Raw genomic sequence first — 112,428 nt, 5'->3', positions numbered from 1 at the left:
GTGGAAAACTCCTGAGGTCCAGTCCACTGGAAGTCGCCGCGAGCCGCCGCTGGCTCGGCCGCTACCCGTGTGACCTGCGGGGAAGCTGCGCAAAGGACCTACGGTGCGGGCGACTTCGCCGGTACCGTGACGGCATGACCGAGTCCTGGAAGTCCACCGACGACGGCGTGTTGCGGCTGCCCTCCGGGCGGCTGGTGCGGGGGCGGGGGCTGCGGCGGGCGGTGCCTGCCGGGCCGGACCCCACGTACGGCGTCTATCTGCTGGGCAAGCCGCCGCCGGAGCTTCCCTGGGAGTCGCGGTGGCTGCGCTGGCCGGACTTCCGGCTGCCCGGCGACCGCGCCGGGGCGGCGGCCGTGCTCACCGAGGCGTGGGAGCGGGCCGGCGCCGAACGGGTCGAGTTCGCCTGCGACGGGGGCCGCGGCCGGACGGGTACGGCGCTGGCCTGCCTGGCCGTACTGGACGGCGTCCCGGCCGACGAGGCGGTGGAGTTCGTACGGCGCCACTACGACCGGCACGCCGTCGAGACGCCCTGGCAGAAGCGGTACGTCCGCCGGTTCGCCGGCTGAGGGCGCCCCGCCGCCGCCCCCCGCCCGTACGGCGGCCTTCCCGGGTCAGGGGGCGAGGCGTTCCACGAGCAGCAGCGCGCCGATCAGGATCATGGCGGCGCCCGAGACACGGGTGACCGCGCGGGCGACGGCCGGCCGGGCGCGCAGGACGGTACGGGCCAGCACGCCGACTCCCGTGTAGACCGCGCCGCAGTTGGCCATGTGGACCAGGCCCAGCACGCCGATCTGGGCCGCGAGCGGCCAGCTGCTGCCGCCGGAGTGGGCGGCGGCGAACTGCGGCAGCAGGGCGATGTAGAGCAGCAGCGCCTTGGGGTTGAGGCCGCTGATGCCGGCGCCCTTGAGGAGCCTCGCTCCGGTGCCGGCGCCGGCCGGGACCTCGGACGGGTCGGCCGACGCGGGCGCCGCCGGCCGGAGCAGGGTCATGACCCCGAGCCGGACCAGGTACAGCGCGCCGAGCACCGTCAGGACGGTGAGCACCGCCGGATTGCTCGCGACCACGGCGGCCACGCCGGCGACGACCACGAGGGTGAGCCCGACGTAGCCGAGCATCAGCCCGCCGACCGCCGGCAGGACGGACCGGTCGCGGAGGCCGGCGGTGATGGCGTACGCCCAGTCCGCGCCCGGCACGAGGACGAGGAGGACGGACACTGCCCAGAAGGCGGCTATGGAGCTGGCGGCCATGACGTGGTTCTCGCTGGTTCTCTCTGTACGGAAGGCGACAGAGAGGGAGATTAGTCACGACAGCCCGAAAAGTGTTTCCCGATAGTGTCGTCTCCCGAGGCGTCTGTGGAAGGATTTTCCCCATGGACGACTTGGACCGGACGATTCTTGCGGAGCTGCAGGAGGACGGCCGCCTCACGGTCACGGAACTGGCGGCGCGGGTCGGGCTCAGCCTCTCGCCGTGCCACCGCCGGCTGCGTGAGCTGGAGCGCAGCGGCGCCATCCGCGGCTACCGCGCGGTCGTGGACGCCGAGGTGGTCGGGCTGAAATTCGAGGCGCTGGTCTTCGTCACCATGCGCCAGGAGGACCGCGGCACCGTCTCCGCCTTCGAGGAGGCCGTCGCGGACATCCCTCAGGTGCTGCAGGCGCAGCGCCTCTTCGGCGACCCCGACTATCTGCTGCGCATCGTCAGCACCGACCTGCCGGCCTTCCAGCGGCTCTACGACGAGAAGCTGGCCACGCTCCCGGGCGTGCAGCGGCTCAGCTCCACCCTCGTGATGAAGCACGTGGTGTACGAACGGCCGCTCCCGGCGTGAACGCCGGACGGCCCGGGGCGCGCCGTCCGCGCCCCGGGCCGTACCCGAAAGCCTCAGCCGGAGGTGTCGGCTCCCGTGGGGAGCGGCGGCTCGGCCTCGATGCGGGCCAGCTCCTCGTCGGTGAGGAGCCGGGAGCGGATGAGGAAACGGACCCCTTCGGGGGCCTCCAGCGAGAAGCCGCTGCCCCTGCCCGGTACGACGTCGACGGTGAGGTGGGTGTGCTGCCAGTAGGTGAACTGGTCGGCGCTCATCCAGAAGGGCACGTCCTCGAAGACATGGCCGAGGAGGACATCGACGGCGCCGACCTTGAACTCACCGCGCGGGTAGCACATCGGGGCGCTGCCGTCGCAGCAGCCGCCGGACTGGTGGAACATCACCGGACCGTGCGTCTCCGTCAGCCGGGCCACCAGTTCCTCGGCGGCCGGCGTCAGTTCGACGCGTCGGGTGGGGGCATCCATCAGAAGAACCCGAGCTTCTTCGCCGAGTAGCTGACCAGCAGGTTCTTGGTCTGCTGGTAGTGGTCGAGCATCATCTTGTGGTTCTCGCGGCCGATGCCGGAGTTCTTGTAGCCGCCGAACGCCGCGTGCGCGGGGTAGGCGTGGTAGCAGTTGGTCCACACCCGGCCGGCCTTGATCTCGCGGCCGAGGCGGTACGCGGTGTTGCCGTCCCGGCTCCACACGCCGGCGCCCAGGCCGTAGAGCGTGTCGTTGGCGATCTTCAGGGCCTCGTCGACCGAGTCGTACGTGGTCACCGAGACGACCGGGCCGAAGATCTCCTCCTGGAAGATCCGCATGTCGTTGGTGCCGCGGAAGATCGTCGGCTCGATGTAGTACCCGCCCTCGTGGCCGGGGACGGTGCGCGCGGCGCCGCCGGTGAGCAGCTCGGCGCCCTCCTTCTTGCCGATGTCGATGTAGGAGAGGATCTTCTCGAACTGGTCGTTGCTGGCCTGCGCGCCGATCATGGTCGCCGGGTCCAGCGGGCTGCCGGTGGTGATGGCCTTCGTGCGCTCGATGCAGCGGGCCATGAACTCGTCGTAGATCGAGGCGTGGATCAGCGCGCGGGACGGGCAGGTGCACACCTCGCCCTGGTTCAGCGCGAACATCACGAACCCCTCGACCGCCTTGTCCAGGAAGTCGTCGTCGGCGGCCATGACGTCGGGCAGGAAGATGTTCGGGCTCTTGCCGCCCAGCTCCAGCGTGACGGGAATGATGTTCTCGCTGGCGTACTGCATGATCAGGCGGCCCGTGGTGGTCTCGCCGGTGAAGGCGACCTTGGCGATCCGCGGGCTGGCGGCGAGCGGCTTGCCGGCCTCCACGCCGAAGCCGTTGACGACGTTGACCACGCCCGGCGGTAGCAGATCGGCGATCAGCTCCATCAGGACCAGGATGCTGGCGGGGGTCTGCTCGGCGGGCTTGATGACCACGCAGTTGCCGGCCGCGAGCGCGGGCGCCAGCTTCCAGGTGGCCATCAGCAGCGGGAAGTTCCACGGGATGATCTGGCCGACCACGCCGAGCGGCTCGTGGAAGTGGTACGCGACGGTGTCGGCGTCGATCTCGGAGATCGAGCCCTCCTGGCCGCGTACGGCGCCGGCGAAGTAGCGGAAGTGGTCCACCGCCAAAGGCAGGTCGGCGGCGAGCGTCTCGCGGACCGGCTTGCCGTTCTCCCAGGTCTCGGCGACCGCGAGCTTTTCGAGGTTTTCCTCGATCCGGTCGGCGATCTTGTTGAGGAGGTTGGCCCGCTCCGTGGTGGAAGTGCGGCTCCACTTCGGCGCGGCCGCGTGCGCGGCGTCCAGCGCCAGCTCGACGTCGGCCGCGGTCGACCGCGCGACCTTCGTGAACGTCCGGCCGTCCACCGGCGAGGGGTTGTCGAAGTACTGGCCCTTCACGGGCGCGACCCAGTCGCCGCCGATGAAGTTGTCGTAGCGCTCGGCGAAGCTGACGACGCTGCCTTCGCTGCCGGGCTGCGCGTACACCATGGTGCGCTCCTCAGGAGTACGGATACGTGCGGGGTGCGGCACACCTTCGCCCCGCGAGGTTGGCGAAAGGTTGGCGTGCCGTCGCGATGGCTCTCCGCGGCTCCGGAGGGCCGTCACTCGCGCAGTGCGGTGCTCAGCCGGCCCGCCGCGAGGGCGCGGCGGGGATCGGCCGGGAGCAGGACGCGCAGCGCGTGCTCGTGGATCTCGGCGTCGTGCGGGGCGCGCTCGCCGTAGCCGAGCGCGTGGTCGGGGAAGCGGCTGGCCAGCACCGCCTCGCGCACCGCGACCTCCAGGTGCTCCCGCCAGGCGACGATGCCGGGCGCCTCGGAGTGCGGGAGCAGCGGGCCGCCGTACCGGGAGAGCGCGCGGTCCAAGTCGCCCGCCGCCAGCGCCCGCAGCACCTCCACGGCGTCGCAGGCGACCGGCGCCGTCAGCGCGTATCTGCGGGTGGCGACCGCGCCGCCGAGCGCCCTGCGCAGGTGGGAGACCTCCGCCTTGAACGTGGAGGCGGTCACCGGGCGTTCGCCGTACAGCGCGTCCCGCAGCCGCTCCGGGGTGTACCCCGCGGGCTCCAGCGCCAGCAGCGTGAGGATCTCCAGCTGGCGGGGGCGGAGCCGCAGCCGGGCGCCGCCGCGTACGGCCTCCTCGGCGCCGAGGCAGGTCAGCCGGACGCCGGACGCGCCGGACGCTCCCGTACCGCCACCGGCCGCCCCGCCCCCGTGTGGCCGGTCGCCGAGGTCGGTGCGGAGCCGGGCCTCGACGGTGGAGACCAGGGTGCGGACGGTGGACATGGCGAGCGGATGCGAGCGGTCCCAGGTCGTCGAGAGGTCCAGGACGCCGAGGATGCGGCCGTCGGGGGCGTGGATCGGGGCGCAGTAGCAGGCCCAGCCGTGCAGCGCGGCGACCAGGTGCTCGGCGGAGAAGACGGCGCTGGGGCGGCCGGTGCGCAGCGCGAGGGAGAGGGCGTTGGTGCCCATGGCCTGCTCGTCCCAGCGGCCGCCGGGCGCGAAGTTGACCTGCTCGGCGCGGCGCCGCATGACGCGGCCGCCGCAGGTCCACAGGAGGGTGCCGGACTCGTCGGTGACGCCGGCGACGAACCCGGCGTCCTCGGCAATGCTGTTCAGCTCGTCGGCGAGGTCGCCGACCGGGCGCCGCAGCGGCGAATCGGCCCACCGGGGGCGTACCTCACCGCCGTCCGTCACGGGGGCGCTGACCGCGCCGGGGTCCACGGTGTGCAGCGAGCGGACCCAGGACTCGGTCACCTCCCGGCGCAGCGGCGCCGTGCCGGCCGGCGCCCGCCGGGCCAGGCGCAGCTCCGGGACCCAGCGGGCCCATTCGCTCTCCAGCGCGGCTCTGCGCTGTCTGAGGTCACTCCGCACTGCTGACATGGCGTCCCGCACCTCGTCGTCTCCAGAAGGGCCACCGGTCCACGGCAGGAACCTGTGCCCAAAAATAGTGCGGGACGTGCGCGGGGCACAGACCGCGTGGCGTACCCGCCCTCACGCCTCCCGGGGTTCGGCGAGCAGCCAGTTGGTGGGGACCTCGACGGGGGTGCCGTCGGGGCGGATCTCGGTGGTGACCAGCGGCAGGCGGCCGGACCCGGTCCTCGTCAGGCCGTGCGCGGCCAGCAGGTCGGGGACGGCGCCGTCGGGCATCTCCGCGGGCGCGATGCCGTGGGAGAAGATGGCGCGCACCTTGGGCGGCGGGCCGCCCGGGCGCTGCACCAGGGACATCAGGACGTTCTTGGCGTCCTCCGAGGGCTCCACGAGGAAGGCCCGGCCGCGTCTGCCCAGAAGCGCGGCGATGCCCGCGACGATGCGCGGCCGGTCCTCGGGTGCGCACTGGTGCAGTACGCCGCGTACGTAGACGTTCGCCTCGCCCACGTCCTCGTGCAGCGCCCGTATCTGCACGGCGTCCGCCGCGTCCACCTGGCGGTATTCGGCCACCTGCAGCGGGTCCTCCCGACGGGCCCGGTCAATTGCGGACGCCGAGACGTCAACGCCGATCGCGCGTGGGTACCGTTCGGCCAGAAAGCGGGTCTGCGTGCCATTCCCGCACCCCAGATCGATCACCGGCAGCGCGGCGTCGAAGTGATCGGCGAAGAACGGGAGATGGCGGGCGACCGCCAGGGCCGGCGCCGTGTCCCAGAAGACCTCGCCCTCGCCCGCCGGCGCGTCGCGCCAGAAGCCTTCCCATGCCGTCGGACCGTGGCTCGATGCGCTCATGGCCAATTGCTACTGCCCGGTCTCGGCAGCCCGCAAGAGTGGCAACGCTTCTTTCAGAAGTGGTGGACGCTCTTTCACCTCATGTTCGAACGTGATCCTCGACGCGTCCTCGGCAGCGTCTGCTCGAACCACACCGTCTTGCCCGTGGACGTCCGGCTCGTGCCCCATTCCCGGGCCAGCCGGCTCACCACCCGCAGCCCGCGCCCGAATTCGTCGTCGTCCCGCACGCTCAGCAGCTGCGGCAGACTGTGGTCGTCGTCCGACACCTCGCAGAGCAGCGCGTCCGTCCGCACCAGGCGCAGCACGACGTGCTGAGTGTGCGCGTGCCGTACGGCATTGGTCACGACCTCGCTGACCAGCAGCTCGGCGGTGTCCGACGCGGACTCCAGACCCCAGACGGCGAGCTGGTCGCGGACCAGCCGGCGGGCCCGGGAGACCTCGCTCGCCGCTATGGGCAGCCGCCACTCGGCCACGTCCGCGCGCTCGATGCCGTTCAGCCGGGCCATCAGCAGCGCCACGTCGTCCTTGCGGCCGCCCCGGCCCTCGTTCAAGGTCGCCGCGAGCGACCGGATGATCATGTCGCAGGCGTCGTCCATGGAGGCGGCCGGGTGCGCCGCGGACTCGGCGAGCGCGGCCAGCCCGACGCCGATGTCCTCGCCGCGCACCTCCACCAGGCCGTCCGTGCACAGCACGAGCCGGTCACCGGGCGCGACGGGCAGGGTCACCGCCTCGAAGGGCACCCCGCCGACGCCGATCGGGGCGCCCGTCGGCAGGTCCAGCAGCTCGCTGCGGCCGTCCGCCGCGCGGACGACGACAGGCGGGATGTGCCCGGCGTTGGCGATGGTCAGCCGGGACCCGATCGGGTCGTAGACGACGTACAGACACGTCGCGAGGTAGTTGTCGCCGAGGCGCTGGGCGAGGTCGTCCAGACTGCGGAGCAGCTGCGCCGGCGGCATGTCGATGGCGGCCATGGTCTGTACGGCGGTCCGCAACTGGCCCATCATCGCCGCGGAGTTCAGGCCGTGCCCCATGACGTCGCCGACCACCAGCGCCGTACGGGAGCCGGGCAGCTTGATCGTGTCGAACCAGTCGCCGCCGACCCGGCCGAGGCGGGTGCCGGGGAGGTAGCGGGTCGCGGTGTCGCAGCCCGCCATCCGGGGCTCGATGTGCGGGAGCATGCTGTCCTGCAGCGTCTCCGCGACGTTCTCCTGGTACGTGTACATGCGGGCGTTGTCGAGCACCAGGCCCGCACGCGCGGCCAGTTCGGCGCCCGTGACCCGGTCCATGTCGTTGAACTCCACGCGCTCCGGGTGGCGCAGCAGGATCATGAACCCCAGGACGACGTTCCGCGCCTTCAGCGGGACGACCAGCATGGAGCGCAGGTTGATCAGCGGGCTGATGTCGCGCTTCTCGAACTGCCCGGCGATGGCGTTGCCCATCTCCTCGCTGATCCGCGGGATCAGCACGGGCTCGCCGGTGGTCATGCACTGGAAGAACGGGGTGTGCGCCGGGAAGGGCATCGACTCGCCGACCGGCACCACGTCGTCCCAGCGGCCCGGCTCGTCGTTGTGCTCCAGCGCGACGCGGTGCCACATGGTCGTGGTGTCCGGCGGGCCGTCGGGGAAGCCCTCGCCCGCGATGACCTGCTCACGCAGGTACGTGCCCGCGACGTCGGTGAAGCGGGGCACGACGGCCTCGCTGACCTCCTGGATGGTGCGGGCCAGGTCCAGTGAGGAGCCGATGCGGCCGCTGACCTCGTTCAGGAACTCCAGGCGCTCGCGGACCGCGACGTATTCGAGGTCCGACTCCAGTTCGGCGGCGGCCGCCGCGGCGGCCCGCGGGTCGGCGGCCTCCTCGGAGGCGGCGCGCAGCAGCCGGGCCCGCCGCTCCACGCGCCGGGGCACACCCCAGTCCGGCGTGACGGGAAAGCGCTCCTGCTGACTGATCTCCAGTACCGGATAGCCCAGTTCGAGCACCTGGGAGACGATCCGGGCGCTCTCCTGCGGGCTCATGCTCGGCAGGATGTCGGGCAGCCGCCGGGCCAGCTCCTGGGAGCCGGGGAAGTCCGTGTGCAGCGCGAAACCCGGGGCATACCGCTCGCGGTCCCGCCCGTCCCGCTCCTCGCCCTCGCCGTGCAGCTGCCCCGCGTCGGCGGCCAGCACGAGCAGCCGCTCGGGTCCGGGCCCGACCAGAGGGTACGCCCACCACAGGATGTCGACCCGGCCGCGCTCCGGATCCGCCGTACGGGCCCGCCCGGCCCGCGGGTAGGAGGTCTCGCCGCCGAGCGCGGACTCCAGGTCGGGTCCGTGCGGGTCCTCGGCGCCGTCCGGGCCGCGCCACTCGTCGGAACCCAGCGCCCCGGAGACGGGCATCAGCTCCACGGCGGGCGCGCCCACCGCCTCCTCGCGCGAGGCGCCGAAGAGCCGGCGCGCGCCGCGGCTCCAGTGGGAGACCAGCCCGCGGGAATCGACCACGACGACGGCCAGGGGGATCCGGCCTGGCTCGGGGTCCCGCGGCGCGGGCAGCCCCTGTGCCGCGCTCACCATGTCGTCGCCGTGCGACGGGCCACGCTCCATGGGCGGTTGCTCCTTCGTACGCGTACGCATGATCTGCGTCCCGCTACCACGGTACGGCCACGCGCTGCCTGACGGGGCGCATTCCGGGAAGTGCCGTACCGCGGCCGGAGGGCGTCCTGCCTCGCGTTACTCCACGACACACACGCTTTTCCCATCGCCCGCACACCTCCCGCCGGTCCCGTGGACGACAGTCGTCCACGAGCACGGGACCGTAGCGGAAAGGAGCGCCGCGCGGTGGCCTTGGAGACACGAAGGTGCATATTTCCGCCGAGTGCGCCCTGCGGATGCGCGTGCACTCCGTAGGGCCGCTCTCCGGGGCACACCGTGGCGTGCCCCGGGCCCAGCGGTCAGTCCTCGTGCCCGAGTTGGAGATCGCGCTCCGTCCGGCCGCCGCCCGCCACCTGGAGGACCGTGGCCACCGGCGGATAGCCGGCGGCGACCACGGTGTACTCCCCCGCGGCCATGTCCACGAAGCGGAACAGCCCGTCGGGGCCCGTGGTCGCGGTGTCCACGACGTTGCCGCCCGCGTCCAGGAGCGTGACCCGGGCGTCCTCCACGGGGCGCCCGCCGCCGGCCCGTACGGTGCCGCGCAGCACGGCCCCGCCCGCCAGTTCGACGTCCTGACGGGTCTCGCGGGCCGCCTGGACGGTCACCGGCAGCGCGGCCGGCCGGAAGGCGGGGGCGCTGGAGGCGAGCGTGTACTCCCCCGCCACCAGCTCGCCGATCACGTACCCGCCCTCGCGTCCGCTGCGCGTCGTGGCCACCACCTCGCCGCGCACGTCCGTCAGCGTCACCATGGCGTCGCGCACGGGCGTGCCGTCGGCCGTGGTGACCGTGCCCGCGAGCCGTCCCGCGCCGCCGAGGACCACGTCCAGGTCGACCGGCCGGTCCCCCACCGTGACGCTGACGGCGCGGGGTTGATGGCCGCCGGCCGCCGCGATCAGCACGTACGACCCGGTGCCCGGGGTGCTCAGCGCGTACCGCCCGTCCTCGCCGGTCGCGCCGCGCCCGATCTGCCGCCCGGTGACGTCGATGAGGGTGAGCGCGGCACGCGGCACGACGGAGCCGTCGTGGTGCTGCACGGTGCCGCAGACGGGCACGCCGGCCGGCGAGTACGGGGCGGCGGCGGGCGCGGTGCGGGCCGCGGGCACGGTCGCGACGGCCTCCGTGCCGCCCTCGCCCGGGGCGGTCTGCGGGTCGTGCGGGGAGTAGGCAGCGTGGGACACCTGGGGGTTCTCCTTGAGGAAGAAGGCGAGCAACAGCCCGAGGAGGAGCACGGGCACGAGGTGGCGCAGGAGGCCGGGTACGGCCTCGGCGTGGGCGACGGCGTGGCCGTCGTGGAGCGGGCCCGCCGCCCGTACGGCGAGCACGGCACCGAGGGCGGCCGCGCCGGCGGCGGCGCCGAGCTGTCGCGCGTACGCCCCGGCGGCGAGGGCCGTGGTGGTGCCGTCCGGGCGCTCGGCCTGCCGTACGGCCACGGGCAGGACCGGCAGGACGAAGCCGAGGCCGAACCCCAGGATGGCCGTCCACAGCGCCACGGTGGCGTGTGCGGTGTCCGCCCGGAGGTGGGAGAGGAGCCACATGCCCTCGGCAGCGAGGGCGCAGCCCAGTACCGGGAACAGCTTGTGGTGACCGGTGCGGCCGGTGAGCCGGCCGGCGACGGCCGCCGCCAGGACGAAGCCGCCCGCCAACGGGAGCAGCAGCAGCGCGCCTTCGAGGGCCGAAGTGCCGCCGGGCCCTCGGAGGAAGGCCGGAAGGTGTACGACGGCCCCGAGGAGCGCGGCGCCGCCCGCCGCGCCGACGGCAGCGGTGACGAGGAACGTCCGGTCGCGCAGGAGGCGCGGCGGAAGGATCGGTTCGGCGGTGAAGTACCCGACGGCCGCGAGGAGGAGGGCGCTGCCGAGCGCGCCGCAGGAGAGGCCGAGCACGGTGCGCGAAGCCCAGGCGTGCTCCGTGCCGGCCCAGCAGGCGAGCAGGATCACGCACCCGGAGAACGCGGCGAGCAGCAGGGCGCCCACGGGGTCGGTCCCCGGCCGCCGGGCGTGCCGGGGAGCCTTGAGCGCGACGGCCACCACGAGGAGGGCGAAGAGCCCGAGCGGCACGTTGACGCCGAAGTACCAGCGCCACGAGGCGTGTTCGGCGAGGAGGCCGCCGACGAGCGGGCCTGCCGCGGTGGCGAGCCCGTAGGCGGCGCCGGTGAGGACCGTGGCGCGGACGCGTGCCCGGTGCCGCTCGGTCTCCGAGGCCAGCGCCTGCACGCCGCCCATGATGCCGCCGGCTCCGAGGCCCTGAAGGGCGCGGCCGGCGAGCAGTGCGTCCGTCGTGTGCGCCCGTGCGGCCAGCGCGGAGCCGGCCACGAAGACGAGGAGGGCGAGGAGGAGCGCCGGCTTGCGGCCGAAGCGGTCGCCGAGCCTGCCGTACAGGGGCAGAGCCACGGCCGAGGCGAGGAGGTACGCGGGCACCAGCCACGCGGTGCGGTCGGTGCCGTGCAGCCGGCCGGCGAACTCCGGGAGCGGGCCGGCCACGACGGTCTGACCCAGCGCCGCGAGGAGCAGCGCCGGGGCCAGACCGAGCACGGCCGCCGTGCGGACACGGCGGGGTCCGGGCCGCTCCGTCTCCACAGGGCCGGGCTCGGCGGGCCGCGCCGCGTCCGGTTCGGCCGTGGTCGCGCCGGACGCCGGCGGTCCCGACCTCTCGTCCGGCTCCGCCAGTGTGGTCCCTCCCACGTGCTGCTCCCCTCGTCACGCCTGTGCCGCGCCCTGTTCTCGCATCGGGCGACAACTGCGATCAAGCGTGGCGAAACGGCGCGTACGGGGCAGGTTCGGCCGTCAACGGCCTTACGGGGGCGGCACGTCCGGCCCCCATCAGGGCTTTAGCCCGTCGGCCGCGGACAGCGCGCGTCATGCCGGCACGGTGGGAAACCACTCGATCCGGTGAGGCGCGCGGCCCGGCTCCCGCTCCCCTGCGGGCGCGGTCACTTCTCCGTGTGCGCCGCGAGGTTGGCGAGCATCGCGTCGTAGATCCGGCCGAGGCCCTTGGGCGCGAAGGTGCGCTCGAAGAAGCCGCCGACGCCGCCCGCGCCCTGCCAGGTGGTGGTCACGACGACCCGGGCCCGCCGCTCGCCCGCGGGGGTGACGGTCCAGGTGGTGACCATCGAGGAGTTGCGGTCCTTCTCCACCAGCTGTCCGTCGGTCGGCTCGTCGACCTCCAGCAGGCAGTCGCGGACGCGCTTGCTGGTCGCCTGGAGCTTCCAGTGCACCAGCGTGCCCTTGCCGTCGCCGCCCTCGCGGACCTCGTACTCGCTGAAGTGCTCGGGCAGCAGCTTCGGGCGGGTGCCGGAGTAGTCCGCGAGCGCGTCGAAGACGTCGTCCGGGTTCGCCGCGATCTCGCGCTGCGTGGTGGCCTCGACCTGGCCCATGTGTGCTGCCCTCCAGGGTGCTCGCTTGCTGGTGGTGCGGTGTGCGGCAAGCCAACCACTCCGGGGCGGCGCGCCCAAATCCGGGTTGACAGCACCGATGGGAACGTCTGTTCTATTATCGACGGCGGGGGGCCGCAGCACCCATGAGGAGGCGCGATGCGCTGGGAGAACTTGAGCGAGGGCTCGGCGGACCCGTCAGGTCCGCCGCGCACGCCCGCGCTCTTCGGCACGGACGTGGTCAGCCGAACCATTGACACCCCGGAGTTCCGCGGGGTGACGTTCCACGAGGTACGGGCCCGGTCGATCGTGAACCGGGTCCCGGGCGCCTCCCGCATGCCGTTCGAATGGACGGTGAACCCCTACAGGGGCTGCACGCACGCCTGTGTGTACTGCTTCGCCAGGCGCACCCACAGCTATCTCGACCTGGACACCGGGCTCGGCTTCGACAGCCAGATCGTGGTCAAGGTCAACGCGCCCGACCTGCTGAGACGCGAGCTGTCCGGCAGACGCTGGCGCGGCGAGCACATCGCCATGGGCACCAACGTCGACTGCTACCAGCGGGCCGAGGGCCGGTACCGCCTGATGCCCGGCATCATCGGCGCCCTCCGGGACCACGCGAACCCCTTCTCGATCCTCACCAAGGGCACGCTGATCCTCCGCGACCTCGACCTGCTGCGCGCCGCCGCCGAGGTCACCGACGTCGGCATCTCGATGTCGGTCGGCTTCCTGGACCGCGAGCTGTGGCGCACCGTGGAGCCCGGTACGCCGTCCCCGGAGCGCCGCCTGGACGCCGTCCGCACCCTCACCGAGCACGGCATCGGCTGCGGCGTCCTGATGGCCCCCGTCATTCCGTTCCTGGGCGACCACCCCGATCAGCTGCGGGCCACCGTACGGGCCGTCGCGGCGGCCGGCGCGTCCTCCGTGACGCCGCTCGTGCTGCACCTGAGGCCGGGCGCCCGCGAGTGGTTCATGGCCTGGCTGGAGCACCATCACCCCCATCTGGTGCGGCGGTACGAGCGCCTGTATGCGGACGGCGCGTACGCCCCGAAGTGGTACCAGCGGAGGATCACCCGCCAGGTCCACGAGCTGGCCGCCGAGTACGGCATCGGCCCCGCACGCGCCGACGGGCACCGCCGCGTCGCGCCCCGCCACGCACCCCGGGTACCTGCCCAGGCCGGCCCCGCGGACCTCGCCTCCCCCGCCGGCCCCGCGGCGGGGGAGGCCACCCAGCTGACGCTCCTCTGACCGCCCCCCGACCCACGGAGAAGCGCCCCGATCGGGCGCGTCCGGGCGCCCGCCCCGTACGCTGGGCCGGTGCGGATCGGGGAGCTGGCGGCGGTCACGGGGGCGACGCCCCGGGCGCTGCGCCACTACGAGCAGGAGGGGCTGATCGGCTCCGTACGCGAGGCCAACGGCTACCGCGTCTACGACGAGCGGGCCGCGGTGCGGGTCCGGAACATCCGGCATCTGCTCGACGCCGGGCTCACGCTGGCCGACGTGCGGTGCTTCGCGGGCTGCCTGGACGGCGACATGACGACAGCGCCGCCGTCCCCCGAGGGCCTGCGCATCGCCCGGGACCGGCTCACCCTGATCGACGCGCGGCTGGCCGCGCAGACGGAGGCCCGCGACCGGCTGGCCCGCGCGCTGGACGCCGCCCAGGCCCCTTACGAGGCCACCAACCGGCCCCCGTCCGAGGCGCCCGTCACGCCACCACCGCGCCCCCGTCCACCGGCAGGATCGCGCCCGTGACGAACGCGGCCTCCGGGGAGGCCAGCCGCAGCACCGCAGCCGCCACCTCCTCCGGGCGGCCCAGCCGGCCCAGCGGGGTGTGGTCGATCTGCCAGGCGCGCACCGCCGCCAGGTGCGCGGGCGACGCCCCCGAGTGCTCCCCGATCGGGGTCTCGACGGCGCCGGGGGCGACGCCCACGACCCGTATGCCGCGCGGCGCCAGCTCCACCGCCCAGCTGCGGGTGAGCGTGTCGAGTCCGGCCTTGCTCGCGGCGTAGACGGCGTTGCCGGGCCAGGCGCGCTGTCCCACGGCCGTCGAGACGTTGACCACGACGCCGGCGGCGCGCTCCAGGTGCGGCAGCGCCGCCCGGGTCAGCAGCACGGGCGCCACCAGGTTGGTCGCGAACTGCGCTGCGGCCGACTCCTTCGTGCAGGCCCCCAGCGCGCCGCTCGCCACGATCCCCGCGTTGTTGACCAGGACGTCCAGTCGCCCGTGCGTGTGGAGCACATGGTCCGTGATCCGTTCCGGGGCCCCGTCGGCGGTGATGTCGGCGGCGTACGGCGACATCGCCGGGTGGCCCGTCGCGGCCTCCGCCAGCGGCTCCGGGCGCCGCCCGACCGCCACCACGCGTGCCCCCGCCGCCACGAAGGCCCGTGCGGTGGCCCGCCCGATGCCGGTCCCGGCCCCGGTGACCACCACGACCCGCCCGTCGAACTCCTGCTTCTCCGTGCTCATGCCGGGCAGTCTGGAACCCTGCCGCCTGCGTCAAGGTCAAACCGACGGCGGCCGCGCCGGAAAATCACCACGCCTCCCCGACGCGCGGCACCTAGCCTGCCCCCATGGGAGAGCTGCGGATACGGCGGATGGCCGAGGACGACATCGGAGCGGTCTGCGCGATCAGGGTCCGCGGCTGGCAGTGGGCCTACGCCGGGCTGGTGCCCCAGCACTTCCTCGACGGGCTGGACATCGCCGAAGAGGCGCAGCAGCGACGGGAGTTCTTCACGGAGGCGCCGGCCGGGGTGGTCAACCTCGTGGCGGAGCACGCCGGTTCGGTGACCGGCTGGGCCGCGTTCGGGCCGTACCGCGACGAGGCGACCGGCCGGCGGGACCACGCGCACGCGGAGCTGTACGCGCTGTACGTACGGCCCGAGCAGGCGGGCACCGGCATCGGCCGCGCGCTGATGGCCGCGTCCCTCGACCTCACCAGGGAGCGTGGTTACTCCGGCATGCGCCTGTGGGTGCTCAAGCACAACGCCCGCGCGCGCCGCTTCTACGAGCGCGCGGGCTTCGCCCCGGACGGCGCGGAGGACGCCGAGGAGCTGGCCGGCGCGCTCGTGCCGGAGGTCCGGTACACCCGCTCCCTGTAGCGCCCGGGTTGACCGGGTGGAGCCGGGCGCCACCGTCTTCGGTCTGCCCTGCCCGGTCAGCCGCGGCCGTTGCGCCCGCTGTCCAGCCTCGCCAGGGAGGCCGCCGCCGCTGCCGCCAGCCGCGGGTGGTCCAGGGCCGAGGTGAGGGCCGGGACGGCGCGCCGGTCGCCGAGCGCGCCCAGGCCCTCCACACAGGCCAGCGCGACGCGCCAGTAGGGGGTGTGCGGGGTGAGGAGGCGTTCGAGGGTGGAGACCAGCGCCGGGACGGACTCGGGGGCGCGGAGGTCCGCCAGCAGGCGCACGGGGTGCAGCGCGTAGGCCGTGCGGAGGGGGTTGGTGGCGAGGGCCGCGGCGGCGCGTGCCGTACGGGGGTCGCCGAGCCGGGCCAGCGCGTGCGCGGCGGTGGCGCAGCGGACGGGGTCGCGGTAGTTCAGCAGCAGGACGAGCGTCTCGAAGGCGCGGCGGTCGCCGGCGCAGCCGAGCGAGAAGGCGGCGATCTCGCGGGTCCACAGGGGGCGCTCGACGGCGGTGAGCATTCTGGCCAGCTCCTCGCGGCCGGCCGGGGTGTTCTTGCGGGCGAGGCCCAGCAGGCGTTCGTAGGTGACGAGGTCGGCCGGTGACCGCAGCTCGCCTCGTACCCGGTCGGTCAACTCGTGGAAGTGGTCTTCCATTTGTGTGGCTCCTCCCCCACTGCCTCGGCGTGGCCCGCGCCACAGATTAATTCCCCCTCTTCCCCCTGGCGCTTGCCGTTACCCGCGAGTTAATCTGCTGGCACGAGCAGCACCCCTGCTCGGGCGGCCTGGTGACGCAGCCGCCAAGAGTGAAGTCGGTTCGGCACCGCAACGCACGACACACAGCGAGTGACCGGCAGCGATCCCGGGACAGGGTCCGCCGCGCAGCTCCCTCCGTACGCGCCCTTCGACCGCGTCGACGGCGCGTGCGCTCACCCTCAGTCGTCACTTCTCCCCTGTTCGCAGGGGAACACCCTCTGGAGTCTCGTGATGGGCTTCTCGTCCACCCCTGATTCGCCCCTGTCCCCCGCCACCGCCGCGTCCGGCATCGCCACCGTCGCCGTCGTCGGCCTGGGCACGATGGGCACCGGCATCGCCGAGGTGCTCGCCCGCGCCGGCCGCGAGGTCATCGGCATCGACATCGACGACGCCGCGGTGCGCCGCTCCGTCACCGCACTGGAGTCGTCCACCGCCCGCGCCGTGCGCCGCGAGCGGCTCACCGAGCGCGAGCGGGCCGATGTGCTCGCCCGCTTCCGTACCTTCTCCGACCTGCAGGCCGCCGCCGACGCCGACCTGGTGATCGAGGTGGTGCCGGAGGACTACGAGCTCAAGCGGCAGATCCTCACCGCCCTGGACGGCATCGTCCGCCCGGACACGGTGCTGGCCACCGGCACCAACTCGCTCTCGGTGACCCGGCTGGCCGCCGACTCGCAGCGCCCCGAGCGCGTGGTCGGCCTGCACTTCTTCGCCCCGGCGCCGGTCATGAAGCTGGTCGAGGTGGCCTCCTCGGTGCTGACCGCGCCGACCGCCGTCGCCGCCGTCACCGAGCTCGCCCGCGAGCTGGGCAAGGACCCGATCGCGGTGGGCGACCGCCCCGGCTTCGTCGCCGACGGCCTGCTCTTCGGCTACCTGAACCAGGCCGCCGCCATGTACGAGTCGAAGTACGCCACGCGCGAGGACATCGACGCGGCCATGCGGCTGGGCTGCGGCCTGCCCATGGGGCCGCTGGCGCTGCTGGACCTGATCGGCATCGACACCGCGCGCACGGTGCTGCAGGCGATGTACGCGGCCTCGCACGACCGGCTGCACGCGCCCGCGCCGATCCTCGGCCACCTCGCCGAGGCCGGGCTGACCGGCCGCAAGGCGGGCCGCGGCTTCTACACGTACGAGACGCCCGGCTCCGCGACGGTCGTGCCGGACGGCGGGACCCCCACCGAGCAGCACGAGCAGGCCGCCTCGCGCACGGTGCGCAGCGTCGGCGTGGCCGGGTCCGGGACGATGGCGAGCGGCATCGCGGAGGTCTTCGCGAAGTCCGGCTTCGAGGTCGTGCTCGCGGCCCGCAGCCAGGAGAAGGCGGACCGGGCCAAGGCACTGGTCGAGAAGTCGCTGAACCGGTCGGTGGCCAAGGGCCGGATGACCGAGGAGGCGCGGGACGCGGCGCTGTCGGCGATCACCCCGGCGGACTCGCTGGACGCCTTCGCCGACGTGGACCTCGCCGTCGAGGCGGTGGCCGAGGACCTGGCGGTCAAGCAGCAGCTGTTCGCGACGCTGGACAAGGTCTGCAAGCCGGGCGCGGTGCTGGCCACCACCACCTCCTCGCTGCCGGTCGTGGCGTGCGCGCGGGCCACCTCGCGCCCGCAGGACGTCATCGGGATGCACTTCTTCAACCCGGCGCCCGCCATGAAGCTGGTCGAGGTCGTCCGCACCGTGCTGACCGCCGACGATGTGCACGCCACCGTGCGGGCGGTGTGCGCCAAGGTCCGCAAGCACCCCGTGGACTGCGGCGACCGGGCGGGCTTCATCGTGAACGCGCTGCTCTTCCCGTACCTGAACAACGCCGTGAAGATGGTCCAGGAGCACTACGCCTCGCCGGACGACATCGACGCCGCGATGAAGCTGGGCGGCGGTTACCCGATGGGCCCGTTCGAACTGCTCGACGTGGTGGGCCTGGACGTCTCGCTGGCCATCGAGAAGGTGCTGCACCAGGAGTTCCGCGACCCGGGCCTGGCCCCGGCGCCGCTGCTGGAGCACCTCGTCGCCGCGGGCTGCCTCGGCCGCAAGACCGGCCGCGGCTTCCGTGAGTACGCCAAGCGCTGACGCCGGGGGTGGCTGGGGCGGGCTGCTCGACCCTGGGGGCAGCCCGCCCGCGGCTTCCCGGCCGCCCGTTCCGCGGGCGAATGCCGCAGGCCGCGGGAATATGAAGTACCGTCCCCACATGTCCCAGCCCGCTCGTACGCAGCCTTCCGACGGAAACGACAGCACCACCCCCGGCTCTCGCCGCGCGGCCGCCCAGCGGCTCAAGATGCGCCGCGAATTGGCGGCGGCGGCGATGGAGCTGTTCGCGACAAAGGGCTACGAGGCGACGACGGTCGACGAGATCGCCGCGGCGGCGGGCGTCGCCCGGCGGACGTTCTTCCGCCACTTCCGCTCCAAGGAAGAGGCGATCTTCCCGGACCACGACGACACCCTCGTACGGGCCGAGGCGGTGCTGGACGCGGCACCTGCGCACGAGAACCCGCTGGACACGGTCTGCCGCGGCATCAAGGAAGTCATGCGGATGTACGCGGCCTCGCCCACGGTGTCGGTGGCCCGCTACCGCCTGACCCGTGAGGTGCCGACGCTGCGCGAGGCGGAGATCGCCTCGGTGGCCCGTTACGAACGCCTCTTCACGCGCTACCTCCTGGGCCACTTCGACGAGGGCGCGCACCGCGAGGGCAACGACGACCCGCTGCTGGCCGAGGTCGCCGCCTCCGCGGTGGTCACCGCGCACAACCACGTCCTGCGGCGCTGGCTGCGGGCGGGCGCGCAGGGCGATGTGGAGACGCAGCTCGACCACGCCTTCGCGATCGTCCGCGAGACGTTCGGCACGGGCATCGGGGCCGGCCGGACGCCCGCGAGCCCGCCGCCCGCCGCGACGGCGGCCCGGGAGGGCGAGGTGCTGGTGACGGTGGCCCGTACGGACGCACCGCTCAGCGAGGTCATGCGCACGATCCAGAAGGCGCTGCGCGAGCACCGCTGAGACCGGCCGGACAGAGCGCCGTCACGCCATGGGCGTGGCGGCGCTCTGTCATGCGACCCGTGAGTAACAAACATCACGCACCCCCTCCAGCGGGGGCGGAACGTCCGGTTTCATGGTGATTTGCGTTGCTCATGCGTGCCGCCCGGATGACATCTGAGAGAAATTGTTGGCACCGAGTGCCTTGTCGACTGGCACGCGGTGTCATACGTTGATGTTGTCCGGGCGGCCGGTGCACCCCGATCTTCGGCGTACCGGTTGTCCCCGCGAACCACTGGTCCGCGCGCCCGGACGCCTGCGTCACAGGCAACCTCCCGCGCACACCCGCGCCTGCCGAGCACCACACAGCCGAACCGACGGCACCGCCTTCGCACCACCCCCGACGTTCCCTCAAGCCGTCCCTCATATGGCTTCGCCGGAGGCACACCGTGAACCACATTCTTGACGCCATCACCGCGCAGGACAGCACCCGCGAGGACTTCGCGAACCTGCCCGTCCCCGAGTCGTACCGCGCGGTCACCGTGCACAAGGACGAGGCCGACATGTTCGCCGGCCTCCCCAGCAACGAGAAGGACCCGCGCAAGTCGCTGCACATCGAAGACGTGCCGGTGCCGGAGCTGGGCCCGGGCGAGGCCCTGGTCGCCGTCATGGCGTCCTCGGTCAACTACAACTCCGTGTGGACCTCGATCTTCGAGCCGGTGTCCACCTTCAGCTTCCTGGAGCGCTACGGCAAGCTCTCGCCGCTCGCCAAGCGGCACGACCTGCCGTACCACATCATCGGCTCCGACCTGGCCGGCGTCGTGCTGCGCACCGGCCCCGGCGTGAACTCCTGGCACCCCGGCGACGAGGTCGTCGCGCACTGCCTCTCCGTCGAGCTGGAGTCCTCCGACGGCCACAACGACACGATGCTCGACCCCGAGCAGCGCATCTGGGGCTTCGAGACCAACTTCGGCGGCCTCGCCGAGATCGCGCTCGTGAAGTCCAACCAGCTGATGCCCAAGCCGGACCACCTGAGCTGGGAGGAGGCGGCGGCCCCCGGCCTGGTGAACTCCACCGCGTACCGCCAGCTGGTCTCCCGTAACGGCGCCGGCATGAAGCAGGGCGACAACGTCCTCATCTGGGGCGCGTCCGGCGGACTCGGCAGCTACGCCACCCAGTTCGCGCTGGCCGGCGGCGCCAACCCGATCTGCGTCGTCTCCAGCGAGGACAAGGCGGAGATCTGCCGGAGGATGGGCGCCGAGGCGATCATCGACCGCAAGGCCGAGGGCTACAAGTTCTGGAAGGACGAGCAGACCCAGGACCCGCGCGAGTGGAAGCGCTTCGGCAAGCGCATCCGCGAGCTGACCGGCGGCGAGGACATCGACATCGTCTTCGAGCACCCCGGTCGCGAGACCTTCGGCGCCTCCGTGTACGTCACCCGCAAGGGCGGCACCATCACCACCTGCGCCTCGACCTCCGGCTACATGCACCAGTACGACAACCGCTACCTGTGGATGTCCCTGAAGCGCATCATCGGCTCCCACTTCGCCAACTACCGCGAGGCGTGGGAGGCCAACCGCCTGATCGCCAAGGGCAAGATCCACCCGACGCTGTCGAAGACGTACTCCCTGGAGGACACCGGCCAGGCCGCGTACGACGTGCACCGCAACCTCCACCAGGGCAAGGTCGGCGTCCTCGCGCTGGCCCCCGAGGAGGGCATGGGCGTCCGCGACCACGAGAAGCGCGCCGAGCACCTCGACGCGATCAACCGCTTCCGGAACGTCTGAAAACCCCGAGGGCTGGCCAGACATGACTGAGCGTCAGAAGGATCGTCCGTGGCTGATGCGGACGTACGCCGGGCACTCCACCGCCGAGGCGTCCAACGAGCTGTACCGGCGTAACCTCGCCAAGGGCCAGACCGGCCTGTCGGTCGCGTTCGACCTCCCGACGCAGACCGGTTACGACCCCGACCACGTGCTCGCCCGCGGCGAGGTCGGGCGGGTCGGGGTCCCGGTCTCCCACCTCGGCGACATGCGCCGGCTGTTCCAGGACATCCCGCTGGAGCAGATGAACACCTCGATGACCATCAACGCCACCGCGATGTGGCTGCTGGCGCTGTACGAGGTGGTCGCCGAGGAGCAGGGCGCGGACATCTCCAAGCTGTCCGGGACCACCCAGAACGACATCGTGAAGGAGTACCTGTCGCGGGGCACGCACGTGTTCCCGCCCGGGCCCTCCCTCCGGCTGACCACCGACATGATCACGTACACGGTGGCGCACATCCCGAAGTGGAACCCGATCAACATCTGCAGCTACCACCTGCAGGAGGCCGGGGCCACGCCGGTGCAGGAGGTCGCGTACGCGATGTCCACCGCCGTCGCGGTGCTGGACGCCGTACGGGACTCCGGGCAGGTGCCGCCGGAGAAGTTCGGCGACGTGGTCGCGCGGATCTCCTTCTTCGTGAACGCGGGGGTGCGCTTCGTCGAGGAGATGTGCAAGATGCGCGCCTTCGGCCGCATCTGGGACAAGATCACACGCGAGCGGTACGGCATCGAGAACCCCAAGCAGCGCCGCTTCCGCTACGGCGTCCAGGTCAACTCCCTGGGGCTCACCGAGGCGCAGCCGGAGAACAACGTCCAGCGGATCGTCCTCGAAATGCTGGCCGTGACGCTCTCCAAGGACGCCCGCGCGCGTGCCGTGCAGCTGCCCGCCTGGAACGAGGCGCTGGGCCTGCCCCGCCCCTGGGACCAGCAGTGGTCGCTGCGTATCCAGCAGGTGCTCGCGCACGAGAGCGACCTGCTGGAGTACGAGGACATCTTCGCCGGGTCGCACGTCATCGAAGCGAAGGTGGACGCGCTGGTCGAGGAGGCGCTGGCCGAGATCGACCGGATCCAGGAGATGGGCGGCGCGATGGCCGCCGTGGAGTCCGGCTACCTCAAGTCCCAGCTGGTCAGTTCGCACGCGGAGCGGCGCGGCCGGATCGAGGCCGGCGAGGAGAAGATCGTCGGCGTCAACTGCTACGAGTCCACCGAGCCGAACCCGCTCACCGCCGACCTGGACACCGCGATCATGACGGTGGACCCGGACAACGAGGCGCGGGTGGTGCGGGCACTGCACGAGTGGCGGGACGCCCGCGACGAGGCGCGTGCCCAGGAGGCGCTGTCGGCGCTGAAGAAGACGGCGGCCGGCGACACCAACCTCTTCGCGGCCACACTGGAGTGCGCCAGGGCCGGCGTGACGACCGGGGAGTGGGCCTGGGCCCTCCGGGACGTCTTCGGCGAGTTCCGGGCCCCCACGGGCGTCTCCAGCGCCCCGCTGGCGGTCCCCGCCGAGGCGGGCAGCCCGCTCGCCGCCGTCCGCGAGAAGGTCGCCCGTACCGCCGCCGACCTCGGCAGCGGCAAGCTGCGCCTGCTGGTCGGCAAACCCGGCCTGGACGGGCACAGCAACGGCGCCGAGCAGATCGCCGTACGGGCCCGCGACGCCGGCTTCGAGGTGGTCTACCAGGGCATCCGGCTGACCCCCGAGCAGATCGTCTCGGCGGCCGTCGCCGAGGACGTGCACTGCGTCGGCCTGTCCATCCTCTCCGGCTCGCACGCCGAGCTGGTCCCGGACGTACTGGCCCGGCTGCACCGCACCGGAGTCGACGACATCCCCGTCATCGTCGGCGGCATCATCCCCTCGGCGGACGCGGCAGCGCTGCGCGAGGCCGGTGTCGCCGCCGTCTTCACCCCTAAGGACTTCGGTATCACGGAGATCATCGGCCGTATCGTCGACGAGATCCGCACCGCGAACAAGCTCGACCCCCTGGAGGTCCCCGCATGACCAGCCCTGAGAACCGTCTGCGTCCGCGCCGCTCCTGCCTCGCGGTCCCGGGCAGCAACCCGCGCTTCCTGGAGAAGGCCCAGGGCCTGGCCGCCGACCAGGTCTTCCTGGACCTGGAGGACGCCTGCGCGCCGCTCGCCAAGCCGGAGGCCCGGCACACCATCGTCAAGTTCCTCAACGAGGGCGACTGGACGGGCAAGACGCGCGTCGTACGGGTCAACGACTGGACGACCGAGTGGACCTACCGCGACGTCGTGACCGTCGTCGAGGGCGCGGGCCAGAACCTGGACTGCATCATGCTGCCCAAGGTCCAGGACGCCTCCCAGGTCGTGGCGCTGGACCTGCTCCTCACCCAGATCGAGAAGACGATGGGCTTCGAGGTCGGCAAGATCGGCATCGAGGCGCAGATCGAGAACGCCCGGGGCCTGAACAACGTCAACGAGATCGCGGAGGCGTCGCCCCGCACCGAGACGATCATCTTCGGCCCGGCCGACTTCATGGCGTCCATCAACATGAAGTCGCTGGTCGTCGGCGAGCAGCCGCCCGGCTACGGCGCCGACGCCTACCACTACATCCTGATGAAGATCCTGATGGCGGCGCGCGCCAACGACCTCCAGGCGATCGACGGCCCCTACCTGCAGATCAAGAACGTGGACGGCTTCCGCGAGGTCGCCGGGCGCGCCGCCGCGCTGGGCTTCGACGGCAAGTGGGTGCTGCACCCGGGTCAGGTCGAGGCGGCCAACGAGGTCTTCTCGCCCTCGCAGGAGGACTACGACCACGCCGAGCTGATCCTCGACGCGTACGACTACTGCACCTCCGAGGCGGGCGGCAAGAAGGGCTCGGCGATGCTCGGCGACGAGATGATCGACGAGGCCAGCCGCAAGATGGCGCTGGTCATCTCCGGCAAGGGCCGGGCCGCCGGCATGAAGCGCACCAGCAAGTTCGAAGCCCCGGAGGCGTGACGACATGCAGTTCGGCCGCACCTACGAAGAGTTCACCGTCGGCGACGTGTACAAGCACTGGCCCGGCAAGACGGTCACCGAGTACGACGACCACCTCTTCTGCCTGCTCACCATGAACCACCACCCGCTGCACATGGACAGCAACTACGCCGAGTCCACGACCGACTTCGGCAAGAACGTCGTGGTCGGGAACTACATCTACTCGCTGCTGCTCGGCATGTCCGTGCCGGACGTCTCCGGGAAGGCCATCGCCAACCTGGAGATCGAGTCGCTGAAGCACGTGGCGCCGACCTTCCACGGCGACACGATCTACGGCGAGACGACCGTGCTGGACAAGACGCCGTCGAAGTCGAAGAACGACCGCGGCATCGTGCACGTCGAGACCAAGGGCTACAAGCAGGACGGCACGCTGGTCTGCGTCTTCCGGCGCAAGGTGATGGTGCCGACGGCCACGTACATCAAGGAGCGCGGCGGCGAGCAGCCCGGCCGTCCGGAGCTGAAGACCCCCGCGGCGAAGGAGAAGTAGCCATGGCGCGCCTGGCACAGACCGAGGGTCTGACGGACATCCAGCGGGAAATCCTCTCCACCGTCCGCGATTTCGTGGACAAGGAGATCCTTCCGGTCGCCACCGAGCTGGAGCACAAGGACGAGTACCCGACGCAGATCGTCGAGGGGCTCAAGGAACTGGGCGTCTTCGGGCTGATGATCCCCGAGGAGTACGGCGGCCTCGGCGAGTCGCTGCTCACCTACGCGCTGACGGTCGAGGAGATCGCGCGCGGCTGGATGAGCGTCTCCGGCATCATCAACACCCACTTCATCGTCGCCTACATGCTCAAGCAGCACGGCACGCAGGAGCAGAAGGACTACTTCCTCCCCCGGATGGCGGCAGGTGAGATCCGGGGCGCCTTCTCCATGTCGGAGCCGGCGCTGGGGTCCGACGTGTCCGCGATTTCGTCCAAGGGTGTGCGGGACGGCGAGGAATACGTCCTCAACGGCCAGAAGATGTGGCTGACGAACGGCGGCTCGTCGACGCTGGTGGCCGTGCTCTGCCGGACGGACGAGGGGCATCCGGAAGGCACGCCGCCGCACAAGTCGATGACGACCTTCCTCGTGGAGAAGGAGCCCGGCTTCGGCGAGGTGCGCCCCGGACTGACCATCCCGGGCAAGATCGAGAAGATGGGCTACAAGGGCGTCGACACGACCGAGCTCATCATGCAGGACCTCCGGATCCCCGCGAATCGCGTGCTCGGCGGCGAAACCGGACGTGGTTTCTATCACATGATGGACGGCGTCGAGGTCGGCCGGGTGAATGTCGCGGCACGTGGCTGCGGCGTCGCGCAGCGTGCGTTCGAACTGGGGGTGGATTACGCGCAGCAGCGACACACCTTTGGTAAGCCGATCGCAAAGCATCAGGCCATCCAGTTCAAATTGGCCGAAATGGCTACAAAGGTCGAGGCGGCCCATGCGATGATGGTCAACGCCGCCCGCAAGAAGGACTCGGGTCAGCGGAATGACCTGGAAGCGGGCATGGCGAAGTACCTCGCCTCCGAGTACTGCAAGGAGGTCGTGGAGGACGCCTTCCGCATCCACGGCGGTTACGGCTTCTCCAAGGAATATGAAATCGAACGCCTGTACCGCGAGGCGCCCATGCTGCTCATCGGTGAAGGTACCGCTGAGATCCAGAAAATGATCATTGGGCGCCGGCTACTGGAGGAGTACCGAATCCAGGGCTGAATGTCCGTTTCGGGGTGTTTTCTTCGAGAAGAAGATCACACCCCGTCACGGGACTTCGGCCACGGATTGGCGTTGGCTCTTGGCCAGTTGCCGCTCGCAACCGATAGCATCCCCGGAAAGCCGCGCGTCCCCCATTCCTACGCGGCATCCTCCGCTACGAAGGTCATCCATGCCCCACAGCCAATCCTCTGCTCACCGCGGTCGCGTCCGCCTCGCGCGCGGAGCGTCGCCGTGGCTCCTGCCGACCGTCGCGACGGCAGCGGTCAGCCTGGCCCGCTCCCGGCGCTCGGGACGCTGGGCCGCCGTCGCCGTGCCCACCACCGCTCTGGCGGCGGGCATGCTGTGGTTCTTCCGCGACCCGGAGCGCGACATCGCTCAGGGCCGCGTCATCTCCCCGGCCGACGGCGTGGTGCAGAGCATCATGCCGTGGAAGGACGGGCGCACCCGAGTCGCGATCTTCATGAGCCCGCTGAACGTCCACGTGAACCGCGCCCCGCTGGCCGGCACGGTCACGTCCGTCGAGCACATCCCCGGCGGCTTCGTTCCCGCGTTCAACAAGGAGAGCGAGAACAACGAGCGGGTCGTCTGGCACTTCGACACCGAGCTCGGCGACGTGGAGATGGTGCAGATCGCCGGTGCGGTGGCCCGCCGCATCGTTCCCTACGTCCCGCAGGGCACCAAGGTCGAGCAGGGTGAGCGCATCGGTCTGATCCGCTTCGGCTCGCGCGTGGACGTGTACCTGCCCGAGGGCGTCGAGGCCGCGGTCGAGGTCGGCCAGGCCACCACAGCGGGGGTGACTCGTCTTGACCGTGATTGATCCCGATACCCAGGCGGGCTGGGTGGCCGAGGAAGAGGAGGACGACGACATGCCGCTGTCGACGCGGCTGTCGATAGCGGACACGCTCACCCTCGGCAACGCGATCTGCGGCTTCATGGCCGTCTACTTCACGACCACCGGCGTCCTCATCCCGCACCTCACGGGCACGGACGACGGCGGCATGGCACGGCACAGCGCCGCCATGGTCGTGATCCTGATGCTGCTCGCCTCCGTCTTCGACCTGTTCGACGGACTGGTCGCACGCAAGCTGCGGGCCTCGGCGATGGGGGCCGAGCTCGACAACCTCTCCGACCTGATCAGCTTCGGCCTGGCACCCGCGTACTTCGTCGTGACCTGGGGCATGGTCGCCCAGGACGCGAACCAGCGGGTCTCGGTGGTCGCGGCGGTGGTGGTGCTGCTGGCGGTGGTCCTCCGCCTCGCCCGCTTCTCGTGCGTGACGGTGCCGAACGGCATGTTCCAGGGCATGCCGAGCCCGTTCGGCGCGCTGACGGTCGTGGCGATCGTCCTGCTGGAGCTGCCCTTCCTCCCCACGCTCCTCGCCATCATCGGCGTGGCGTGGCTGATGGTCAGCCGGGTGGAGTACCCGAAGCCGCGGGGGCGCCTCGCGGTAGCGATGCTCTCCTGGATCGTGCTCAGCATGGTGATGCTCGCGGCGTGGGCGCTGGACGCGCCGGCCGGTCAGCTGCTGCTCCAGACGGGCTGTGCGCTGCAGGTCGTGACGGCCGCGATGATTCCGCTCTTCGCGACCGCCCGCCGCGTGAACACCTTCCGCGACAACCGCCGCGAGGCGCGGGCGGCGCAGCTTCCCTAGCGGGAAGGGCTGGCCGACACGCCGGAGGCCCGGTACGAACCTTGTGGTTCGTACCGGGCCTCCGGCGTGTGTGGGGCCGCCGCGGAGCGGCGCGCCCAGGGGCGCGGGGAACTGCGCGTCCGGCCCACCGGCTCCCGCACAGGACCACCGACCTCGCGGTGCCGCCCCGCCCGTGGGCCCGCTGCGGCGCCACTGTGGTTGCTCGCGCAGTTCCCCGCGCCCCTGAAGCCGGCCACGTCAAGCCCGTCCGGCGCTTGAGGGCCGGGGTCCGGGGCAGCGCCCCGGTTTCGGGAAGGGGTGGGTCCGGGGCGTGCTTCTCCAGGTGCACCACCGCGGCGGCGCGCCCGGGGAGCGGAAAACGGCGGCTACGCCAGAAAGTCCCGCGCCAGGGACTCCGCCGCCTGTTCCAGGAGCGGGCCCGCGTGGGCCATGCAGCGCTCCGGGTCCGGCTCCAGCGCCGTCAGGGGGTACGCGCGTTCGATGCCCGCCTGGAGCAGCGCCGAGGGCGGCAGGAGGAGCCGACCGCAGACGGCCACGACCGTCAGCCCGCGGGCGCGCGCCGCCGCCGCCACGCCCGCCGGCGCCTTCCCGTGCAGCGTCTGCTCGTCCAGTGAGCCCTCGCCGGTGATGACGAACGTGGCCCGCTCCAGCGCCGGGCCGAAGCCGAGCACGTCGAGCATGACGTCGATGCCGGGCCGGAACTCCGCGCCCAGCCCCACCAGCGCGCCGTATCCGATGCCGCCCGCGGCCCCCGCACCGGGCGCCACCGCGTACTCGGCGGCCTTCGGCCCCACCGCCGCCTCCAGCACCTTCGCGTAGTGCGCCAGCGCCGCGTCCAGCGTGGCGACGTCCGCCTCGCTCGCGCCCTTCTGCGGGCCGTAGACGGCGGGCGCGCCCTTCGGGCCGGTCAGCGGGTTGTCCACGTCGCTGGCCAGCACGATCTCGGTGGTGGCCAGCCGCTGGTCGAGCCCGCTGAGGTCGGCGGTGGCCAGGCCCGCGAGGGGGCCGCCGCCCGGTGCGACCGGCTCCCCCGCGCGGTCCAGGAAGCGCGCGCCGAGCGCGGCGAGCATGCCGGCGCCGCCGTCGTTCGTGGCGCTGCCGCCGACGCCGAAGACGACGCTGCGGGCGCCCGCGTCCAACGCGGCGAGCAGCAGTTCTCCGGTGCCGTACGTGGTGGCCGTGAGCGGCGCGAAGACGCCCTCCGGGAGATGCTGGAGGCCGGACGCCTCGGCCATCTCCACCACGGCCGTGCCGTCGGCGCGCAGCGCGAACGTGGCCGTGACGGGCGTACCGGTCGGCCCGGTGACCCGCGCCTCGTGCCGGGTGAAGCCGGCCGCCAGCGCCGCCGCGACCGTGCCGTCGCCGCCGTCGGCGACCGGGACCGCCGCCACGGACAGCCCCGGTACGGCACGCCGCAGACCGGCCGTGACGTGCTCGGCGACCTGGACGGCCGTCAGCGAGCCCTTGAACTTGTCCGCGGCGATCAGCACGTGTGCTGCCAGCCTCCCTGTCGTTGCTGCGTCCACGTCCGCCACCCTGACTCCCCTTGCCGTCGAACTGCCGTCGCGCCGCTGTGACCCTATCCGGCGGTGGACGGGGAGAACAGAGACGCCGAGCGAGTTTTCCACGAAGCGGATTTAGTTTTCCACTTCACTACGGACGTACGGTACCCCGGGCGTGCCTGCGGCGTCCCGGTTCGGCGCGTTCGGGTCCGCGCGCACCCCCGCGGACTTCGGTACACCTGAAGGCATGACTGAAGGCATGACGCCGTCGCACAGCAGTGCCTCTCCCACCGCTCGGCGGCCCGGCCTCGCCGACCGGATCCACGGCGGCTGGCTCGGCCGGATAGCCGGGAACATGCTCGGCAAGCCCGTCGAACAGGGCGACCGCTGGACCCGCGAGCGCATCGACGACTACCTGCGCCGCGCCGACGCGCTGCCCCTCACCGACTACCTGCCCCCGCCGCCGAGCGCCGAGGACGCCGGGGGCCTGCGCCCGGAGTGGCGCCGGTGCGTACGCGGCCGGGTCGACGGCAGCTGCCGGGACGACGACATCGACTACTCGGTCCTGGTCCTGGAGCTGCTGGAGACCCATGGCACGGACTTCACCACCGAACAGCTCGGCACCCTCTGGCTGAGCCGGCTGCCGTACCTGCAGACCTTCACCGCCGAGCGCGCCGCGTACCGCAACCTCGCCGCCGGCATCCAGCCCCCGCTGGCCGCCACCACCGACAACCCGTACCAGGAGTGGATCGGCGCGCTGATCAGGGCGGACGTCTACGGCTGGGTGTCTCCGGGGCAGCCCCGCCGGGCGGCCGCGCTGGCCCGCCGGGACGCGGTCCTCTCGCACACCGGAAACGGTGTGTACGGCGCGATGTGGGCGGCCGCGCTGATCGCGGCGGCGTTCGAGGCGAGCGGCCCGCGCGAGGCCGTCGAGGCGGCGCTGGCCCGCATCCCCGCGAGCAGCCGGCTGGCCCGTACGGTCCGGCACACCGCGGCGCTGTACGACGCGGGAGCCGGCTGGGCCGACACGCTCACCGAGATGGCGCGCGAGGTCGGCCACCTGCACTGGATCCATGTCGTCCCGAACGCCGCCGTGCTCACCGCCGGGCTGCTCCACGGCGAGGGCGACTTCACCTCGACGATCGCGCTGACCGTACGCGGCGGCCTGGACACCGACTCCAACGGCGCGACGGCCGGCTCTGTGGCGGGCGTGCTGTGCGGCGCCGCCGCGATCCCGCACCAGTGGACCGCACCGCTCCACGACCGCGTACGCACCGCCGTCTTCGGCTTCGACGGCGTGCGGATCAGCGAACTCGCGGCACGGACGTACCGGCTGGCGGCCGTGGGCGGGACGGCGGAGTGAACCGCCCGGCCCTCCGTGGCGGAGTGACCGGTCCGGCCTCCACGGCGGAGTGACCGGTCCGGCCCTCAACTCGCCGGTTCGGTCTGGTGATAGGTCTGATGGGCGGTGCGGCCGTCCGACGTGGTGCTGATGTGCTCCAGCACGTCCTCCAGCAGGTCCACGTCGCCGGTGCTGACCAACGGCCCGGTGTTCGGGCCGTGGACGACGTGCGGCGCGGCACCGCCCGTCACGGCGAACGCCGCCGCCAGGCCGAATGCCGCATACGCCGGGCGTCTCATGAGTGCTCCGTCCATGGGTACGGGTGGGACCCATGGTGCCAACTGCGCGCCCCGCCGTGGCGTTAGGCTCGCGGAGTGACCTTGGATTACGCCGCATACATCGCCAGCCTGCCCCGGGTCCTCGCGGGCGCGGGCACCGTCTTCCGTGCCGCGGACGGGCGCGTGCTGCTCGTCGAGCCCAACTACCGCGACACCTGGGTCCTGCCCGGCGGAACGGTGGAGTCCGACCAGGACGAGTCGCCGCGGCAGGCGGCCCGCCGGGAGACCGCCGAGGAGATCGGCCTGGACCTGGAGCCCGGCCGGCTGCTGGTCGTCGACTGGGTGCGCGGGCCGGAGCGTCCACCGCTGGTGTCGTACCTCTTCGACGGCGGAGTGCTGGACGAGGAGCAGTTCGCCGCGATCCGCCTCCAGGAGGAGGAGCTGCTCTCCTGGCGCCTGGTGGCCCCCGAGGAGCTGGCCTCGTACGTGGACGCGCGAATGGCACTGCGGCTCGGCGCCGCGCTGCGGGCCCTCGCGGACGGCCGCGGCCCGGCCGAACTGGAGGACGGCGTACCGCCGCAGCGCTCGGCGTAGGCCGCGCGGCGGCCACCGTCCGACGGTGGCCGCACCCGTTCAGAAGAGGGTCCCGCGCCCGTTCAGAAGAGGGCCCTGCGCGGCCTGCCGTCGGACGAGGGTCCCGCCCCGCTCGAAGTCCAGCAGGTGGCGCTTGCGGTCCAGGCCGCCGCCGTAGCCGGTCAGGTCGCCGCCCGTGCCGACGACGCGGTGGCAGGGGACGATGATCCCGATCGGGTTCTTGCCGTTCGCCAGCCCCACGGCGCGGGCCGCCGACGGCTTGCCGAGCCGGTCGGCCAGCGCGCCGTACGAGACCGTCGCGCCGTACGGGATCTCGCGCAGCGCCGCCCAGACGCGCTGCTGGAACGGCGTGCCGTCGAGACGGAGCGGCAGGTCGAAGACGGTCAGTTCGCCGGCGAAGTAGGCGCGGAGCTGCGCGATCGCGGTGGCGAAGGGCTCGGTGCCGGGCTCCTCCGGGTGCCCGAAGGACTCCTGCGGCGGCCGGTGCCGCTGGTCGGTCATGTACAGGCCGGTGAGCGTGCCGTCCCTGGCGACCAGGGTGAGGGGCCCGACCGGCGTACCGGTCATGACGGTGTGCGTGGGCGCGGACGTGGTGCCGGTGGGCACGGCTGTAGTGCTGACGGCTGTGCTGCTGACAGACATGATGCTTCCCTCAGTCGGCGGGGAGGTGGTTGATCGGATGGTCGTCGGTGGCCCAGAGGTACTGGACCGCGTAGGCGCGCCAGGGGCGCCAGGCGGCGGCGCGGGCGAGCAGGGCGGCCGGCGTGCCGGGCAGCCCCAGGCCCTGCGCCGCGCGGCGCACGCCGAGGTCGGTGGCGGTGAACGCGTCGGGGTCACCGAGCGCCCGCATCGCGATGCACTCGACGGTCCAGGGGCCGAAGCCGGGCAGCGCGGCGAGCGCGGCACGGGCCCGTTCGCGGTCGCCGCCGGGCCCGAGTTGCAGCTCTCCGGCGGCCAGCGCGGCGATCAGGCCGGTGAGCGTGGCACGCCGGGTGCGGGGCATCGCGAGCGTCTCCGGGTCGAGCCCGGCCAGCGCGCCCGCGCTCGGGAAGAGGTGGGTGAGCCCGCCCTCGGGGTCGTCGATCCGCTCCCCGTGGGCGGCGGTCAGCCGACCCGCGTGCGTGCGGGCCGCGGCCGTCGAGACCTGCTGCCCGAGCACCGCGCGTACGGCGAACTCCTCGGCATCCACGGTGCGCGGCACCCGCCGCCCCGGCGCCTTCGCGACGAGCGGCGCCAGCACCGGGTCCGCCGCCAGCAGCCCGTCCACCGCCTCGGGGTCGGCGTCCAGGTCGAGCATCCGCCGGCAGCGCGCGATGGCGCCCGCGAGGTCCCGCAGGTCGGTCAGGGACAGCCGGCAGTCGATGTGGTCGGGGCGCGGGGTGAGCGCCACGATGCCGTGCCCGTACGGGAGACGCAGGGTGCGGCGGTAGGCGCCGTCCCGCCACTCCTCCACGCCGGGTACGGCCGTGGCGGCGAGGTGCCCGAAGAGGTTGTCCGGGCACAGCGGCTTGCGGAAGGGGAGGCGGAGCGTGAGCGTGGTCGGGGCCGGGGAGCCCGGCGCCCCGGGCTGCGGCCCCGGCGCGACGGCCGGGCGCGCGGGCCGTACCCGCTGCCGCAGCTCGCTCGGCGACAGCGCGAAGACCTCCCGCACGGTGTCGTTGAACGTACGGATACTGGCAAATCCCGCCGCGAAGGCAACCTCCGCCATCGGCAGCGCGGTGGTCTCGATGAGCAGCCGCGCGGTCTGGGCGCGCTGGGCCCGCGCGAGGGCGAGCGGCCCGGCGCCCAGCTCGGCCAGCAGCTGGCGCTCGACCTGCCGCGGGCTGTACCCGAGGCGCGCGGCCAGGCCCGGTACCCCGTCCCGGTCCACGACCCCGTCGCCGATCAGCCGCATCGCCCGCGCGACCAGGTCGGCGCGCTCGTCCCACTGCGGTGAGCCGGGCGCCGCGTCCGGCCGGCACCGCTTGCACGCCCGGAACCCGGCCTGCTGCGCGGCCGCCGCGCTCGGGTAGAAGCGCATGTTCGCCGGCTTGGGCGGGACCACCGGGCAGCTGGGCCGGCAGTAGATCTTCGTCGTGGTGACGGCGGTGAAGAACCACCCGTCGAAACGGGCGTCCTTGGACTGCACGGCGCGTACGCACCGCTCGGTGTCGGTGTGCATACCTCAAGGATTCCGCAGGCGATGACGGGTGGCTGGCGAGAATCCGACATGGACGTGAGCGCCCGGCACCGCTCCGTGCCACCCTTCCGGCGCCGCCGCCCCCGGCGCTCCCCGGCGTGCCGTCACTCCTCCAGCGCCGCCGCGAACGCCTCCCTGGTCCGCTCGTCGAACGCCACGAACCGCACCTCATCAAAGCCCTGCCCGCCCTCGCCGGCGGGCCCGGCGGCGAGCACGTCCCGTACGGTCCGGACCGCGATCCGCGCCCCGTCGTCGAGCGGCCACCCGTAGACACCCGTCGAGATCGCCGGGAACGCCACCGTCCGCGCGCCCAGCCCGGCCGCCACTCCCAACGACTCCCGGTAGCAGGAGGCGAGCACCGCCGACCGGTCCTCCTCCCGCGAGTACACGGGCCCCACCGTGTGCACCACCCAGCGCGCCGGCAACTCCCCCGCCGTGGTGGCGACGGCCTGCCCGGTGGGCAGCCCACGCCCGTACCGAGAGGCCCGCAACGCCCGGCACTCCTCAAGAACGCGCGGCCCACCCTTCCGATGAATCGCCCCGTCCACTCCCCCACCACCCAACAACGAGGAATTGGCCGCGTTCACCACCACGTCCACGTCCTGCTCGGTGATGTCCCCCACGACGAGCGAGAGCCGCCCGCCGTTGTCGCGCGTGTTCTCGGCGTTGCTCATACGGGCATCATGACGCAGCGGACACACCTGCCGCAGGCTGCGGGGGCTGTCAGCGCCGCGTCTCCCTGATGCGCCGCCACGCCGCCCTGGCCGCGTTGTGGCCGCACATGCCGTGGACGCCGCCGCCCGGTGGGGTGGCTGAGGAGCAGAGGAAGACGGCGGGGTGGGAGGTGGCGTACGGGATGCGGCGGGGTTTGGGGCGGAGGAGGGTCTGGAGGCCGGAGAAGGAGCCGACGCCGATGTCGCCGCCGACGTAGTTGGCGTTGCGTGCGGCCAGTTCGGGCGGGCCGGCGGTCGCGCGGGCCAGGACGAGGTCGCGGAAGCCGGGGGCGAAGCGTTCCAGCTGGGCCTCGACGGCGTCGGTGAGGTTGCCCGTCCAGCCGTTCGGGGCGTGGCCGTACGCCCAGAAGGTGTGCTTGCCCTCGGGGGCGCGGCTCGGGTCGGTCAGGGTCGGCTGTGAGGTGATGAGGAAGGGGCGTTCGGGCGCGCGGCCCTGGTGGACGTCGCGGAGCGCCTGACCGATGTCGCCTGCGGTCGGGCCGACGTGGACCGTGCCGGCGCGGCGGGCCGCCTCCGAGGTCCAGGGGACGGGGCCGGACAGGGCGTAGTCGATCTTGAAGGCGGAGGGGCCGTAGCGGTACCTGCTGAAGGCGTTGCCGAGCCCCGCGATGCGGGCCAGCGCCGTCGGCGAGGTGTCGAAGATGTACGCGCGGGCGGGCGGCAGGTCGTCCAGCCGCTTGACCTCGTAGTCCGTGTGGATCTCGCCGCCCTGGTCGCGCAGGTATCCGGCCAGCGCGTCGGGGATGGCCTGCGAACCGCCGCGCGCGATGGGCCAGCCGTAGGCGTGCGCGGCCAGCACGAAGGTCAGGGCGATGGCACCGGTGGCGATCCCGCTGAGGGGGTGGATGACGTGGGCCGCGCAGCCCGCGAGAACGGCGCGCGCCTTCTCGTCGCGGAAGCGGCTGTTGAGCACGGTCACCGGGGGGACGCCGGCCAGGCCGAAGCGGGCCAGCGTCACCGGGTCGCGGGGGAACCCCTCCAGGACGCCGCGCATCATGTCCCGCGCGAGCGTGTCCCACTTGCCGCGGAAGGGTTCGACCAGACGGCGGTACGCGCCGGCGTCGCGGACGCCGAGGGACCTCGCGGTCTCGCCCACGGAGCGGGCCAGCACCGCGGCGCTGCCGTCCGGGAAGGGGTGGGCCATGGGGAGTTCGGGGTGCAGCCACTCCAGGCCGTAGCGCTCCAGGGGGAGGGCGCGGAAGGCGGGCGAGCCGATCCCGGTCGGGTGGACGGCCGAGCACGGGTCGTGCCGGAAGCCCGGCAGGGTCAGCTCCTCCGTACGGGCGCCGCCTCCGATGGTGTCCCGGGCCTCGAAGACCTCGACGGACATGCCCCGGCGGGCCAGTTCGACCGCCGCGGTCAGGCCGTTCGGTCCGGCCCCGATCACCACGGCATCGAGCATCGTCGGCACCTGCGCCACTCCCCTCGTGTCGACCCTCGCCGTCGAGGATCAGCCGGCGGCCGCCAGCAGGTCGAGGATACGCCGGGCGGTGGCCGCGTCCCGCGCCGCGGTGAACGGCAGGGTGTTGCCGCCGGATATCCGGAACGGCTCACCGGAGAGGGTCGCGCTGCTGCCGCCCGCTTCGTGGACGAGCAGCAGGCCGGCCGCGTGGTCCCAGGGGTTCTCCCACGTGAAGGCGATGGCCTCCAGGGTGCCGCGGGCGATGGCGAGATACTCCAGGCCCGCCGAGCCGCAGGGGCGCGGCGCGATGCCCTCGCAGGCCAGCCCGGACAGTGCCTTCTTCTCCGCGACGGTGGTGAAGTCATGGTGCGACATGGCGACTTCGAGGGTCTTGCCCTCGTGCGGCGCACCGGACTGCAGCCGGCGGCCGTTCAGCCGGGCGCCGGCGCCGCGGACCGCGACGGCCATCTCGTCCAGCGCGGGCGCGTACGTCCAGGAGGCCAGCAGCTCGCCGCGGTAAGCGAGCGCGACCAGGGTCGCGAAGCCGGGGTCGCCGTGCACGAACTGCCGGGTGCCGTCGACCGGGTCGACGATCCACACGGGCGCGTCGCCGTGCAGCGCCTCCAGGATCGCGGGGTCGGCGTGCACCGCTTCCTCGCCCACCACGGCAGAGCCGGGGAGCAGCGCCTTCAGGGCGGCCGTGAGGTATTCCTCGGCGCGCCGGTCGGCGATGGTGACCAGGTCGTGCGGGCCGTTCTTCTCGACCACCTCGTGGGCGGCGAGCTGCCGGAAGCGGGGCAGGATCTCCGCCGCCGCTGCCTCACGGACGGCCCTCTCGACGCCGTCCGGGTCGACCGCGGCGAGCACCGCTTCGGCCGTCGTCGTGGCGGTCGCGCCGGCCGTCCCGGCCGCCGTCCTGTCCACGCTGTCCGCCCTGTCCGTCCTGTCGTCGTTGTTTGCAGGAATCGCAGGAATTGCTTCGATCATGTCTCCATGGAAACACGGGCCACTGACACACCGGCTGGAATGCAGGTGAACCCCGGGTGAAGCGGGTCAGGCGCGTTCAGCGGTGACCAGCCAGGCGGTGCTGGTCATCCAGACCCCGCCGGCGGGCCGCTCGTACGCGCGCAGGGCGTCCGCGAGGGCGGTACGGGCGCGGTCGGCGGCCGGCCCCGCGGCCTCCAGGGCAGCACGGCCCGGGCCCGTCTCGCACAGAAAGCGCGTCGCGTCCTCGGCGTCGCCGCCCCAGCGCCCCTGCGCCGCGGTCTCGGCCACCCGTACGCCGCGGAAGCCGGCGCCGGTGAGCACGTCATCGATGCGCGCCGGGTCCGCCAGCGAGAACATGCCGGGCGCTCCGGCCACGAAGCCGGGGCCGGGCCCCGGCACGTGGGCGGCGAGGCCGGCGAAGACCTGCGCCCAGTCGTTGCGTCCGGGATCGGCCATGCACACGAAGGCGAGCCGGCCGCCGGGCCGCAGGGCGCGGCCGATGTTGCCGAAGGCGGCGTACGGGTCGGCGAAGAACGTGACGCCGAACCGGCTGATGGCGGCGTCGAACGCGGCTTCCGGGAGCGGGTGCGCCTGCGCGTCGCCCTGCTCGAACGCCACGTTGGCCAGGCCCTCGTCGGCCGCGAGCGCCCGCGCCCTGGCCAGCATGGGTCCCGAGAGGTCCAGTCCCAGGACGTGGCCCTCGTGGGCCGTGCGCGCGGCGAGCCGGCTGGTCTGCCCGGCACCGCAGCCGACGTCCAGCACGCGGGACGCCGCACCGATCCCGGCCGCGGCCAGCAGCACCCCGTTGAATCCCTCGTTCACCGCGTTCCAACGGTCATGATGGTCGGCCCAGTGGGCCCCTTCGGCACCGTTCCACGCGGAGTACTGCTCGGTGTTGACGACCTCGTTCCTCACGATCATCCCCCTGTCGGTGCGGGCTTCCGGCGCCTAGTATGGGCGTCTGCCCAAACAGTATGGGCGACCGCCCATACTGACAAGGGCGCCACCGTGTACCGGCGAGTCGGACTGCAGAGGGGAACACGTACGGATGTCACCGCGGGGCGTGGCCATCACCGACGTCAGGGAGCGGCTGTTCGACGCCGCCGAGCGGGTGCTGCTCCGGGAGGGGCCGGGCGGGCTGACCAACCGGGCGATCACCGGCGAGGCCGGCTGCGCCAAGGGGCTGCTCTACCACCACTTCACCGACCTGGACGAGTTCGTCACGCAGCTCTGCCTGCGCCACTTCGCGCGCGCCGCCGCCCGGGCGACCGCGGTACTGGGGCGGCCGGGCGGCGCGACGGTCGCGGCGAACGTCACCGCTGCCGCGCACGCCCTGCTCGGCACGAGCGGTCCGCGAATCGCCGCCCTGGCCCTCACTCGCGCGGCGGTGACCGAGCGGGTACGCGCCGCCATGCGGGACGGCGCCCCGGGGCTCGGCACCGTGGAGGAGGCGCTGACCGCCTACCTCGAAGCGGAGAAGGCCCTCGGCCGCGTCGCCCGGAGCGCCGACAGCGCCGCCCTGGCGCTAGCCGTGGTCGGCACCACCCACCACCTGCTGATGACGGGCTGGGCGTCCGCGCCCGAGCCCGGTGAACGCGTGACCGCCCTGGTCACCGCCCTCCTCGGGAACGCCGCACCGGACGACGCGTGAGCAGGCCCGGCCCCCGGAGGGGCCGGCCGGCGTCAGCGCCCGACGGCGTACCCCTGCATGCCGCGCGGGTTCGCGCCCGCGGAGAGCACTCCGGTCTCCGGGTCGCGGGCGACCGCGCAGAGGCGCCCCTCGGACCAGGCGTCGCCCACGGTGACCTCGTGGCCACGCGCCCGCAGCCCCTCGACGACCTCCCCGCCGATCCGGGACTCCACGGTGACGCTCCCCGGCCGCATGGCACGCGGGAAGAACGACCCCGGGAAGGAGTCGGTGTGCCAGTTCGGCGCGTCGATGGCCCCTTGGAGGTCCAGCCCGCCGCGTACGGGGGCGCGCTCCGCCACGGCCAGGAAGAAGTGCAGCTGCCACTGGTCCTGCTGGTCGCCACCGGGCGTGCCGAAGGCCATCACCGGCACCCCGTCGCGCAGCGCGAGGGACGGCGTGAGGGTGGTGCGGGGGCGACGGCCCGGGGTCAGGGAGTTCGGCAGCCCGTCCTCCAGCCAGGCCATCTGCAGGCGCGTGCCGAGCGGGAACCCGAGGCCGGGGATCACCGGGTTGGACTGGAGCCAGCCCCCGGAGGGCGTCGCCGAGACCATGTTGCCCCAGCGGTCGACGACGTCGATGTGGCAGGTGTCGCCGCGGGTGGCCCCGCTGCGGTCCACCTCGGGGGCGACGGCGGGCGGGGCCCCTGCCTCCCGTGCCGCGGCGCCGGTCCCCTTCGCCACGGTGGGCTCGCCGGCGCCGCTGACCGAGACGCCCAGCGCGTCGAAGCACTCCTCCCCGGAGGCCACCGCCGACGCGTGCTTACTGAGGCGCGGGACGCGGCCCCCGGGGCGGCCGGGACGCAGCTCGTACGAGGCGGTGCCGTCGATCAGGGCCCGGCGCTCGGCGTTGTACTCCGGGGAGAGCAGCGTCTCCACCGGTACGTCCGCCGCGCCGGCGCCGTCCGCGTCGCCGTACCAGGCCTCGCGGTCGGCCATCGCCAGCTTGGTGCCCTCGATGAGGGTGTGGACGTACTCGGCGCTTCCGTAGGCGGGCAGCTCCTCGGGGAGCAGAGCGAGCTGCTGGAGGAAGGCCGGGCCCTGCGACCAGGCGCCGGCCTTGGCAACGGTCCAGCCGTTCCGTTCGTACGTCACCGGCGCCTCGTACGTGGCCCGGAAGGCGGCCAGGTCGTCGCCGGTCAGGGTGCCCGCGTGCCGCTCGCCGGAGGTGTCCATGGCCGGGCGCGCGGCGAACGCGGCCATCGCCTCGCCGATGAAGCCCTCGCGCCAGATCCGGCGGGCCGCGTCGATCTGCGCCTCGCGCCCGGTGCCCGCGGCCCCGGCCTCGCGGATCAGCCGCTCCCAGGTGTCGGCGAGCGGCTGGTTCCGCAGCAGCCCGCCGGGGGCCACGGAACGGCCGCCGGACAGGTACACCTCGGCCGAGGTCGTCCACTCGTTCTCGAAGAGCTCGCGGACGGTCTCCACGGTCTCGCCGACGCGTTCGACGGCCGGGTGGCCGTGCCGCGCGTACCCGATGGCGTACGACAGGACCTCGGCGAGCGTCTTCGTGCCGTGGTCGCGGAGCAGCACCATCCAGGCGTCGAACGCGCCCGGTACGGCGGCGGCGAGCGGGCCCGTACCGGGGACGAGGTCGAGGCCGAGGGAGGTGTAGTGCGCGACGGTGGCGCCGGCCGGGGCCGGGCCCTGGCCGCACAGCACCTGTACGGGTCCGCCCGCCGGGGCCAGGATGATCGGGACCTCGCCGGCCGGGCCGTTCAGGTGGGGCTCGACGACGTGCAGCACGAAGCCGGCGGCGACCGCGGCGTCGTAGGCGTTGCCGCCGCCCTCCAGGACCGCCATGGCGGACTGGGACGCCAGCCAGTGGGTGGAGGAGGCCATCCCGAAGGTGCCGTTGAGGGTGGGGCGGGTCGTAAACACTGGGCTCCCTTGCGGTCGCGGTTGTACGGATGGTGCGGGTGGGCTCGTGGCGCGCGCCGGATCGCCCTCCGGGCTCGTCCTCAAACGCCGGACAGGCTTATTTCTGCTGGGCTTCGGCCTTCTGGTGGCGGAGTGGGCCGGTGTCCACAAGATGGCACGCCACCCTCCGGCCCCCCGGCAGCTCCCGCAGTTCCGGGGATTCCGTCCGGCAGCGGTCCACCGCCACCGGGCAGCGGGTGTGGAAGTGGCAGCCCGGGGGTGGGGTGAGGGGGCTCGGAAGGTCCCCGCTGAGGACGATGCGTTCGCGGGTGCGCTGGAGGGCGGGGTCCGGTACCGGGGCCGCGGAGAGGAGCGCCTGCGTGTACGGGTGCAGGGGCTCGGCGAACAGCCCGGCCGTGGGGGCCTCCTCGACGATGCGGCCCAGGTACATCACGGCGATGCGGTCCGCGAGGAACTCCACGGCGGCCAGGTCGTGGGTGATGAACAGGCAGCCGAAGCCGCGGTCCCGCTGGAGGTCGGCGAGGAGGTTGAGGACCGAGGCCTGGACGGAGACGTCCAGCGCCGAGGTCGGCTCGTCGGCGATGAGCAGGTCCGGGCCGACGGAGAGCGCGCGGGCGAGCGAGATGCGCTGGCGCTGGCCTCCGGACAGCTCGTGCGGGTGCCGGTCGGCGTGTTCGGGGCGCAGCCCGACCTGGCCGAGGAGTTCCTCGACGCGGGCCCGCAGGCCGGAGCGCGGGACGAGGCGGTGCAGCCGCAGCGGCTCGGCCACGATCTGCCCGATGGTCATGCGCGGGTCGAGCGAGGAGGACGGGTCCTGGAAGACCAGGTGCATGTCGGTGCGGAGCGGGCGCAGGGCGCGGCGCGACAGGTGGGTGATGTCGGTGCCCTTGAGGGCGATACGGCCGGCGGTCGGCTCGTCCAGGCGCACCACGCAGCGGCCGACGGTGGACTTGCCGCTGCCGGACTCCCCCACCAGGCCGAGGACTTCGCCGCGCCCGATGGTCAGGCTGACGCCGTCCACGGCCCGCACGGTGCCGCCCGAGGTGGTGAAGTGGCGCTCCATGTCGCGTACTTCGAGTACGGGGACGGCGTCCCCCGCGCCCTCGCGCGGGGCCGGGATCTCCTGTACGGCGCTCATCGGGCGGCCTCCTCGGGTACGGGGGCGGGGACGGGGTGCCAGCACGCGACCCGGTGGCCCGCATCGGGCGTCAGCGCGGGCCGCGCGGTGCCGCACCGTTCGTCCGCGTACGTACAGCGCTCGGCGAAGGTGCAGGCGTCCGGCTGGGCGGTCAGGCTCGGGACCAGCCCCGGGATCTCCGGCAGCCGGCGCTTCCCCTCCTGGCCGGGCCGGAGTACGGCGCCGAGCAGGCCGCGGGTGTACGGGTGCCGGGGCGCGGTGAACAGCTCGTCCACCGGGGCCTGTTCGACGGCCCGGCCCGCGTACATCACCAGCACCCGGTCCGCGGCGTCGGCGACGACGCCCAGGTCGTGGGTGATCAGGACGATGGCGGTGCCGAGGCGTTCGCGCAGCGACTGGAGGACTTCGAGGATGCCGGCCTGGACGGTGACGTCCAGCGCGGTCGTCGGTTCGTCGGCGATGAGGACGGCCGGGTCGCAGGCCACCGCGACGGCGATCATCACGCGCTGGCGCATGCCGCCGCTCAGCTGGTGCGGGTACTCCGCCACCCGGCGCTCCGGCGCGGGGATGCCGACCAGCGCGAGCAGCTCGACGGCCCTCTCCCTGGCCTCCTTGCGGCTCAGGCCCTGGTGGCGGCGGAGTACCTCGCCGATCTGCCGGCCGATGGTGAGGACCGGGTTCAGCGAGGTCATCGGCTCCTGGAAGATCATCGCGAGGTCCTTGCCGCGGACCGCCGCCAGCGCCTTCTCCCCCGCCCCGGCCAGCTCCCGGCCGCCGAGCCGTACGGACCCGGTGACGGTCGCGCTGGACGGCAGCAGGCCCATGACGGCCATGGAGGTGACCGACTTGCCGCAGCCGGACTCGCCGACGATCGCGAGCACCTCACCTGCCGCCACCTCGTACGACAGGGAGTCGACGGCGTGCACGGTACGGGTGTCGGAGCGGAAGGAGACGGACAGGTCGCGGACGCTCAGTACGGGCGCGCTGGGCGCCGGCTGCGCGGTGTGCTTCGGGTGCGCGGTGCTCATCGGGTGGCTCCACGGGGGTCGAGGACGTCCCGCAGGCCGTCGCCGAGCAGGTTGAAGGCCAGCGTCGCGGCGACGATGGCGAGGCCGGGGAAGACCGCCAGCCAGGGCGCGGGGCCGAGGAAGGGCTGGGCGCCGGAGAGCATCACGCCGAGCGAGGGTGCCGGGGGCTGGACGCCGAGGCCGAGGAAGCTCAGCAGCGCCTCACTGATGATCGCGGCGGGGATGCCGACCGTGGCCTGGACGATCAGCGCGGAGGTGGCGTTGGGCAGGATGTGCCGGAAGAGGACGGTGCCGTCGCCGCCGCCGTTGACCAGCGCGGCGCCCACGTAGTCCAGGTGTTTGAGGCGCAGCGTCTCGGCGCGGGCGATACGGATCACCGCGGGCACCTGTGAGATGCCGATGGCGATGGTGGCGTTGAGCAGGGACGGACCGAGGATCGCCGCGAGGCCGACGGCCAGGACGAGGAAGGGGAAGGCGAGCAGGGTGTCGGTGAGTCGGGAGACGGCGGAGTCGGCGTACTTGCCGTAGAACCCCGCGGCCAGGCCCAGCGGTACGCCGACGAGGAAGGCGAGCAGTACCGCGAGCAGGCCCACCTGCATGGACGCGCGGGCGCCGTGGATCACCCGGGAGAGCTGGTCGCGGCCGAGGTCGTCGGTGCCGAGCCAGTGCGCCCAGGAGGGCGGCGCGAGGGCCGATTCGAAGTCGGGCTGCGCCGGATCGTAGGGGGCGATCAGCGGGGCGCAGAGCGCGGCCAGTACGAAGACGGCGGCGATCACGGCGCCGGTGAGGGCGAGCCGGTTCCTGCGCAGGGCGCGCAGCCGGGTGCGCAGGGTGCCGGGGCGTGGCGCGGCGGCGGGCCCGTCCGGAGCGGCCGGGGAGTCGGTGGCACCGGAGGCGGTGGTGGTGTCCGGGGTGGCTGTCATCGTGCGCCTCCGAGCCGGATCCGCGGGTCGATCACCGAATAGAGCACATCGACCGCGAGGTTGACGAGGATGTAGGCGGCGGAGGTGCACAGCACCACGCCCTGGAGCATCGTGTAGTCGCGGGTGAAGACCGCGTCGATGGTGAGCTTGCCGAAGCCGGGCAGGACGAAGATCTGCTCGGTGACGACGGCGCCGGAGATCAGGTGGCCGAGCTGGAGGCCGAGGACGGTCACCACCGTCACCAGGCTGTTGCGCAGCGCGTGCCCGCCGACGACCTGGCGGCGCGAGAGGCCCTTGGCGCGCGCCGTCCGCACGTAGTCCGCCGAGAGGTTGTCGAGCATCGCGCCGCGGGTCTGCCGCATCACGACGGCTGCGAGCCCGGAGCCGAGGACGACGGCGGGCAGGACCATGCGCCGCAGGTTGTCCAGCGGGTCGGTGCCGAAGGGCACGTAGCCGGAGGCCGCGAAGACCGGTACGGCGATCGCGAAGGCCAGCACGAGGACGATGCCGAGCCAGAAGGTGGGGACGGAGAGCCCCAGCAGGGCGACGGCGTTGGCCAGCCACTCGGTGGCCCTGCCGCGCCGGACGGCCGCGAGCACGCCCGCGCCGATGCCGAGGACGACGGCCAGGAGGAGGGAGAGCGCGGCCAGTTCGAGCGTGACCGGTAGGGCGCTGAGGATCGAGTCCAGGACGGGCAGGCCGGTGCGGGCCGAGGTGCCGAGGTCGCCGGTGAGGGCGTGCCCGACGAACCGGCCGTACTGGACCACGATGTTGTCGTTGAGTCCGTACGCCTCGCGGATCGCGGCGAGCGCCTGGGGGCTGCGCTCCTCGCCGGCGAGCGCGAGGGCCGGGTCGCCGGGCAGGGCGCGGATGCCGGCGAAGACGACGACGCTGACGAGGAAGAGGGTGATCAGGGACTGGCGCAGCCGGGTGAGGAGGTAACGGCTCATCGGGCGCACCCCGCAGCCAGGGAGCAGTTCATCGGACGTACCCCGCATCCTTGACGCGCACCAGGCCGTCGCCGTAGACGCGTACGCCTGCCACGTCCTTCCGTGCCACGACGTAGTTCTTCTGCCGGTAGAGGTAGAGCAGGGCGTGCTGGTCCCGGATGCGGTCGGTGAGCTGCCCGTAGATGCGGGCGCGGTCCGCCGTGTCCTGGGTGGTGCGCCCCTCGGCGATCAGCCGGTCGAGCTCCGGGTCGGAGATGCCGTAGGTGTTCATGGCGCCGGCGGTGCCGACGAAGGAGGCGATGTTGCCGTCCGGGTCGAGCCGCCCGGACCAGCCGCTGACGTACGCCTCGTAGTCCCCGGCGTCGGTCTCCTCCAGGAGCGTCGCGTACTCCACGGGCCGCAGCCGCACGTCGAAGCCGGCCTCGCGGGCCATGGCCTGGATCACCTGGCCGAGCCGGCTGTCCTCGGGCGAGGTGGAGACCTTCAGTTCGAGCGGGACGGGGAGCTTGACGCCGGCCTCCTTCAACAGCCGCTTGGCGCGCGGCAGATCGCGCGGCGGGCAGCCGGCCTTGCCCGGCGCGATGGCCGACTCGGGCGAGACGGGGCCGCAGGCCGGCTCGTACATGCCCTGGAAGACGACCTTGTTGATCACTTCGCGGTCCAGGGAGAGCGCGAAGGCCTCGCGGACGCGGGGCTCGCGGGCGATCACGGTGTTCAGCTTGCCGGGCCGCTGCCCCGTGCCGTGCACGTTGCCGGTGTTGAAGCCGAGGCCCTGGTAGCCGAGCGAGGGCGAGTTGAAGAGCTGGAGCTTGGACTCGGTGAGCGAGCTGCGCACCTCCACCGGCCCCATCTGGTCGCCGACCTGTACGTCACCGGAGCGGAGATTGGCCAGCCGGACGTTGCCGTCGGTGATCGTCTTGTAGACGACGCGGTCCAGCCGGACCTTGTCAGCGGCGTAGTAGCGGGGGTCCTTGGCGAGGACGATGCGGTCGCCCGCGACCCGTTCGACGTACTTGAACGGGCCGACGCAGGAAGGGTGGTTGGTGAAGTTCTTGCCGTACTTCTGCAGCGCCTTCGGGGACATGACCATCCCCGCGCGGTCCGCGAGCACGCCGGTGAGCGGGACGTACGGCTCCTTGAGGCGGATGCGGACGGTGTACGGGCCGGCCGCCTCGGCCTTGACCAGCGGGCCGAGTTCGGTGGCGCGGGCGGAGCCGGGCAGGGTGCGGTGCCGTTCGAGGGAGCGGGCGACGGCGGCGGCGTCGAGGTGCGTGCCGTCGCTGAAGGTCAGGCCGTGGCGCACCGTGATGGTCACGGTCCGGCCGCCGTCCGACGTCTTCGGCAGGGCCGCCGCGAGCTGCGGCACGACCTTGCCGGTGCGGTCGGTGTCGTACAGCTTCTCGCACATGCCGGCGAAGACGGTGCGGCCGACGAGGGTCTGGGCGAGGGTCGGATCGAGCTTGTCCGGGTCGGACTTGAGGGCGACGGTGAGGGTGCCGCCGTCCCGTACGGGGCGCGGATCGGTCATCCGCTCCCCGCCCACCTCGGCGGCGGCCGAGGTCAGCGACCCGCATCCCGTAGCTCCGGCCAACAGGCCGGCCACCCCCAGAAGAGCCGCTGTTCGGCGCACGTGGCCCTACCTCCCGCATGAATGGTGCAGACGGCGAACGATCAACTTGCGTGAGTGATGCGAATGCGAACGGTCGACTCGCATGGCGGTGCGGTCGAGAACGATCACGACGGGCGAATGCAGGAGACCGTATTTCGCATACAGACGACCGGCAAGAGGTTGTCCCGGATCTTGGGCAGTTTCTGGTTACATCTAAATAACCGGAGCCGACAACTCGCCCGTCTCCCCCGCCCGCAACCGCCCCGCGCTGCGTATCCTGGCCGCATGAGCAGCACGGTCGACTCCCCCGACGACGCGGCCCGGCGCCCCCTGGTCGCCCTCCTCAGCGGCGCCGGGATCTCCACCGACTCCGGCATCCCCGACTACCGCGGGCCGAACGGGGTGTGGCGCCGCGACCCCGATGCCGAGAAGCTCGTCACGTACGACTACTACATGACCGACCCCGAGATCCGGCGCCGGTCCTGGCTGATGCGGCGCGACGGTCCGGCGCTCCGGGCCCGGCCGAACGCCGCGCACGAGGCCGTCACGCGCCTGGAGCGCTCCGGCGTCCCCGTCCGCGTCATCACCCAGAACGTCGACGGCCTCCACCAGCTCGCCGGGACGCCCGACCGCAAGGTCCTGGAGCTGCACGGCACCGCGCGCACCGCGCTCTGCACCCAGTGCGGCGCGCGGACCCCGATGCCCGAGGCCCTGGCCCGGGTGACCGCCGGCGAGCCGGACCCGAAGTGCCTCGACTGCGGCGGGATCATGAAGTCGGCGACCGTGATGTTCGGCGAGCGGCTGGACCCCGAGGTGCTGGGCGCGGCGGTCACGGTCGCGAAGAGCTGCGACGTCTTCGTCGCCGTCGGCACGAGCCTGTCGGTACAGCCCGCCGCCTCCCTCGCGGGCCTGGCCGCCGAGCACGGCGCCCGCCTGATCATCGTCAACGCCGAACCGACCCCGTACGACGCGCTCGCCGACGAGGTCGTCCGCGACCCGATCGGCGAGGCACTCCCCCGGCTGCTGGCCGGGCTGGCGCCCGACCGGGATTGATACAGCACCCCGCATCAACGCGCACCGAACGCCGATGAGTCGTCCCTTGTCGCTGTCGTGTTGCGAGCGACAGACTGAGACACCCGGTGCGAACGGCATCGCGCGTCTTCTCAGGGGGAGTTCATGGCAAAGGCAGCACTGCGCCGAATGCGGCGCACCGCCGCCGTCGGCGCCGCCACGCCGGCCGCACTCGTCGCGACCAGCGGCTTCGGCAACGCCGCTGCCGCCGGGCCGTCCGCCAAGGACGTCACGGCGGCCGACGTCCGGCCCTGCGGCAGCTATTTCTGCACACACACGGTGGCCGACACTCCGGTCCACGACGAGATCGACCCGGCTCCGTCCCCGCCCAAGTACGTGGTGCCGAAGGGGCAGGTCATCACGGTCAGGTGCTACTCCACGGAGCGCCCCGGCATCGTCTGGTACTGGGGCGGCATCGGGGACGACACCACGTTCGGCTACGTGGACGGGAACAGGATGGACACCGGCCAGGACCCGAATCCGCAGGTCCCGCTCTGCATGGGCTGACGCCTCGCGACACGCCACGCCTCCACGTACCTCGACATCGCCCCCTTTGCCGGGAATGACGGCACCGGCGATACGGTTGTCCGGGCGGTGGGCCGGTCGGACGGTCCGCGAGGACGTGGAGGGTGAGCGCCGTGCAGAGCAGGCATCACGGTGAGTACAAGGTGCCCGGCGGCAAGCTGGTCGTCGTCGATCTGGACGTCACGGACGGCGCACTGCGCGACGTCCGCGTCGCCGGGGACTTCTTCCTGGAGCCGGACGACGCGCTGCTCGACATCAACGCGGCCCTGGAGGGCGCCCCCGCCGACACCGGCGCCCGGGGCCTGGCCGACCGCATCGAGGCGGCGCTGCCCGCCGGCGTCGCACTGATCGGCTTCACCGCCGAGGCCGTCGGCATCGCGGTACGCCGGGCCGTCGCCCGGGCCACCGACTGGACCGATCACGACTGGCAGATCATCCACGAGCCGCCGCAGGAGCCCGCGCTGCACATGGCGTTGCACGAGGTGCTGACGACCGAGGTGCCCGGCCTGGAAGATCCCCATGATCACGAAGGTCCCCAATTCGTCAAGCTCAGTTGGCCAGGGGGCTATCGGCGGCGGGGCGGATACATGTCTACGCCGCAGGGCATGACACCGTGCACCAGTGGATCCAGGGCCGCCCGGACGGCCTGATCACCTTCCCCCCGCCGTCCGGCCCACGCGATGAGGCCCCGGAAGCCGAGACAGACGTGAGCGGAGCGGGCAGCAACACCCATCCCCCACGGCGAGCCGAGGCGGGAGGAGCCTCGACTCGGCACACTGAGCCGCACATGGTCGGGGGCTGCCCAGGTTTCCTCCAGGCGCCTTTTGATCGCTCAGTCGACGGCGATCCGCTCGAGGGCGAGACCGAAATTCCGGTCGTAGGACTCCGGTACGAGCTGCATGAGCCGGGCGAAACGGCCGGCCGTATCGACTCGTCGCGGCGACTGCGGAGGGCGGCGGCCGAGCCGGTTGTGTCGGCGATCGCCCCATAAGGACAGCCGAACGCAGCAGTTGCAGCATCTTGTCGAAGACGATCCGGTCGCTGATGCGTCGGCGGTGGCAGCCGAGTGGATGGTCCAGGCGGCAGTCCGGCCGCTCGGGCAACAGAGCCGCGAACTGGTCACCAGAGCAGTTCGGTCAGCCATGATGGAGGCGCGGGCACAGGCCTCCTCAGTGATCACAGAGCGTCGTAACTTCATGATCACCAGGACCTGTGCCCGTTCCATTTCCGGTTTCCCCCACCGCACCTGTCCGCGCGACCCATTAATGGGGATTCTCGCTCCAACGCCACCGGGCACGTGGAGGCTTCCCTCTTCTTTCTTGTGCGCTGGTGGATTTTTAGTGCTTCTTACTGATCTGCGTGCGCCCGCTTACCTCGACAGGAAGCGGTTACAGCTGAAATGAGGCGCACGACTGATTCGGGATTTCGTTGTGCGCGCAGTACCCACACCTCAAGGAGTTCGCATGGAGATTCGACGTTCAGGAACTATCCAAGCCATCAACAAAGGGCGACAGGACTCCCTCATTCGAGCGGACGAAGATGGAGCCGACGTCGTGGCTCACTACTCCGAGATGGTCCTGTCTGACGCGGCTCCTCTGCAGGTCGGGGAGCGCGTCACATACATCCGCACGGCGATGCGGGGAGGGCCGGTCGCGCACGACGTTCGCCGTCAGGCCAGGGGTGGTTGACAGGCCACGAAAGCGAGCCACGTCGGGCTTCCGGCCCGTCGTGATCAGCAGATCCACACCGTTGCCGCAGAACGCCGGGGCTGGAAGGCGAAATGCCCGCGCCGCACCCCGTCCACTGGTAGCCCCTGCTCGTGGCTCCGGGTCGGCTGCCGGGCCGCAGGAGGACGGTCACGCCGGCCTCCTGCGGCCCAAGACGCGCGGCAGGTCCACTGGCGTATCCACCAGATTCTTCGATCAGCCGGTTGTGCAGCGGTTCGCGGAATCGGGGCGGCGCGGGAGCTGTATCGCGAGGGCGAGGTTGTGCAGTCGGGCGATGCCGGGCATCGCGGTGGACCCTCGCCCGGACGGCCGCCGCGAAAAGTCTTCCGGCTTCTTCATCCATACGAAGACGTGCTCGACGGGGCCCGGAGCCGTGCTCCACCTTCCAAGCGGCCAATGCGTTCTGGCCGCGTTCGAGGCTGTGCGGTGCGGGGTGAGCAGACCGGTGCTCCGATAGCCGCCATCGACGGTGACCATGCCCGGCCGATGGCGGCCTGCCCGCCGGACAGCACCCACGCCTTGCAGTCGTTACGGTCGCCGACCACCGGTCAAGGGCGACGACGCGCCTGTGTCGGTGCAGAGGGCGACGCCCTTCCAGCGGCGCCCGTCTCGCGGCAGGAACGCGCGGGAGGTCCCGGGAGCGAGATGCGCGGCCAAGGGCGAGCCGGGGTAGGTGCGCTGCAGGCGTCGGCCGGAAGGATGCCACCCGGACTCACTCACCCTCGCCGATCCGGTCCTGGCCTTCCCCACGCTCTTCGATGGGCATTCCGCCGAAGTGGGCAGCTTCCTCCTCGGTGAGTGCGCCGTTGGAGACGTCGATATCGGTAAATCCCCCGCAAGGCCCTGGCGCGGCGGCCGCCGTCCTTAAAACGTCTTCCTGTAGCCCTTCGGTGACGCTGTCGCAGCCCGATGCGTCAGCCCCCACCGTGTGCGCGCAGAGACACCCGGAGAGGCGGTATGCCCCGCATGGCCCCCGTGGTCACCAGCGGGAGCACCTGCGCGAGCGGTCTCTCGGGCGGCTGGCGGATGAACGTTTCGCGCTCGGCGCATGCCGGGCTGAACCACGGCTCCGTCAAGCCCGCCGTCCATGCCATGGTCTGGACGCCTTGGGCTTCGCCAGGTGCCTGGAGCCGAGGGAGAACGAGCCGCCCCGGGGCCCCGCTCGCGGCGCGCAGGTGCTTACGGGTGATGTGCCTAGCCTGATCGGTGGCGTGGAACCGGGAGCCGGGTTGAACACGGGCAGTGGCCGATATCTGTAGTGGCGTGACAGATCCTTTTGATGTGGCTGCGCTGTTGCTGATCGCCAAGGGAGGGCCGCACGCGGAGAGTGACGGGGCGGTGGTCGTGGCGCACGCCGGGCGGGTGGCTCCTGGGGCCGAGCCGGAGGAGCGCGCCGGTGTTACGGCGCCGTCGCCCGCAGGCGCTCCCTGAGGGCCTTGGCGGAGGCGGTTCTGCGGTAGGGGGTGAACTCCCGTAACAGGGAGCCGCGTACGCCGTGTGCGGATCCTCTTGCCAGGCGCTGGTAGTGGTCCAGGAAGGCGTGGGCGTGCGCGACCGCGGCTTCGAGCTCGTGGTCGGCCAGCAGGACGCGGGCGAGCTGGGCGTGCAGCAGGGCGCGTGCCCTGTGGTGGCCGGCGGGGCGGCCGACCAGAGAGGATTCCAGTTCCGCCCGTCCCTCGGCCCGGTCGCCGAGGAACAAGAGGGCTTCGGCCCGTTGGTAGCGCAGGGCGGCTTCCGGGTAGCTGGTGAAGGCCCCCTCGGCCCCCGTGGCGCGTGCCAGATGGTGCTCCGCCGCCGTGAGGTCCGCCACGGCCCGGCGGTTGCGGCCGACGGCCCGGACGACGGCGCGCCCCGCGTGTGCGAACGCGCGGACGGCGTGCGGGACGTCGGCGTTGGCCAGTTCGACGGCCGCGTTCCCCCATGCGGCGGCCTGACGGCGGTCGCCGAGCCGGTGGGCCTGCAGGCCCATGCAGCGCAGTGTGATCGTGTAGGCGGCGCGGTCCTCGGCGGCGTGGGCAAATTCCAGGGCGAGGGCGTGGTACTGCTGTGCCAGCGCGGGGCGGCCGACCTCGTGCGTCATGTTGCCGAGCAACAGCGTCAGATGGCCGGCTCCGGTCAGGACGGCGCGGCGTACGGGCGGACGGGCGGGCGCGGTGAGCAGCGTGGTGACGTCCTCGGCAAGGAACAGTGCCAGCGCGGACCTGCCGTGTGCGCCGCCGTACCGCTCGCGCATCAGGGCGGCGAAGGCAGCCATGGTCTCCAGCCGGTCCGCGTCCGCCTCGCCTGCCCGGCGTCTGCCGCGGCCCGCCGGGCAGGCGAGCCGGGGTCCGGTCCCCCACCGCGGCAGCACGGGGGGTGCGGCGGAGACGACCGAGCGGTCCACCACGGCACGGCGGGCAGGGTCGCTGTCCATCCGGCACAGCAGACCGAGCCGCTTCACCGGTTCCCTGACCGACAGCACCGATGCCACCGGTATGCCGGTCCCGCCGGGGCTGACCAGTCCGGTGTCGGCCGACGTGATGTTACGGCCGACGCGGCGGCTCAGCGCCTGGGCCACCAGACCGGCGACCTCGGGGCGCGGACGTGAGCCGGCCAGCCAGTGGGCCACGGCGGTCCGGTCGTAGCGCAGGGACATGCCGTACAGGACGCCCAGCGCGTTGACGGCGCGTGAGAGGTCGGCGGCCGACCAGCCGGCTTCGGTGAGCAGGGCCCGAAGAAGGTGATTCGCACTCTTGCGCACCATGGCGGTTACCGTCCTGGAGAGAATGGCGCGCCGTCGTGACGCCTGCCTTCAACACGTTCACGCCTCTTCGCAAAGGCGGGCTTCCCACTGCGCACGCTTCATGATTCCGTTGACTGGAGGCCGTCGGCCATACCCGGAGCGTCCGCAGGGAGGGAATTCGGCCAGTCCCCTCGCATGACCGAGTGCTCCGGCCGGGTTCTTCGTTTGCGGCGGGCGGCAGGACTCTTTGCTCCTGCTTCGGACCGGGCCGCCTGGACAATCACCGGTGGCGCCGCCACAGCGCGGTGTGAAACATGCCAAAGATTTGAGTATTCGGTCCTCCACAGCAACAGCAGACACAGTGGTAACAGTGCAGTTACTCCTCTCATCCCGCGTCGCTCCCCCACGGTCGCCTTTTGCGGAGCGGGAACACGATGCGAATGTCTGAGAACGATCGATCCGCTCCCGGTTTTCCGTGGTCCCGGGGCGGTGAACGACGGTGAACTTTCCCTCAATCCCCCTTCCATTACGCCACAGGAGCATTCCATGCCGCGCCGCCGCAACGAGAAACTGCGGGTCCTGCTGACGGAGGCCCGGTGGACCCAGTCCGCTCTCGCCCGGTCCGTCAACGCCCTCGCGGCGGAGATCGACCTGAACCTGAACTACGACCGTACGGCCGTGTCCCACTGGCTGAGCGGTACTCAGCCGGTGCCCCCGGTGCCGGACCTGGTGGCGGAGGCGTTCGCCCGGCGTCTGGACAGACCTCTGCCGCCGGGCGCCGTGGGCTTCGACACCTCCGGGGCGAGCGGGGTGAATGAGGCGGACAGGCGCGCGACTGAGCGGCACCACCGGGTGGAGTCCGTCCTCGCGGAGCTGTGCGGGGAGGAGAACGATCCCACGCGCCGGCTCTCCGCCCGGCTGCGGCCCTACCGGGAGGCGGACCTCGCGGAGGTGCACCGAACCGCTCCTCGGTCGTCTCCCCTGGAGGCCGCCGCACGGCACGGGACCGACGAAGGGGACCTCGCCGTCATCCGCCTCGCCATCCGCTTCTACGCGGCGTCCTTCAACGCGCACGGCGGCCGGCGGGGACGGTCGTCGCTGGCCGCCCACCTCGCCGACGACATCGTTCCGCTGCTGCGCGAAGCAAGGGCAGAAACGGTCCGCCGGTCCCTGTTCGTCGATGCCTCCCGATTATCCTTCCTGCTCGCCAGGATGCAGCAGGACGCGTCCGCACACGGGCTCGCCCAGCGCCACTTCACCACCGCCCTGCGCCTCGCCGCCGAATCCCGCGACCGTACGGCCTGGGCTGTCGTGCTGCGCGGGCTGAGCTCACAGGCGCTCTCGCTGGGGCACCGGCACACCGCCCTGCACGCGGCGGAGGCCGCACTGGGGGGCGGCCTCCGCGGGCCGGGCGGGGCGGCCGGCGCCTACCTCCTGTCCCAGTTCTCCGTGGCACAGGCCGCCTGCGGCGAGCGCCGCGCGGCGCTCGACTCCCTCGGCAGGGCGGAACACGACTCGGCTTCCCCCCCGTCGCGCGCGGACGCGCCCGGGCCCTTCACCGTCTACTCGCCGGCCGCGCTCGCCTACCAGAGCGCGGAGGTGTTCCGGCACCTGGGGGACCAGCCCGCCGCCCGCAAGGCGCTGGACCGTTCCCTGGCCCGGCGTCCGGCGGAGGACCAGCGCGGACTCGCCCTGACCCACGCGCGCCGGGCGGAAATCCTGATCGGCGACGGGCACGTGGAGGAAGCGTGTGCCTCCTGGCAGGCATTCCTCGACCGCTATGCCGTCCTCCGGTCGGGTACGGCGGACAAGGCCGCGACCCGAATGCGGCAACTCCTCGCGCCTTTCGCCCGAGTACCGGCCGCGGCCGTCGTCCTGGATCGCGCGCGTGAGGGCAGGGCCGTTCAGCGCACTCCGTAAGAGGCAGCCGGTGGTGAGGGTTTCGCACTCCGCAGCGGGCTTCCCCACCCGGCAGGCGTCGATGCTTTCACACCTTTCAACAACCTCGCGGCCACCGGACCGCCCGACGGGCCGGTACGCCCTGTTCAATCGTTTACGCGGAACACCACCGACGCCATCGGCCGGTATTCGACACCACCACCGAGCCGGGACGGAAAGCGTCCTGGTGCCACGGCACGAACGGCCGCGTCCCACGGACCGAATCAGGTATCGCACCGGAGAGAAGGAGCAGTTGTGATGAGCAGCCCTCCCCCTGCCGCGCGGAATGAGCGGTATTCCCAGACGTACGACGTCATTCATCTCTTCCCTGGGCAGGGCGACTTCGCACTCGGCCCGCTCGTCCAGGCCGTGCGCACCCACGCCCCGGTGCGCAAGGCCGTCGCGGACACGTTCGGCGAAGCCGCCCACGCAGGGGCGGAGTTCGGCATTCCGCCGCTGGCCGATGCGCTCCTCGGCGATTCGCCGCCCAGCGGCAGGGACCTCGCGGCGGCCCCGGTCGGGACGCCGCAACTGGCCCTGTTCTGTTCCTCGGTCGCCGTGCACCGCGCGCTGTGTGCGATCGGTCTGCCGCCCCGGAGGGTGGTGGGGGTGAGTTTCGGTGAGATCGCCGCGCTCACGGCGGCCGGGGTGTTCTCCGTGCCTGACGGGGCGCGCATCGCCTGTCTGCTGGCCCGCCGACTCGCCGAGTGCCCGGGCGGCATGACGCTGTTCAACATCGGGGAGAGCCGCGCCGTCGCCCTCCTGGCCGGTGCCCCGGACGTAGCTGTGGCCTGCGTCAACGACCCCGAGGAGACGGTCGTCAGCGGCCCCGTCCCGGCCCTGCGCGCCGTGGAGGAGATCGCCGAGGGGCAAGGGGTGTCCGTCGTACGCCTGCGGCTGCCGTTCCCGTCCCACCACCCGTCCCTGCGCGACGCGGCCGACGCGTTCCTGGCCTCCATCCGCTCCCTCCCCGCGCGCCCGGCCCGCGTACCCGTGTACTCCGCGGTGCGCGGCGGCGCCTACCGGCCCGGCGACGACGTCCACCGCGGGCTCGCCGACTGCCTGGTGCGTCCGGCGCGCCTGCCCGGGCTGCTGCACGAACTGGACCGATCCACACGCGCGTTGTTCTTCGAAGCCGGTACGGGCCGGGCACTGACCCGCAGCGCACGGCGCGTACTGCCGGACACCGGCGACAGGACGTACGCCACCCTGTGGGAGCCCGACGTCCCGTGGCCGGCACCCGGCACGGCGGACCCACTCGCTCCAGCCGACGCGTCCACCCGTCCTACGGGGGTCGCCCGATGACCTCGGACCCGCACCTCGACGCACTGTCCCGGATCGCCGGCGGCGCCTGCCGGGACGCCGGGCTGCACGACCGTCTGGTGACCGCGCTGGCGCCGGACGGCGACGCCGCGGCCTCCGGCGAAAGCGGGGAAGCCACGGCCTCCGACGGGAAGTGCGGCCGGTCCGTCCACCGGAGGCTGCGCCGCCTCGCCGGCGAGCTGCCACCGGCCAGGGAGCTGCTCGGCGACCCGGACCGGCTCGCCCTCCTCAGCGAGTGTGTCGCGGTCGCCGATCCGCCCCTCTACATGGCCGTCCTCTCCCACTACGCGCTGTGCCTGAGCTCCCTCGTCTCCCTCCTGGCGGACCCGGCCGAGCTGGGAGAACGGTGGCGGGCGCTGGAGACGGCGCGGACGAAGGGAGTCTTCCTGGTCACGGAGATCGGGGACGGCAGCAGCCATCTGGGCATCCGGACGACCGCTGAATACATGCCCGGGACCGGGGAGTTCGTGCTCACCACCCCGGACGCGGGGGCGGCGAAGTTCTCGGGGGTCGGTTCGCCTTCGCTGCCGCAGAGCGCGGTGGTGTGCGCCCGGCTGCTCGTCGGGGGCGTCGACCGTGGGGTGTTCTCCTTCCTCGTGGACCTCAGCGACGAGCGCGGGCCGCTGCCGGGCGTGGAGATCTCCCGCAGCGTCGGACTTCCCTCGCTGCCACTGGATTACGCGCTGGTGCGGTTCCGCGGCGTCCGTCTCGACCACGGGCAGTGGCTGCGCGACAGCGCGTCCATCGACGAGCGGGGAGTGTTCCGCGATCCGCTGGGCGGCCCGGACGCCCGGCTGCGGCGCACCCTGTGCGTGGGACAGGCCCTCTGGGCGACGCTGCCCTCGGCGATGGCCGCCATGGCGCGCCGGTGTGCGGTCCAGGCGCTGCGCCACTCCGCACGCCGCCGCGCCCACGGCCGGCTCGCCCCCGGCGAACCGGTACTGGCCTACCGGCCTCAACAGCTCGCGCTGCTCGGCTGTCTGGCGGAGTCCTTCGCCCTGACCTGCGCCGGCAGTACAGCGCGGCGCCTGTGGGGGGATGCCCTCGCCGAGGCCGACGGGCACGGGCCCACGACGGACCGCGATGACGGGATGACCTTCGCCCCGTGGACGGCCGTCGACCGCCCGCTCGCGGTACTCAAGGCGCTGTCGGTGCGCGGTGCCGCGCGGGTGGCCGCGGAGTGCCAGCACCGTTGCGGGTTGCCCGGTTTCCTGACGGCCAATCAGTTGCAGGCTTACCACGGCTTCGCCCACGCCTTCGACAGTGCCGGCGGTGACAGCCACCTGATCCTGCTGGACGCGGGGCGGGCCCTGGCCACGGAGGACCACGACGCTCCCGATACGGCGCCCGAGCCGTCCGGCCTGCCGGTGGCGGACCCCGCATGGTGGCCCGCTGTGGCGCGGAGACAGGAGCAGCGGCTTGCGGGGGAACTGCGACGCGCCGTACGGGAGGGCACCGAGGCCGGACGGGACGGCCTGGAACTTTGGAACCCCCTGCTGGACCCGGCGCGCGAGCTGGGCGAGGCGTACGCCGACCGTCTGGCCGCCGAGAGCGTGGCGGGCACCCTGGCCACGGTCCGCACTCCCGCGCTCCGCGCCGTTCTGGAGCCGCTGGCCGCGTTGTACGGGGCGACGCAGGCGCGTCGCCTCACCGGACGTCTGCTGACCTCCGGGGTGCTCAGCGTGTCGCAGGCGCGTGCCCTGCCCGGCGTGATGGACGGCCTGTGCGACCGGCTGCTGCCCCACCTGCCGCTGCTGACCGAGGCGATGAGCACGCCGCGGGCCGTCCCGCCCGCTCCGCTCGGCGCGCGCGACTACGCCGCGGCACTGACCGACCACCTGAACCGGCCACCGGAAGGGCCGTCATGATCCGTTCGTCCACGACCGCTCCCCGCATCGGGGTCCTGGGGATGGGTACCTACCTGCCACGGACCCGGCGGACCAACCACGACGTCGCCGGCCCCGTCGGCGTCACCCCCGACTGGATCACCGACCGCACGGGAGTGCGCGCCCGGCACGTCGCGGGCCAGGACGAGGCAGCCTCCGAGCTGGCCGCGGCGGCCGTGCGGGCCGCCGTCGCCGCGGCGGGCATCGACATCGACCAGCTGGACGTCCTGGTGGCCGCCACCTCGACGCCCGACGAGCTGGGCCCCTCCACGGCCTGCCGCATCCAGGCCCTGACCGGTGCCCGCAACGCGGTGGCCCTGGACGTCAGCGCGGCCTGCTCCGGCTGGCTCTTCGCCACCCGGGTCGCGCACGGCTGGCTGCGCGAGGACTCCTGTACGCGCTACGCGGCGGTCGTCGGCGTCGAGGCGTACTCCAAGTTCGTCGATCCCACGGACCGCGGCACAGCGGTGCTCTTCGCCGACGGGGCGGCCGCCGCGGTGCTAGGGCCCGTACAGGACGGCGGGTTCACCGACTTCCGGCTCGGATCGGACGGGACCGGGGCCCACCACGTCCTCATTCCGGCCGGCGGCAGCCGCGCGCCCGCCAGCGCGGCCACGCTCGACGGCGGCCGGCACCACATCCACATGGACGGCCGCGCGGTACGCGACTTCATCACCGAGATCTTCCCGCGCCTCGTCGACGAGAGCCTGGCCCGCAACCGGCTGCGCCTGGAGGACATAGACGCGTTCATCACCCACCAGCCCAACCCCGTCCTGTTGCGGAGCCTCGGCGACCGCATCGGCATCCCGTCCGAGCGCCTGGTCATCGTGGGCGACGAGGTGGGCAACATCGGTGCCGCCAGCGCCCCGTACGCCCTGGCCGGCGCCGCCGCCCGCGGACTGCTGCCACACGGCGGCCGGGTACTGATCGCCGCCTTCGGCGCCGGCCTGACCTGGGGCAGCGCACTGCTGACCTGGACCGGCGCGCCGTCCATCCGCCTCGCGCCCCGCCTGTGCGCACCCCCTCCCCCGCACCACGCAGACGCCCCCGCCGTTCAAAGGAGTCCGTCATGAAAGCACTCGAATCCTTCCGGCTCGACGGCGCCCGCGCCCTCGTGACCGGGGCCTCCCGCGGCATCGGGCGGGCCGTGGCGCTTGCCCTCGCGCAGGCCGGCGCCGACCTTGCCCTGTCCGCCCGGAGCGCCCCGGCCCTGGAGGAGACCGCCGCGCTGGTACGGGACGAAGGACGCACCGCGGTCCTGGTGCCGGGCGACTTCGCGCGGAGCCGGGCGGCGGAGGCGGTGGTGGACGACGCGGCGGCCGGGCTCGGCGGCCTGGACATCGTGGTCCACAACGCCGGTCTCCTCCCCTCCCTGCCCGACGGCAGCCCGGTCATGGTTCCCCTGCAGGACTCCGCGCAGGAGGACTGGGACCAGGTGCTGTCGGTCAACCTCAACGCCACGGCCGCGCTGTGCCGGCGCGCGCACCCCCACCTCGCCGCCTCCTCCCGGCCCAGCGTGGTGCTGATGTCTTCCCTCGCCGGCGTGACGGGCACGCCCCGGATGGAGGCGTACGCCGCGTCCAAGGCGGCCCAGATCTCCCTCGCCCGCAGTCTCGCGTCAGGCTGGGCCCGCGCGGGCATCCGCGTCAACGCGCTGTGCCCGGGGTGGACCCGTACGGACATGACCGCCTTCGCCTACTCCACGGGGCCGCTGTCGGACTGGCTGATGGCGCACGTGCCGATGGGCCGGTGGGCGGAGCCGGAGGAAGTCGCGTACGCCACGCTCTTCCTCGCCTCACCCGCCGCTTCCTTCCTCACCGGGCAGGCCCTGCTGCTCGACGGCGGCGCGTCCGTGCCCGACGGCGGACTCGCCGGCATCCCGAAACCGGCCTCGCCCTTCGCGGCCTGACCGGTACTCAGAGAGCTCCGAGAGTGAGGACTGCAGACCATGGCACAGCAGAGTCCCACGGCCGTCGTCCACGGCATCGGCGCCTGCCTGCCGCCACGCGTCGTGTCGAACGACGAGGTGACGCGCCGCGGGGTGCTGGAGACCACCGACCAGTGGATCCGCTCCCGCACCGGCATCGCCTGCCGGCGGCAGGCGGACGAAGGCGTCAGTACCGGGGATCTGGCGGTGGCTGCCGGCCGGGCCGCCGAGGCGTCCGCGCGCTGCCGCGCCGACCTGGTCCTGGTGGCGACCACGACGCCGGACCGCCGCTGCCCGGCGACCGCCCCCGACGTCGCACACCGTCTCGGTCTGGGGACGGTGCCGGCCTTCGACCTGGCCGCGGTGTGCTCGGGCTTCGTCTACGGCGTCGCCGTCGCCACCGCGCTCGTCAGGAGCGGCGTCTGCGACCGGCCGCTGGTGATCGGCGCCGAGACGTACTCGACCATCGTCGACCCGCTGGACCGGGACACCGCCGTGATCTTCGGTGACGGGGCGGGGGCCGTGCTGCTCCGTGCGGGGCACACTGGCGAGGCCGGTGCCGTCATCGCCGTCGATCTGGGGTCCGACGGCGCCGGCAGCGATCTGATCGCCATCGCGGCGGGCGGCTCCCGCCGGCCCGACACCTCGGCGCGGCTCGACCGCGGAACACGCTACTTCCGAATGCAGGGCCGCGAGGTGTACGGACAGGCGGTGCGCCGGATGGCCGAATCGTCGCAGACCGTGCTCGACCGGGCGGGATGGCAGCCGGAAAGCATCGGAGCGTTCATCGGCCACCAGGCCAACCAGCGCATCCTCGACTCCGTCGCCGACCGCATCGGCATCCCCGCCGCCTACCGCCACGGCAACATCCGCGAAGTCGGCAACACCGCCGCCGCGTCCATCCCGCTCGCCTTGGCCGACACCGCGAGGCACACGGCCGTCCGCCCCGGCGCCCGCAGTCTGCTGACGGCCTTCGGCGGCGGACTGACCTGGGGCTCGATCGCCCTGAGGTGGCCCGCGGCCCGCCCGCTGACCCGCGAACCCGAGACCCGCACCACCGAACCCACCCCCCGATCCGCAAGGAGGAAGCAGCCGTGGAAGCTGTCTACGACCACCTCGTGACCGTACTGACCGACAAGTTCGAGGTCGACGCCGAGCAGGTCGCCCCCGACGTCACGCTCGCCGACCTGGAACTCGATTCACTGGCCCTCGTCGAGCTCTACGTCACCCTCCAGGAGCACTGGGGCACGGAACTGGAGGAGGACGAGGCCGCCGCCGACCTGACGCTGGAGCAGTTCGCCCGCGTCGTGCAGGAGCAGGTGTCCGGCGGACCGGCACCGACGGCCCCGGGGGCCCCGCAGTGACCGGAAGCGGGCAGGCCGGGGCCGTCGCCGTCACCGGCATCGGCCTCGTAACCCCCGCGGGCATCGGCACGAAGGCGACCTGGGCGGGGGTCTGCTCGGGGCGGTCGGCAGCGGCGGCCGACCCCGCGCTGGCAGGACTGCCGGTCGCGTTCTCGTGCCGGGTGCCGGGCTTCGACCCGCGGGAGCACGTGCCGGGGCCCCGGCCGTCCCGGCACGACAGGTTCACCCAGTTCGCGCTGGCCGCCGCCCACGAGGCCGTCGCCGACGCCCGCCTCGCGCCCGCCGAGTGGGGCGGCACCCGGGTGGCGGTGGTCCTCGGCTCGGCAGCCGGCGGCGTGGGGACGTACGAGGAGCAGTTCCGGCGGTTCCTCGACACCGGCGACAGGGCGGTGTCGCCGCTCACCCTGCCCGCCTTCCTGCCCAATATGGCGGCCGGACACGTGGCCATCGGCCTGCGGGCCACGGGGCCCGTGCTGCACACCGCCACCGCGTGCGCCTCGGGCGCGAGCGCCGTCGCCACCGCGGCCATGCTCCTGCGGAACGACGCCTGCGACATCGCCGTCGCGGGCGGCGCCGACGCCATGGTCACACCGCTGTGCACCACGGCCTTCGCGCGGATGGGGGCGCTCTCCCGCCGTCACGACGATCCCGCTGCCGCCTCGCGGCCCTTCGACCGCGACCGGGACGGCTTCGTCATCGGTGAGGGAGCCGGCGTGCTGGTGCTCGAACGGGCCGACGACGCCAGGGCCCGCGGGGCCCCCGTCCACGCGCAGCTCGCCGGCTACGCGACCTCCGCCGACGCCCACCACCCGGTGGCACCGGACCCCGAGGGGCGCGGCCTCGGCCGGGCCGTCCGGGAGGCACTGCGCACGGCCGGGGCCACGCCGGACGAGGTCGACCACATCAACGCGCACGGCACCAGCACCCCACTCAACGACCGCGTCGAAGCCGCGGCGCTGCACGAGCACTTCACCGGCGATCCCCCCTCGGTGACCGCCCCCAAGGGCGTCATGGGGCACACCATGGGGGCGGCCGGAGCCGTCGAAGCCGCACTCACCGCACTGACGGTCGAGCACCGCCTTGTACCGCCCACCGCCAACTTCCTGCGCGCCGGGCCGGGCACCGACACCGTGGACGTGGTGTCCGGCGCTCCCCGGCCGCAGCGGACCCGTCTGGCACTGAGCAACTCACTGGGGTTCGGCGGGCACAACACCGTGCTCGCCTTCCGCCCGGCGGCATAGCCCCGTACGGCCACACCTCAGCGCGATCACGTACAGCAGCACATCGAAAGGAGGACCCCATGCCGACCACTACAGCCGGAGGACGCGTCCTGACCCCCGAACTGCTGGTGCTCGAACAACTCCATGCCGACCTCCTGCGCCGCAACCCCGGCGAGCCGGAATTCCATCAAGCGGTGCTGGAAGTCCTGCAGCACATCGCACCGGCGCTCACCGCGCACCCGGAGTTCAACAAGCCGGGGCTCGTCGAACGGATCGTGGAGCCCGAGCGGCAGATCCTCTTCCGGGTCCCCTGGACGGACGACGCCGGGAGGACCCGGGTCAACCGTGGGTTCCGCGTGGAGTTCAACAGCAGCCTGGGGCCGTACAAGGGTGGTCTGCGGTTCCACCCGTCGGTGAACCTCGGCATCGTGAAGTTCCTGGGTTTCGAGCAAGTCTTCAAGAACGCGCTCACCGGCCTGCCTCTCGGAGGCGGGAAGGGCGGCAGCGACTTCGACCCGCGCGGCCGCTCCGACGGCGAGGTCATGCGCTTCTGCCAGTCCTTCATGACCGAACTCCACCGGCACCTCGGCGAGCACACCGACGTGCCGGCCGGCGACATCGGTGTCGGAGAGCGCGAGATCGGTTACCTCTTCGGCCAGTACCGGCGCATCACCAACCGCTGGGAGGCGGGGGCTGTCACCGGAAAGGACCCCGCCTGGGGCGGCTCGGCGGTACGGAAGCAGGCCACCGGGTACGGCAACGTGCTCTTCGCCTCCCTGATGCTGCGGGCCCGCGGTGAAGACCTGGACGGGCAGCGCGTCACGGTGTCCGGCTCGGGCAATGTCGCGCTCCACACCATCGAAAAGGCGCAGTCCATGGGCGCCCACGTCGTCACCGCTTCCGACTCCGGGGGCTGCGTGGTCGACGCCAAGGGGATCGACGTGGCCCTGTTGCGGCAGGTCAAGGAGGTGGAGCGGGGCCGGGTCAGCCAGTACGCGGCGCGTCGCGGCGCGTCCGCCGACTACGTGGCCGGCGGCAGTGTGTGGGATGTCCCCACCGACGTCGCACTGCCCTCGGCCACGCAGAACGAGTTGGACTCCGCGGCCGCGTCGGCCTTGGTGAACAACGGGGTGAAGGCGGTGTCCGAGGGCGCGAACATGCCCACCACACCGGACGCCGTGCGCCTCTTGCAGGAGGCCGGTGTGGCGTTCGGCCCGGGCAAGGCGGCCAACGCCGGCGGCGTCGCCGTCAGCGCGTTCGAGATGCAGCAGAACGCCCGGCGCGACGTCTGGCCGGCCCGACTCGTCGAGACGCGGCTTTCGGCCGTCATGCGCACGATCCACGACACCTGCCGCGCGACCGCCGACCGGTACGGCGCGCCCGGCAACTACGTCTTGGGCGCCGACATCGCGGGCTTCGAACGGGTGGCCGTCGCCATGCTCGCCCAAGGGACGGTCTGACTGATTCCTCATGCCGTCCGACAAGCCGCGAGGGGCGACGGGCGGCGTGGTTTCGTAGCACCGTCCGTCGCACAGGAGGACCCAGAGGACAGTGACGCGGCGACGGGCGAGAGCGCGCACGGCTTGAATGTGTCCCTCGCCCTCGACGCGTTCGCGTGCGTAGGACCGACAGGAGGGCGGTGCCGCGAAGCCGGTCATGCCGTCGCGGGCGCCGCGCCAGTGGTGCATGGCCTTGACGGAGTCGCCGACCACGGCCGGCTGGGACCGGTCGCGCTGGGCGGTGAAGATCTGCTCGACTTCCGACGCGGAGCCCGGCCGAGTGCCCTTGTGGTGATGTCGTCGGAGTGCGCCCGATGGCGGCGGGACGTCCGTCGACGAGGTCGAGCCATGGGCCATAACGCTCCGCACGACCGCCTTGCCTCCAGGGAAGGAAGGTTCGTAGTGTCCCCCGGACCGGCCTTCGTCGAGCCGGGCCACGCCATCGCTTACTCGCTCCCCGTCCCCGAGTCCCTCGTGCACGGCCTCACCTTCGCCGAGAGCTACGCCTACCTCGACGACTGGGTGCTCGCGGCCCTCGGTGACATGGGCATCAACGCCTGGTACAAGCCGCTCAACGACATCGCGACGGACGCCGGGAAGATCGCCGGCGCGGCCCAGAAGCGGATGGTCACCGGCTCCGGGGCCGTGCTCCACCACGTGACGATGTCCTACGACATCGACGCGGACAAGATGGTCGAGGTGCTCCGCATCGGCAAGGAGAAGCTCTCCGACAAGGGCACCACCAGCGCCAAGAAGCGCGTCGACCCGCTCCGCCGGCAGACCGGCCTGCCCCGCGCCGAGGTCATCGCCCGCATGATCGCCTCCTTCCGGACCCGCTACGGCGGCACGGACGGCACGGTCACCGACGAGGAGTTCACCCGGGCACGCGAACTGGCGACGGACAAGTTCAGCGACCCGGAGTGGACGGCCCGGGTGCCGTAGCCACCGGGCCCGGCGCCCGACACCGGGCGCCGGGAAAGCGGGGCTTCGGTCAAGGCCGTCGGCCGGCGCGCTGTTCGAAGGAGGCGAAGGCGGCCTCCTGCCGCCACTGCACGGCCGCCTTGGGGCTGTCGGCCAGCAGGCGCCGGCAGCGCTCGCCGGGGCGGTCGCTGCCGGGGCGGTCGCCACTGCAGGCGTCGGCGGGGCGGTAGCCACCGCGCGTGGGGTTGCCGCGCCAGAGGCTGCGGCCGGGCAGGAAGGCGTACTCCAGCGAGGCCCGCGCCAGGTCCTTCAGCTCCGGGTAGCGCAGGTGGTAGGTGGTGGACGCGTACTCGTACTCGCGGCTGATGTCGGTGCGGGAGATGCCGGGGTCGTCGGTGGCCAGGACCACCGGGACGCCGTAGGCACGGTAGGTGTTGAAGGGGTGATCGGCGCCCTTGACGCCGAGGATCTGCGCGTTGCTGGTGAGGGGCACCTCGACGGCGGTCTCCCGGCGGGCCATCGTGCGGGCCAGGCGCTGCCAGCCGTCCTCGTGGACCAGGTCGACGCCGTGGCCGATGCGCTCGGCGTGGCCGGTGTGCACCGCCTCGCCGATGTGGAAGGTCAGGTCCTCCGGCTTGACCAGGCCCGGCCACAGCTCACCCGCGTGCAGGGTGATGTGGGCCTTCGGGTACTGGCGGTGCAGATGGTCCAGCATGCGCATCTGCAGGCGGTAGTGGCGCAGTGCGTTGGCCTCGTCCTCGGGCTGGACCAGGTTCACCGCGGCGAATCGCCGGTCGCGCTCGGCCAGCCGCAGTCCGAGTGCCATCTGCGTGAAGACGCGCTCCGGTGAACCGCCCCGGGAGACCTGGGAGATCCAGCGCATCGGCAGTCGGCAGGCGCGGGTGGGGTGGTCGGTGCCGCAGCGCGCCGCGGCACGGAACTCCGCTTCGGTCGCGTCGGCCTCCGCGCGGGCCTGGGCCACGAGCCGGTCCAGCTTGCCGCCGGCGAGCAGCTTCTTGTGCAGCGCGTCGAGGTCGTCGTCCCACCCGACCTCCTCCGCGAGCTGCTTGCCGGCCTTCGAGGCGGGGGTGGCCATAGTCTCCAGGTAGAACTGGTTCTGCGCGGCCGCGGAGTTGGCCACCTCGGACAGGAGCTTGCCGGGGTGGCGCCCGCTCACCGCGCCGAACTTCCCGAAGGCGGCGAAGAAGTGGTCGTGCCCCGACTGGTCCGGGGGGAATCCCTCCATGGACCAGGCCCGTACCAGTGCGTCGCGGAAGGATGCGTCGGTACGGGCGTCGGCGGCGGGCCGGGTGCCCGCTCCGCAGGGCCCCTTGACGGCCGTCATCGTCTGCTCGACGATGCACAGCCCGTCATCCCCGGCGAGCTTGATCAAATACTCGGTCGAGACCGCGCCGGACAGGTGGTTGTGCAGGTCTCCGCCCTTGGGCAGCTGCCGGAAGAATTCCCGCAGCTGTGCCGGGCGGTGCCGGACGGACTCCAGGTGGGCGGCCGTACGCACTTCGGCGGCGCTCGTGGGCAGGCGGCCGGGCGGGCCCGGCTCCGAGGCGGGCTGCCGAGCCTCCGACTGCGCGGTGGCGGGCAGTGCGGACAGCAGGGACAGCGAGCTGAGCGCGGCGGCGCCGACCGGCAGGAGAAGGCGGCGACGCACGCTGCGAGGGTGTCGATTGGTCACCCTGAGCATGATCGCCACTCGGTCGCGGCGGCAACCGCCGTCTTCCCATGTATGGCCGGAAACCACCTGATAGTGCGACAAGGACGCCACCAGGCGCCGGGAAACGGCCGGAGCGGCGCCCGGTGCGGCGGTGCACCGGGCGCCCCCACGACCGCGGTCGCGCCCCGCCTCAGCCGTCCGGCTGGGTCACCGTGAGCGACCAGCGGGTGGTGTCCACAGAGGTGTCGACGCCGACGTACCAACTGCCCCAGAAGCCCGGGACGGAGGCGGAGCCCCGCCCCGGCGCGTCGGCCGGGCAGTCCACCGTGAAGAGGTGGGTGCCCTGCAGCGACACCGCGGCCGTCCCGCCGCCCTGGCAGGCCACCGTCACCGTCATCGGCTGCCGGTCGGTCGCCCCGCCCGACGCCGCGCCGCCGTCACCCGTCCGCTCCGGCACCCAGACCAGGCCGTCCGGTCCCGGGTGCGGGAGCAGCGGCCCGTCCGCCGCCCGCGCCGGCCCCGCTGCCGCCACGGCCGCAGCGGCCAGCACCGCCACTCCCGCGGCCACCCGTCTGCCGCTCACTCGTCTCATGCGTACAGCCCCCTCGTGATGGTCGATGCGGTGACCGGTTCGCTGACCGGCACCGGCAGAAGCATCTCAGGAGGGTCCGACAGTCACGCCTCTCGCGGGCCCGCCTCCCGCCTCACGCGGGCCATCAGCACCGCGTACACGGCCAGCGACGCCGTCAGGCCCACCGCCCAGCCGTAGTCCGCCAGCGGCCGGAGGAAGGGGATCAGCCCGTCCGCGGGGAAGGGGCCCTTCCCCGGCTGCGAGTACGAGCCGCCCACGGCGAGCAGCCCGCCGAGGCCGAACGCCACGAGTGCACGCCAGTTCCAGCCTGCCGTGTACCAGTAGCGGCCGCCCGGCCGGTAGAGGCCGGCGAGGTCCAGGACGGTGCGGCGGATGATCCAGTAGTCGGCGATGAGGATGCCGGCGACGGTGCCGAGGAGCCCGCCGACCACCCCGAGCCAGGTGAAGATGTACAGCTCGGGCGTGGCGGTGAGTTTCCAGGGGAGGACGAGGACGCCGAGCACGCCGGTGATCAGCGCGCCGCTGCGGAAGGTCAGTACGCGCGGGGCGAGGTTGGCCAGGTCGTAGGCCGGGGAGACGACATTGGCCGCGATGTTGACGCTGATCGTCGCGATCAGGACCGTGACCAGCGCGAAGAGCAGCCCGAAGACATTGTCGGCCTTGCCCGCCAGGGCCACCGGGTCCCAGACCGGCACGCCGTACACCGCCTGGGAGCCGGAGGTGACCAGGACGGAGAGGAGCGCGAAGGCCGTCATGGTGGTGGGCAGGCCGAGCGTCTGGCCCCAGACCTGCGCGCGCTGACCGGCGCCGAAGCGGGTGAAGTCGGGGATGTTGAGCGACAGGGTGGCCCAGAAGCCGATCATGCCCATGAGGGACGGGAAGAAGACCGGCCAGAAGTCCGCGCCCCAGCCCAGCCTGCTCGGCTGGTCCAGGAGGGGGCCGAGGCCGCCCGCCTTCGCGGCGATCCAGACCAGCAGGGCGACCGCGCCGACCAGCACGAAGGGCGCCGCCCAGTTCTCGAAGCGGCGCAGGGTCTCCATGCCCCGCGCGATGATGGCCAGTTCGAGGGCCCAGAAGACGACGAAGCAGAGCCAGAGGGTCCAGGGGTATCCGGCGACCGGCGTGGCCTTCTCCCAGCCACCGCCGAAGATCTTGCCGAGCAGGATGTAGATGCCCTGGCCGCCGATCCAGGTCTGGATGCCGAACCAGCAGCAGGCCACGGCGGCCCGCAGCAGCGCCGGGAGGTTGGCCCCGCGCAGCCCGAAGGAGGCGCGGGCCAGGACCGGGAAGGGTATGCCGTACTTGGGTCCGGCATGACCGGTGAGCAGCATCGGGAACAGCACGATGACGTTGGCGAGGGCGATCGTCAGGACCGCCTGCTTCCAGTCCATGCCGAGCGCGACCAGGCCGGAGGCGAGCGTCCAGGACGGGATGTTGTGGGCCATGCCGACCCAGAGGGCGGCGAAGTTGTACGTGGTCCAGTGCCGGTCGGCGGCGGGCACGGGGCGCAGGTCGGCATTGCTGAAGCGGCCGTCGGCGGGTATCTCGTCCGGCGGGAGTTCGATCCTGCCGCCCGTGCCGGGCGGCCCTTCGTCACGGCCGTCCGAGGACACGGCGGGGGTTCTCACTCCGCCGCCAGGGCCGGGATGACGTCGGTGCCGTAGGTGTCGATGGTGGCTTCTTTGCTGTCGTGCATGGCGTAAAGGGCGAACTGGTCGACGCCGAGGGCGCGGAGGGCGCGCAGCTTCTCGATGTGGGCCTCGGGCGGGCCGAGGAGGCAGAAGCGGTCGACGATCTCGTCGGGGACGAAGGCGGTGTCGGGGTTGCCGGCCCGGCCGTGGTGCGCGTAGTCGTACTTCTCGCGGGTCTTGATGTACGCGGTCAGCTCCTCCGGGACCATGCCGGAGTGCTCGCCGTAGCGGCTCACCAGGTCGGCGACGTGGTTTCCGACCATGCCGCCGAACCAGCGGCACTGTTCGCGGGCGTGGGCCAGGTCCGTGCCGATGTAAGCGGGCGCCGCCACGCAGATCGTCAGCGCGTCCGGATCGCGTCCGGCCTCGGCGGCGGCGTCCCGTACCGCCTTGACCATCCACTCGGTGAGGAACGGGTCGGCGAGCTGGAGGATGAAGCCGTCGGCGACCCGGCCCGCCATGGCCAGGGCCTTGGGGCCGTACGCCGCCATCCAGACCGGCAGCCTGCCGTCGCGGACCCAAGGCAGCCGCACGGGGTTGCCGTCCACGGTGGCCTCGCGGCCCTCGGCGAGGTCGCGGATGACGGTGATGGCCTCGCCGACGCGGGCAAGGGTGTTCGGCTTCCGCCCGGCGACCCGCATCGCCGAGTCGCCGCGGCCGATGCCGCAGACGGTGCGGTTGCCGTACATGTCGTTGAGGGTGGCGAAGGTGGAGGCGGTGACCTCCCAGGTGCGGGTGGAGGGGTTGGTGACCATCGGGCCGACGATCAGCCGGTCGGTGTGCTCCAGGACGCGGCTGTAGATGACGAACGGCTCCTGCCAGAGCACGGCGGAGTCGAAGGTCCAGCCGTAGCGGAAGCCCTGCCGCTCGGCGCGGCGCATGAGCCCGACCACGGCGGAGGCGGGCGGATCGTTCTGCAGGACGACTCCGAAGTCCATCTCTTCAACTCCCTGGTGTAGAGCCGGTGATGACGACTGACGTCCCGGAGGGGCCGGTCGCGGTCAGGAGAGGAACTGGCAGGTGGCCCGCGGGGTGTACTGGCCGTGGCCCGCGTGGCCCGTGAACTCGCGGTCCTCGATGACGAGTTCGCCGCGGGAGAGGACAGTCTCCACCCGGCCGGTGACGCGCCGCCCCTCGTACGCGGAGTAGTCCACGTTCATGTGGTGGGTTTCGGCCGACATCACCTGTTCGGCGTGCGGGTCGTAGATCACGATGTCCGCGTCGGCGCCGGGCGTGATCGTGCCCTTCTTCGGATACAGCCCGAACATCCGCGCGGGCGCGGCGCAGGCGATCTCGATCCAGCGGCGGCGGCTGATGTGGCCGTCCAGTACGGCCTGGTGGAGCAGGTCCATGCGGTTCTCGACGCCCGGCATGCCGTTCGGGATCTTCGAGAAGTCGCCGCGGCCCAGCTCCTTCTGGCCGACGAAGCAGAAGGGGCAGTGGTCGGTGGAGACGACCTGGAGGTCGTCGGTGCGCAGCCCGCGCCAGAGCGCCGCCTGGTGTGCGCGCGGCCGCAGCGGCGTGCTGCAGACGTACTTCGCGCCCTCGAAGTCCGGCTCGGCGAGGTTGTCGGTGGAGAGGAAGAGGTACTGGGGGCAGGTCTCGCCGAAGACGGGGAGCCCCTTGTCGCGGGCCTGCGTCAGCTCGGCGACGGCCTCCTCGGCCGAGACGTGGACGACGTAGAGCGGCGCGCCGGCGACCCGGGCCAGCTGGATCGTGCGGTGCGTGGCCTCCGCCTCCAGCAGCTCGCGCCGCACCTCGCCGTGGTAGCGCGGATCGGTCCGGCCCTCGGCCAGCGCCTGTTCGACGAGTACGTCGATGGCGATGCCGTTCTCGGCGTGCATCATCACCAGCCCGCCGTTCCCGGCGGCCCGTTGCATCGCGCGGAGGATCTGGCCGTCGTCGCTGTAGAAGACGCCCGGGTAGGCCGTGAAGAGCTTGAAGGAGGTGACCCCCTCGGCCACCAGGAGGTCCATCTCCTTCAGGCTGTTCTCGTTCACGTCGGAGAGGATCATGTGGAACGCGTAGTCGACGGCGCACTGCGCGTCGGACTTGGCGTGCCACTGGTCCAGCCCCTCGCGCAGCGACTTGCCGCGGGACTGCACGGCGAAGTCGATGATGGTGGTGGTGCCGCCCCACGCCGCGGCCCGGGTGCCGGTCTCGAAGGTGTCGGAGGACGCGGTCCCGCCGAACGGGAAGTCCATGTGCGTGTGGGCGTCCACGCCGCCCGGGATCACGTACTTCCCGGCGGCGTCGATGACCCGGTCGGCGGACTCGGTCCAGCCCAGCGCGGCCTCCTGCCCGTGTGCGGCGAGCGCGGCCACCCGGCCGCCCTCCACCAGGACATCGGCATGGATCTCGTCGGCGGCGGTGATGACCAGCCCGCCGCGGATGACCGTACGACTCACAGTCCCGTCCCCTTCCACCAGCAGCTCCCCGGCACCGGCCGGGACGGGAGCAGGGGCCCGCGCGCATCGCCACCCGGGCACCGACCAGCCTTGCCGTCCCTGACACCGCGTCACGCGTCACGGCCGTTCTACACACGTAGAGTGCGACCGGATTCACAGACGGTAGAAGCATGACACCCGGCCGGGCAATACCGCGGTCGCCGACCCGCCGGAACGGGTGTGTCGCCCGGCCGCCCACCCCTCCCGATCGTGACGCAGGGTGATGAATGAACACCCAGCGCCACTCCCTCTCCTCCGGAGTGCATACAGGGCGATATGCCGCAAAGATGGAGGGACACCGTGAGGCGCGAGGAGGCGGCATGAACAAGCAGTCCCGGCCCGAGCCCGACGATCTCCGCACCCCGGACCGCAGTCTGCACAGCGGTCCGGCGGCGGACGTGAGCCCGGAGGACCTGGTGATGGCGACCGGGCGTGACCTCACGCCCAAGAACCTGGAATGGGCGCGCCGCAAGCTGGCCGACGAGGGGCGCGCGGCAGTGGAGAAGATCCTGCCCTGAGGCAAGGACCCCGAGGAGAGGGAACGAGGGCGCACGGCCCGCCGGGCAGCTGCCGGCGGGCCGTCGCGATGCATCGTGGCGGTCGGCGTACCGGTCAGCCCACGGGCTCCGGCCGTGGCACCCGGAACGCCGCAGTACCGATTCCGCCGGGGGCCGACAGGCTCCGGGGGACGGCACTGGACGCCGGCTCCGCCGTCCCGTGGTGCCGCAGGAGGTCGGTCTCCGTGTAGCGGCGGCAGTCGTAATGCCACTTGAGGATGCCGGACATCCAGTCGCGCAGCTCGGAGATGTAGCCCGCGATGCCCTGCCTGGCCTCCGCCGACAGCTTGAAGTCGTCGTACAGCACGGGCAGTTCGTTCGCCACGATGTGCTCGAACTGGTCCAGCCGGCCGTTCATGAGGTCGTCGACGATGCGCAGCCCCGTGGGGTAGTCGACGTCGAAGAAGTTCTGGACGACGAGGATCGCGTTGTGCACCTCGCCCTCGTACTCGATCTCCTTCTGGTACGAGAAGACGTCGTTGACCAGGCAGGCGTAGTCGATGACGGCGTTCTCCAGCGCCTGCCACGGCCCGCTGGCGTAGATCTCGTCGGGCACGGTGTTGCCGTGGCTGATCCGGGACAGGCTCATCGTCATGTCGGAGCCGAAGGTGTGCCGCCGCATCTCGATGTAGTCGACCGGGTCGGGGATGCGGTTCTGGATCATGTTGTCCAGCTCCCAGAGCCAGCTCCGGGTCATCACGCGCACCGCGTCGCGGAAGCGGCGGCGGCTCTCCGGGCTCATCGGGCCCGCCGTGCGCTGCCAGAGGTCGGCCAGGCCGCGCTCCAGCGCGTGGGTGGCCGGCGGGGGCGGGGTGAGGTCCAGCGGCATGCAGGCCGCCATCCGCTCGTCCATGGCCTTGGCGCCGGCCAGGTCGCCGCGGCGCCCGAACACCGCGGGGTAGTAGTCGTCGCCGTACGTGCCCCAGGCGAGCCACGCCGAGCTGAGGTCCAGCTCCGCCAGCGTGGCGTCCGGGTCCAGGCCGGCGGCGCACAGCGGCAGGTCGTAGTCGAGGAGCTTTTCCTCGGTCCAGACGTGCGACCCGGGAATGCCGGGCTGCTCCGCCAGGATGCCCATCCGGTCCGCCCACTCCACGACGTTCCGCCGGGAGGTGTCCAGGTGCGGGCAGAGCGTGCCGGGCAGCGGATGCTTGAAGTCGGGCAGCCGGGAGGGTCCGACATTCTGGAACGGTACGTGGGTGAAGGTGCGGGCGCGGGCGGCCTCGGCACGCGCCGTCGTCGGCACGCCCTGTGTGACGTTCAGCGCGGACAGGCCCAGGGCGCCCAGCGGCAGCGAGAAGAAGCGCGGCGGGGTGCCGGACGCGCCGCCCTCCCCCGCGCCGTTCATGTACCGGCTGGAGACCATGTGCCATTCCTGGCCGCCGGACTGCCAGTCCTGGAGTCCCTTCACGTACGCCAGGACGGCGGCCTGCTCATGGGGGCCGAGGGCGTACTCGGCGAAGAGCGGCTCCAATTCGGTGAGCGCGGTGTGCTCGAACTGCTGGAGCCGGGAGGTCAGCAGGTCGTTGACGGCCTCGGCGGCCTCCTGGGTCGAGCAGTCCAGGAAACGTTCCAGGACGAGGATGCCGTTGCTCAGCTCGCCCTCGTCCTCCACCTCGCGCTGGTAGGAGAAGATGTCGTTGCGCAGATGCACGGCGTCGGAGAAGGCGTCGCGCAGCACCCGCAGCGGGCGGGAGGCCGCGATACGGGCGGGGACCTCGGCCCGCGCCGCGTACTCGATCAGCCCGGCCGACCAGGGCGCGCCGCCGACCTTGCGGCGCATCTCGATGTACTCCACCGGATTGGCCACCCGGTGGGCGTTGATGTTCGACAGCTCCCAGAGGGATTCGTTGAGGAGGTTGACCGTGCTCTCCGCGAAGCGCTCGCGCCACTTCGGGGACATCGCGGGGACGGTACGCGTCCACAGGTCGGCGAGGCCGGCCTCGACGGGGTTGGTCGGCTCCGGCATGCCCTCGGCGAGGTCCATCGGCATGAAGGCGGGCAGCCGGTCGAGATAGGCCTTTCCGCCCTCGCGGTCGCCGGAGCGCTTGAAGGTCTCCAGGAAGTGGTCGTCGAAGAAGAAGACCCAGACGTACCAGTCGGTGACCAGTGCGAGGTCTTCCGCGGTGCAGTCGGGGTGGGTGTAGGCGCACAGCAGGGCGTAGTCGTGCGCGTCGAGGTCCCGCTGCTCCCAGATGCCGGACCCCTCGAGCATCTGCATCTCGCGCGCCCACGCGCTGCTGTGGCTGCGGGCGGATTCGAGGTGCGGGTTCAGGCGTGCCGGATACGGCGTGTAGAAGTCCGGCAGATGGAAGGGCTGTGTCACGGGTCCCCGGCCTTTCTCGACGGTGCCGGGGGGCAGGCGTAGCGGGCACCCTCATGGGTGCCCGCGCCCCCCGGCGTGCCTCGGGGAACTACCCAGCCTGCGGCCCGAAAAGCGGGTCAACGGAGGAGTCACCCGTACGAGTGATCGAGTGACGGCCGCACCGGCTCATGCCGCGACGGGCGGCCGTCACCAGATGGCGTCGACCCACTCCGGGTGGTCGATGAACGGGTTCCGGTTGTGCTGGTACTTGTCGAAGATGACCTGGTTGCGGTTCTTCTCGAAGTCGTCCGGCGGGTCCTCCTGGCTCCAGGTCTTGAGGACGCTGAGGCGGCCGATGGCGGGCGCCGAGCCGTTGTCCACCTTGTCGTTGGGCTCCAGGTCGGCGAAGCCGTCGTCGCCGTCGTAGCGCACGGCCATGTAGAGGATCATGCGGGCGACATCGCCCTTGACCGCGTCCCGGGGCTCGAAGGAGTCGCCGTCGGTGTAGTTGCCGGGCGCCTCTCCGACCTCGCTGCCGCCGTTGTCGAAGTCCTTGTTGCCGCGGGTGCTGTTGACCGAGACGTCGGTCGGCCGCAGGTGGTGGACGTCGGTGCCGGGGCCGGTGGAGGTGCCGAAGTCGCCGTGCGACTTGGCCCAGACGTGCTCGCGGTTCCACTGGTCGGCGTCGCCGCCGTTGTCGTCCTTGCTCTGCGAGCGGCCGGTGTAGAGCAGGATGACGTTCGAGGAGTTCTTGGGGTCCTGGTCGGTGACCTTCAGGGCGTCCCAGACCTGGTCGTAGCTCAGCTTGCTGACGCCGGAGCTGATGATGCCGTGCAGCGCGGACTTGAGCTCCTGACCGGTCTTGCCCTCCGCGTCCTTGTAGTACGTGTCGTCGTAGGCGGTGGTGGCGGACGCGGTGGCGACGCCGTGGTGGGCGGCGGGGTCGGGGGCCGCGGTGGCCGGAACCTGGGCGGCCAGCGCGAGCAACGCGGTACCGGAAAGTGCCGTGACGATTCTGCGCCGAGCGGTGGTACGGGATATGTCCACGAGTGTGTCCTCTCCCCCATGCGCGTGGACCGGTCCGCGGAAGTGTGGGGGGTGCGGGCCGGGGCCGGCCGGTGAATGACCGGCCGCAGGCAGCCTGCCACCGCCACAATTCCCACCGGGTGACCATTACGGTGTGATTATGTGTCAAGGATGTGGAGATCTACGTGCGTAGAGCGGTCGGCAGCCGGCAGGACCGGTCCCGTCCGCTCAGGGCGAGATCTCCGCGAGTTGCGGAAACGCCTGCGACAGCAGCACGCACACCAGCGAGACCAGCACCGCGGCCACGATCACCCCGAGGCACCCCAGGACGTCCCGCAGCGTGCTCGCGAGCGGGCCGAGACGTGGGCGCAGCGGGGCGGACGGCAGGCGGCGCGGGGCGCTACCCCTGGACGCGGTCGACATGGGAGGCGTCCGGACCGGTGCCGGCGTTCCTGGGCCGCGGTACGCCGTTGGTCCGCGGCGTGCCGTCCGTCGTGGTGTCCATGCCGTACTGCGCGGCCTGGAGTTCGTACATGGCGCGGTACAGGCCGCCCGGTACGGACATCAGCTCGCGGTGGGTGCCCGCGCCGGCCAGCCGGCCGCGGTCCAGTACGTAGATCAGGTCGGCGGTGGCGGTGGCCGCCAGCCGGTGGGTGATCAGCAGGACGGTGGTGCCGTCGTCGGCGAGCGAGCGCAGCGACCGGAAGGCCGCCACCTCGGCCTGCGGGTCGAGGGCCGCGGTCGGCTCGTCGACGATGAGCAGCGGGGCGCCGCGGTACCGGGCTCGGGCGCTGCCCAGGCGCTGCCACTGCCCGCCGGAGAGGTCCGTGCCGCGCTCGAAGCCCTTGACGACCAGGCTGTCCCAGCCGTGCGGCAGTCCCCCGACCACCTCGGCGGCGCCCGCCTCTGCCGCGGCCCGCTCGATGCGCTCCTGGTCGGGCGGCTGGTCGCTGCGGCCGATGTGGACGTTGGCGCGGGCGGTCATCGGCCAGCGCGGGAAGTCCTGGCCGAGCACCGCGACCTGGTCGAACACCGCGTCCCTGTCCGCCTCGCGCAGGTCGACGCCGTTCCAGGTGAGCCGCCCGGCGGTCGGCAGGTACAGGCCCGCGACGAGCTTGGCGAGCGTGGTCTTGCCCGAGCCGTTCGCGCCGACCAGGGCGACGACCCGGCCGCGCGGAACGGTCAGGCTGATGTCGCGCAGCGCGGGCTCGGGCGCGCCGGGGTAGCTGAAGCTCACGTCCGTCAGGCGGATCTCGGTGAGCGGCCGCGGGACCGGGGTGCCGCCGGCCGGGATGGCCTGCCGCTCGGCACCCTCGCAGGCGTCCTGGAGGTCCTTGAGGTACATGGCCTCCTCGTAGAGGCGGTTGACCTGGAGGACGAGGGCGGTGAGGCCGGCTCCGGCGCTGCGTACCGCGATCACCGCCGTGCCGGCCACGGCCAGCGGCATGCCGCCGCCGGTGAGCAGCAGCCACAGGACGCCGTAGGCGGCGAGCGTGGCGAGGCCGGAGACGGCGGCCGCGGCGGTCTGCGTGGCGGCCTCGGCGGTGGCCAGCCGCTGCTGTTCCCGCTCCATCGTCATCGACATGTCGTCGTAGGCGTCGGTCAGCATCCGGCCCGCGCCGTGCACGCGCAGTTCGGGCGCGCAGTCGTGGTCGGTGATCTTCTGGGTGACGACGGAGATGGCGCGCCGGTGCTCGATCCAGGCGTGCCGCGAGGCGTACTGCCGGCGGGCCGAGAGGACCGCGCCCCAGCCCTTGGGCACGGCGATCAGTACGAGCATCAGGACCAGCAGCGGATGCAGCAGGGCCAGTACGGCGGCGGAGGCGAGCAGCGCGATCAGGGCGTTGACCACCGTGACCGAGGACCGGAGCATCATGCGGACGGAGTCGGTGCCGAAGCGCCCCGCGTCCAGCGTGCGGTGGAAGTCCTTGTCCTCCAGGGCGGCCAGCTCCACCCGGATGGCGCCGCGGTAGAAGCGGGCGGTGCAGACCCGTTCGACCTTGGGCTCCAGCCGCCCGGAGGCGGCGACCGACACGGCGGAGAGGAGGGCGGCCACGGCCGCGACGGCGCAGCCGGCGAGCAGCGCCGGCAACGCCTCGCGTAATCGCTCGACGGTCGGCCCGGCGGCGAACAGCGCGACCAGCACCCGGTTGGTGGCCACCAGGACGAACGCGCGGGTCAGGCCCTGCCCGACCTCGGCGCCGAGCAGCGCCAGCAGGGCACGGGGGTCCTCCCGCCAGGCGGCCTTCGCCACGAGGCCCGCCATGGCGGGGAACTGCCGCGCCATCTGCCAGAACGTCAGCCGCAGCAGCGGCTGTTCGTGCCGGGTGAACGACAGGTCGTACCGCAGCGCGCCACCGAACATCAGCCGTTCGCTGCGCGTCACCGGCAGCGCATCCGGCTTCCGTCGCCGGATGCGCCTCTTCCCTCGGCTCACGGGCCCCACCCCCACACCCACAACCGTCCCGCACCGTTCACCGGACGCCCGTTCCATTGTCGCGGGGCCGTGCGGGGCAGCCGCCTGTTTTCGGCTCGGTGCGCAGGGGGGCACGGAGTGCCGCGATCAAGGGGGTGGCCTGGCCCGTCACATATTGATCATGTGCCCCGCGAGTCCGTGCACGGCTTCCTTGACGGCCTCGCCGAGTGTCGGGTGCGCGTGTACGTTCCGGGCGACCTCGTGGACGGTCAGGTCCCACTGCTGAGCGAGCGTCAGCTCCGGCAGTAGCTCGGTGGCTTCGGGGCCGATGAGGTGGGCGCCGAGCAGTTCGCCGTACCGGGCGTCGCTGAGGATCTTGACGAAGCCGGTGCTGTCGCCGAGGCCGTGCGCCTTGCCGTTCGCGGTGAACGGGAACTTCGCGACCTGTACGTCGAAGCCCTGCTCGCGGGCCTGCTCCTCGGTCCAGCCGAAGCTGGCGATCTGCGGCTGGCAGTACGTGGCGCGCGGGATCATGACGTAGTCCAGCTCCATGGTCTCGGCGTCCGCGAGGGTCTCGGCGGCGACGATGCCCATGGACTCGGCGGCGTGCGCGAGCATCAGCTTCGCGGTGACGTCGCCGATGGCGAAGATGTGGGGCACGCTCGTACGGCAGCGGCCGTCGACGTCGATGGCGCCGCGCTCGGTGAGCTTCACACCGGTGTTCTCCAGGCCGTAGCCCTCGACGCGGGGCTGGAAACCGATCGCCTGGAGGACCTTGTCGGCCTCCAGGGTCTGCTGCTGTCCGCCGGTGCTGACGTGCACCTTCACGCTGCCGCTGCCGTCGTCGTCGATGCCTTCGACGCGGGTGCCGGTCAGCAGCTTGACGCCCAGGCGCTTGTACCGCTTGGCCAGTTCCGCGGAGACCTCGGCGTCCTCCAGGGGCACCAGCCGGTCCAGGAACTCCACGATCGTGACGTCGACACCGTAGTTGCGCAGCACGTAGGCGAACTCCACGCCGATCGCGCCGGCGCCCGCGATGACGATGCTGGCGGGCAGCTCCGCGCTGAGGATCTGCTCCTCGTACGTCACCACGCGCTCGCTCAGGGAGGTGCCGGGCAGCAGCTTGGTGGTGGCGCCCGCGGCGATGATGCAGTGGTCGAAGGTGACGGTCTCCGAGCCGCCGTCGGAGCGCGCGACCTGGAGGGTGTGCTGATCGGTGAAGGTGCCGCGGCCCTCGTACTGCGTGATCTTGTTCTTCTTCATGAGGTAGTGCACGCCCTTGACGCGCCCGTCCGCGACCTTGCGGCTGCGGGTGAAGGCCGCGCCGTAGTCGAAGGACACCTCGCCGGTGGACCGGATGCCGAACGTCTTCGCCTCCTGTGTGAACAGGTGCGCCAGTTCGGCGTTGCGCAGCAGGGCCTTGGAGGGGATGCAGCCCACGTTGAGGCAGACCCCGCCCCAGTACTTCTCCTCGATGATCGCCACGCTGCGGCCGAGCTGGGCCGCGCGGATCGCGGCGACGTACCCACCCGGGCCCGCGCCGAGGACGACGACGTCAAAGTGTGCACTCATACGGGCAGCGTAGGTCGGCGTCCACGGCATGCGCAGGGCATTGAAGATCCCGAACGTGGTGACCCCGGGCACCCGTCATACGGAAGTATTTTTCCGTATGACGAATCGTCGCATGCATTGCGTCCTTTCCCGATGCGGCCGGCGGCGGGCCGGGCCACTCTGGAGGAGGCCACACGCCCGGTCGCCCACCCCCTGGAGGCCCCGGTGGACACGCAGGCAGCCGACGATCTGACCGTGACGGCGCTGGTGACCGATGCGATCGCCGCCCCGTCGATGCACAACGCCCAGCCCTGGCGGTTCCGCTGCTCGCCCGGCTGCCGCACGTTGCAGCTGTGGGCCGACCCGGAGCGCGCGCTGCCGCAGGCCGACCCGGACGGCCGCGCGCTGCACATCGGCTGCGGCGCCGCCCTGTTCAACCTGCGGGTCTCCGCGGCCCACGCCGGCCTGCCGGTGCGTACGGCACTGCTGCCCGACGCCGGGCGGCCCGCGCTGCTGGCGACCGTGGAGCTGGCCCCCGAAGGGGAGACGGACGGCGGTACGGAGCGGCTGGGCCGGCTGCACCCGGCGGTCCACGAACGGCACACCAGCCGGTACCCCTTCGAGGAGACCGGGCTGACCGCCGCCCAGCTCACCGGGTTGCGGCACGCCGCCGAGCAGGAGGGCGCGGTGCTCTCCTTCCCCGTCGGCTGGCATCTGCAACTGGTGCTGGAGCTGGCCGAGGAGGGCGAGGAACGGGACCGCGCGGTGGTGGCGGACGACGCGGCCGGGGCCACCGGCGCCGGGACCGACCCGCTGGCCGGTGGCGCGGGCGGCGACCGGGCACCGGCCCCGGCCCGCCCGGACCTCGCGGAGTGGACCCGGATCGGCGCGGCGGCGGAGTCGGCGGACGACGGGGTGCCCGCCTACGCCTTCGGGCCGAGGCGGCGCGGCGGCCGGGCCCCGGTGCGGGACTTCGCGGCCGGGCGGGAGGTGGCGGGCCGGGAGACGGCCGCCTTCGAGAGCCACCCGCACCTCGCGCTGCTCAGTACCGAGCGGGACCGCCCGGAGGACTGGCTGCGCGCGGGCCAGGCGATGCAGCGCACCCTGCTCGCGGCCACCCTGGAGGGGCTCTCCAGTTCGTTCGTCACCCAGTCGCTGGAGTGGCCGGAGCTGCGGTGGCCGCTGCGGGAGCCGGTGTCCGGCCACGGCCTGGTCCAGATGGTGCTGCGCTTCGGGTACGGGCCGCGGGGTACGGCGACGCCCCGGCGTCCGGTCGAGGAGGTCCTGGAGTTCGACGCGCCGTAGGACGCCCGGCCAGCGGGGGCATGGGCCGTACGGCGGGAGCGCGCGTAGGAATCCCGGCGCACCGCGTCCGGAAAGGGGAAGCCCCGGCCAGACGGGGGAAGCCGGCCGGGGCTGGTGTGTGGGGCGCGGCCGCGGATGACCGCGGGGGCGCCGGAGGGCGGGGTCGTCGGCGGTGCCGTATCCGTCCCGCACTTCTCTTGAATGGTAAACCATCGTTAGCCGCCGGGTCGAATCAGGGTCGCCGGGTGGCACGGGGGGACGGGTCGCGCCCCGTATCCGGCCGTACGGAACCTCGCGGCGGCGCCGCACGGCCGCCGGGATCGGCTTGATCCGGTCCGCCGCGGGCGTACGCCGGTGGTCCTGCTGGTTCCCGGTCCGGGCGCGAGTACGCCTGTCAGCGCCGGTCTCCCTCCGGCCGGGCGTGTTCACTCCGTCACAGCGGGTCGGCAAACGGGTTGCCGATGGTTGGAGCGGCGACGATCGGGAATGACCGCTCCCGTCGGCAGGCCGTGCGTGATCGCAACGGCCACGGGTGGAGGGGTCGACGCAGTGACCGTAGTCCCTCCGCCACCGTCACGGGAGGGAGTGGGACCCCATGCACGCGAGCAACAGGAACCGTGCCGCACGCGTCGAGTACGCGCTGCCGCGGGAGGCCGCGTCGGCCCGCTGGGCCAGGAGGTTGACCAGTGGCTTCCTCGGCCATCCAGCGATGCCCGACGGAGTGTCGGGCCGGGTGGACGAAGCGGTGCTGATCGTGTCCGAGCTGGTCACGAACGCCGTACGGCACGGCAACAGCCGCTGCCGCCTGCGACTCAGCGCCGCGTCGAGCGGCGTCACCATCGAGGTGCACGACGACGATCCGCACACCCCCGCCGTCAAGCCGCTCACCGAGGACGCGATCGGCGGCCGGGGCATGGCCATCGTCGGGCTGCTGGCCCGGCAGTTCGACATCACCGCCGACCGCGGCGGCGGCAAGACCGTACGGGCAGTCCTCGCGGGCACGTGAAGCGCGGCGGGCACCACGTCGGCCGCCGTACCGCGGAATGCTCCACCGGGGCCGGGACCCCGCCCCGTCACCCGCGACCGGCCACCGCGCCGTCCGCCGGCCGCTCAGCCGGCCTTGCGGCGTGCCGCGGTCCGCTTCGCCGGGGTCTTCTTGGCCGCCGTCTTCTTCGCCGCACCGCCCTGTCCGGCGGAGGCGCTCTTCTTTGACGCCACCGACTTCGTGGTCGTCTTCGTGGCCGCCTTCTTGGCCGCGGTCCGCTTCGCCGCAGTCTTCTTCGCCGTCCCTGCCGGGGATTTGCGGGCCGGCCGCTCCGCACCGTCCGTCCCGGACTCCGCGGCCCTGCGGCGCAACCGGGTGACGGAGCCGCCCGAGCCCGCCTCCTCGTCCGTGCCGCCGCGCTCCTGCCGGGCCGCCCGCACACTGTCCTCCAGGGCCGCCATCAGGTCGATGACCTTGCCGCGCTTCGGCCCCTCCGAGGGCACGGCCGGCTCGCCGCCCTCCAGCTTCGCGGAGACCAGCTCCTCGACGGCGTCCCGGTAGTCGTCGTGCAGCTCGGCCGGGTCCAGCTCGCCGAGCGAGTCCATGAGGGTCTCGGCGAGGGTCAGCTCGTTCTCCCGGATCTGCACGTCCTCCTTGGGCGCCAGGCCCTGCGGGGAGCGGATCTGGTCCGGCCACAGCAGCGCGTGCATGACGATCGCGTCGTCGTGCACCCGCAGCATGGCCAGCGTCTCGCGGTTGCGCAGCGCGACCTTGCCGATGGCCACCTTTTGATGGTGCGCCAGCGCGTCGCGCAGCAGGACGTACGGCTTGGCGGCGGACGGACCGTTGGCACCGAGGTAGTACGCCTTGTCCATCTGGAGCGGGTCGATGTCGGCGGCGTCGACGAACGCGAGGATGGTCAGCGTCTTGGCGGTGGGCAGCGGCAGCGAGGCGAGGTCCGCGTCGCTGAGCGGGACGATCAGGTCGGAGGCGGCCTGGTAGCCCTTGCCGATCTCGTCCTGGGAGACCTCCTCGCCGTCCAGCTCGCACACCTTGCGGTAGCGGATGCGGCCGCCGTCCTTCTCGTGGATCTGGACGAAGGAGACCGCCGAGGCGCTGTCCGTCGCGCTGTACATCTTCACCGGGATGCTGACCAGGCCGAAGGAGATCGCCCCGTTCCAGATGGACCTCATGCGCGCACCCCTTGACTTTCGCCCTTTATGCCCGATTCATGGGACTCTCAGGGTATGCCGATCACGGAGATCGAGGGACGCCGGCTGACGGTCACCCGGCTGGACAAGGTGCTCTACCCGGCCACCGGGACGACCAAGGGCGAGGTACTCCACTACTACGCGGTGACCGCGGGCGCGATGCTCGCCCACCTCTACGACCGCCCGGTCTCCTTCCTGCGCTACCCCGACGGCCCGGACGGCGAGACCTTCTTCACCAAGAACGTGCCCCCCGGTACGCCCGCCTGGGTGAAGACCGTCGACCTGACCCGGCGCAGCGGCAAGACCGGCCGCCAGGTGGTGCTGCAGGACACCGCCTCCCTGATGTGGGCGGCGAACCTCGTCGTCGAGCTGCACACCCCGCAGTGGCGCACGGACGACCCCGGCGTGGCCGACCGGATGGTCTGGGACCTGGACCCCGGCGCGCCCGCCACGATCGTCGACTGCTGCGCGGTCGCCGGGTGGCTGCGCGAGCGGCTGTCGGCGGACGGGCTGAACGTGTACGCCAAGACCTCCGGATCCAAGGGCCTGCACCTGCTCGTACCGATCGAGCCCACCCCGTCGGACGACGTCACCGCGTACGCCAAGGACATCGCGGTGGAGGCCGAGCACGAGCTGCCCGATCAGGTGGTGCACCGGATGGCCAAGGCCCTGCGGCCCGGCAAGGTCTTCCTCGACTTCAGCCAGAACAGCGCGGCGAAGACCACGGCAGCGCCGTACACCGTGCGCGCCCGGCCCGAACCGACCGTCTCCACCCCGGTGACCTGGGACGAGATCGCCGACTGCGCCGACCCTGCTGACCTGCGCTTCCTCATCGGCGACATCGCGAACCGCCGCGACCGCCACGGCGACCTGCTCGGCCCCCTGATCAACCTCAACCGGGCGAAGCCGCTGCCACGCGCGAAGCGGCGGCGATGAGGCAGCGGCAGCGGCAGCGGTGCGGCGGTCGCCCGGCCCGGCCGGGTCAGTCCAGCCGGGTCAGGTCCGGGCGGAGGCGGTGCCAGGTGGGGTGGCGGAGGCGGCCCGCCGTGGTCCAGCCGGAGTGGCCGACCTCGGCGATCAGGCGCGGCTCGACCCAGTGCGCGGCGGCCACGCCGACCCGTTCCGTGAACGGCGAGCGGTCCCGCGCGAGCACCTCGAAGTAGCGCGCGAGCTCCCGGCGCTCCAGGTCCGACAGGCCGGAGCCCACCGAGCCGACGTACCGCAGCCCCTCGGGGCCGTCCTGCCCGGCCAGCACCGAGCCGGGCAGTCCCGCGATCCCGCCGCGCCCCTCCGACCAGCCGCCGATGACCACGTCGAGGGTCACCACGTGCTTCGTCTTGCGCCAGTCGGCGGACCGGACACCGGGCAGGTACGGGGAGGACAGCACCTTGGCGACGACGCCTTCCAGGCCGTTCGCGCGCGTGGTCTCCCAGACCTCCTGGCCGTGCCCCGCCACGTAGTCGGGGACCGACCACTCGGCGGCGTCCAGGCCGAGCCCCGACAGGGCGGCCCGGCGCTCCTCGTACGAGGCGTCCAGGAGCGAGCGGCCGTCCAGGTGCAGCAGGTCGAACAGCACGAGGTGCACCGGGTATTCGTGCATCAGGCGCGCCGCCCGGCGCGGGTCGGCCACGCCCATGCGCTGCTGCAGCAGCCCGAAGTCGGGCCGGCCGCGCTCGTCGAGCACCACGAGCTCCCCGTCGAGGACGGCGGGCCGGCCGCGCAGCCGGTCGCCGAGTCCGGTCAGCTCGGGATAGGCGGCGGTGACGTCGTTGCCCCTGCGGGTGACCAGCCGGAGCCCGCCGTCGCCCGGCGCGCTGACGACGCAGCGCACCCCGTCCCACTTCACCTCGTACGCCCACCGCGGCTCGGCGCCGTCGGCGGGCAGCGGGCCCGGGGTGGCGAGCATGGGCCGCAGGGCGGGCATCGGAGGTAGGGCCATACCTCCGATGATCAGCGGCCGGGGCGGCCCCCGCGACCTCGGCCGGCGCCGCCGGCAGACGGTCAGCCGGTCGCCAAACCCGCGAGTCGCTTCTGCGCGGCGCGGAGCGCGTCGGCGAGCAGGTCGGCGCCCTCCTCGGCCTCCGCGACGGTCAGCGACAGCGGGGGCGCGATGCGCAGGGCGGCGCCGTTCAGGCCGCCCTTGCCGATGAGCAGCCCGCGCTCGCGCGCCGCCTCCGCGACGGCCGCGGCGGCACGCGGCGACGGCTCGTCCGTGCCCGGGTCGACCAGCTCGACGCCGATCATCAGGCCGCGCCCGCGGACCTCGCGCACCATCTCCAGGCCGGCGGAGACCGCCCGCAGCCGCTCGATGAGCAGGCCGCCGACGCGCCGGGCGTTGCCCTGGAGGTCGTGTTCGAGGAGGTAATTGAGGTTGGCGATGCCCGCCGCCATGGTGACGGGGCTGCCGCCGAAGGTGGAGATGGAGTTGGCGGAGAGGCAGTTCATCACGTCGGCGCGGGCCACCACGCCGCCGATGGACATGCCGTTGCCGATGCCCTTGGCGAAGGTCAGCATGTCCGGCGGGCCGCTCGCGGCGTGCGCCTGCCAGCCCCAGAAGTGCTCGCCGGTGCGGCCCCAGCCGGTCTGCACCTCGTCGCTGACCCACAGGATGCCGCGCTCGGCCAGCACCTCGCGGAAGGCCGCGTACAGCCCGTCGGGCGGGGCCGTGAAGCCGCCGACTCCCTGGACCGGCTCGGCGATCAGCGCGGCCACCCCGCCCGATGTCTGCTGGAGCACGTCCTTGAGGTCGGCGACACACGCCTCGATGTACTCCGCGTCGCCGAGGTGCGCGAACGGGCCGCGGCTGCGCACCCCGCCGTGCACCCACAGCGTCTGCAGCGGCGAGAGGCTGGTCGGCGACCAGCTCTGGTTGCCGGTGATGCCCACGGTCGAGAAGGACCGGCCGTGGTAGCTGTTGCGCATCGCCAGGATCTGGTTGGAGCGCCGGTACGCCGTCGCCAGCAGCAGCGCCGCGTCGTTGGCCTCCGTACCGGAGGTGGTGAAGAAGACCCGTGCGTCGGGGATGCCGGAGAGCGCGGCGATCCGCTCCGCCAGCTCCACCATCGGGCGGGAGAGGTAGAGGGTGGAGGTGTGGATGATGCGCCCGGCCTGCTCGGCGACGGCCTTGGTGACCTCGGGCAGCGCGTGTGCGGTCATCGTGGTGAGGATGCCGCCGAAGAAGTCCAGGTAGCGGTTGCCGTCGGAGTCCCAGACGTGCCGGCCCTCGCCGTGGGTCAGCTCGATGGGGCGGTCGTAGAGCAGGCTCAGCCACTCGGGGAGGACGGCGCGGTGCCGGGCGTGCAGGTGGGCGGCGTCGGTGTACTGGTTGCTCACGGCTGGACCAGCCCTTCGTAGGCGTCGGGACGGCGGTCGCGGTAGAACGCCCACTGCTGCCGCACTTCGTCGATCAGCCCGAAGTCCAGGTCGCGGACGACCAGTTCCTCCTTGCTGTCGCTGGCCACGTCGCCGACGAACTGCCCGCGCGGGTCGACGAAGTAGCTGGTGCCGTAGAAGTCGTTGTCGCCGTACTCCTCGGTGCCGACGCGGTTGATCGCGGCGACGAAGTACTCGTTGGCGACCGCGGCGGCCGGCTGCTCCAGCTGCCAGAGGTGGGCGGACAGGCCGCGGGAGGTCGCGGAGGGGTTGAAGACCAACTGGGCGCCGTTCAGGCCGAGCTGCCGCCAGCCCTCGGGGAAGTGCCGGTCGTAGCAGATGTAGACGCCGACCCTGCCGACCGCGGTGTCGAACACCGGCCAGCCCTTGTTGCCCGGTTTGAAGTAGTACTTCTCCCAGAAGCCCTTGACCTGCGGGATGTGGTGCTTGCGGTAGGTGCCGAGGACGGTGCCGTCGGCGTCGATGACGGCGGCGGTGTTGTAGTAGAAGCCGCACTGCTCGACCTCGAAGACCGGGACCACGACGACCATGCCGGTCTCGCGGGCCAGGTCCTGCATCCGGCGGACGGTCGGCCCGTCCGGGACGGGCTCCGCCCAGCGGTAGTGCTCCGGCTCCTGCACCTGGCAGAAGTACGGGGCGTTGAAGACCTCCTGGAAGCCGATGACCTTCGCGCCCTGAGCCGCCGCCGCGCGGGCGTGCTCCTCGTGTTTGGCGATCATCGACTCGGTATCGCCCGTCCAGGTCGCCTGCACCAGTGCGGCACGTACGACATCGGCCATGAGCTGCTCCTTTGCCAGGGCGTCAGACAACCGGTCCGCGCGAGCTCTACGCGTGTGGAGGTGACCGTAGGACGCCTTGTGCACCGTGGCAAGACCATCTCTGCCGCGCCGCGCGGCCGATTCCGCACCCGGCGGGAACGGCCGTACGAACCGATGTGAGGCGTGGTGCGCACGGGTCAGCGGACACCGATGAGGCGGTCGGACACCCCGGCCGTCCGCAGCGCGTGGACGAGGTCCCGCCGGCGGTGCTCGGACACCCGGTCCGCCGCGTCCAGCAGCAGCGGCAGCAGGACCTCGGGCGCGTCCGTTGCCGCCGCGAGCCCGGCCGCCTCCTCCGAGGTGCGCGCCCGCACCATCGCGGCCAGCAGCTCCCGTGCCTCGGCCGTACGGCCCGCCTGCCGCAGGGCCAGCGCGGCGTCCCCCACCTCGCCGACCGGACGGGCCACGCCCTGCCGCAGCAGGCTCACACAGTCCTGGACCCGGCCGGCGGCGGCCAGCGCACCGGCCGCGGCGGCCAGCGGCTCGGGCGGCAGGCAGGCCACCTCCCACAGCAGCGTGGCCACGTCGGCGGCCAGGCCGGTCCGCTCCAGCTCCGCGGCGATGTGCGGCAGTTCCTCGGCGGGGCGGCGGGCCGCGGCACACAGCACGGCGTGCGCCTCGCCGCCGCGCCCGGCGGCCCGCAGCTCGGCGAGGTGGGACACGGCGCTGGTGACGGCCTGGGACGCCTGGGGCGGCAGGCCGGACAGGGACGACGCCGGTCCGCTACCGGATCCGGCCGCCGCCCCCTTGCCCTCCTTGGCCGATTTCCGCCCCCCGCCGTCCTCCTGCGCGCCGGCGAAGCGGGCACCGCGCGGGGCGGGCGGGGCCACGGGCGCGCCGGTCTCCGTTCCCTCCGCCGACGGGTCGAGGCCGGCGAAGCGGGCGCCGCCGGGACTTCTCCGGGCGGCGCGGGCCCCCTCCGGCCGGGCCTCCTCGGAGCCCTCCGCCGGGAACTCGTACGGCGCGAGGGCCTGGTCCGCGGTCCCGTACGGCGCGACGGCCTCGTCCCCGGAGTCGTACGACGTGCCCGCGTGCGACGCGGGGCCGTACGGGATACCGGTGTCCGGCGCGGGGGCCGCTTCCGTGCTCCCCTGCATCCGCTGCTGGAGCTCGCGCACGCGGGCCCGCGCGCGGGCCACGTCGTCGGCGATCCAGGCCAGTTCGCCGTCGAGCGCCGCCACATCCGTGGCCGGATCGGCCTCTTTCAGCGCGGCGCGCAGCTCGCGCTCGCGGCCGGTGGCGTGGCGGAGTTCGTCGAGCATGGCGTCGAGCCGGCCGCGGAGCGCCCCGGGGCCGCCGGTGAGCGTGTCGTACGCGGCGGCCGCCGCAGCGTGCAGCTCGCGGGCGCGCGCGCCGGTCTCCGCCGCCGCCTGTTCGCCGAGCCGCCCGGACAGGTCGTGGAGGAGCGACTCGACCACGTCCCAGGGCGGCACCTCGCGCCCTTCCAGGCAGGCCCGCAGCCCTTCGGGGTCGCGCCGCGCGAAGACGCCGTACCAGCCTTCGGCCGGGTCCAGCGCCGCCACCAGCTCGCCCAGGAAGTGCGCGAAACCGTCCACGGAGTCCCGTAGCCGTGCCTCTGCCATGCCGTCCCCTTCTCCCCCGTGGTGCCGCGCGCCGTCGCGCCGGTACCGCAGTTGCACACCGGTCGTGTTGCGTCCTGTGTGACACAACGACTACAGCGAGTTTTCCACTCCCGGCGGGGCACGGGGGCGTGGATCCGGCAACAACGGCGCGATCACCATGGTCGACAGGAAAACTTGCAAGTTTTACTGTCGACTTTCTAGGCTGGTGCCATGCCAGGCAAGGAGCACGAACAGCTCGTCACGGACCTCGGCACGGCCGTCGGCCTGCTGATGCGCCGGCTGCGCGCCGAATCGCCGGGGGACGGGATCACCCCCACCCAGCGGGCGGTCTGCGCCCGGCTGGACCTGGAAGGGCCCGCCACCACCGCGGCGCTGGCCAGGGCCGAGCTGGTCCGCCCGCAGTCGATGCGGGTGACGCTGGCCGCCCTGGAGGAACGCGGCGTCGTCGCACGCAGCCCGCACCCCACCGACGGCCGCCAGGTCGTCTTCGCGCTCACCGAGGAGGGCCGGGAGGTACTGGCCGGCCTCCGGCGGGCCAAGCAGAACTGGCTCACCGTGGCCATCGCCGAGCACACCACCCCCGAAGAGCAGCGCGTACTGGCCGAGGCCGCCGCGCTGCTCAAACGACTGACGGAGAACTGACCATGACCGCCACCACGCTCGACCCGAACACCGCCCTGGTCCTGATCGACCTGCAGAAGGGCATCGCCGCGCTGCCCACCGCCCACCCCGCCGCCGAGGTCATCGAGCGCGGCGCCCGGCTGGCCGCCGCCTTCCGCGCGCGCGGCCTGCCGGTCGTGCTGGTCAACGTCACCGGCGGCGCGGCAGGGCGTACGGAGGGCCCGGCGCGCGCCGGCAACCCGCCCGCCGACTGGGCCGAGCTGGTCCCGGAGCTGGACCGGCAGCCCTCGGACCTCTTGGTCACCAAGAAGACCTGGGGCGCCTTCCACGGCACGCCGCTGGACATGGAGCTGCGCCGCCTCGGCGTCACCCAGGTCGTGCTGGGCGGCATCGCGACCAGCATCGGCGTGGAGTCCACGGCGCGCAGCGCGTACGAGCACGGCTACCACGTGACCGTCGCGACCGACGCGGTCACGGACATGGACGCCGACGCGCACCGCAACAGCGTCGAGAAGATCTTCCCGCGCCTGGGCGAGACGGACACCACCGACGCGGTGATCAAGCTGCTGGGCTGAGCCTCAGGCCCCCGCCCTGAGCCGCGGCCACTTCTCGTGCCAGCGGAGGTCGTCCTCCAGCTGGGAGGCGAGGGAGACGAGGCGGGGCTCGCCGCCCTCGGGGCCCAGGAGCTGGGCGCCGAGCGGGAGTCCGGCCGAGCTGAAGCCCGCCGGCACGCTGACGCCCGGCCAGCCGAGGACGTTCCACGGCCAGGCGTACGGGCAGGCCGCGATCATCGCCCGGTCGGTGCGCCAGCCGTTCATCGCGACGAGCGTGCCGACCCGCGGCGGCGGGGTGGCGGTGGTCGGCGTGAGCACCACGTCGTACCGGCCGAAGATCGCGCCCACCCGCTTGTGCTGCCGCGCCTCGGCGGCCCGCGCCAGCTTCAGGGCGCGCCCGCCGAGCAGCCGGCCCAGCCGTGCGGCGTCCCGCGTCCTGCGGTCCAGCAGGGAGCGGTCCGGCACCCGTTCGGTCCACTCCCGTACGCCCGTGGTCGCGCGCGGCACGAAGGAGAGGCCGATCAGCCCGTAGTCCGGCTCGGCCTCCTCGACGAGGTGCCCGAGGCGGGCGAGGGTACGGGCGATGTCCATGACGGCGGCGCGCACTTCGGGGTGGAGCGGGCGCGGGGTGCCGGTCCAGGCGGCCTTCCAGGACAGTGCGATACGCAGCCGCCCCGGGTCCCGGCCCACCGCCGCGCGGACCGCGACGGGCGCCGGGCGGTGCAGGTCGTGCCGGTGGCTGCCGCTGGACACGTCCAGGAGCAGCGCCGCGTCCTCGACCGTGCGGGCCAGCGGGCCGATGCCGGTGATGCCCTGGAAGGCCTCCGGTTCGGGCCAGGTGGAGATCCGGCCGCGCTGCGGCTTGATGCCGACGAGGTGGGTCCAGGCCGCGGGTATGCGGACCGAGCCCGCGCCGTCCGTGCCGAGTGCGGCGGGGACGAGCCCCGCGGCGACCGCGGCGGCCGAGCCGCCCGAGGACCCGCCGGGGGTGTGCGCCTGGCTCCAGGGGTTGCGGGTGTCGCCGAACGCCGGGCCCTCGGTGAACGGCCACTGGCCCAGCTCGCACGAGTTGGTCTTGCCGACCACGATCGCGCCGGCGGCGCGCAGCCGCCGTACCACTTCGGAGTCCTCGGCCTTGGGCGGGAACGTGCCGACGCAGCCGAAAGCCGTGGGCTCGCCCGCCACATCGGTGTCGTCCTTGACCGCGACCGGCACGCCGAGCAGTGGCAGCCGCTCCCCCGCCGCGAGCCTGCGGTCGGCCGCCTCGGCCTCGGCGCGTGCCGCCTCGGCGCGTACCAACCGGAAGGCGTTCACGGTGCCCCGCGTCGCCTCGATGCGCTCCAGCGAGCGTCCGACCAGCTCGGCCGACGAGGTGTCACCGTCGCGCAGTGCTCTGGCCTGTTCGGCCAGTCCCTCGAACCTGTCCCCCATTGTCCTTGCGCCCGCCTCTCGCCCTGACTGTCCGTTCCGACAGAGGGGCGCAGAGTAACCATGCGTGCGAGCCGGTATCAACCGTCTCCGGCACGTCGACGCGTGCCGGAGACGGTCGTTCCGTATACGGTCAGCGGCCGTTCACATGGCCGTGGGGGTGGACGACCATGGCCGAGCCACCGCCGCGGCGCACCTTCTCCGCGGCCGCGAGCCAGCGGCCGTCCTTCAGCCGCTGGACACCGGTGGCCGCGCCGATCTCGGGGTTCTCCTTGAAGGAGTGGCCGAGGGCCTCCAGTTCCTTGCGCAGCTTGCTGTCGTACAGCGCCGGTTCCAGTTCGGTCTGCGCGGCGTTGCGCTGGCTGGCGCGGGGTGCGGCGATGGCGTCGACGAGCGGCAGGCCGCGGTCGAGGTGGCCGAGAAGCGTCTGCAGAACTGTCGTGATGATGGTGGCTCCGCCGGGCGAGCCGACGGCCAGTACCGGCTTGCCGTGGTCGAGGACGACGGTGGGCGAGATGGAGGAGCGGGGGCGCTTGGCGGGCCCGGGGAGGTTCGGGTCGGGGACGCCGGGGGCCGCCGGGGTGAAGGAGAAGTCGGTGAGTTCGTTGTTGAGGAGGAAGCCGCGGCCGGGGACGGTGATGCCGCTGCCGCCGGTCTGCTCGATGGTGAGGGTGTAGGCGACGACGTTGCCCCACTTGTCGGCGGCGGTGAGGTGGGTGGTGTTCTCCCCCTCGTACGTCGTCGGCGCGGCCTTTCCGCCGTCCGCGCAGGGCTTCGGGTCGCGCGGGTCGCCGGGCGCGACGGGGCTCTTGAGGACCGCGTCGTCCTTGATCAGGCAGGCCCGGGAGTCGGCGAACCGCTGCGAGGTCAGTTCCTCGGTGGGCACCTTCTCCGCCGACGGGTCGCCGACCCAGCGCCCGCGGTCGGCGAACGCGATCCGGCTGGCCTCGATGTAGCGGTGCAGGTACTGCTTCTCGCTCAGCTTCGCTACGTCGTAGTTCTCCAGGATGTTGAGCGCCTCGGCCACGCTCGTACCGCCGGAGGAGGAGGGGGCCATGCCGTAGACGTCGAGGCCGCGGTACTCCGTCTTCGTCGGCGCCTGCACCTTGGTCTCGTACGCGTCCAGGTCCGCGGCGGTCAGGTCGCCGGGCCGCACCTTGCGGGTGGCACCCTCCCGTACGGGCGGCTGCTCGACGGTGCGGGTGATGTCCTCACCCAGCCGACCGCGGTAGAGCGCGTCCACGCCCTTCTTCGCCAACTCGTCGTAGGTGCGCGCGAGATCGCGGTTGTGCAGGGTGGAGCCGACGGCCGGGGGCTGCCCGCCGGGCAGGAACAGCTTCGCGCTCGCGGGGAAGTCGCGGAACCGGTCGGCGTTGTCGGCGGTCTGCTTCCGGAAGGTCTCGTCGACGGTGAAGCCGTGGCGGGCGATCCGGGTGGCGGGCGCGAGGACCTGCCCCAGGGAGCGGCTGCCCCACTTGTCCAGGGCCGTGTCCCAGGTGGCGGGGGTGCCGGGGGTGCCGACGCTCAGGCCGCTGGTGACGGCCTCGCCGAACGGGACCGGCTTGCCGTTCTCCAGGAAGAGGTCCTTGCCGGCGGTGAGCGGCGCGGTCTCGCGGCCGTCGATCGTCTGCACGGAGCGCTTCTTGGCGTTGTAGTAGACGAAGTAGCCGCCGCCCCCGATGCCCGCCGAGTACGGCTCGGTGACGCCCAGGGCCGCCGCGGTGGCGACCGCCGCGTCCACGGCGTTGCCGCCCTTCTTCAGCACCTCGATGCCGGCCGCCGAGGCGTCGGGGTCGACGCTGGAGACCGCGCCGCCGGAGCCCACCGCCACCGGGGACTTGGACGGGGGGTCGGTCGCGGGGACCGCCGTGGGCCGGGCACTGGCCGGTACGGAGGCCAGCGAACCGGCCAGCACGGCCGTCACGGCCAGCACCGACAGGCGTCGGACATGCGTCATCTCTGCCATCCCTCCATCGGACCCTCCAGCGGATTCGCGTCAGGGGCCGGAGCCTACCCGCGGCCTCTCGGCCGCGACAGGCGACGAACCAGGACAACCGCACCAGTACCCGGCCGCCTCTCGATGCCCACCCGAACGGCCGCTACCCTCCCGGCCCATGGACAACCCCCTCCTCCCCGCCATCGTCGCCGCCGCCGCGCTGCTCCTCGGTCTCGCGGGCGGCTGGGCCTTACGGTCCGCCGCTGCCCGCCGCCGACTGGCCCGCGAGCGCGCCTTCTTCGGGCTGCCGGACGGCGCCGAGTGCGTCCTGGTCACCCACCGGGACAGCTCTTCGGCGCACTGGAGCATCCCGCGCCACGACGCCCTGGCGATGCTCGGGCTCGCCTCGGTGATCGAGAACTGCGGGGCGCACGCCGAGGTCGCGCCGCACGACACCGGGCTCCAGGGCTTCGGCGCCCGCACGGAGTTCTGTGTCGGCGACCCGACAGCACACCGGCGGCTCGCCGCCCACCTGGCCAATCTGCTGCCGGGCGTGCAGGTGCAGCCGGGCGACGCGTCGGGCGCCGGGCGCGGCACGTTCGCCATCGGCGGCACGAGCTACGCGATGGAGCCGGGCGCCGTGGAGTACGTGCTGCTGGCGCGGCTGACGGCGGGCGAGGGCGGCCGGCCGGTGTTCCTGGCGGCGGGCCAGCGGCCGGTCACGCACCGCGCGGCCGTCCGCCATCTCGTGCGCAACCGGGCGCGGCTGGCCCGCAAGCACGGCCCTGAGGGGCAGTTCTGCCTGCTGCTGAAGGTGGTCAACTCCCAGTCGTACGGGCCGGACATGGTGGAGCAGGTCGCGGACGTGACCAAGGCGGCGGTGGCGCAGGCCGCGGGGAAGGCGGCGGTGAAGGCGCCATGAGATCTTTACGCTTGCGTAACCTACCGACGGGTTACCTTCGGTAACGACCTCACCTTACTCTCCAGTCACTTAATACACCGACCCCTCCGGTGTACCCCCACGCCGAGACTGGAGCAGTAGATGACGCCCTCCCGCACGACGCTGCGCGCCGCGATCGGTACCGTCTCCGCGGCCGTTCTCGCCACCACCCTGACCGCCACGGCCCCCGCCGCCCGGGCGGCACCGGCCGCCGCCACCGCCCCCGCTTCGGTGAAGTTCGTCGACATCGAGGGCGACGGCGGGATCACGCTCAAGGCCAACGTCTTCACGCCCGGCGACGCCGACGGCACGAAGCGGTACCCGGTGATCGTGCTGCCCACCAGCTGGGGCATGCCGCAGATCGAGTACGTGGCGCAGGCCAAGAAGCTGGCGGACTCCGGGTACGTCGTCGTCGGCTACAACTCGCGCGGCTTCTGGCAGTCCGGCGGGAACATCGAGACCGCGGGCCCGCAGGACGTCGCCGACGCCCGCAAGGTCGTCGACTGGGCGCTGGCGAACACTCCGGCCGACCCGGACAAGGTCGGCATGGCCGGGGTGAGTTACGGCGCCGGCATCTCCCTGCTCGCCTCGGCCTTCGACCCGCGCGTCAAGGCGGTCGGGGCGCTCAGCGGCTGGGCGAACCTGATCGACTCCATCTACAGCGGCCGCACCCAGCACGCCCAGGCCGCCGGGCTGCTGGCCGGCGCCGGCCAGATCACCGGGCGGCCCAGCGCCGAGCTCCAGACGATCATGAAGGACTTCCTCGGCTCCAACCTGGCCAAGGAGGACGAGATGATCGCGTGGGGCAAGAAGCGCTCCGCCGCGACCTACCTGGACCGGATCAACAAGAACGGCGCTGCCATCATGCTCGGCAACGCCTGGGGCGACTCGATCTTCCCGCCGAACCAGTACGCGGATTTCTTCGAGAAGCTCACGGGGCCCAAGCGGCTGGAGTTCCGGCCCGGCGACCACGCCACGGCCGAGGCCACGGGCCTGCTCGGGCTGCCCAATGACGCCTGGACCGACACCAAGCGCTGGTTCGACCACTACCTGAAGGGCACCGACAATGGCGTCGACCGCGAGTCCCCGGTACAGCTCAAGTCCCGCTCCACCGGTGCGTACGAGGGGTACGCGAGCTGGAAGGACGTGTCCTCGGACCAGCGGCGCGTCCCGCTGAACGGCACCCACGAGATCGCCACGAACCGCGACAGCGGCGCGAACGGCGGCACGATCTTCCTCTCCAGCATGCTGGACCAGTTCTTCAAGGTCCCGCCGATGGCGTCCATCCCGCTGCTGCCCCGCTCGGCCACGGCCGTCTGGCAGTCCGAGCGGTACGAGACCCAGCAGCGCGTGCGCGGCACGGCGAAGCTGCACACCACGCTCACCAGCACCGCCGAGAGCGGCACCGCCGTCGCCTACCTCTACGACGTCGGCCCGCTCGGCACCGGCAAGCTCGTCACCCACGCGCCGTTCACCTTCCACGACAAGCAGCCGGGCACCCCGTTCGCCATGGACCTGGACCTCTTCTCCACGGCGTACGACGTGCCCGCCGGGCACAAACTGGCCGTCGTCGTGGACTCCGTGGACCCGCTCTACATCGAGCACAACCCCGACGGCGCGAAGCTCACCTTCTCCTCGCCGGCCGGCGACCCGTCGTGGGTGTCGGTGCCGGTGCGGGACTGACCGCGCGGCACCGCCGGGCGGGTCACTGCTGCGGCCCGCCCGGCAGCAGCGTGCCCGGCTCGGCGGCCCCGACCTCGCCCTCGACCTTCGGGTTGCGCCGCTGCCGCTTGCCGACCCAGTTGGCGAACCAGGAGAGCAGCATGCACATCCCGATGTAGATGGGCGAGATGACCAGCACGACGGGGATGAACGGCAGGTCGTAGTCGAGGTTGGAGGCGATCAGCTTGCCGGCGTGCAGGAACTCCTCGTAGGTGATCAGGAAGCCGAGCGAGGTGTCCTTCAGCGCGACGACCAGCTGGCTGATGATCGTGGGCAGCATGGCGCGCACCGCCTGCGGGACCAGTACGTGCGTCATGACCTGCGTCTTGCGCATGCCCAGCGCGTACGCCGCCTCGTGCTGGCCGCGCTCGACGGAGTGCACGCCCGCGCGGAAGACCTCGGCGAGCACCGAGCCGTTGTAGAGCGTCAGGCCGACCACCAGCGCGGTCAGCGGCTCGGCCTGCAGCGCCACGTAGATGAAGAAGATCATCACCAGTACGGGCATGGCGCGGAAGAACTCCACCAGCAGGGTGCTCAGCCAGCGGACCGGCCGGTGCCGGGAGAGCCGTGCGGCGGCCAGCACCGTGCCCAGCACCAGCGAGAGCACCGCCGCGATGGCGAACGCCTTGAGCGTGTTGCCCAGCCCCCGCAGCAGCAGCTCCTGGATGCCCTGGTACTCGAAGGGCGTCCACTTCTGCCCCTCGAACTGCCCCGTGTCGTGGAGGAGGTAGCAGGCCCAGGCGAGCAGGGCGAGGATCACGACGGTCGCCAGGGCCCCGTAGAGGCGGTGGCGGGCGCGGGTTCTCGGGCCCGGGACGTCGTACAGGGCGGTGCTGCTCATCGGGCGACTCCCCAGCGCTTCTCCAGCACGTTGAACAGCGCGCTGATGGTCAGGGTCACGATCAGATAGCCGACGGCGATCCAGATGAAGGACCAGATGATGCTGTAGCCCAGCTCGTTGAGGGTCTTGTAGGTGCCGAGCAGCTCGACGACGCTGAAGGAGCCCGCGATCGCGGAGTTCTTGGCCAGCGCGATCAGCGTGGAGCCGACGGGCGGGATGACCGTACGGAACGCCTGCGGCAGCACCACCGTGCCCAGCGTCTGACCGAACGTCATGCCGAGGCTCCGGGCCGCCTCACCCTGGCCCACGGGCACGGTGTTGATGCCGGAGCGCACCGCCTCGCAGATGAAGGCCGAGGTGTAGCAGCCGAGCGCGAGGATCGCGAAGACGTTGAAGGGCAGGGCCAGGCCGAAGCGCGGCAGGCCGAGCAGGACGGCGAAGAACAGCAGGGTGAGCGGGGTGTTGCGGAGCACCGTCACCCACACCGTGCCGAAGACGCGCAGCGAGCCGACCGGGGCGACCCGGAAGCCCGCCATGATCACGCCGAGCACGAGGGCGAGCAGCGAGGCGAAGACGGTGAGCTCGACGGTGCCGAGCATGCCCTTGCCGTAGAGGGACCAGTTGTGGGTCAGTACGTCCATGGGTGTCGGGGGCTCCCTCAGCTCACCGTGTAGCGGTCGATCCTGGGCGGCTTCGGCGCGGGCACTCCGGAGAGCCCGAGGGTGGCGTCGTAGGCCTTCTTCCAGTTGCCGTCCTTCTGGTCGGCGGCGAGCGCGTCGTCCATCGCGAAGCGCAGCGCGGGGTCCTTCAGCGGGACGCCGACGCCGTAGGGCTCCTCGGAGAACGGCTTGCCGACGAGCTTCATCTCGTCGGGCGCCTTGGCGGCGTAGCCGAGCAGGATCGCGTCGTCGGTGGTGACCGCGTCGACCTGGAAGGTGAGCAGGTTGTCGACGCAGACGGAGTAGGTGTCGTACGCGACGAGCACGGCCTTGGGGTAGTCGGCCTTGATGCGCTGGTACGGGGTCGAGCCCGCGGCCGAGCAGACCCGCTTGCCGGCCAGGTCCTTCGGGCCCTTGATGTCCTTCTCGTCCTTGCGCACCAGCAGGCCCTGGCCCGCCATGTAGTACGGGCCGGCGAAGCCGACCTGCTTCTTGCGCAGGGCGTTGATGGTGTACGTGCCGACGTAGTAGTCGATCTGGCCGTTCTGCAGGGCGGTCTCGCGGTTGGCCGAGGCGATCGTCTTGTAGGTGATGCCCTTGGGGTCGAAGCCGAGCGCGGCGGAGAGCATCTTGGCGATCTCGATGTCGAAGCCGCGGTACTCCCCGGAGGCCGGGTCGCGTTCACCCAGGTAGGGCTGGTCCTCCTTGACGCCGACGACGAAGTGTCCGCGGCGCTTCGCCTTCTGCCAGGTGGGCGAGTCGGGCAGCTGGAAGCGGGTCTGTACGGGGTAGTCCGGCAGCTCGTCGCCGCGCGGCCCCTTGGCGGGCGGGCTGCCGGGCTTGCCGCAGGCGGCGGCGAGGACGGCGAGCAGGGCGAGCAGCACAGCCGCTGCGGCCCGTGGGAACGTCTTCACTGCGGTCACCCCCGCTTCAGTGCTTGAGGATCTTGGAGAGGAAGTCCTTGGCGCGGTCGCTCTCCGGAGCCGTGAAGAAGTCCTCGGGAGTGCGGTCCTCGACGATGCACCCGTCCGCCATGAAGACCACGCGGTTGGCGGCCGAGCGGGCGAAGCCCATCTCGTGGGTGATGACGACCATGGTCATGCCGTCCCGGGCGAGCTGCCGCATGACCTCCAGCACCTCGTTGATCATCTCCGGGTCGAGCGCGGAGGTCGGCTCGTCGAAGAGGAGCGCCTTGGGATCCATGGCCAGCGCGCGGGCGATGGCCACGCGCTGCTGCTGGCCGCCGGAGAGCTGGGCCGGGTACTTGTCGGCGTGCGCGGCGAGCCCGACCCGGTCCAGGAGTTCGCGGGCCCGCTGCTCGGCCGCCTCCTTCCGCGTCTTCCGCACCTTCATCGGCGCGAGCGCCACATTCGCCAGCACCGTCTTGTGCGCGAAGAGGTTGAAGGACTGGAAGACCATGCCGACCTCGGCGCGCAGCCGGGCCAGCTCGCGGCCCTCCTCGGGGAGCGGGCGGCCGTCCAGCGAGATGGTGCCGGACTGGATCGGTTCGAGGCGGTTGATCGTGCGGCAGAGGGTCGACTTGCCGGAGCCGGAGGGGCCGATGACGACGACCACCTCGCCGCGGCCGACGGTGAGGTCGATGTCCTGAAGGACGTGGAGTTTCCCGTAGTACTTGTTGACCCTGCGCATCTCGATCAGCGCGTCACCGGCCATATGCAGCCCTGCTCACTCTCGTCCGTACCAGCGGAGATCTCGCAAACTACCCCAAATAACGCCGGTCGGGCGATCGAGGACACGCCCGGAGCGGCGCCGGGCGTTCCCCCCGGCAGCCTGCAATTCCCCGGAGTCCCTAGGTACACAGAACGCGCCTGCGTACCTAGCCTGTCGGGCATGGGTGAGCACCGGCCTGTCTTCCAGCGCATCGCCGACGACCTGCGGCGGCAGATCGACGAGGGCGTCCTCGCGGTCGGCGCCCGCATCCCCTCCCGCGCCGAGCTGAAGCGCGCGTACGAGGCCAGCGACCAGACCGTGGACCGGGCGGTACGGCTGCTGAAGACGGCGGGGTACGCGGAAGGACAGTTCGGGCGCGGGGTGTTCGTCGCGGACCGGGCACCGCTGGGCACCCTGCTGCGCTCCACCGGCGCGGTCGATTCACCCTTCGCGGCCAGCATCACCCTTGCGAAGTGTCCGGACGGCACGCCGTTGACGTGGGAGGCGACCTCCACGACGGTGCCGGCGACCGCACCGGTGGCCCGGCGGCTGCGGATCGCGCAGGGCGAGACCGTAGTGTGCTCCCAGTACGAGTACCTCGCCGACCGCCAGCCGGTGCAGCTCGCGACCAGCTGGGAACCGCTGGCCATCACCGACGGCACGGACGTGGTGTTCCCCGAGTGCGGGCCCTACGCCCGCCGCGGCGTGCGCGGGCGGATGGCGGCCATCGGCATCCGGGTGGTGCGCGCCGAGGAGCGGGTCGGCTCCCGGTCCGCCTCCAGCCCCGAGGCGGAGTCCCTGGGCTGCCCGCCGGGCAGCTGCGTCACGGTGGTCGAGCGCACCCACTTCGACGCGGACGGCCGGCCTGTGGAGACCTCGGACATCGTCGTACGGGCCGACCGCTGGCGGCTGGCGTACGACATCGCGTTCGTCTAGCGGGCGCTGACGGCCCGCCACGGAAAGCGCGGCACCGCCGGAGGACACCGGCCGCGGGCCGGCGCCGCTCAGCTGCCGGCGACCTCGGTGTAGAGGCGGGAGAGTTCGGGAGCGCCGCTGGCCGCCCACTCCATACCCGCGGCCACGACGTCCACCTCGCGCCCGGACGGCATCCGCACCACGGGCTGCCCGTCGGGCCACATCTTCCAGGCGGCGCCCTGCACCGTGCGCACGAGCACGGTGCCGAGGTAGAGACCGGCGTCGTTGCCGAGCCAGGGCTCGACCTCCGGGTCCTCCCGCCAGACCGGACGCAGCTGGTCCAGGTCGGCCAACGACCCCGGGGAGTCGTCCAGTTCCACGCCTTCCGACTCGGCCTGGGCACGCAGCAGCTCGCACTCCGACAGCAGTTCGGCGGTGGCCTCGGGGTCGAGGTTCACCCCGCCGGGGGCCACGGGGTGCTTGCGCCACTTGTCCAGGAAAGACATGTTCATGTAGTGCAGCGTCCCACTCCCACCCGGGCAGCGGCCACAGGCGCGCGGTGCCCGGGTCATCCGGTCGTCACTCCGTGCTTCCTTGACGCTCCCCACCCGCCTCTCTACGTTCATGGCGCTCGTGTCGGCTCGACCGGATCACGCTCATCCCCTGGCTCACCCGCCACCCAAGGAGACGACTGATGCGCGTACGACAATGGGGCACCACCGTTCCGCTCGCTCTCGCCCTCACGGTCGCGGGAACCGCCGTCCCGGCGACCGCCGCCGACCCCCAAACCACCGCCTCGCCACAGCCGTTGGCGAGACTCTTCGACAACACCGCGGTCAGCGACGACACCAGAGCCGGCGGCGCCGACTTCGACGGCGCCGGCAACTCCCTCTCCGCCCAGGACCTCGCCGCGGCCGGCTGGACGCCCGGCCGCTCGCTGGACCTCGACGCGACCCGGCTGACCTGGCCGCACACCGCCCACGGCAAGCACGACAACGTACGCGCCGACGGCCAGGCGGTCCGGCTCTCCGGGCAGGGCACCGCACTGACCTTCCTGGTCGCCGCGACCGGCGGGGACGTCACCGGCACCGGCACGGTCCAGTACCGGGACGGCTCGCGCAGCACGTACGAACTGACCGCGCCGGACTGGCGGACGGGCCCGCTCAGCACGAAGGCGGTGGCCCTCCCCCACCTGAACTCCGCCACCGGACAGCGCACCGAGACGGTCCGGCTGTACGCGGTGACGGTGCCCGTGAGCACCGGCCGGCAGGTCCGCTCCGTCACCCTCCCCGAGGACCCCGGACCCGACCGTGACCTGCACGTCTTCTCGGCGGCGCTGCGCCGTGACACCTCCGGCTGGACCGGCAGTTGGGCGGCCAGCAGCGCCGGTTACACCAAGGTCGGGCCGTGGCGGGACCAGACGCTGCGGCTGGTGGTGCACGCGGGCGCCGGCGGCCGGCAGGCCCGCATCCGGCTGGAGAACACCTTCGCGGCCACGCCCGTCGACATCGGCGCGGCGAGCGTCGCCGTCCAGGGCAGCGGCGCGCAGGCGGCCGGCAAGCCCGTACCGCTCACCTTCGGCGGCAAGCGTTCCGCCCGCATCCCCGCCGGGGCGCAGGCCTTCAGCGACCCCGTCCGCTTCACCGTCCCCGCCGACACCAACCTGCTGGTCAGCTTTCACCTCGCGGGCCCGGTCGGCGCGGCGCCCGTGCACAAGGAAGCCATCCAGCAGTCGTACGTGAGCGCGGCCGGCAGCGGCGACCGCACCCGCGACGCGGGTGCCGCTGCCTACACCGGCACCCTCACCACCTGGCCGTTCCTCTCAGGCGTCGATGTCACCGGCGGGCCCGGGTCGATCGTGGCGCTCGGCGACTCGATCACCGACGGCGTGAAGTCCACCAGCGGCGCCAACCGGCGCTGGCCCGACGTCCTCGCGCGCCGCTTCCAGCAGCAGAACGCGCTGCCCAGGTACGGCGTGATCAACCACGGCATCTCGGCGAACCGCATCGTCACCGACCGCTACAAGGGCGACGGCATCAGCACCGACACCGGCGGCGTCAGCGCCCAGCACCGGCTGGAGCGGGACGTCCTGGCGCAGAGCTCGGCCCGTACGGTCGTGGTCTTCGAGGGCATCAACGACGTGCGGTCCGGCACCTCGGCGGCCGAGGTGATCGAGGGCCTGCGGAACATCGCCCGGCGGGCCCACGAGCGGGGGCTGCGGGTGGTGGCCGCGACGGTCGCGCCCTGCGAGGGGTACGCCGACTGCTATCCGGAGGTCGACCAGCGGCGGCAGGCGGTCAACGCGTTCATCCGGAACAGCGGCGGCGCCGTGGACGCCGTACTGGACTTCGACGCGGTGATCCGCGACCCGCAGCGGCCGCAGCGGATGCTGCCCGCCTACGACAGCGGCGACCATCTGCACCCCGGCGACGAGGGGCTCAAGGCGCTCGCGGAATCGGTGGAGCTGCGCAAGCTCGTGCCGTGAGCGGCGGGCGGGGCGTCGTGCGGCGCCCCGCCCGGGACGTCACACGTCCAGGTCGACGACCACCGGGGCGTGGTCCGAAGCGCCCTTGCCCTTGCGCTCCTCGCGGTCGACGTAGGAGTCCGAGACGGCCTTGGCGAACGGCTCGTTGCCGTACACCAGGTCGATGCGCATGCCGCGGTTCTTCGGGAAGCAGAGCTGGCGGTAGTCCCAGTACGTGAAGGGGTGGTCGTACTTCAGGGGGCGCGGCACGACGTCGGTCAGGCCCGCGCCGCGCAGGTCGGCGAGGGCGGCGCGCTCGGCCGGGGTGACGTGCGTGGCGCCCTCGAAGGCGGCGAGGTCGTAGACGTCGTCGTCCGTCGGCGCGACGTTGTAGTCGCCCAGCACCGCGAACGGGCGGCTGCCCGCCGCGTCGCCCGCGACCGCGGCCTTCAGCGCCTCGAACCACTGGAGCTTGTAGGCGTAGTGCGGGTGGTCGACCTCACGGCCGTTGGGGACGTACACCGACCAGACGCGGACCGGGCCACAGGTGGCCGAGACGGCGCGCGGCTCCGCAGCGCCGTCGTACGTCGGGTCGCCGGGCAGGCCCTCGACCACGTCCGCCAGGCCCACCTTGGAGAGGATCGCCACGCCGTTCCACCGGCCCGTGGCGTTGACCGCCGCCTCGTACCCCAGCTCGCGCAGCTCGTCGAAAGGGAACTGCTCCTTGGAGCACTTGGTCTCCTGCACGCACAGCACGTCCGTGCCGGTGTTCTCCAGCCAGGCCAGCAGCCGGGGAAGGCGGGCGGTGATCGAATTGACGTTCCAGGTCGCGATGCGCATGAGTGCCAACCTACCGCCCGCCTCCGACAGTCGCCGTCCTCAGCCCAGCGACTCGGCCTGACCAGGGGTGAGGCGGCCGTGGTCGGCGCCGCCGAGCTGGCCGATCATGCGGTCGTAGATCGGCCGGGCGTGCTCCTGGAGCAGGCTGTCGTGGACGTCGATGGCGCGCCGCGGCCGGACCTCGCGCACGTAGTCAATGACCTCGGAGACCTTGTTCCAGGGGGCGTGCACGGGCAGCAGCAGGGTGTCGACCGGGCGGCCGGGGACGGTGAGCGCGTCGCCGGGGTGGAAGACCGAGCCGTCGACGAAGTAGCCGACGTTGGTGACCCGCGGGATGTCGGGGTGGATCACGGCGTGCAGCTGCCCGTGCACCTCGACCTCGAAGCCCGCCGCGGTGAAGGCGTCGCCCTCGCCGACGGTGTGCACCCGGCCGGGGAACACGGCCGAGATCTGCTCGGCGACCGAGGCCAGGGTCCAGATCTCGGCGGCCGGGTTCGCGTCCATGGCGGCCCGCAGCCGGTCCTCGGCGAAGTGGTCGGGGTGCTCGTGGGTGATCAGGATCGCGTCCGCGCCGACGGCCGCGTCCTCCTCGCTGAAAACACCGGGATCGATGACCAGCGTCCGCCCGTCCTTGGCCAGCCGGACACAGGCGTGGGTCTTCTTGGTGAGTTCGAGTTCCATGCCCCCATCCTGCCGCGCGGACCTGTGCGGCAGGCGGACCGGAAAGGTCAGTCCTCCGGCGTGGTCTCCTCGCGGATGACGCGCTGGGCGGCCTTGAAGGCGGCGCTCGCGGCCGGCATGCCGGAGTAGACCGCGGTGTGGATCAGAGTTTCCTTGATCTCCGCCGGGGTGAGGCCGTTGCGGAGCGCGGCGCGGACGTGGACGGCCAGGTCGTCCAGGTGGCCGCTGGTGACCAGCGCGGTGAGCGTGATGACGCTGCGGGTGCGGCGGTCCAGGCCGGAGCGGGTCCACACCTCGCCCCAGGTGTTGCGGGTGACGAAGTCCTGGAAGTCGCCGGTGAAGTCGTCGGCGGCGGCCTCGGCGCGGTCCACGTACGCGTCGCCCAGCACCTCGCGGCGGACCTTCATGCCGGCGTCGTAGGAGCCGGTGCGCACCATCTCCGGCTGCTCGGCGGCGGGCTCGATGGCCACGGCCGGCGGCTGGGGCTGGGGCTGCGGCGGGGCCGGGTCGAGGACCGGCTTGGGCGGGGTGGCGCCGAGGGCCGCCTGCCCGGCCGGCTTGTCCTGCCAGGCGGTGGAGAAGTGCCGGATGAGCAGCTCGGTGACGGCGGACGGCTGCTCGACCGGGGCGAGGTGCGAGGTGCCGGGCACCAGGGCGAGACCCGCGTCCTGTATGCCGGCGACGAGGGTGCGGGCGTCGGCGGTCGGGGTGACCAGGTCCTCGGAGCCCACGACGACGAGGGTGGGCGCGGAGATCCTGCCGAGCTCGCCCCGGATGTCGAAGGCGGCCAGCGCCTCGCAGGCGGCGATGTAGCAGCCGGGGTCGGTGGTGCGCACCATCTGTACGGCCCACTCGATGATGGCGGGCTGGGCGGCGGCGAAGCCGGGCGTGAACCACCGCTCGGGCGCGGAGCGGGCGATCGGGTCGAGGCCGTTGGTACGGATCACCACGCCGCGCTGCCGCCAGGCGTCGGCAGTACCGAAGCGGGGCGAGGCCGAGACCAGCGCGAGCGAGGTGAGGCGCTGGGGGTGGGCGAGCGCGAGCTGGGCGCCGATGGCCGAGCCCATGGCGCAGCCGGCGTAGCCGAAGCGGTCCACGCCGAGGCCGTCGAGGGTGGCGATCACGCGGTCGGCGAGCTCGGCGACCGAGGCGGCGGGATACGCGGGGGACCCGCCGTGTCCCGGCAGGTCGAAGCGGATGACGCGCCACTGGCGGGTCAGTTCGGGTATCTGCCGGTCCCACATGTGCCAGGTGGTGCCCAGTGAGGCACCCAGGACAAGTACGGGCGCGTCGTCGGGGCCGTCGATCCGGTGCTGCAGGGTCTTCTCGCTCACCCGGCCACGCTACCCAATCAAACCGCCCACTCCTGACACCCGGGTCAGCAATCGGACGCCGTTCCGGCCTGAAGAGTCGGTCATGGCGGCGGATTCGGCTCATAACCGGCTGGCCCGGAACGCCCGACTGTGATCCGGTCGGCGTTCTCCATCAGAGTTTCGCCACCGGAACCCGTCCGTCCGGGCCGTGCGACGCGGCCGGCCGCCGCCTCAGAACCGGGTCGTGGAGAGCACGTACACCACGGGGTGGCCGTCCTCGGCGAAGTCGACCGTGATCCGCTGCGTGGGCCGCGGCTCCTTCTGCTCGTGGACCATGCCCGCGTAGCCGTCCCCGATCGAGAAGTCCCACTTGACCCGCTTCGCCTGCTCCGGCGAGATCGTGACGGCGTCCTTCTTCAGATCGGCACGGGTGCGTCCGTAGTTCTTCAGGAACTCGTCCAGGCCGTCCTGGGAGGTACGGAACGTCACGTACAGCGAGCTGGTCTTGAAGGAGTTGGTCTCGAAGAAGGCGACCGGGTACGAGTAGGCCGGTATCCGCACGTCGTAGATGCGCCGCTGCACCTTCGAGGGCCAGTGCCAGGTGAGCCCCGCCATGGCCGCCCGCTCCTCCTTCTCCTGGCCGCTGTCACGGCTCTGCGCTGCGGAGATCGCGAGGTAGCCGGCCGGGATGGCGATCAGCAGGAAGACGACGAACCCGGTGAGCCAGCGGCGGCGCCGGCTCGGCGGCGGCGCGTGCGCCCCGCCCTCGGGAGCGGCGGGCCCGCCGGGGTCCGAGGGGCCGGACGGCCCGGGGCCGCCCGGGCCGTCGGCGGACTCGGCGCGGTCGGGGCGCTCGGGGTGTTCGCTCACGGGAGCCTGTTCCACGTCGGTCATCGGCGGCCGGCCCGTTCGTAGCGTTCGTAGCGTTCGACCCGGCGGCGGTTGGCGCGGCGGAAGCGGCGGGCCACCAGCCGCGCGAGGTCGGCGGCGCCGACCATGCCGGCCTCGGGGCCGAGCTGGGCCAGGGCGATGCGGGCCTCGGGGCGGTAGCCACGCCCCGTGAGGGTGCGCCGGAAGGCGTCCCGGGCCGGGCCGAGCAGCAGGTCGTCGGCGGCGCTGACGCCACCGCCGATGACGAAGCAGGACGGATCGAGCGCGGCGGCGAGGTTGGCGATGCCCACGCCCAGCCACTGGCCGATCTCGGCGAACAGCTCGACGCACATCGCGTCGCCCTCGCGCGCCAGCTCGGTGATCAGCGGCCCGGTGATGTCCGGGATGTGCCCGCCGACCCGCTCGATCATGTTGTACGCGACCGGGGAGTCAGCGGCGGCCAGCTCGCGGGCCTCGCGGACCAGCGCGTTGCCGGAGCTGTACTGCTCCCAGCAGCCGCGGTTGCCGCACGGGCAGCGATGGCCCGCCGGCACCACCTGCATGTGCCCGAACTCACCGGCCACGCCGTACTTGCCGCGCTTGACCTGGCCGTCCTCCAGGATCGCGCCGCCGATGCCGGTGCCGAGCGTGATCATCACGAGGTGGTCCTCGTTGCGCCCGGCGCCGAAGCGCCACTCGGCCCAGGCCGCGGTGTTCGCGTCGTTGTCCACCATGACGGGGACGGCGAGGCGGCCCGCGAGGCGCTCGCGCAGCGGCTCGTTGCGCCAGTTCAGGTGCGGGGCGAAGAGGACGCGGCTGCGGTCGGCGTCGACCCAGCCGGCCGCGCCGATGCCCACGGCGTGCACGTCGTGCCGGTCGGAGAGGTCCAGCACCAGTTCGGTGATGGTGTCCTCGACCACCTTCGGGCTCTTGGACTTGTCCGGCGTCTCGGTGCGGACCTTCTCCAGGATGTTCCCGTCGGCGTCCACCACGCCCGCCATGACCTTCGTCCCGCCGATGTCGATACCGACGGTGGGCACGCGGGGCGCGCTGAGGTGCGAACGGCGTTCCCGGGTGCCGACCGTGCGCAGCACGGTCGCCCGCGCCGATCCACGGTGCACCCTGTCCCGGTACGTACTCATGCTCGGCTCGTCACGTCCCTGTGCGATGTCGGGAGGCCATGGCCTCGGGTCACGTCCGGGCAGGCGCAGCCCACCCGCCGTGCGATTGTGCATCAAAGCCGCCCTACGGCGCACCGCAACCCTCTGACCTGTGGGCTTTCTCAAAGTCCGGGGTTTGCGGGAACCACGCCCGCCGGTGCGCCGCGGGCCTGCCCCGGCGGCCGCCCGTCAGTCCTGGCCGAGCCAGAGGTCGGGGCCGAAGACCTCGTAGTGCACCGCCTCGGCGGGGACCCCGCGGCCCAGCAGGTCACCGCGGAGGGCGCGCAGGAAGGGCAGCGGACCGCAGAGGTAGGCGGTCAGGCCCGCCGGCAGGGCCAGGCCCGCGACGGTGGGGCGGCCCCGCACGGCCTCCGGAGCGGCGACCTGCTGAGTCACGGGGCCCTCGTACCAGAGGTGCAGCTCGGCGGCGGGGAGCGAGCGGACCAGTGCGCGCAGCTCGTCCCGGTGTGCGTGGCCGGCCGGGGTCCGGTCGCCGTGCAGCACGACCACCGGGCGGGTGGCGCCGGTGGCGGCGAGATGGCCGAGAATCGCCAGTACGGGCGTGGTGCCGATGCCGGCGGAGGCCAGCAGCAGCGGCCCGTCACCCTCGGGCAGCACCACGTCACCGAAGGGTCGGGAGACGGCGAGGACGTCGCCGGGGCGCGCGTGCGCGTGCAGCCAGGAGGAGACCTCGCCCGCCGGGTCGCCCGCCGCCCGCTTGACGGTGATCCGCCACCGCGGGCCGCCGGGCGCGGCGGACAGGCTGTACTGGCGGATCTGGCGCGCGCCGTCCGGCAGCTCCACCTGGACGCTGACGTACTGGCCGGGGGTGAAGGGGGCGGCGGGGCCGCCGTCGGCGGGCCGCAGGAGGAAGGAGACCGCGTCGGGGGTCTCCTCGTGCCGCCCGGTGATCTCCATGGGCCGCCAGGTGGAGCCCTCGGGGACGCCGGCCTCCTGGTAGAGGCGGGTCTCGGTGGCGATCAGGGCGTTGGCCATCAGCCAGTAGACCTCGTCCCAGGCGGCGGCCACCTCGGGTGTCGCCGCGTCGCCGAGCACCTCGGCGAGGGCCGCGAAGAGGTGCTGGTGGACGAGTTTGTACTGCTCGGAGGTGACGCCGAGGGAGGCGTGCTTGTGGGCGATGCGGCCGAGCAGCGCGTCGGGGCGTGCGTCGGGGCGCTCCAGGAGCAGGCCCGCGAAGGCCGCGATCGAGCCGGCGAGGGCCTGCTGCTGCTCGCCGGTGGCCTGGTTCCCGCGGTTGAAGAGGTCGCGCAGCAGCTCCGGCCGGTCGGCGAAGAGCTTGCGGTAGAAGAGCTCGGTGATCTCACCGATGGCCGCGCCGACCGCGGGCAGGGTGGCGCGGACGAGAGGGCGGGACTGTTCCGAGAGCACGACGACTCCTTAATTCGCTTTTTAAATTCGCATTTATCTGCGCGAGTGGCCGCATCACCGCGGTGACACCGCGGAGCCGTACCGGGGTCACTCCGGCGGGCGGCCCGCGAGACCGACGAGCACGGGACCGGTCGGTGAGGAGACCAGATCGGTCACGGTGACCGGGTCGAGGGTGGCGTAGAACGCCTCCTGCGCCTCGCGCAGCGCGCGCCGCAGCCGGCAGGCGCCACGCAGCGGACAGGGCGCGTCCCCCTCGCAGGTCACGACCTCACCCGACCCCTCCAACTCCCGTACCAGCCAGCCGATCGACGCCCGCCGGCCGAGCTCGGTGAGCCCGAGCCCGCCGCCGCGGCCCCGGCGGGCCTCGACCACGCCGAGGTGCTGGAGCCGGGTGACGGCCTTCGCCGTGTGGGTGTACGGAACGTTCATCGCGTCCGCGACCTCACGGGTGGTCGGGTACGCGTCCCCTTCGGAGACCGCCAGGCGCATCACGGCTCGGAGCGCCAGGTCGGTGAACTTCGTCAGCCGCACCCTCGTACGCTACCAAATACACATATAAGAATCGCCTTAGGGGCGCCTGGCGCCGAATGCACCGTTTCTCCCCTACCGGACACGAGGACACGCGGATACAAGGGCCACTAACCCGCGCCGCCGGCCCGTACTTCGCTTGGGGGAATCGACGAATGTGCAGGTCACAGGGGTTTTTTCCGGGTGGTGTGCCCCTGACGGACGAACTCGGCGGGCCGCCGCGGCGGAGTTGGGTTCTGATGGGAGCCGTTGATGTTCCGCCCTCTGTGAGGAGAACGCTATGCGCATCCGTACCACCGCAGCCGCGGCCGTCCTGGCCACTGCCGCCATCGTCGGTGGCGCCGGCGCCGCCGCCGCCGACTCGGGCGCTCAGGGAAGCAGCAGCCACTCGCCGGGTGTCGTGTCCGGCAACACGATCCAGGTGCCGCTCCATGTGCCGGTGAACGTCTGCGGCACGGGCGTCCACGTGGTGTCGCTGCTCAACCCCACGAGTGGGCAGTGCGCCAACAAGTGACGTAACCGCAGTACCCCTCCTGGTGCCGGCCCCTTCGGGGGCCGGCACCCCTTACTTTTCCGGAGCGCCGTACCAGCGCCACTCCGTACGCCGCGGAAGGCCCGGCAGCTCCGTACGGCCCGTGCACCACAGCAACGCGGCCCAGCGGTCCGGGTCCTCGGGGGCGTCCGGAAAGAGCCGGGCCAGCACCCGGTCGCACAGGTCCGCCGGCGGCGTCCACTCCAGACCGAGCCCCGCCACGATGTCGTGCACGTGGACCAGCGTCTCGACGACCCCCATCGCCGCGAACCCCTCGGGATCCGACACCCCGAAGACATGGAAGGCGCGCTTGTCCGGCGACGCCGTACGCACAACGGCCGTCAGGATCGCGCCGCTCGCCTCGAGCAGCACGAGGAGTCCGGCCGGACCCGCCGCCCGGTCGGCGAAGAAGGCGTTTCCCGGGCCGCCGGGCCGTGCCTGCGCCCACTGCAACGGCACGTGCGTGTCCACCGGCGGGACGGCCGGGCCCAGTTGGGCGGCGTAGCAGAAGAGGTCGTCGGCGAGGTGCTCGGTGGTCTCCCAGCAGTCCCACTCCAGGGCGCCGGCGGGCACGCTCCAGTCGGCGGTGGCCCCCTCGCGCAGAGTGGTGACGGCCAGCCGGACGGCCTGCTCGACGTCGGCTGCGGTGACGGGACCGGGGGATGTTCCGGGGCTGTCGGACATGCCCGGACCGTACCAACGATCACCCGTAGGGAGTACGTGTTTTACCGGCCGTCAGGTGGACGGCCGGGTGCGCACCTTCCCGGCTACCGCCTGGCCGGCCGGACGTCTAGGCTCGGGAGATTGCAAGATCCATACGGCCTTCGGGGCGAGGAAGGGGCGGGCGATGCGCGACGACGCGCTCGTGCAGGTCGGCACCGGTACGTATCTGGTGCACGGCTCGAACACCAACTGGGTGATCCTGGAGGACGGCGACGCCGTGACACTGGTGGACACCGGCTATCCCGGTGACCACGACCAGGTGGTGGCGTCGCTGGCCGCGCTGGGGCACCGGCCGGACGCCGTGGCCGCGGTCCTGATCACACACGCGCACGGCGACCACATCGGCTCGGCCGAATGGTTCGCGCGCGAGCACAAGGTGCCGGTGCTGATGCACGAGGCGGAGGTCCCGCACGCGCGGCGGGAGTTCCTGAACCAGGTCACGGTGGGCGAGGTGCTGAAGAACGCCTGGCGGCCCGGCGTCCTCCCGTGGCTCGTGCACGCGGTGCGGTCGGACGGCCTCAAGGCCGTACCGGTGACCGGCCCTCAGCCGTTCCCGAAGGACGGCGCGCTGGACCTGCCTGGCCGCCCCGTGCCGGTACACATGCCGGGGCACACCCGGGGGCACTGCGCGTACCACCTGCCGGCGGTCGGCGCGCTGATCACCGGCGACGGGCTGGTGTCCGGCCACCCCACCTCGCGGCTGCGCGGTCCGCAGCTGCTCCCCCAGATGTTCGACACCGACCGCGCGCGGGCGCTGGAGTCGCTGGCCATCGTGGAGAAGCTGGAGGCCGACGTCGTCCTGCCCGGGCACGGCCCGGTGCACCGGGGCGAGGCCGCGGCGGCGGCGCGGCACGCCAGGGAGCTGGAGCTGTCGAAGCGCTGACGCACCGCGCGGCCGCCCCGACGGACGCCGGGCGCTCAGCCGCTGACGCGCAGGACGAGCTTGCCGCGGGTACGGCCCGCCTCGCCGCGGCGGTGCGCCTCGGCCGCGTGCTCCAGCGGGAGCACGTCCTCCACCTCGGCCTTCACCACACCCTCGTCGAGCAGTTCGGCGATCCGGGTGAGGGCGGCGCCGTCCGGCTCCACGAGGAAGCCGCACGCCTGCAAACCCAGCTGGCGGGCGGTGTCCACCAGTTCGGGCGCGACGCCGGAGGGCACGGCGATCAGCAGGCCGCCGGAGCGGAGCGTGCCCAGCGACCGGGTGCTGGTGTCGTCCTTGTCGTCGCCGACCAGGTCGATGACGACGTCGACCTCGCTCACCACTTCCTCGAAGCGGACGGCGGTGTAGTCGACCAGCTCGTCGGCGCCCAGGCCGCGCAGCCAGTCGTGCTTGGCGGCGCTCGCCGTGCCGATGACATGGGCCCCGAGGTACTTGGCGAACTGCACGGCGAAGTGGCCGACGCCGCCGGCGGCCGCGTGGATCAGCACCCGCTGCCCGGCCGTCACCTGTGCCGTGTCCACCAGCGTCTGCCAGGCGGTGAGCGCGGCGAGCGGCACCGAGGCGGCGTGCTCGTGGTCCAGCAGGGCGGGCTTGCGGGCGAACTGCCGGGAGGGGGCCGTGACGTACTCCGCGTAGGCGGCGGCCTGGCGCGGGAACCACGGCATGCCGTACACCTCGTCGCCCACCGCGAGGGTGTGCACGCCGAAGCCGACCTCCTCGACCACGCCGGAGACGTCCCAGCCCACGGTGAACGGCGGGTCGCCGAGCACGGCCGCCATGCCACCGCCCTGCCGGGTCTTCCAGTCCACCGGGTTCACGCCCGCGGCGTGCACGCGTACGAGCACCTCGGTCGGCAGCGGCACGGGCCGCGGCACCTCGGTCATCCGCAGCACATCAGGCCCGCCGAGTGCGTCCTGGCTGATCGCGCGCATGGTGTTCTCGCCGCTCGGGGCGCTGGTCATGTCGGGCCTCCTGTGCGTGGGCGGTACGGTGCGGGCGCCGCGACGTGCGACCGCCCGCACCGTGAAGCTACCGCCGGGAACCGGTGCCCCCGCGGAAGCCGCCCCGCGCGCCGCTCCCGTACCGCGTACTCGTCGCGCACTCCGGGCCCGGGATCCGCTCAGTGCCGGGGGTGACCGCCCAGATGCTCCGGAGCCGGCGCGCGCTCCAGTTCGTGGCTGAGCTGTTCCAGCTCGCTGCCGCCCGCCATCTGGCGGGTCAGCTCCTCCAGCGCGATCTCCGACTTCAGGTGGCTGCCCGCCATGGTGCCGCGCTTGAGGAGGACGAAGCGGTCGCCGACGAGGTAGGCGTGGTGCGGGTTGTGGGTGATCAGGACGACGCCGAGGCCCGCGTCCCGGGCGGCGGCGACGTACTTGAGGACCACGCCGGACTGCTTGACGCCGAGCGCGGCGGTCGGCTCGTCCAGGACGAGGACCTTGGCGCCGAAGTAGACGGCGCGGGCGATGGCCACGCACTGCCGCTCGCCGCCGGAGAGGGTGCCGATGGGCTGGTCCACGTCGCGCAGATCGATGCCCATGCGCAGCAGCTCGGACCGGGTGATCTCGCGCATGGCGCGGGCGTCGAGGTGCTTGAACGGACCGAAGCCGGTCGTCGGCTCGGAGCCGAGGAAGAAGTTCCGCCAGACCGGCATCAGGGGAACGACGGCGAGGTCCTGGTAGACGGTGGCGATGCCGCGGTCCAGGGCCTCGCGCGGGGAGGAGAGCCGGGCGTCCTCGCCCTCGATGGTGAAGGCGCCGGCGTCGTGCTGGTGCAGCCCCGCGATGATCTTGATGAGGGTGGACTTGCCGGCACCGTTGTCGCCGAGGACGCAGGAGATCTCCCCCGGGTGCACCTCCAGCGAGACGCCTTCGAGGGCCTTGACGTTGCCGTAGAACTTGCTGACGTCGCGCAGCTCGACGAGCGGCGTACGGGATTCCGTGCCGGGGTCACGGTCGGTCGCGGTACTCATTTGCTCGCCTCCGCGCGCTTGCGGACCCAGGCGTTCAGCAGCGTGGCGAGCAGCAGCATCGCCCCGAGGAAGAACTTGTACCAGTCCGGGTTCCACTGGGCGTACACGATGCCCTTGCTGGCCATGCCGAAGATGAAGGCGCCGACCGCGGCGCCGATGGCCGAGCCGTAGCCGCCGGTCATCAGGCAGCCGCCGACGGCCGCCGCGATGATGTAGAGGAATTCGTTGCCGACGCCGTCGCCGGACTGGATCGCGTCGTAGGAGAACAGCAGGTGCTGGCCCGAGATCCAGGCGGCGAAGGCGACGCCCATGTAGAGGCCGATCTTGGTCTTGGTGACCGGGACGCCGACCGCGCGGGCCGCGTCGGCGTTGCCGCCCACCGCGAAGATCCAGTTGCCGACGCGGGTGCGCAGCAGGACCCAGGTGGCGAGCGCGATCAGCGCGAGCCACCAGATGATCGTGACCTGGATGTCCACGCCGCCGACCGTGAGGTGGGAGGCGAAGAGCACCCGGGCCGATTCGAACCCCTCCATGTCGGCGATGGTCTTCGTGGAGACCGTGCCGCTGATCAGCTTGGTGAAGCCGAGGTTCAGGCCGGTCAGCATGAAGAACGTGCCGAGCGTGATGATGAAGCTGGGCAGCTTCGTACGGGTCAGCAGGAAGCCGTTGAAGACGCCGATGGCGAGGGTGACCAGCAGGGACACCCCGACACCCACCCAGGTGTTGGCGGTCATCTGGTAGCTGAACATCGACGAGACCAGCGCGGAGCTGACGACCATCACGCCGGCCGACAGATCGAACTCGCCGCCGATCATCAGCAGCGCG

99 protein-coding genes and 3 pseudogenes (1 of these 102 only partly in view) are annotated in these 112,428 nt (G+C 72.5%); 43 read left to right on the top strand and 59 right to left on the bottom strand.

What is annotated here, in order from left to right; all coding sequences use genetic code 11:
• Positions 1 to 134: 134 nt before the first annotated feature.
• Positions 135 to 566 carry a protein-tyrosine phosphatase family protein gene (locus tag ACZ6WH_RS30165; protein ID WP_469732206.1) on the top strand — a complete coding sequence of 144 codons (432 nt, stop codon included), beginning with the start codon at positions 135 to 137 and terminating at the stop codon, positions 564 to 566.
• 45 nt (positions 567 to 611) lie between these two features.
• Here the strand turns inward: ACZ6WH_RS30165 and ACZ6WH_RS30160 are convergent, their stop codons facing one another.
• Entirely contained in the window at positions 612 to 1,247 is a 636-nt protein-coding gene (locus tag ACZ6WH_RS30160) for a LysE family translocator (RefSeq protein ID WP_469732204.1), read from the bottom strand.
• A 122-nt stretch (positions 1,248 to 1,369) separates the two neighbouring features.
• Between ACZ6WH_RS30160 and ACZ6WH_RS30155 the strand changes: the two genes are divergently transcribed.
• Positions 1,370 to 1,822, top strand: coding sequence for an Lrp/AsnC family transcriptional regulator (locus tag ACZ6WH_RS30155; protein ID WP_361567165.1), 453 nt, complete (start codon positions 1,370 to 1,372; stop codon positions 1,820 to 1,822).
• A 53-nt stretch (positions 1,823 to 1,875) separates the two neighbouring features.
• Here ACZ6WH_RS30155 and ACZ6WH_RS30150 read toward each other — a convergent pair whose 3' ends face one another.
• From ACZ6WH_RS30150 to ACZ6WH_RS30120, 7 genes are all read right to left on the bottom strand, one after another.
• Entirely contained in the window at positions 1,876 to 2,280 is a 405-nt protein-coding gene (locus ACZ6WH_RS30150; protein ID WP_469732201.1) for a DUF779 domain-containing protein, read from the bottom strand.
• Positions 2,280 to 3,797 (bottom strand): aldehyde dehydrogenase, encoded by a 1,518-nt coding sequence (adh, locus tag ACZ6WH_RS30145; RefSeq protein ID WP_432860121.1) that lies wholly within the window; start codon positions 3,795 to 3,797, stop codon positions 2,280 to 2,282. The genes ACZ6WH_RS30150 and adh overlap by 1 nt, the downstream gene beginning before the upstream one ends.
• Positions 3,798 to 3,910: 113 nt before the next feature.
• Entirely contained in the window at positions 3,911 to 5,185 is a 1,275-nt protein-coding gene (locus ACZ6WH_RS30140) for a GAF domain-containing protein (protein WP_469732198.1), read from the bottom strand.
• A 111-nt stretch (positions 5,186 to 5,296) separates the two neighbouring features.
• The gene (locus ACZ6WH_RS30135) at positions 5,297 to 6,022 is read right to left on the bottom strand and encodes a class I SAM-dependent methyltransferase (RefSeq protein ID WP_469732196.1); all 726 of its coding nucleotides are present in this window, start codon (positions 6,020 to 6,022) and stop codon (positions 5,297 to 5,299) included.
• A 74-nt stretch (positions 6,023 to 6,096) separates the two neighbouring features.
• Complete coding sequence (locus ACZ6WH_RS30130) at positions 6,097 to 8,598, bottom strand: ATP-binding SpoIIE family protein phosphatase (protein ID WP_469732194.1); 2,502 nt, start codon at positions 8,596 to 8,598, stop codon at positions 6,097 to 6,099.
• A 347-nt stretch (positions 8,599 to 8,945) separates the two neighbouring features.
• Positions 8,946 to 11,324, bottom strand: a complete 2,379-nt coding sequence (locus tag ACZ6WH_RS30125; protein WP_469732192.1) for an MFS transporter — start codon at positions 11,322 to 11,324, stop codon at positions 8,946 to 8,948.
• A gap of 248 nt (positions 11,325 to 11,572) precedes the next feature.
• Complete coding sequence (locus ACZ6WH_RS30120; protein WP_469732190.1) at positions 11,573 to 12,016, bottom strand: SRPBCC family protein; 444 nt, start codon at positions 12,014 to 12,016, stop codon at positions 11,573 to 11,575.
• A 156-nt stretch (positions 12,017 to 12,172) separates the two neighbouring features.
• Between ACZ6WH_RS30120 and ACZ6WH_RS30115 the strand changes: the two genes are divergently transcribed.
• Positions 12,173 to 13,261 carry an Rv2578c family radical SAM protein gene (locus ACZ6WH_RS30115; protein WP_469732188.1) on the top strand — a complete coding sequence of 363 codons (1,089 nt, stop codon included), beginning with the start codon at positions 12,173 to 12,175 and terminating at the stop codon, positions 13,259 to 13,261.
• Between the two features lie 69 nt (positions 13,262 to 13,330).
• A complete protein-coding gene (locus ACZ6WH_RS30110; protein ID WP_469732186.1) occupies positions 13,331 to 13,765 on the top strand; it encodes a MerR family transcriptional regulator in 435 nt (144 codons plus the stop codon).
• On the opposite strand, the gene ACZ6WH_RS30105 is transcribed toward ACZ6WH_RS30110, so the two are convergent.
• On the bottom strand, positions 13,719 to 14,480 hold the full coding sequence (locus ACZ6WH_RS30105; RefSeq protein ID WP_469732184.1) for an SDR family NAD(P)-dependent oxidoreductase: 762 nt from the start codon (positions 14,478 to 14,480) through the stop codon (positions 13,719 to 13,721). The two genes, ACZ6WH_RS30110 and ACZ6WH_RS30105, sit on opposite strands and share 47 nt — an antisense overlap.
• A 104-nt stretch (positions 14,481 to 14,584) precedes the next feature.
• Here ACZ6WH_RS30105 and ACZ6WH_RS30100 point away from each other — a divergent pair, with 104 nt between their 5' ends.
• A complete protein-coding gene (locus ACZ6WH_RS30100) occupies positions 14,585 to 15,112 on the top strand; it encodes a GNAT family N-acetyltransferase (protein WP_432860105.1) in 528 nt (175 codons plus the stop codon).
• Positions 15,113 to 15,168: 56 nt separating this feature from the next.
• Here the strand turns inward: ACZ6WH_RS30100 and ACZ6WH_RS30095 are convergent, their stop codons facing one another.
• A complete protein-coding gene (locus ACZ6WH_RS30095) occupies positions 15,169 to 15,783 on the bottom strand; it encodes a HEAT repeat domain-containing protein (RefSeq protein ID WP_469732182.1) in 615 nt (204 codons plus the stop codon).
• Between the two features lie 330 nt (positions 15,784 to 16,113).
• Here ACZ6WH_RS30095 and ACZ6WH_RS30090 point away from each other — a divergent pair, with 330 nt between their 5' ends.
• The 9 genes from ACZ6WH_RS30090 to pssA all read left to right on the top strand — a co-directional run bounded on the left by ACZ6WH_RS30090 (position 16,114) and on the right by pssA (position 27,005).
• Positions 16,114 to 17,940: a 3-hydroxyacyl-CoA dehydrogenase family protein gene (locus tag ACZ6WH_RS30090; protein WP_469732180.1), complete on the top strand. Its 1,827-nt coding sequence runs from the start codon at positions 16,114 to 16,116 to the stop codon at positions 17,938 to 17,940.
• 118 nt (positions 17,941 to 18,058) lie between these two features.
• Positions 18,059 to 18,862: a TetR family transcriptional regulator gene (locus ACZ6WH_RS30085; protein ID WP_361567082.1), complete on the top strand. Its 804-nt coding sequence runs from the start codon at positions 18,059 to 18,061 to the stop codon at positions 18,860 to 18,862.
• 425 nt (positions 18,863 to 19,287) lie between these two features.
• Complete coding sequence (ccrA, locus tag ACZ6WH_RS30080) at positions 19,288 to 20,625, top strand: crotonyl-CoA carboxylase/reductase (RefSeq protein ID WP_469732177.1); 1,338 nt, start codon at positions 19,288 to 19,290, stop codon at positions 20,623 to 20,625.
• A gap of 22 nt (positions 20,626 to 20,647) precedes the next feature.
• Positions 20,648 to 22,660, top strand: coding sequence for a protein meaA (locus tag ACZ6WH_RS30075; RefSeq protein ID WP_399713367.1), 2,013 nt, complete (start codon positions 20,648 to 20,650; stop codon positions 22,658 to 22,660).
• The gene (locus tag ACZ6WH_RS30070) at positions 22,657 to 23,622 is read left to right on the top strand and encodes an HpcH/HpaI aldolase/citrate lyase family protein (protein ID WP_469732175.1); all 966 of its coding nucleotides are present in this window, start codon (positions 22,657 to 22,659) and stop codon (positions 23,620 to 23,622) included. The genes ACZ6WH_RS30075 and ACZ6WH_RS30070 overlap by 4 nt, the downstream gene beginning before the upstream one ends.
• Before the next feature lie 4 nt (positions 23,623 to 23,626).
• The gene (locus tag ACZ6WH_RS30065; RefSeq protein ID WP_432860095.1) at positions 23,627 to 24,148 is read left to right on the top strand and encodes a MaoC family dehydratase; all 522 of its coding nucleotides are present in this window, start codon (positions 23,627 to 23,629) and stop codon (positions 24,146 to 24,148) included.
• 2 nt (positions 24,149 to 24,150) lie between these two features.
• Positions 24,151 to 25,356 carry an acyl-CoA dehydrogenase family protein gene (locus ACZ6WH_RS30060; RefSeq protein WP_432860093.1) on the top strand — a complete coding sequence of 402 codons (1,206 nt, stop codon included), beginning with the start codon at positions 24,151 to 24,153 and terminating at the stop codon, positions 25,354 to 25,356.
• Between the two features lie 169 nt (positions 25,357 to 25,525).
• Positions 25,526 to 26,173 carry a phosphatidylserine decarboxylase gene (locus tag ACZ6WH_RS30055; RefSeq protein ID WP_030612964.1) on the top strand — a complete coding sequence of 216 codons (648 nt, stop codon included), beginning with the start codon at positions 25,526 to 25,528 and terminating at the stop codon, positions 26,171 to 26,173.
• Entirely contained in the window at positions 26,160 to 27,005 is an 846-nt protein-coding gene (gene pssA / locus ACZ6WH_RS30050) for a CDP-diacylglycerol--serine O-phosphatidyltransferase (protein WP_432860091.1), read from the top strand. Before ACZ6WH_RS30055 ends, pssA begins: the two co-directional genes overlap by 14 nt.
• A gap of 365 nt (positions 27,006 to 27,370) precedes the next feature.
• On the opposite strand, the gene ACZ6WH_RS30045 is transcribed toward pssA, so the two are convergent.
• Entirely contained in the window at positions 27,371 to 28,495 is a 1,125-nt protein-coding gene (locus tag ACZ6WH_RS30045) for a glycerate kinase (protein ID WP_469732689.1), read from the bottom strand.
• 271 nt (positions 28,496 to 28,766) lie between these two features.
• Here ACZ6WH_RS30045 and ACZ6WH_RS30040 point away from each other — a divergent pair, with 271 nt between their 5' ends.
• Positions 28,767 to 29,870, top strand: a complete 1,104-nt coding sequence (locus tag ACZ6WH_RS30040; protein ID WP_469732687.1) for an ADP-ribosylglycohydrolase family protein — start codon at positions 28,767 to 28,769, stop codon at positions 29,868 to 29,870.
• Positions 29,871 to 29,935: 65 nt separating this feature from the next.
• Here the strand turns inward: ACZ6WH_RS30040 and ACZ6WH_RS30035 are convergent, their stop codons facing one another.
• Positions 29,936 to 30,148 (bottom strand): hypothetical protein, encoded by a 213-nt coding sequence (locus ACZ6WH_RS30035; protein ID WP_432860089.1) that lies wholly within the window; start codon positions 30,146 to 30,148, stop codon positions 29,936 to 29,938.
• A 75-nt stretch (positions 30,149 to 30,223) separates the two neighbouring features.
• Here ACZ6WH_RS30035 and ACZ6WH_RS30030 point away from each other — a divergent pair, with 75 nt between their 5' ends.
• On the top strand, positions 30,224 to 30,721 hold the full coding sequence (locus ACZ6WH_RS30030; protein WP_469732171.1) for an NUDIX domain-containing protein: 498 nt from the start codon (positions 30,224 to 30,226) through the stop codon (positions 30,719 to 30,721).
• A 39-nt stretch (positions 30,722 to 30,760) separates the two neighbouring features.
• Here the strand turns inward: ACZ6WH_RS30030 and ACZ6WH_RS30025 are convergent, their stop codons facing one another.
• The 6 genes from ACZ6WH_RS30025 to ACZ6WH_RS30000 form a co-directional block, all read right to left on the bottom strand.
• Positions 30,761 to 31,288, bottom strand: a complete 528-nt coding sequence (locus ACZ6WH_RS30025; RefSeq protein ID WP_469732685.1) for a methylated-DNA--[protein]-cysteine S-methyltransferase — start codon at positions 31,286 to 31,288, stop codon at positions 30,761 to 30,763.
• Positions 31,289 to 31,373: 85 nt separating this feature from the next.
• Positions 31,374 to 32,882, bottom strand: coding sequence for an AlkA N-terminal domain-containing protein (locus ACZ6WH_RS30020; RefSeq protein WP_469732169.1), 1,509 nt, complete (start codon positions 32,880 to 32,882; stop codon positions 31,374 to 31,376).
• Positions 32,883 to 33,004: 122 nt separating this feature from the next.
• Complete coding sequence (locus ACZ6WH_RS30015; RefSeq protein WP_469732167.1) at positions 33,005 to 33,574, bottom strand: O-acetyl-ADP-ribose deacetylase; 570 nt, start codon at positions 33,572 to 33,574, stop codon at positions 33,005 to 33,007.
• Positions 33,575 to 33,623: 49 nt separating this feature from the next.
• Complete coding sequence (locus ACZ6WH_RS30010; protein WP_469732165.1) at positions 33,624 to 35,036, bottom strand: phytoene desaturase family protein; 1,413 nt, start codon at positions 35,034 to 35,036, stop codon at positions 33,624 to 33,626.
• Positions 35,037 to 35,084: 48 nt separating this feature from the next.
• Positions 35,085 to 36,023, bottom strand: coding sequence for an inositol monophosphatase family protein (locus ACZ6WH_RS30005; protein ID WP_469732163.1), 939 nt, complete (start codon positions 36,021 to 36,023; stop codon positions 35,085 to 35,087).
• A gap of 66 nt (positions 36,024 to 36,089) precedes the next feature.
• Entirely contained in the window at positions 36,090 to 36,944 is an 855-nt protein-coding gene (locus ACZ6WH_RS30000; protein ID WP_469732161.1) for a class I SAM-dependent methyltransferase, read from the bottom strand.
• 127 nt (positions 36,945 to 37,071) lie between these two features.
• Here ACZ6WH_RS30000 and ACZ6WH_RS29995 point away from each other — a divergent pair, with 127 nt between their 5' ends.
• Positions 37,072 to 37,674 carry a TetR family transcriptional regulator gene (locus ACZ6WH_RS29995; RefSeq protein ID WP_469732159.1) on the top strand — a complete coding sequence of 201 codons (603 nt, stop codon included), beginning with the start codon at positions 37,072 to 37,074 and terminating at the stop codon, positions 37,672 to 37,674.
• 32 nt (positions 37,675 to 37,706) lie between these two features.
• Here the strand turns inward: ACZ6WH_RS29995 and ACZ6WH_RS29990 are convergent, their stop codons facing one another.
• The 6 genes from ACZ6WH_RS29990 to ACZ6WH_RS29965 all read right to left on the bottom strand — a co-directional run bounded on the left by ACZ6WH_RS29990 (position 37,707) and on the right by ACZ6WH_RS29965 (position 45,256).
• A complete protein-coding gene (locus tag ACZ6WH_RS29990; protein ID WP_469732157.1) occupies positions 37,707 to 39,587 on the bottom strand; it encodes a gamma-glutamyltransferase family protein in 1,881 nt (626 codons plus the stop codon).
• Positions 39,588 to 39,684: 97 nt separating this feature from the next.
• Positions 39,685 to 40,725, bottom strand: a complete 1,041-nt coding sequence (locus tag ACZ6WH_RS29985) for an ABC transporter ATP-binding protein (protein ID WP_469732155.1) — start codon at positions 40,723 to 40,725, stop codon at positions 39,685 to 39,687.
• Positions 40,722 to 41,753, bottom strand: coding sequence for an ABC transporter ATP-binding protein (locus ACZ6WH_RS29980; protein ID WP_469732153.1), 1,032 nt, complete (start codon positions 41,751 to 41,753; stop codon positions 40,722 to 40,724). The genes ACZ6WH_RS29985 and ACZ6WH_RS29980 overlap by 4 nt, the downstream gene beginning before the upstream one ends.
• Positions 41,750 to 42,676 carry an ABC transporter permease gene (locus ACZ6WH_RS29975; protein ID WP_469732151.1) on the bottom strand — a complete coding sequence of 309 codons (927 nt, stop codon included), beginning with the start codon at positions 42,674 to 42,676 and terminating at the stop codon, positions 41,750 to 41,752. Before ACZ6WH_RS29975 ends, ACZ6WH_RS29980 begins: the two co-directional genes overlap by 4 nt.
• Positions 42,673 to 43,626 carry an ABC transporter permease gene (locus ACZ6WH_RS29970; protein WP_361567010.1) on the bottom strand — a complete coding sequence of 318 codons (954 nt, stop codon included), beginning with the start codon at positions 43,624 to 43,626 and terminating at the stop codon, positions 42,673 to 42,675. Before ACZ6WH_RS29970 ends, ACZ6WH_RS29975 begins: the two co-directional genes overlap by 4 nt.
• 28 nt (positions 43,627 to 43,654) lie before the next feature.
• Complete coding sequence (locus ACZ6WH_RS29965) at positions 43,655 to 45,256, bottom strand: ABC transporter substrate-binding protein (protein ID WP_469732149.1); 1,602 nt, start codon at positions 45,254 to 45,256, stop codon at positions 43,655 to 43,657.
• A gap of 264 nt (positions 45,257 to 45,520) precedes the next feature.
• Between ACZ6WH_RS29965 and ACZ6WH_RS29960 the strand changes: the two genes are divergently transcribed.
• From ACZ6WH_RS29960 to ACZ6WH_RS29950, 3 genes and pseudogenes are all read left to right on the top strand, one after another.
• Positions 45,521 to 46,288, top strand: coding sequence for an SIR2 family NAD-dependent protein deacylase (locus ACZ6WH_RS29960; protein WP_469732147.1), 768 nt, complete (start codon positions 45,521 to 45,523; stop codon positions 46,286 to 46,288).
• Positions 46,289 to 46,411: 123 nt separating this feature from the next.
• Positions 46,412 to 46,813, top strand: a complete 402-nt coding sequence (locus tag ACZ6WH_RS29955) for a hypothetical protein (protein WP_469732145.1) — start codon at positions 46,412 to 46,414, stop codon at positions 46,811 to 46,813.
• A 131-nt stretch (positions 46,814 to 46,944) separates the two neighbouring features.
• A pseudogene (locus ACZ6WH_RS29950) lies at positions 46,945 to 47,331 on the top strand (lipoate--protein ligase family protein); the annotation flags it as partial.
• Between the two features lie 228 nt (positions 47,332 to 47,559).
• Here the strand turns inward: ACZ6WH_RS29950 and ACZ6WH_RS29945 are convergent.
• Positions 47,560 to 47,992 (bottom strand): annotated as a pseudogene (locus ACZ6WH_RS29945) (IS5/IS1182 family transposase); the annotation flags it as partial.
• A gap of 302 nt (positions 47,993 to 48,294) precedes the next feature.
• Here ACZ6WH_RS29945 and ACZ6WH_RS29940 point away from each other — a divergent pair.
• Positions 48,295 to 48,519 (top strand): cold shock domain-containing protein, encoded by a 225-nt coding sequence (locus ACZ6WH_RS29940; RefSeq protein ID WP_469732143.1) that lies wholly within the window; start codon positions 48,295 to 48,297, stop codon positions 48,517 to 48,519.
• A 1,438-nt stretch (positions 48,520 to 49,957) separates the two neighbouring features.
• Here ACZ6WH_RS29940 and ACZ6WH_RS29935 read toward each other — a convergent pair.
• Complete coding sequence (locus ACZ6WH_RS29935; RefSeq protein WP_469732141.1) at positions 49,958 to 51,301, bottom strand: hypothetical protein; 1,344 nt, start codon at positions 51,299 to 51,301, stop codon at positions 49,958 to 49,960.
• A 525-nt stretch (positions 51,302 to 51,826) separates the two neighbouring features.
• On the opposite strand from ACZ6WH_RS29935, the gene ACZ6WH_RS29930 reads away from it, so the two are divergent.
• The 10 genes and pseudogenes from ACZ6WH_RS29930 to ACZ6WH_RS29885 form a co-directional block, all read left to right on the top strand.
• Positions 51,827 to 53,200 (top strand): hypothetical protein, encoded by a 1,374-nt coding sequence (locus ACZ6WH_RS29930; protein ID WP_469732139.1) that lies wholly within the window; start codon positions 51,827 to 51,829, stop codon positions 53,198 to 53,200.
• Between the two features lie 276 nt (positions 53,201 to 53,476).
• Positions 53,477 to 54,523: an acyltransferase domain-containing protein gene (locus tag ACZ6WH_RS29925; protein ID WP_469732137.1), complete on the top strand. Its 1,047-nt coding sequence runs from the start codon at positions 53,477 to 53,479 to the stop codon at positions 54,521 to 54,523.
• Positions 54,520 to 56,409 carry an acyl-CoA dehydrogenase family protein gene (locus ACZ6WH_RS29920; RefSeq protein WP_469732135.1) on the top strand — a complete coding sequence of 630 codons (1,890 nt, stop codon included), beginning with the start codon at positions 54,520 to 54,522 and terminating at the stop codon, positions 56,407 to 56,409. The genes ACZ6WH_RS29925 and ACZ6WH_RS29920 overlap by 4 nt, the downstream gene beginning before the upstream one ends.
• Positions 56,406 to 57,500, top strand: coding sequence for a 3-oxoacyl-ACP synthase III family protein (locus tag ACZ6WH_RS29915; protein WP_469732133.1), 1,095 nt, complete (start codon positions 56,406 to 56,408; stop codon positions 57,498 to 57,500). The genes ACZ6WH_RS29920 and ACZ6WH_RS29915 overlap by 4 nt, the downstream gene beginning before the upstream one ends.
• Positions 57,497 to 58,336, top strand: a complete 840-nt coding sequence (locus ACZ6WH_RS29910) for an SDR family NAD(P)-dependent oxidoreductase (RefSeq protein WP_469732131.1) — start codon at positions 57,497 to 57,499, stop codon at positions 58,334 to 58,336. The genes ACZ6WH_RS29915 and ACZ6WH_RS29910 overlap by 4 nt, the downstream gene beginning before the upstream one ends.
• Positions 58,337 to 58,375: 39 nt before the next feature.
• Positions 58,376 to 59,476 carry a beta-ketoacyl-ACP synthase III gene (locus ACZ6WH_RS29905; RefSeq protein WP_469732129.1) on the top strand — a complete coding sequence of 367 codons (1,101 nt, stop codon included), beginning with the start codon at positions 58,376 to 58,378 and terminating at the stop codon, positions 59,474 to 59,476.
• Positions 59,449 to 59,718 (top strand): acyl carrier protein, encoded by a 270-nt coding sequence (locus ACZ6WH_RS29900; protein WP_469732127.1) that lies wholly within the window; start codon positions 59,449 to 59,451, stop codon positions 59,716 to 59,718. The genes ACZ6WH_RS29905 and ACZ6WH_RS29900 overlap by 28 nt, the downstream gene beginning before the upstream one ends.
• Entirely contained in the window at positions 59,715 to 60,959 is a 1,245-nt protein-coding gene (locus ACZ6WH_RS29895; protein ID WP_469732125.1) for a beta-ketoacyl-[acyl-carrier-protein] synthase family protein, read from the top strand. The genes ACZ6WH_RS29900 and ACZ6WH_RS29895 overlap by 4 nt, the downstream gene beginning before the upstream one ends.
• A gap of 59 nt (positions 60,960 to 61,018) precedes the next feature.
• Complete coding sequence (gdhA, locus tag ACZ6WH_RS29890; RefSeq protein WP_469732123.1) at positions 61,019 to 62,398, top strand: NADP-specific glutamate dehydrogenase; 1,380 nt, start codon at positions 61,019 to 61,021, stop codon at positions 62,396 to 62,398.
• 396 nt (positions 62,399 to 62,794) lie between these two features.
• Positions 62,795 to 63,379 (top strand): annotated as a pseudogene (locus ACZ6WH_RS29885) (lipoate--protein ligase family protein); the annotation flags it as partial.
• A gap of 49 nt (positions 63,380 to 63,428) precedes the next feature.
• Here ACZ6WH_RS29885 and ACZ6WH_RS29880 read toward each other — a convergent pair.
• The 5 genes from ACZ6WH_RS29880 to hydA form a co-directional block, all read right to left on the bottom strand.
• Positions 63,429 to 65,060 carry an adenosine deaminase family protein gene (locus ACZ6WH_RS29880; protein ID WP_469732121.1) on the bottom strand — a complete coding sequence of 544 codons (1,632 nt, stop codon included), beginning with the start codon at positions 65,058 to 65,060 and terminating at the stop codon, positions 63,429 to 63,431.
• Positions 65,061 to 65,220: 160 nt separating this feature from the next.
• Positions 65,221 to 65,622, bottom strand: coding sequence for a hypothetical protein (locus ACZ6WH_RS29875; RefSeq protein WP_469732119.1), 402 nt, complete (start codon positions 65,620 to 65,622; stop codon positions 65,221 to 65,223).
• Positions 65,623 to 65,705: 83 nt separating this feature from the next.
• A complete protein-coding gene (locus ACZ6WH_RS29870; RefSeq protein WP_469732117.1) occupies positions 65,706 to 67,235 on the bottom strand; it encodes an NCS1 family nucleobase:cation symporter-1 in 1,530 nt (509 codons plus the stop codon).
• Positions 67,236 to 67,246: 11 nt separating this feature from the next.
• Positions 67,247 to 68,251, bottom strand: coding sequence for a TIGR03842 family LLM class F420-dependent oxidoreductase (locus ACZ6WH_RS29865; RefSeq protein ID WP_469732115.1), 1,005 nt, complete (start codon positions 68,249 to 68,251; stop codon positions 67,247 to 67,249).
• Between the two features lie 63 nt (positions 68,252 to 68,314).
• Entirely contained in the window at positions 68,315 to 69,721 is a 1,407-nt protein-coding gene (gene hydA / locus ACZ6WH_RS29860; RefSeq protein ID WP_432860048.1) for a dihydropyrimidinase, read from the bottom strand.
• 359 nt (positions 69,722 to 70,080) lie between these two features.
• Between hydA and ACZ6WH_RS29855 the strand changes: the two genes are divergently transcribed.
• Entirely contained in the window at positions 70,081 to 70,278 is a 198-nt protein-coding gene (locus ACZ6WH_RS29855; protein ID WP_432860046.1) for a hypothetical protein, read from the top strand.
• 94 nt (positions 70,279 to 70,372) lie between these two features.
• Here the strand turns inward: ACZ6WH_RS29855 and ACZ6WH_RS29850 are convergent, their stop codons facing one another.
• From ACZ6WH_RS29850 to lpdA, 5 genes are all read right to left on the bottom strand, one after another.
• Positions 70,373 to 72,640 carry a terpene synthase family protein gene (locus ACZ6WH_RS29850; protein WP_469732112.1) on the bottom strand — a complete coding sequence of 756 codons (2,268 nt, stop codon included), beginning with the start codon at positions 72,638 to 72,640 and terminating at the stop codon, positions 70,373 to 70,375.
• 186 nt (positions 72,641 to 72,826) lie between these two features.
• Entirely contained in the window at positions 72,827 to 73,666 is an 840-nt protein-coding gene (locus tag ACZ6WH_RS29845; protein WP_432860042.1) for an endonuclease I family protein, read from the bottom strand.
• Between the two features lie 207 nt (positions 73,667 to 73,873).
• Positions 73,874 to 74,068 (bottom strand): hypothetical protein, encoded by a 195-nt coding sequence (locus ACZ6WH_RS29840; protein ID WP_399713440.1) that lies wholly within the window; start codon positions 74,066 to 74,068, stop codon positions 73,874 to 73,876.
• Positions 74,046 to 76,031: an ATP-binding cassette domain-containing protein gene (locus tag ACZ6WH_RS29835; RefSeq protein ID WP_469732109.1), complete on the bottom strand. Its 1,986-nt coding sequence runs from the start codon at positions 76,029 to 76,031 to the stop codon at positions 74,046 to 74,048. Before ACZ6WH_RS29835 ends, ACZ6WH_RS29840 begins: the two co-directional genes overlap by 23 nt.
• 198 nt (positions 76,032 to 76,229) lie before the next feature.
• A complete protein-coding gene (gene lpdA / locus ACZ6WH_RS29830; RefSeq protein WP_469732107.1) occupies positions 76,230 to 77,633 on the bottom strand; it encodes a dihydrolipoyl dehydrogenase in 1,404 nt (467 codons plus the stop codon).
• Positions 77,634 to 77,837: 204 nt separating this feature from the next.
• Between lpdA and ACZ6WH_RS29825 the strand changes: the two genes are divergently transcribed.
• Positions 77,838 to 78,917, top strand: coding sequence for a nitroreductase family protein (locus tag ACZ6WH_RS29825; RefSeq protein ID WP_469732105.1), 1,080 nt, complete (start codon positions 77,838 to 77,840; stop codon positions 78,915 to 78,917).
• A gap of 595 nt (positions 78,918 to 79,512) precedes the next feature.
• Positions 79,513 to 79,923 (top strand): ATP-binding protein, encoded by a 411-nt coding sequence (locus tag ACZ6WH_RS29820; RefSeq protein WP_432860034.1) that lies wholly within the window; start codon positions 79,513 to 79,515, stop codon positions 79,921 to 79,923.
• 104 nt (positions 79,924 to 80,027) lie between these two features.
• Here ACZ6WH_RS29820 and ku read toward each other — a convergent pair whose 3' ends face one another.
• On the bottom strand, positions 80,028 to 81,095 hold the full coding sequence (gene ku / locus ACZ6WH_RS29815) for a non-homologous end joining protein Ku (protein WP_469732103.1): 1,068 nt from the start codon (positions 81,093 to 81,095) through the stop codon (positions 80,028 to 80,030).
• Between the two features lie 54 nt (positions 81,096 to 81,149).
• Between ku and ligD (ACZ6WH_RS29810) the strand changes: the two genes are divergently transcribed.
• Complete coding sequence (gene ligD, locus ACZ6WH_RS29810; protein ID WP_469732101.1) at positions 81,150 to 82,049, top strand: non-homologous end-joining DNA ligase; 900 nt, start codon at positions 81,150 to 81,152, stop codon at positions 82,047 to 82,049.
• Positions 82,050 to 82,095: 46 nt separating this feature from the next.
• Here the strand turns inward: ligD (ACZ6WH_RS29810) and ligD (ACZ6WH_RS29805) are convergent, their stop codons facing one another.
• The 4 genes from ligD (ACZ6WH_RS29805) to ACZ6WH_RS29790 form a co-directional block, all read right to left on the bottom strand.
• Complete coding sequence (ligD, locus tag ACZ6WH_RS29805; RefSeq protein WP_469732099.1) at positions 82,096 to 83,052, bottom strand: non-homologous end-joining DNA ligase; 957 nt, start codon at positions 83,050 to 83,052, stop codon at positions 82,096 to 82,098.
• A gap of 62 nt (positions 83,053 to 83,114) precedes the next feature.
• The gene (locus ACZ6WH_RS29800; RefSeq protein WP_469732097.1) at positions 83,115 to 84,446 is read right to left on the bottom strand and encodes an aspartate aminotransferase family protein; all 1,332 of its coding nucleotides are present in this window, start codon (positions 84,444 to 84,446) and stop codon (positions 83,115 to 83,117) included.
• Positions 84,443 to 85,285, bottom strand: coding sequence for a nitrilase-related carbon-nitrogen hydrolase (locus ACZ6WH_RS29795; protein WP_469732095.1), 843 nt, complete (start codon positions 85,283 to 85,285; stop codon positions 84,443 to 84,445). Before ACZ6WH_RS29795 ends, ACZ6WH_RS29800 begins: the two co-directional genes overlap by 4 nt.
• Positions 85,286 to 85,461: 176 nt before the next feature.
• The gene (locus tag ACZ6WH_RS29790) at positions 85,462 to 86,907 is read right to left on the bottom strand and encodes a UL36 very large tegument protein (RefSeq protein ID WP_469732093.1); all 1,446 of its coding nucleotides are present in this window, start codon (positions 86,905 to 86,907) and stop codon (positions 85,462 to 85,464) included.
• Positions 86,908 to 87,117: 210 nt separating this feature from the next.
• On the opposite strand from ACZ6WH_RS29790, the gene ACZ6WH_RS29785 reads away from it, so the two are divergent.
• Together ACZ6WH_RS29785 and ACZ6WH_RS29780 are read left to right on the top strand one after the other, a co-directional pair.
• Complete coding sequence (locus ACZ6WH_RS29785) at positions 87,118 to 87,549, top strand: MarR family winged helix-turn-helix transcriptional regulator (RefSeq protein WP_432860022.1); 432 nt, start codon at positions 87,118 to 87,120, stop codon at positions 87,547 to 87,549.
• Between the two features lie 2 nt (positions 87,550 to 87,551).
• Positions 87,552 to 88,103, top strand: a complete 552-nt coding sequence (locus ACZ6WH_RS29780; protein ID WP_469732091.1) for an isochorismatase family protein — start codon at positions 87,552 to 87,554, stop codon at positions 88,101 to 88,103.
• A gap of 3 nt (positions 88,104 to 88,106) precedes the next feature.
• Here ACZ6WH_RS29780 and ACZ6WH_RS29775 read toward each other — a convergent pair whose 3' ends face one another.
• Both ACZ6WH_RS29775 and ggt read right to left on the bottom strand, forming a co-directional pair.
• Complete coding sequence (locus ACZ6WH_RS29775) at positions 88,107 to 89,513, bottom strand: amidase (protein ID WP_469732089.1); 1,407 nt, start codon at positions 89,511 to 89,513, stop codon at positions 88,107 to 88,109.
• A gap of 130 nt (positions 89,514 to 89,643) precedes the next feature.
• Complete coding sequence (gene ggt / locus ACZ6WH_RS29770; protein WP_469732087.1) at positions 89,644 to 91,467, bottom strand: gamma-glutamyltransferase; 1,824 nt, start codon at positions 91,465 to 91,467, stop codon at positions 89,644 to 89,646.
• Positions 91,468 to 91,624: 157 nt separating this feature from the next.
• Between ggt and ACZ6WH_RS29765 the strand changes: the two genes are divergently transcribed.
• Positions 91,625 to 92,368: a hypothetical protein gene (locus tag ACZ6WH_RS29765; protein ID WP_432860016.1), complete on the top strand. Its 744-nt coding sequence runs from the start codon at positions 91,625 to 91,627 to the stop codon at positions 92,366 to 92,368.
• A 120-nt stretch (positions 92,369 to 92,488) separates the two neighbouring features.
• On the top strand, positions 92,489 to 94,069 hold the full coding sequence (locus ACZ6WH_RS29760; RefSeq protein ID WP_469732085.1) for a CocE/NonD family hydrolase: 1,581 nt from the start codon (positions 92,489 to 92,491) through the stop codon (positions 94,067 to 94,069).
• Between the two features lie 22 nt (positions 94,070 to 94,091).
• On the opposite strand, the gene ACZ6WH_RS29755 is transcribed toward ACZ6WH_RS29760, so the two are convergent.
• The 4 genes from ACZ6WH_RS29755 to ACZ6WH_RS29740 are packed head-to-tail and all read right to left on the bottom strand — an operon-like array spanning position 94,092 to position 97,282.
• Positions 94,092 to 94,949 carry an amino acid ABC transporter permease gene (locus ACZ6WH_RS29755; RefSeq protein ID WP_469732083.1) on the bottom strand — a complete coding sequence of 286 codons (858 nt, stop codon included), beginning with the start codon at positions 94,947 to 94,949 and terminating at the stop codon, positions 94,092 to 94,094.
• On the bottom strand, positions 94,946 to 95,590 hold the full coding sequence (locus ACZ6WH_RS29750) for an amino acid ABC transporter permease (RefSeq protein WP_361566941.1): 645 nt from the start codon (positions 95,588 to 95,590) through the stop codon (positions 94,946 to 94,948). The genes ACZ6WH_RS29755 and ACZ6WH_RS29750 overlap by 4 nt, the downstream gene beginning before the upstream one ends.
• A gap of 17 nt (positions 95,591 to 95,607) precedes the next feature.
• Positions 95,608 to 96,522 carry a glutamate ABC transporter substrate-binding protein gene (locus tag ACZ6WH_RS29745; RefSeq protein WP_432860010.1) on the bottom strand — a complete coding sequence of 305 codons (915 nt, stop codon included), beginning with the start codon at positions 96,520 to 96,522 and terminating at the stop codon, positions 95,608 to 95,610.
• Positions 96,523 to 96,538: 16 nt separating this feature from the next.
• On the bottom strand, positions 96,539 to 97,282 hold the full coding sequence (locus tag ACZ6WH_RS29740) for an amino acid ABC transporter ATP-binding protein (protein ID WP_432860008.1): 744 nt from the start codon (positions 97,280 to 97,282) through the stop codon (positions 96,539 to 96,541).
• 177 nt (positions 97,283 to 97,459) lie between these two features.
• On the opposite strand from ACZ6WH_RS29740, the gene ACZ6WH_RS29735 reads away from it, so the two are divergent.
• A complete protein-coding gene (locus ACZ6WH_RS29735) occupies positions 97,460 to 98,215 on the top strand; it encodes a GntR family transcriptional regulator (protein ID WP_399713490.1) in 756 nt (251 codons plus the stop codon).
• Positions 98,216 to 98,283: 68 nt separating this feature from the next.
• On the opposite strand, the gene ACZ6WH_RS29730 is transcribed toward ACZ6WH_RS29735, so the two are convergent.
• Positions 98,284 to 98,706, bottom strand: a complete 423-nt coding sequence (locus ACZ6WH_RS29730; RefSeq protein WP_432860006.1) for a DUF6278 family protein — start codon at positions 98,704 to 98,706, stop codon at positions 98,284 to 98,286.
• 182 nt (positions 98,707 to 98,888) lie between these two features.
• Here ACZ6WH_RS29730 and ACZ6WH_RS29725 point away from each other — a divergent pair, with 182 nt between their 5' ends.
• Positions 98,889 to 100,679 carry an SGNH/GDSL hydrolase family protein gene (locus tag ACZ6WH_RS29725; protein WP_469732079.1) on the top strand — a complete coding sequence of 597 codons (1,791 nt, stop codon included), beginning with the start codon at positions 98,889 to 98,891 and terminating at the stop codon, positions 100,677 to 100,679.
• A gap of 39 nt (positions 100,680 to 100,718) precedes the next feature.
• On the opposite strand, the gene ACZ6WH_RS29720 is transcribed toward ACZ6WH_RS29725, so the two are convergent.
• From ACZ6WH_RS29720 to ACZ6WH_RS29690, 7 genes are all read right to left on the bottom strand, one after another.
• Positions 100,719 to 101,498 (bottom strand): exodeoxyribonuclease III, encoded by a 780-nt coding sequence (locus tag ACZ6WH_RS29720; RefSeq protein WP_432860002.1) that lies wholly within the window; start codon positions 101,496 to 101,498, stop codon positions 100,719 to 100,721.
• Positions 101,499 to 101,537: 39 nt separating this feature from the next.
• Positions 101,538 to 102,179: an MBL fold metallo-hydrolase gene (locus tag ACZ6WH_RS29715; protein ID WP_469732076.1), complete on the bottom strand. Its 642-nt coding sequence runs from the start codon at positions 102,177 to 102,179 to the stop codon at positions 101,538 to 101,540.
• Between the two features lie 47 nt (positions 102,180 to 102,226).
• Positions 102,227 to 103,513: a bifunctional 3-oxoadipate enol-lactonase/4-carboxymuconolactone decarboxylase PcaDC gene (gene pcaDC, locus ACZ6WH_RS29710; RefSeq protein ID WP_432859998.1), complete on the bottom strand. Its 1,287-nt coding sequence runs from the start codon at positions 103,511 to 103,513 to the stop codon at positions 102,227 to 102,229.
• 210 nt (positions 103,514 to 103,723) lie between these two features.
• Positions 103,724 to 104,362 carry a hypothetical protein gene (locus ACZ6WH_RS29705; RefSeq protein ID WP_469732074.1) on the bottom strand — a complete coding sequence of 213 codons (639 nt, stop codon included), beginning with the start codon at positions 104,360 to 104,362 and terminating at the stop codon, positions 103,724 to 103,726.
• Between the two features lie 20 nt (positions 104,363 to 104,382).
• Positions 104,383 to 105,504, bottom strand: a complete 1,122-nt coding sequence (locus tag ACZ6WH_RS29700; RefSeq protein WP_361566915.1) for an ROK family glucokinase — start codon at positions 105,502 to 105,504, stop codon at positions 104,383 to 104,385.
• 207 nt (positions 105,505 to 105,711) lie between these two features.
• Positions 105,712 to 106,911, bottom strand: coding sequence for a globin domain-containing protein (locus ACZ6WH_RS29695; RefSeq protein ID WP_469732072.1), 1,200 nt, complete (start codon positions 106,909 to 106,911; stop codon positions 105,712 to 105,714).
• 87 nt (positions 106,912 to 106,998) lie between these two features.
• A complete protein-coding gene (locus ACZ6WH_RS29690; RefSeq protein WP_469732070.1) occupies positions 106,999 to 107,442 on the bottom strand; it encodes an RrF2 family transcriptional regulator in 444 nt (147 codons plus the stop codon).
• A 277-nt stretch (positions 107,443 to 107,719) separates the two neighbouring features.
• On the opposite strand from ACZ6WH_RS29690, the gene ACZ6WH_RS29685 reads away from it, so the two are divergent.
• Positions 107,720 to 107,953: a chaplin gene (locus ACZ6WH_RS29685; RefSeq protein WP_399713514.1), complete on the top strand. Its 234-nt coding sequence runs from the start codon at positions 107,720 to 107,722 to the stop codon at positions 107,951 to 107,953.
• Positions 107,954 to 108,004: 51 nt separating this feature from the next.
• Here ACZ6WH_RS29685 and ACZ6WH_RS29680 read toward each other — a convergent pair whose 3' ends face one another.
• Positions 108,005 to 108,655: a hypothetical protein gene (locus ACZ6WH_RS29680; protein WP_469732068.1), complete on the bottom strand. Its 651-nt coding sequence runs from the start codon at positions 108,653 to 108,655 to the stop codon at positions 108,005 to 108,007.
• Between the two features lie 163 nt (positions 108,656 to 108,818).
• Here ACZ6WH_RS29680 and ACZ6WH_RS29675 point away from each other — a divergent pair, with 163 nt between their 5' ends.
• The gene (locus ACZ6WH_RS29675) at positions 108,819 to 109,577 is read left to right on the top strand and encodes an MBL fold metallo-hydrolase (protein WP_469732067.1); all 759 of its coding nucleotides are present in this window, start codon (positions 108,819 to 108,821) and stop codon (positions 109,575 to 109,577) included.
• Positions 109,578 to 109,612: 35 nt separating this feature from the next.
• On the opposite strand, the gene ACZ6WH_RS29670 is transcribed toward ACZ6WH_RS29675, so the two are convergent.
• The 3 genes from ACZ6WH_RS29670 to ACZ6WH_RS29660 all read right to left on the bottom strand — a co-directional run.
• The gene (locus tag ACZ6WH_RS29670) at positions 109,613 to 110,596 is read right to left on the bottom strand and encodes an NADP-dependent oxidoreductase (RefSeq protein WP_469732066.1); all 984 of its coding nucleotides are present in this window, start codon (positions 110,594 to 110,596) and stop codon (positions 109,613 to 109,615) included.
• 158 nt (positions 110,597 to 110,754) lie between these two features.
• Positions 110,755 to 111,603 (bottom strand): ATP-binding cassette domain-containing protein, encoded by an 849-nt coding sequence (locus tag ACZ6WH_RS29665; protein ID WP_432859983.1) that lies wholly within the window; start codon positions 111,601 to 111,603, stop codon positions 110,755 to 110,757.
• Positions 111,600 to 112,428, bottom strand: the 3' portion of a protein-coding gene (locus ACZ6WH_RS29660) for an ABC transporter permease (RefSeq protein ID WP_469732063.1). 242 nt of this gene lie beyond the right edge of the window; only the last 829 of its 1,071 coding nucleotides appear in the window; its start codon lies off the right edge, out of view; the stop codon is at positions 111,600 to 111,602. Before ACZ6WH_RS29660 ends, ACZ6WH_RS29665 begins: the two co-directional genes overlap by 4 nt.

It is taken from the genome of Streptomyces sp. NPDC050806 (assembly GCF_055586425.1).
Note: the sequence above shows the minus strand (reverse complement) of the source record. Positions and strands in the feature narration are given on the sequence as shown.

Coding starts and splice junctions, on each gene's coding strand:
- ACZ6WH_RS29775 (WP_469732089.1), bottom strand. CDS start 89,513: ATGGGGGACAGGTTCGAGGGACTGGCCGAACAGGCCAGAGCACTGCGC.
- ACZ6WH_RS29740 (WP_432860008.1), bottom strand. CDS start 97,282: ATGGCCGGTGACGCGCTGATCGAGATGCGCAGGGTCAACAAGTACTAC.
- ACZ6WH_RS29765 (WP_432860016.1), top strand. CDS start 91,625: ATGGACAACCCCCTCCTCCCCGCCATCGTCGCCGCCGCCGCGCTGCTC.
- ACZ6WH_RS29675 (WP_469732067.1), top strand. CDS start 108,819: ATGCGCGACGACGCGCTCGTGCAGGTCGGCACCGGTACGTATCTGGTG.
- ggt (WP_469732087.1), bottom strand. CDS start 91,467: ATGACGCATGTCCGACGCCTGTCGGTGCTGGCCGTGACGGCCGTGCTG.
- ACZ6WH_RS30070 (WP_469732175.1), top strand. CDS start 22,657: ATGACCAGCCCTGAGAACCGTCTGCGTCCGCGCCGCTCCTGCCTCGCG.
- ACZ6WH_RS29820 (WP_432860034.1), top strand. CDS start 79,513: ATGCACGCGAGCAACAGGAACCGTGCCGCACGCGTCGAGTACGCGCTG.
- ACZ6WH_RS30100 (WP_432860105.1), top strand. CDS start 14,585: ATGGGAGAGCTGCGGATACGGCGGATGGCCGAGGACGACATCGGAGCG.
- ACZ6WH_RS29925 (WP_469732137.1), top strand. CDS start 53,477: ATGAGCAGCCCTCCCCCTGCCGCGCGGAATGAGCGGTATTCCCAGACG.
- ACZ6WH_RS29715 (WP_469732076.1), bottom strand. CDS start 102,179: ATGGAACTCGAACTCACCAAGAAGACCCACGCCTGTGTCCGGCTGGCC.
- ACZ6WH_RS29790 (WP_469732093.1), bottom strand. CDS start 86,907: ATGGCAGAGGCACGGCTACGGGACTCCGTGGACGGTTTCGCGCACTTC.
- ACZ6WH_RS29880 (WP_469732121.1), bottom strand. CDS start 65,060: ATGCTCAGGGTGACCAATCGACACCCTCGCAGCGTGCGTCGCCGCCTT.
- ACZ6WH_RS30115 (WP_469732188.1), top strand. CDS start 12,173: ATGCGCTGGGAGAACTTGAGCGAGGGCTCGGCGGACCCGTCAGGTCCG.
- ACZ6WH_RS30010 (WP_469732165.1), bottom strand. CDS start 35,036: ATGCTCGATGCCGTGGTGATCGGGGCCGGACCGAACGGCCTGACCGCG.
- ACZ6WH_RS30005 (WP_469732163.1), bottom strand. CDS start 36,023: ATGATCGAAGCAATTCCTGCGATTCCTGCAAACAACGACGACAGGACG.
- ACZ6WH_RS29875 (WP_469732119.1), bottom strand. CDS start 65,622: ATGAGACGAGTGAGCGGCAGACGGGTGGCCGCGGGAGTGGCGGTGCTG.
- ACZ6WH_RS29865 (WP_469732115.1), bottom strand. CDS start 68,251: ATGGACTTCGGAGTCGTCCTGCAGAACGATCCGCCCGCCTCCGCCGTG.
- ACZ6WH_RS29700 (WP_361566915.1), bottom strand. CDS start 105,504: ATGAGTACGTACCGGGACAGGGTGCACCGTGGATCGGCGCGGGCGACC.
- ACZ6WH_RS29750 (WP_361566941.1), bottom strand. CDS start 95,590: ATGGACGTACTGACCCACAACTGGTCCCTCTACGGCAAGGGCATGCTC.
- ACZ6WH_RS29960 (WP_469732147.1), top strand. CDS start 45,521: ATGAGCAGCACGGTCGACTCCCCCGACGACGCGGCCCGGCGCCCCCTG.
- ACZ6WH_RS29735 (WP_399713490.1), top strand. CDS start 97,460: ATGGGTGAGCACCGGCCTGTCTTCCAGCGCATCGCCGACGACCTGCGG.
- ACZ6WH_RS30135 (WP_469732196.1), bottom strand. CDS start 6,022: ATGAGCGCATCGAGCCACGGTCCGACGGCATGGGAAGGCTTCTGGCGC.
- ACZ6WH_RS29780 (WP_469732091.1), top strand. CDS start 87,552: ATGACCGCCACCACGCTCGACCCGAACACCGCCCTGGTCCTGATCGAC.
- ACZ6WH_RS29905 (WP_469732129.1), top strand. CDS start 58,376: ATGGCACAGCAGAGTCCCACGGCCGTCGTCCACGGCATCGGCGCCTGC.
- ACZ6WH_RS30025 (WP_469732685.1), bottom strand. CDS start 31,288: ATGACCGGTACGCCGGTCGGGCCCCTCACCCTGGTCGCCAGGGACGGC.
- ACZ6WH_RS30000 (WP_469732161.1), bottom strand. CDS start 36,944: ATGATCGTGAGGAACGAGGTCGTCAACACCGAGCAGTACTCCGCGTGG.
- ACZ6WH_RS30150 (WP_469732201.1), bottom strand. CDS start 2,280: ATGGATGCCCCCACCCGACGCGTCGAACTGACGCCGGCCGCCGAGGAA.
- adh (WP_432860121.1), bottom strand. CDS start 3,797: ATGGTGTACGCGCAGCCCGGCAGCGAAGGCAGCGTCGTCAGCTTCGCC.
- ACZ6WH_RS29725 (WP_469732079.1), top strand. CDS start 98,889: ATGCGCGTACGACAATGGGGCACCACCGTTCCGCTCGCTCTCGCCCTC.
- ACZ6WH_RS30075 (WP_399713367.1), top strand. CDS start 20,648: ATGACTGAGCGTCAGAAGGATCGTCCGTGGCTGATGCGGACGTACGCC.
- ACZ6WH_RS30020 (WP_469732169.1), bottom strand. CDS start 32,882: ATGCACACCGACACCGAGCGGTGCGTACGCGCCGTGCAGTCCAAGGAC.
- ACZ6WH_RS29670 (WP_469732066.1), bottom strand. CDS start 110,596: ATGACCAGCGCCCCGAGCGGCGAGAACACCATGCGCGCGATCAGCCAG.
- ACZ6WH_RS29955 (WP_469732145.1), top strand. CDS start 46,412: ATGGCAAAGGCAGCACTGCGCCGAATGCGGCGCACCGCCGCCGTCGGC.
- ACZ6WH_RS30160 (WP_469732204.1), bottom strand. CDS start 1,247: ATGGCCGCCAGCTCCATAGCCGCCTTCTGGGCAGTGTCCGTCCTCCTC.
- ACZ6WH_RS29970 (WP_361567010.1), bottom strand. CDS start 43,626: ATGAGCCGTTACCTCCTCACCCGGCTGCGCCAGTCCCTGATCACCCTC.
- ACZ6WH_RS29795 (WP_469732095.1), bottom strand. CDS start 85,285: ATGGCCGATGTCGTACGTGCCGCACTGGTGCAGGCGACCTGGACGGGC.
- ACZ6WH_RS29935 (WP_469732141.1), bottom strand. CDS start 51,301: ATGGTGCGCAAGAGTGCGAATCACCTTCTTCGGGCCCTGCTCACCGAA.
- ACZ6WH_RS29840 (WP_399713440.1), bottom strand. CDS start 74,068: ATGTCGACCGCGTCCAGGGGTAGCGCCCCGCGCCGCCTGCCGTCCGCC.
- ACZ6WH_RS30060 (WP_432860093.1), top strand. CDS start 24,151: ATGGCGCGCCTGGCACAGACCGAGGGTCTGACGGACATCCAGCGGGAA.
- ACZ6WH_RS30015 (WP_469732167.1), bottom strand. CDS start 33,574: ATGAGCAACGCCGAGAACACGCGCGACAACGGCGGGCGGCTCTCGCTC.
- ACZ6WH_RS30165 (WP_469732206.1), top strand. CDS start 135: ATGACCGAGTCCTGGAAGTCCACCGACGACGGCGTGTTGCGGCTGCCC.
- ACZ6WH_RS29720 (WP_432860002.1), bottom strand. CDS start 101,498: ATGCGCATCGCGACCTGGAACGTCAATTCGATCACCGCCCGCCTTCCC.
- ACZ6WH_RS29995 (WP_469732159.1), top strand. CDS start 37,072: ATGTCACCGCGGGGCGTGGCCATCACCGACGTCAGGGAGCGGCTGTTC.
- ACZ6WH_RS29680 (WP_469732068.1), bottom strand. CDS start 108,655: ATGTCCGACAGCCCCGGAACATCCCCCGGTCCCGTCACCGCAGCCGAC.
- ACZ6WH_RS30065 (WP_432860095.1), top strand. CDS start 23,627: ATGCAGTTCGGCCGCACCTACGAAGAGTTCACCGTCGGCGACGTGTAC.
- ACZ6WH_RS30155 (WP_361567165.1), top strand. CDS start 1,370: ATGGACGACTTGGACCGGACGATTCTTGCGGAGCTGCAGGAGGACGGC.
- ACZ6WH_RS30120 (WP_469732190.1), bottom strand. CDS start 12,016: ATGGGCCAGGTCGAGGCCACCACGCAGCGCGAGATCGCGGCGAACCCG.
- ACZ6WH_RS29760 (WP_469732085.1), top strand. CDS start 92,489: ATGACGCCCTCCCGCACGACGCTGCGCGCCGCGATCGGTACCGTCTCC.
- ACZ6WH_RS30105 (WP_469732184.1), bottom strand. CDS start 14,480: ATGAGCACGGAGAAGCAGGAGTTCGACGGGCGGGTCGTGGTGGTCACC.
- ACZ6WH_RS29915 (WP_469732133.1), top strand. CDS start 56,406: ATGATCCGTTCGTCCACGACCGCTCCCCGCATCGGGGTCCTGGGGATG.
- ACZ6WH_RS30130 (WP_469732194.1), bottom strand. CDS start 8,598: ATGGAGCGTGGCCCGTCGCACGGCGACGACATGGTGAGCGCGGCACAG.
- ACZ6WH_RS29930 (WP_469732139.1), top strand. CDS start 51,827: ATGCCGCGCCGCCGCAACGAGAAACTGCGGGTCCTGCTGACGGAGGCC.
- ligD (WP_469732099.1), bottom strand. CDS start 83,052: ATGGCCCTACCTCCGATGCCCGCCCTGCGGCCCATGCTCGCCACCCCG.
- ACZ6WH_RS29755 (WP_469732083.1), bottom strand. CDS start 94,949: ATGAGCAGCACCGCCCTGTACGACGTCCCGGGCCCGAGAACCCGCGCC.
- ACZ6WH_RS29685 (WP_399713514.1), top strand. CDS start 107,720: ATGCGCATCCGTACCACCGCAGCCGCGGCCGTCCTGGCCACTGCCGCC.
- ACZ6WH_RS30040 (WP_469732687.1), top strand. CDS start 28,767: ATGACGCCGTCGCACAGCAGTGCCTCTCCCACCGCTCGGCGGCCCGGC.
- ACZ6WH_RS29785 (WP_432860022.1), top strand. CDS start 87,118: ATGCCAGGCAAGGAGCACGAACAGCTCGTCACGGACCTCGGCACGGCC.
- ACZ6WH_RS29980 (WP_469732153.1), bottom strand. CDS start 41,753: ATGAGCACCGCGCACCCGAAGCACACCGCGCAGCCGGCGCCCAGCGCG.
- ACZ6WH_RS29910 (WP_469732131.1), top strand. CDS start 57,497: ATGAAAGCACTCGAATCCTTCCGGCTCGACGGCGCCCGCGCCCTCGTG.
- ACZ6WH_RS30140 (WP_469732198.1), bottom strand. CDS start 5,185: ATGTCAGCAGTGCGGAGTGACCTCAGACAGCGCAGAGCCGCGCTGGAG.
- ACZ6WH_RS29855 (WP_432860046.1), top strand. CDS start 70,081: ATGAACAAGCAGTCCCGGCCCGAGCCCGACGATCTCCGCACCCCGGAC.
- ku (WP_469732103.1), bottom strand. CDS start 81,095: ATGAGGTCCATCTGGAACGGGGCGATCTCCTTCGGCCTGGTCAGCATC.
- ACZ6WH_RS29975 (WP_469732151.1), bottom strand. CDS start 42,676: ATGACAGCCACCCCGGACACCACCACCGCCTCCGGTGCCACCGACTCC.
- ACZ6WH_RS29665 (WP_432859983.1), bottom strand. CDS start 111,603: ATGAGTACCGCGACCGACCGTGACCCCGGCACGGAATCCCGTACGCCG.
- ACZ6WH_RS30090 (WP_469732180.1), top strand. CDS start 16,114: ATGGGCTTCTCGTCCACCCCTGATTCGCCCCTGTCCCCCGCCACCGCC.
- gdhA (WP_469732123.1), top strand. CDS start 61,019: ATGCCGACCACTACAGCCGGAGGACGCGTCCTGACCCCCGAACTGCTG.
- lpdA (WP_469732107.1), bottom strand. CDS start 77,633: ATGAGTGCACACTTTGACGTCGTCGTCCTCGGCGCGGGCCCGGGTGGG.
- ACZ6WH_RS29920 (WP_469732135.1), top strand. CDS start 54,520: ATGACCTCGGACCCGCACCTCGACGCACTGTCCCGGATCGCCGGCGGC.
- ACZ6WH_RS29730 (WP_432860006.1), bottom strand. CDS start 98,706: ATGAACATGTCTTTCCTGGACAAGTGGCGCAAGCACCCCGTGGCCCCC.
- ACZ6WH_RS30035 (WP_432860089.1), bottom strand. CDS start 30,148: ATGAGACGCCCGGCGTATGCGGCATTCGGCCTGGCGGCGGCGTTCGCC.
- ACZ6WH_RS30095 (WP_469732182.1), bottom strand. CDS start 15,783: ATGGAAGACCACTTCCACGAGTTGACCGACCGGGTACGAGGCGAGCTG.
- ACZ6WH_RS30085 (WP_361567082.1), top strand. CDS start 18,059: ATGTCCCAGCCCGCTCGTACGCAGCCTTCCGACGGAAACGACAGCACC.
- ligD (WP_469732101.1), top strand. CDS start 81,150: ATGCCGATCACGGAGATCGAGGGACGCCGGCTGACGGTCACCCGGCTG.
- ACZ6WH_RS29985 (WP_469732155.1), bottom strand. CDS start 40,725: ATGAGCGCCGTACAGGAGATCCCGGCCCCGCGCGAGGGCGCGGGGGAC.
- ACZ6WH_RS30055 (WP_030612964.1), top strand. CDS start 25,526: ATGCCCCACAGCCAATCCTCTGCTCACCGCGGTCGCGTCCGCCTCGCG.
- ACZ6WH_RS29940 (WP_469732143.1), top strand. CDS start 48,295: ATGGAGATTCGACGTTCAGGAACTATCCAAGCCATCAACAAAGGGCGA.